This window comes from Halopenitus sp. POP-27 (genome assembly GCF_029889855.1).
In the GTDB taxonomy this organism is placed as follows: Archaea; Halobacteriota; Halobacteria; order Halobacteriales; family Haloferacaceae; genus Halopenitus; species Halopenitus malekzadehii.
The window spans coordinates 166,715-279,491 of sequence record NZ_JARANU010000001.1; the positions used below are offsets into that span (position 1 = coordinate 166,715).

Annotated in this window: 106 protein-coding genes, 4 tRNA genes and 2 pseudogenes (2 of these 112 cut by a window edge); 62 read left to right on the plus strand and 50 right to left on the minus strand. The window is 66.3% G+C overall.

Going from position 1 to position 112,777, the window contains the following annotated elements:
• On the plus strand, positions 1-42 hold the 3' end of the coding sequence (locus tag OQF70_RS00895) for an adenosylhomocysteinase (RefSeq protein WP_280535345.1). 1,278 nt of this gene lie to the left of the window's left edge; only the last 42 of its 1,320 coding nucleotides appear in the window; its start codon lies beyond the left edge, outside the window; it ends in the stop codon at positions 40-42.
• A gap of 59 nt (positions 43-101) precedes the next feature.
• Here the strand turns inward: OQF70_RS00895 and OQF70_RS00900 are convergent, their stop codons facing one another.
• Complete coding sequence (locus OQF70_RS00900) at positions 102-2,441, minus strand: twin-arginine translocase subunit TatC (protein WP_280535346.1); 2,340 nt, start codon at positions 2,439-2,441, stop codon at positions 102-104.
• Between the two features lie 110 nt (positions 2,442-2,551).
• On the opposite strand from OQF70_RS00900, the gene OQF70_RS00905 reads away from it, so the two are divergent.
• From OQF70_RS00905 to OQF70_RS00945, 9 genes and pseudogenes are all read left to right on the plus strand, one after another.
• Positions 2,552-3,652: a twin-arginine translocase subunit TatC gene (locus OQF70_RS00905; RefSeq protein WP_280535347.1), complete on the plus strand. Its 1,101-nt coding sequence runs from the start codon at positions 2,552-2,554 to the stop codon at positions 3,650-3,652.
• A 114-nt stretch (positions 3,653-3,766) separates the two neighbouring features.
• A complete protein-coding gene (locus OQF70_RS00910; protein ID WP_280535348.1) occupies positions 3,767-7,969 on the plus strand; it encodes an LAGLIDADG family homing endonuclease in 4,203 nt (1,400 codons plus the stop codon).
• Positions 7,970-8,194: pseudogene (locus OQF70_RS00915) on the plus strand (hypothetical protein); the annotation flags it as partial.
• A 314-nt stretch (positions 8,195-8,508) separates the two neighbouring features.
• Complete coding sequence (locus OQF70_RS00920) at positions 8,509-8,847, plus strand: hypothetical protein (RefSeq protein ID WP_280535349.1); 339 nt, start codon at positions 8,509-8,511, stop codon at positions 8,845-8,847.
• Between the two features lie 457 nt (positions 8,848-9,304).
• Positions 9,305-9,964 carry a hypothetical protein gene (locus tag OQF70_RS00925; protein ID WP_280535350.1) on the plus strand — a complete coding sequence of 220 codons (660 nt, stop codon included), beginning with the start codon at positions 9,305-9,307 and terminating at the stop codon, positions 9,962-9,964.
• Between the two features lie 269 nt (positions 9,965-10,233).
• On the plus strand, positions 10,234-11,133 hold the full coding sequence (locus OQF70_RS00930; protein WP_280535351.1) for a hypothetical protein: 900 nt from the start codon (positions 10,234-10,236) through the stop codon (positions 11,131-11,133).
• Complete coding sequence (locus OQF70_RS00935) at positions 11,130-11,861, plus strand: chromosome partitioning protein ParA (protein WP_280535352.1); 732 nt, start codon at positions 11,130-11,132, stop codon at positions 11,859-11,861. Before OQF70_RS00930 ends, OQF70_RS00935 begins: the two co-directional genes overlap by 4 nt.
• A 28-nt stretch (positions 11,862-11,889) precedes the next feature.
• Entirely contained in the window at positions 11,890-12,615 is a 726-nt protein-coding gene (locus OQF70_RS00940; protein ID WP_280535353.1) for an ABC transporter ATP-binding protein, read from the plus strand.
• Between the two features lies 1 nt (position 12,616).
• Positions 12,617-13,309, plus strand: a complete 693-nt coding sequence (locus tag OQF70_RS00945) for an ABC transporter ATP-binding protein (protein WP_280535354.1) — start codon at positions 12,617-12,619, stop codon at positions 13,307-13,309.
• A 195-nt stretch (positions 13,310-13,504) separates the two neighbouring features.
• On the opposite strand, the gene OQF70_RS00950 is transcribed toward OQF70_RS00945, so the two are convergent.
• The 3 genes from OQF70_RS00950 to OQF70_RS00960 all read right to left on the minus strand — a co-directional run bounded on the left by OQF70_RS00950 (position 13,505) and on the right by OQF70_RS00960 (position 16,906).
• Positions 13,505-14,524: a branched-chain amino acid ABC transporter permease gene (locus tag OQF70_RS00950; RefSeq protein ID WP_280535355.1), complete on the minus strand. Its 1,020-nt coding sequence runs from the start codon at positions 14,522-14,524 to the stop codon at positions 13,505-13,507.
• Positions 14,521-15,384 (minus strand): branched-chain amino acid ABC transporter permease, encoded by an 864-nt coding sequence (locus tag OQF70_RS00955; RefSeq protein WP_280535356.1) that lies wholly within the window; start codon positions 15,382-15,384, stop codon positions 14,521-14,523. Before OQF70_RS00955 ends, OQF70_RS00950 begins: the two co-directional genes overlap by 4 nt.
• Positions 15,385-15,637: 253 nt before the next feature.
• Positions 15,638-16,906 carry an ABC transporter substrate-binding protein gene (locus OQF70_RS00960; protein ID WP_280535357.1) on the minus strand — a complete coding sequence of 423 codons (1,269 nt, stop codon included), beginning with the start codon at positions 16,904-16,906 and terminating at the stop codon, positions 15,638-15,640.
• A gap of 278 nt (positions 16,907-17,184) precedes the next feature.
• On the opposite strand from OQF70_RS00960, the gene OQF70_RS00965 reads away from it, so the two are divergent.
• The gene (locus OQF70_RS00965; RefSeq protein ID WP_280535358.1) at positions 17,185-18,033 is read left to right on the plus strand and encodes a hypothetical protein; all 849 of its coding nucleotides are present in this window, start codon (positions 17,185-17,187) and stop codon (positions 18,031-18,033) included.
• A 165-nt stretch (positions 18,034-18,198) separates the two neighbouring features.
• Here the strand turns inward: OQF70_RS00965 and OQF70_RS00970 are convergent, their stop codons facing one another.
• Genes OQF70_RS00970 through OQF70_RS00980 form a run of 3 tightly spaced genes read right to left on the minus strand, consistent with a single transcriptional unit; the run spans position 18,199 to position 19,780 of the window.
• A complete protein-coding gene (locus tag OQF70_RS00970) occupies positions 18,199-18,378 on the minus strand; it encodes a hypothetical protein (RefSeq protein WP_280535359.1) in 180 nt (59 codons plus the stop codon).
• Between the two features lie 14 nt (positions 18,379-18,392).
• Positions 18,393-18,551: a hypothetical protein gene (locus OQF70_RS00975; RefSeq protein WP_280535360.1), complete on the minus strand. Its 159-nt coding sequence runs from the start codon at positions 18,549-18,551 to the stop codon at positions 18,393-18,395.
• A 47-nt stretch (positions 18,552-18,598) separates the two neighbouring features.
• Positions 18,599-19,780 (minus strand): DUF87 domain-containing protein, encoded by a 1,182-nt coding sequence (locus tag OQF70_RS00980; protein WP_280535361.1) that lies wholly within the window; start codon positions 19,778-19,780, stop codon positions 18,599-18,601.
• A 74-nt stretch (positions 19,781-19,854) separates the two neighbouring features.
• On the opposite strand from OQF70_RS00980, the gene OQF70_RS00985 reads away from it, so the two are divergent.
• Positions 19,855-20,331 (plus strand): Ig-like domain-containing protein, encoded by a 477-nt coding sequence (locus tag OQF70_RS00985; protein ID WP_280535362.1) that lies wholly within the window; start codon positions 19,855-19,857, stop codon positions 20,329-20,331.
• Positions 20,332-20,412: 81 nt separating this feature from the next.
• Here the strand turns inward: OQF70_RS00985 and OQF70_RS00990 are convergent, their stop codons facing one another.
• From OQF70_RS00990 to OQF70_RS01005, 4 genes are all read right to left on the minus strand, one after another.
• Positions 20,413-21,282: a protein-L-isoaspartate O-methyltransferase gene (locus OQF70_RS00990; protein ID WP_280535363.1), complete on the minus strand. Its 870-nt coding sequence runs from the start codon at positions 21,280-21,282 to the stop codon at positions 20,413-20,415.
• 85 nt (positions 21,283-21,367) lie between these two features.
• Positions 21,368-22,000: a protein-L-isoaspartate(D-aspartate) O-methyltransferase gene (locus OQF70_RS00995; protein WP_280535364.1), complete on the minus strand. Its 633-nt coding sequence runs from the start codon at positions 21,998-22,000 to the stop codon at positions 21,368-21,370.
• Between the two features lie 133 nt (positions 22,001-22,133).
• Positions 22,134-22,784 carry an HVO_0476 family zinc finger protein gene (locus OQF70_RS01000; protein WP_280535365.1) on the minus strand — a complete coding sequence of 217 codons (651 nt, stop codon included), beginning with the start codon at positions 22,782-22,784 and terminating at the stop codon, positions 22,134-22,136.
• A gap of 188 nt (positions 22,785-22,972) precedes the next feature.
• Positions 22,973-23,938: an aminopeptidase gene (locus OQF70_RS01005; RefSeq protein WP_280535366.1), complete on the minus strand. Its 966-nt coding sequence runs from the start codon at positions 23,936-23,938 to the stop codon at positions 22,973-22,975.
• A gap of 154 nt (positions 23,939-24,092) precedes the next feature.
• Between OQF70_RS01005 and OQF70_RS01010 the strand changes: the two genes are divergently transcribed.
• On the plus strand, positions 24,093-25,157 hold the full coding sequence (locus OQF70_RS01010) for a type II glyceraldehyde-3-phosphate dehydrogenase (protein WP_280535367.1): 1,065 nt from the start codon (positions 24,093-24,095) through the stop codon (positions 25,155-25,157).
• Positions 25,158-25,337: 180 nt separating this feature from the next.
• Positions 25,338-25,988, plus strand: a complete 651-nt coding sequence (locus tag OQF70_RS01015; RefSeq protein WP_280535368.1) for a GNAT family N-acetyltransferase — start codon at positions 25,338-25,340, stop codon at positions 25,986-25,988.
• Between the two features lie 5 nt (positions 25,989-25,993).
• Here the strand turns inward: OQF70_RS01015 and OQF70_RS01020 are convergent, their stop codons facing one another.
• A complete protein-coding gene (locus OQF70_RS01020) occupies positions 25,994-27,208 on the minus strand; it encodes a phosphoglycerate kinase (protein ID WP_280535369.1) in 1,215 nt (404 codons plus the stop codon).
• Positions 27,209-27,412: 204 nt separating this feature from the next.
• On the opposite strand from OQF70_RS01020, the gene OQF70_RS01025 reads away from it, so the two are divergent.
• Positions 27,413-27,793, plus strand: a complete 381-nt coding sequence (locus tag OQF70_RS01025; RefSeq protein WP_092812690.1) for an Hsp20/alpha crystallin family protein — start codon at positions 27,413-27,415, stop codon at positions 27,791-27,793.
• A gap of 57 nt (positions 27,794-27,850) precedes the next feature.
• Here the strand turns inward: OQF70_RS01025 and OQF70_RS01030 are convergent, their stop codons facing one another.
• From OQF70_RS01030 to OQF70_RS01055, 6 genes are all read right to left on the minus strand, one after another.
• Positions 27,851-28,831 (minus strand): ATP-grasp domain-containing protein, encoded by a 981-nt coding sequence (locus OQF70_RS01030; RefSeq protein WP_280535370.1) that lies wholly within the window; start codon positions 28,829-28,831, stop codon positions 27,851-27,853.
• A 109-nt stretch (positions 28,832-28,940) separates the two neighbouring features.
• Complete coding sequence (locus OQF70_RS01035; protein ID WP_092812684.1) at positions 28,941-29,471, minus strand: 50S ribosomal protein L16; 531 nt, start codon at positions 29,469-29,471, stop codon at positions 28,941-28,943.
• Positions 29,472-29,587: 116 nt separating this feature from the next.
• Positions 29,588-30,457 carry an endonuclease NucS gene (gene nucS, locus OQF70_RS01040; RefSeq protein ID WP_280535371.1) on the minus strand — a complete coding sequence of 290 codons (870 nt, stop codon included), beginning with the start codon at positions 30,455-30,457 and terminating at the stop codon, positions 29,588-29,590.
• 188 nt (positions 30,458-30,645) lie between these two features.
• A complete protein-coding gene (locus OQF70_RS01045) occupies positions 30,646-30,840 on the minus strand; it encodes a cold-shock protein (RefSeq protein ID WP_021075115.1) in 195 nt (64 codons plus the stop codon).
• 118 nt (positions 30,841-30,958) lie between these two features.
• Positions 30,959-31,579 carry a TM2 domain-containing protein gene (locus OQF70_RS01050; RefSeq protein ID WP_280535372.1) on the minus strand — a complete coding sequence of 207 codons (621 nt, stop codon included), beginning with the start codon at positions 31,577-31,579 and terminating at the stop codon, positions 30,959-30,961.
• Between the two features lie 154 nt (positions 31,580-31,733).
• The gene (locus OQF70_RS01055) at positions 31,734-32,201 is read right to left on the minus strand and encodes a DUF2085 domain-containing protein (RefSeq protein ID WP_280535373.1); all 468 of its coding nucleotides are present in this window, start codon (positions 32,199-32,201) and stop codon (positions 31,734-31,736) included.
• A gap of 149 nt (positions 32,202-32,350) precedes the next feature.
• On the opposite strand from OQF70_RS01055, the gene leuS reads away from it, so the two are divergent.
• The 3 genes from leuS (at position 32,351) to OQF70_RS01070 (ending at position 36,609) form a co-directional block, all read left to right on the plus strand.
• Positions 32,351-35,107 (plus strand): leucine--tRNA ligase, encoded by a 2,757-nt coding sequence (gene leuS / locus OQF70_RS01060; protein WP_280535374.1) that lies wholly within the window; start codon positions 32,351-32,353, stop codon positions 35,105-35,107.
• 85 nt (positions 35,108-35,192) lie between these two features.
• Positions 35,193-36,014, plus strand: coding sequence for a prephenate dehydratase (gene pheA / locus OQF70_RS01065; RefSeq protein WP_280535375.1), 822 nt, complete (start codon positions 35,193-35,195; stop codon positions 36,012-36,014).
• 136 nt (positions 36,015-36,150) lie between these two features.
• Positions 36,151-36,609: an Hsp20/alpha crystallin family protein gene (locus tag OQF70_RS01070; protein ID WP_280535376.1), complete on the plus strand. Its 459-nt coding sequence runs from the start codon at positions 36,151-36,153 to the stop codon at positions 36,607-36,609.
• A 98-nt stretch (positions 36,610-36,707) separates the two neighbouring features.
• Here the strand turns inward: OQF70_RS01070 and OQF70_RS01075 are convergent, their stop codons facing one another.
• From OQF70_RS01075 to OQF70_RS01095, 5 genes are all read right to left on the minus strand, one after another.
• Entirely contained in the window at positions 36,708-38,207 is a 1,500-nt protein-coding gene (locus tag OQF70_RS01075) for an aldehyde dehydrogenase family protein (protein ID WP_280535377.1), read from the minus strand.
• A 168-nt stretch (positions 38,208-38,375) separates the two neighbouring features.
• A complete protein-coding gene (locus OQF70_RS01080) occupies positions 38,376-39,509 on the minus strand; it encodes an ABC transporter ATP-binding protein (RefSeq protein WP_280535378.1) in 1,134 nt (377 codons plus the stop codon).
• Positions 39,510-39,512: 3 nt separating this feature from the next.
• Positions 39,513-40,697, minus strand: a complete 1,185-nt coding sequence (locus OQF70_RS01085; RefSeq protein ID WP_280535379.1) for an extracellular solute-binding protein — start codon at positions 40,695-40,697, stop codon at positions 39,513-39,515.
• A gap of 108 nt (positions 40,698-40,805) precedes the next feature.
• Positions 40,806-41,636, minus strand: coding sequence for an ABC transporter permease (locus OQF70_RS01090; protein WP_280535380.1), 831 nt, complete (start codon positions 41,634-41,636; stop codon positions 40,806-40,808).
• Positions 41,633-42,643 (minus strand): ABC transporter permease, encoded by a 1,011-nt coding sequence (locus OQF70_RS01095; protein ID WP_280535381.1) that lies wholly within the window; start codon positions 42,641-42,643, stop codon positions 41,633-41,635. Before OQF70_RS01095 ends, OQF70_RS01090 begins: the two co-directional genes overlap by 4 nt.
• Positions 42,644-42,822: 179 nt before the next feature.
• Between OQF70_RS01095 and OQF70_RS01100 the strand changes: the two genes are divergently transcribed.
• The 12 genes from OQF70_RS01100 to OQF70_RS01155 all read left to right on the plus strand — a co-directional run bounded on the left by OQF70_RS01100 (position 42,823) and on the right by OQF70_RS01155 (position 53,245).
• Positions 42,823-43,278 carry an Lrp/AsnC family transcriptional regulator gene (locus OQF70_RS01100; RefSeq protein ID WP_280535382.1) on the plus strand — a complete coding sequence of 152 codons (456 nt, stop codon included), beginning with the start codon at positions 42,823-42,825 and terminating at the stop codon, positions 43,276-43,278.
• The gene (locus OQF70_RS01105) at positions 43,275-44,165 is read left to right on the plus strand and encodes an arginine deiminase family protein (RefSeq protein ID WP_280535383.1); all 891 of its coding nucleotides are present in this window, start codon (positions 43,275-43,277) and stop codon (positions 44,163-44,165) included. Before OQF70_RS01100 ends, OQF70_RS01105 begins: the two co-directional genes overlap by 4 nt.
• A gap of 130 nt (positions 44,166-44,295) precedes the next feature.
• Positions 44,296-45,678, plus strand: a complete 1,383-nt coding sequence (locus OQF70_RS01110) for an aspartate aminotransferase family protein (RefSeq protein ID WP_280535384.1) — start codon at positions 44,296-44,298, stop codon at positions 45,676-45,678.
• A 60-nt stretch (positions 45,679-45,738) separates the two neighbouring features.
• Complete coding sequence (locus OQF70_RS01115) at positions 45,739-46,971, plus strand: FAD-dependent oxidoreductase (protein ID WP_280535385.1); 1,233 nt, start codon at positions 45,739-45,741, stop codon at positions 46,969-46,971.
• Positions 46,972-47,057: 86 nt separating this feature from the next.
• Positions 47,058-47,237 (plus strand): DUF5786 family protein, encoded by a 180-nt coding sequence (locus OQF70_RS01120; protein ID WP_280535386.1) that lies wholly within the window; start codon positions 47,058-47,060, stop codon positions 47,235-47,237.
• A 9-nt stretch (positions 47,238-47,246) separates the two neighbouring features.
• Positions 47,247-47,798 carry a DUF99 family protein gene (locus OQF70_RS01125; RefSeq protein WP_280535387.1) on the plus strand — a complete coding sequence of 184 codons (552 nt, stop codon included), beginning with the start codon at positions 47,247-47,249 and terminating at the stop codon, positions 47,796-47,798.
• A gap of 57 nt (positions 47,799-47,855) precedes the next feature.
• Positions 47,856-48,545, plus strand: coding sequence for a uracil-DNA glycosylase (locus tag OQF70_RS01130; protein WP_280535388.1), 690 nt, complete (start codon positions 47,856-47,858; stop codon positions 48,543-48,545).
• Positions 48,546-48,612: 67 nt separating this feature from the next.
• On the plus strand, positions 48,613-49,272 hold the full coding sequence (gene hisH, locus OQF70_RS01135; protein ID WP_280535389.1) for an imidazole glycerol phosphate synthase subunit HisH: 660 nt from the start codon (positions 48,613-48,615) through the stop codon (positions 49,270-49,272).
• 60 nt (positions 49,273-49,332) lie between these two features.
• The gene (locus OQF70_RS01140; RefSeq protein ID WP_280535390.1) at positions 49,333-50,634 is read left to right on the plus strand and encodes an amidohydrolase; all 1,302 of its coding nucleotides are present in this window, start codon (positions 49,333-49,335) and stop codon (positions 50,632-50,634) included.
• A 432-nt stretch (positions 50,635-51,066) separates the two neighbouring features.
• The gene (locus OQF70_RS01145; RefSeq protein ID WP_280535391.1) at positions 51,067-52,353 is read left to right on the plus strand and encodes an adenosylhomocysteinase; all 1,287 of its coding nucleotides are present in this window, start codon (positions 51,067-51,069) and stop codon (positions 52,351-52,353) included.
• A gap of 152 nt (positions 52,354-52,505) precedes the next feature.
• Positions 52,506-52,928: a Holliday junction resolvase Hjc gene (hjc, locus tag OQF70_RS01150; RefSeq protein WP_280535392.1), complete on the plus strand. Its 423-nt coding sequence runs from the start codon at positions 52,506-52,508 to the stop codon at positions 52,926-52,928.
• Between the two features lie 74 nt (positions 52,929-53,002).
• Positions 53,003-53,245, plus strand: coding sequence for a hypothetical protein (locus OQF70_RS01155; RefSeq protein ID WP_280535393.1), 243 nt, complete (start codon positions 53,003-53,005; stop codon positions 53,243-53,245).
• Positions 53,246-53,257: 12 nt separating this feature from the next.
• Here OQF70_RS01155 and OQF70_RS01160 read toward each other — a convergent pair whose 3' ends face one another.
• Positions 53,258-54,427, minus strand: a complete 1,170-nt coding sequence (locus tag OQF70_RS01160) for a DNA primase (protein ID WP_280535394.1) — start codon at positions 54,425-54,427, stop codon at positions 53,258-53,260.
• Between the two features lie 111 nt (positions 54,428-54,538).
• Positions 54,539-55,267: a fumarylacetoacetate hydrolase family protein gene (locus OQF70_RS01165; protein WP_280535395.1), complete on the minus strand. Its 729-nt coding sequence runs from the start codon at positions 55,265-55,267 to the stop codon at positions 54,539-54,541.
• Positions 55,268-55,373: 106 nt separating this feature from the next.
• On the opposite strand from OQF70_RS01165, the gene OQF70_RS01170 reads away from it, so the two are divergent.
• A complete protein-coding gene (locus tag OQF70_RS01170) occupies positions 55,374-55,637 on the plus strand; it encodes a hypothetical protein (RefSeq protein ID WP_280535396.1) in 264 nt (87 codons plus the stop codon).
• A gap of 148 nt (positions 55,638-55,785) precedes the next feature.
• Here OQF70_RS01170 and OQF70_RS01175 read toward each other — a convergent pair.
• Together OQF70_RS01175 and OQF70_RS01180 are read right to left on the minus strand one after the other, a co-directional pair.
• Positions 55,786-55,858: transfer RNA gene (locus OQF70_RS01175), tRNA-Asp, on the minus strand.
• 32 nt (positions 55,859-55,890) lie between these two features.
• Positions 55,891-55,963, minus strand: a tRNA-Asp gene (locus OQF70_RS01180).
• A gap of 321 nt (positions 55,964-56,284) precedes the next feature.
• On the opposite strand from OQF70_RS01180, the gene OQF70_RS01185 reads away from it, so the two are divergent.
• From OQF70_RS01185 to OQF70_RS01215, 7 genes are all read left to right on the plus strand, one after another.
• Positions 56,285-56,515 (plus strand): DNA-directed RNA polymerase subunit H, encoded by a 231-nt coding sequence (locus OQF70_RS01185; protein ID WP_092812618.1) that lies wholly within the window; start codon positions 56,285-56,287, stop codon positions 56,513-56,515.
• Positions 56,512-58,077 (plus strand): DNA-directed RNA polymerase subunit B'', encoded by a 1,566-nt coding sequence (locus OQF70_RS01190; protein WP_092812615.1) that lies wholly within the window; start codon positions 56,512-56,514, stop codon positions 58,075-58,077. The genes OQF70_RS01185 and OQF70_RS01190 overlap by 4 nt, the downstream gene beginning before the upstream one ends.
• A 1-nt stretch (position 58,078) precedes the next feature.
• Positions 58,079-59,908: a DNA-directed RNA polymerase subunit B gene (gene rpoB, locus OQF70_RS01195; protein ID WP_280535397.1), complete on the plus strand. Its 1,830-nt coding sequence runs from the start codon at positions 58,079-58,081 to the stop codon at positions 59,906-59,908.
• 14 nt (positions 59,909-59,922) lie between these two features.
• Positions 59,923-62,853, plus strand: a complete 2,931-nt coding sequence (locus OQF70_RS01200) for a DNA-directed RNA polymerase subunit A' (RefSeq protein ID WP_280535496.1) — start codon at positions 59,923-59,925, stop codon at positions 62,851-62,853.
• On the plus strand, positions 62,846-65,554 hold the full coding sequence (locus OQF70_RS01205) for a DNA-directed RNA polymerase subunit A'' (RefSeq protein ID WP_280535398.1): 2,709 nt from the start codon (positions 62,846-62,848) through the stop codon (positions 65,552-65,554). The genes OQF70_RS01200 and OQF70_RS01205 overlap by 8 nt, the downstream gene beginning before the upstream one ends.
• Entirely contained in the window at positions 65,554-65,973 is a 420-nt protein-coding gene (locus OQF70_RS01210; protein ID WP_280535399.1) for a NusA-like transcription termination signal-binding factor, read from the plus strand. Before OQF70_RS01205 ends, OQF70_RS01210 begins: the two co-directional genes overlap by 1 nt.
• Before the next feature lie 87 nt (positions 65,974-66,060).
• The gene (locus tag OQF70_RS01215; protein WP_280535400.1) at positions 66,061-66,564 is read left to right on the plus strand and encodes a dihydrofolate reductase; all 504 of its coding nucleotides are present in this window, start codon (positions 66,061-66,063) and stop codon (positions 66,562-66,564) included.
• A 96-nt stretch (positions 66,565-66,660) separates the two neighbouring features.
• On the opposite strand, the gene OQF70_RS01220 is transcribed toward OQF70_RS01215, so the two are convergent.
• Positions 66,661-67,284 (minus strand): histidine phosphatase family protein, encoded by a 624-nt coding sequence (locus OQF70_RS01220; RefSeq protein WP_280535401.1) that lies wholly within the window; start codon positions 67,282-67,284, stop codon positions 66,661-66,663.
• A 110-nt stretch (positions 67,285-67,394) separates the two neighbouring features.
• On the opposite strand from OQF70_RS01220, the gene OQF70_RS01225 reads away from it, so the two are divergent.
• From OQF70_RS01225 to OQF70_RS01240, 4 genes are all read left to right on the plus strand, one after another.
• The gene (locus OQF70_RS01225; RefSeq protein ID WP_280535402.1) at positions 67,395-68,120 is read left to right on the plus strand and encodes a hypothetical protein; all 726 of its coding nucleotides are present in this window, start codon (positions 67,395-67,397) and stop codon (positions 68,118-68,120) included.
• 24 nt (positions 68,121-68,144) lie between these two features.
• Positions 68,145-68,603 carry a universal stress protein gene (locus OQF70_RS01230; protein ID WP_092812589.1) on the plus strand — a complete coding sequence of 153 codons (459 nt, stop codon included), beginning with the start codon at positions 68,145-68,147 and terminating at the stop codon, positions 68,601-68,603.
• Between the two features lie 85 nt (positions 68,604-68,688).
• A complete protein-coding gene (locus tag OQF70_RS01235) occupies positions 68,689-69,012 on the plus strand; it encodes a NifU family protein (protein WP_092815360.1) in 324 nt (107 codons plus the stop codon).
• 100 nt (positions 69,013-69,112) lie between these two features.
• Positions 69,113-69,655: a zinc ribbon domain-containing protein gene (locus tag OQF70_RS01240; protein ID WP_280535403.1), complete on the plus strand. Its 543-nt coding sequence runs from the start codon at positions 69,113-69,115 to the stop codon at positions 69,653-69,655.
• Between the two features lie 17 nt (positions 69,656-69,672).
• Here OQF70_RS01240 and OQF70_RS01245 read toward each other — a convergent pair whose 3' ends face one another.
• Complete coding sequence (locus OQF70_RS01245; protein WP_280535404.1) at positions 69,673-70,635, minus strand: cation transporter; 963 nt, start codon at positions 70,633-70,635, stop codon at positions 69,673-69,675.
• Between the two features lie 135 nt (positions 70,636-70,770).
• Between OQF70_RS01245 and OQF70_RS01250 the strand changes: the two genes are divergently transcribed.
• Both OQF70_RS01250 and OQF70_RS01255 read left to right on the plus strand, forming a co-directional pair.
• Complete coding sequence (locus tag OQF70_RS01250) at positions 70,771-71,226, plus strand: MaoC/PaaZ C-terminal domain-containing protein (RefSeq protein ID WP_280535405.1); 456 nt, start codon at positions 70,771-70,773, stop codon at positions 71,224-71,226.
• 107 nt (positions 71,227-71,333) lie between these two features.
• A pseudogene (locus OQF70_RS01255) lies at positions 71,334-72,782 on the plus strand (FAD-dependent oxidoreductase).
• 111 nt (positions 72,783-72,893) lie between these two features.
• Here OQF70_RS01255 and OQF70_RS01260 read toward each other — a convergent pair.
• Positions 72,894-73,241 carry a hypothetical protein gene (locus OQF70_RS01260; protein ID WP_280535406.1) on the minus strand — a complete coding sequence of 116 codons (348 nt, stop codon included), beginning with the start codon at positions 73,239-73,241 and terminating at the stop codon, positions 72,894-72,896.
• 212 nt (positions 73,242-73,453) lie between these two features.
• On the opposite strand from OQF70_RS01260, the gene OQF70_RS01265 reads away from it, so the two are divergent.
• From OQF70_RS01265 to OQF70_RS01280, 4 genes are all read left to right on the plus strand, one after another.
• Positions 73,454-74,140, plus strand: a complete 687-nt coding sequence (locus tag OQF70_RS01265) for a haloacid dehalogenase type II (protein ID WP_280535407.1) — start codon at positions 73,454-73,456, stop codon at positions 74,138-74,140.
• A 66-nt stretch (positions 74,141-74,206) separates the two neighbouring features.
• A complete protein-coding gene (locus OQF70_RS01270) occupies positions 74,207-74,962 on the plus strand; it encodes a hypothetical protein (RefSeq protein WP_280535408.1) in 756 nt (251 codons plus the stop codon).
• A 335-nt stretch (positions 74,963-75,297) separates the two neighbouring features.
• Positions 75,298-77,040: a formate/nitrite transporter family protein gene (locus OQF70_RS01275; protein ID WP_280535497.1), complete on the plus strand. Its 1,743-nt coding sequence runs from the start codon at positions 75,298-75,300 to the stop codon at positions 77,038-77,040.
• Positions 77,041-77,150: 110 nt separating this feature from the next.
• Positions 77,151-78,716 carry a HAMP domain-containing sensor histidine kinase gene (locus OQF70_RS01280; protein ID WP_280535409.1) on the plus strand — a complete coding sequence of 522 codons (1,566 nt, stop codon included), beginning with the start codon at positions 77,151-77,153 and terminating at the stop codon, positions 78,714-78,716.
• A 573-nt stretch (positions 78,717-79,289) separates the two neighbouring features.
• Here OQF70_RS01280 and OQF70_RS01285 read toward each other — a convergent pair.
• Complete coding sequence (locus OQF70_RS01285; protein ID WP_280535410.1) at positions 79,290-79,415, minus strand: hypothetical protein; 126 nt, start codon at positions 79,413-79,415, stop codon at positions 79,290-79,292.
• A gap of 71 nt (positions 79,416-79,486) precedes the next feature.
• Between OQF70_RS01285 and OQF70_RS01290 the strand changes: the two genes are divergently transcribed.
• On the plus strand, positions 79,487-80,017 hold the full coding sequence (locus OQF70_RS01290; protein WP_280535411.1) for a hypothetical protein: 531 nt from the start codon (positions 79,487-79,489) through the stop codon (positions 80,015-80,017).
• 223 nt (positions 80,018-80,240) lie between these two features.
• Here the strand turns inward: OQF70_RS01290 and OQF70_RS01295 are convergent, their stop codons facing one another.
• The 5 genes from OQF70_RS01295 to OQF70_RS01315 form a co-directional block, all read right to left on the minus strand.
• Entirely contained in the window at positions 80,241-81,191 is a 951-nt protein-coding gene (locus OQF70_RS01295; protein ID WP_280535412.1) for a restriction endonuclease, read from the minus strand.
• Positions 81,192-81,286: 95 nt separating this feature from the next.
• Positions 81,287-81,685: a ribonuclease HI family protein gene (locus OQF70_RS01300; RefSeq protein WP_280535413.1), complete on the minus strand. Its 399-nt coding sequence runs from the start codon at positions 81,683-81,685 to the stop codon at positions 81,287-81,289.
• Positions 81,686-82,268: 583 nt separating this feature from the next.
• Positions 82,269-82,342 (minus strand) — tRNA-Phe (locus OQF70_RS01305).
• A 299-nt stretch (positions 82,343-82,641) separates the two neighbouring features.
• Positions 82,642-82,712 (minus strand) — tRNA-Pro (locus OQF70_RS01310).
• Between the two features lie 61 nt (positions 82,713-82,773).
• A complete protein-coding gene (locus tag OQF70_RS01315; protein WP_280535414.1) occupies positions 82,774-84,852 on the minus strand; it encodes a DEAD/DEAH box helicase in 2,079 nt (692 codons plus the stop codon).
• 154 nt (positions 84,853-85,006) lie between these two features.
• Between OQF70_RS01315 and OQF70_RS01320 the strand changes: the two genes are divergently transcribed.
• Positions 85,007-86,092, plus strand: coding sequence for a geranylgeranyl reductase family protein (locus OQF70_RS01320; RefSeq protein ID WP_280535415.1), 1,086 nt, complete (start codon positions 85,007-85,009; stop codon positions 86,090-86,092).
• Between the two features lie 60 nt (positions 86,093-86,152).
• On the opposite strand, the gene OQF70_RS01325 is transcribed toward OQF70_RS01320, so the two are convergent.
• From OQF70_RS01325 to OQF70_RS01345, 5 genes are all read right to left on the minus strand, one after another.
• Positions 86,153-88,114, minus strand: coding sequence for a PAS domain S-box protein (locus OQF70_RS01325; protein ID WP_280535416.1), 1,962 nt, complete (start codon positions 88,112-88,114; stop codon positions 86,153-86,155).
• Positions 88,115-88,124: 10 nt separating this feature from the next.
• Positions 88,125-89,573: an ATPase domain-containing protein gene (locus tag OQF70_RS01330; RefSeq protein WP_280535417.1), complete on the minus strand. Its 1,449-nt coding sequence runs from the start codon at positions 89,571-89,573 to the stop codon at positions 88,125-88,127.
• Positions 89,574-89,715: 142 nt separating this feature from the next.
• Entirely contained in the window at positions 89,716-90,846 is a 1,131-nt protein-coding gene (locus tag OQF70_RS01335) for an aminomethyltransferase family protein (RefSeq protein ID WP_280535418.1), read from the minus strand.
• A gap of 23 nt (positions 90,847-90,869) precedes the next feature.
• Positions 90,870-91,013, minus strand: coding sequence for a hypothetical protein (locus tag OQF70_RS01340; protein ID WP_280535419.1), 144 nt, complete (start codon positions 91,011-91,013; stop codon positions 90,870-90,872).
• Positions 91,010-91,306, minus strand: coding sequence for a DUF6432 family protein (locus tag OQF70_RS01345; protein WP_280535420.1), 297 nt, complete (start codon positions 91,304-91,306; stop codon positions 91,010-91,012). The genes OQF70_RS01340 and OQF70_RS01345 overlap by 4 nt, the downstream gene beginning before the upstream one ends.
• Before the next feature lie 152 nt (positions 91,307-91,458).
• Between OQF70_RS01345 and OQF70_RS01350 the strand changes: the two genes are divergently transcribed.
• The gene (locus OQF70_RS01350) at positions 91,459-91,800 is read left to right on the plus strand and encodes a dihydroneopterin aldolase family protein (RefSeq protein ID WP_092817511.1); all 342 of its coding nucleotides are present in this window, start codon (positions 91,459-91,461) and stop codon (positions 91,798-91,800) included.
• Positions 91,801-91,911: 111 nt separating this feature from the next.
• Here the strand turns inward: OQF70_RS01350 and OQF70_RS01355 are convergent, their stop codons facing one another.
• The 3 genes from OQF70_RS01355 to OQF70_RS01365 all read right to left on the minus strand — a co-directional run bounded on the left by OQF70_RS01355 (position 91,912) and on the right by OQF70_RS01365 (position 94,559).
• Positions 91,912-92,982, minus strand: a complete 1,071-nt coding sequence (locus OQF70_RS01355) for a lamin tail domain-containing protein (RefSeq protein ID WP_280535421.1) — start codon at positions 92,980-92,982, stop codon at positions 91,912-91,914.
• 216 nt (positions 92,983-93,198) lie between these two features.
• Entirely contained in the window at positions 93,199-93,486 is a 288-nt protein-coding gene (gene eif1A, locus OQF70_RS01360; RefSeq protein WP_092817510.1) for a translation initiation factor eIF-1A, read from the minus strand.
• A gap of 83 nt (positions 93,487-93,569) precedes the next feature.
• Positions 93,570-94,559 (minus strand): tyrosine--tRNA ligase, encoded by a 990-nt coding sequence (locus tag OQF70_RS01365; protein WP_280535422.1) that lies wholly within the window; start codon positions 94,557-94,559, stop codon positions 93,570-93,572.
• A gap of 162 nt (positions 94,560-94,721) precedes the next feature.
• Here OQF70_RS01365 and OQF70_RS01370 point away from each other — a divergent pair, with 162 nt between their 5' ends.
• Positions 94,722-95,561 carry a YqcI/YcgG family protein gene (locus tag OQF70_RS01370; RefSeq protein ID WP_280535423.1) on the plus strand — a complete coding sequence of 280 codons (840 nt, stop codon included), beginning with the start codon at positions 94,722-94,724 and terminating at the stop codon, positions 95,559-95,561.
• Positions 95,558-96,238 (plus strand): cysteine hydrolase family protein, encoded by a 681-nt coding sequence (locus OQF70_RS01375; protein WP_280535424.1) that lies wholly within the window; start codon positions 95,558-95,560, stop codon positions 96,236-96,238. The genes OQF70_RS01370 and OQF70_RS01375 overlap by 4 nt, the downstream gene beginning before the upstream one ends.
• 623 nt (positions 96,239-96,861) lie before the next feature.
• Here OQF70_RS01375 and OQF70_RS01380 read toward each other — a convergent pair.
• Together OQF70_RS01380 and rnz are read right to left on the minus strand one after the other, a co-directional pair.
• Positions 96,862-98,925: a DUF460 domain-containing protein gene (locus tag OQF70_RS01380; protein WP_280535425.1), complete on the minus strand. Its 2,064-nt coding sequence runs from the start codon at positions 98,923-98,925 to the stop codon at positions 96,862-96,864.
• A 267-nt stretch (positions 98,926-99,192) separates the two neighbouring features.
• A complete protein-coding gene (gene rnz, locus OQF70_RS01385) occupies positions 99,193-100,128 on the minus strand; it encodes a ribonuclease Z (RefSeq protein ID WP_280535426.1) in 936 nt (311 codons plus the stop codon).
• A gap of 167 nt (positions 100,129-100,295) precedes the next feature.
• Between rnz and OQF70_RS01390 the strand changes: the two genes are divergently transcribed.
• Positions 100,296-101,357, plus strand: coding sequence for an AAA family ATPase (locus OQF70_RS01390; RefSeq protein WP_280535427.1), 1,062 nt, complete (start codon positions 100,296-100,298; stop codon positions 101,355-101,357).
• Between the two features lie 127 nt (positions 101,358-101,484).
• Here the strand turns inward: OQF70_RS01390 and OQF70_RS01395 are convergent, their stop codons facing one another.
• Together OQF70_RS01395 and OQF70_RS01400 are read right to left on the minus strand one after the other, a co-directional pair.
• Positions 101,485-101,913 carry a PIN domain-containing protein gene (locus OQF70_RS01395; protein ID WP_280535428.1) on the minus strand — a complete coding sequence of 143 codons (429 nt, stop codon included), beginning with the start codon at positions 101,911-101,913 and terminating at the stop codon, positions 101,485-101,487.
• The gene (locus OQF70_RS01400; RefSeq protein ID WP_280535429.1) at positions 101,913-102,161 is read right to left on the minus strand and encodes an AbrB/MazE/SpoVT family DNA-binding domain-containing protein; all 249 of its coding nucleotides are present in this window, start codon (positions 102,159-102,161) and stop codon (positions 101,913-101,915) included. The genes OQF70_RS01395 and OQF70_RS01400 overlap by 1 nt, the downstream gene beginning before the upstream one ends.
• Before the next feature lie 1,054 nt (positions 102,162-103,215).
• Between OQF70_RS01400 and OQF70_RS01405 the strand changes: the two genes are divergently transcribed.
• Positions 103,216-104,445: an orc1/cdc6 family replication initiation protein gene (locus tag OQF70_RS01405; RefSeq protein WP_280535430.1), complete on the plus strand. Its 1,230-nt coding sequence runs from the start codon at positions 103,216-103,218 to the stop codon at positions 104,443-104,445.
• 367 nt (positions 104,446-104,812) lie between these two features.
• Positions 104,813-105,586: a phosphatidylserine decarboxylase gene (locus tag OQF70_RS01410; protein ID WP_280535431.1), complete on the plus strand. Its 774-nt coding sequence runs from the start codon at positions 104,813-104,815 to the stop codon at positions 105,584-105,586.
• Positions 105,587-105,605: 19 nt separating this feature from the next.
• Here OQF70_RS01410 and OQF70_RS01415 read toward each other — a convergent pair whose 3' ends face one another.
• Positions 105,606-106,271 (minus strand): riboflavin synthase, encoded by a 666-nt coding sequence (locus tag OQF70_RS01415; RefSeq protein WP_280535432.1) that lies wholly within the window; start codon positions 106,269-106,271, stop codon positions 105,606-105,608.
• Between the two features lie 77 nt (positions 106,272-106,348).
• On the opposite strand from OQF70_RS01415, the gene OQF70_RS01420 reads away from it, so the two are divergent.
• Positions 106,349-106,651: a hypothetical protein gene (locus tag OQF70_RS01420; RefSeq protein ID WP_280535433.1), complete on the plus strand. Its 303-nt coding sequence runs from the start codon at positions 106,349-106,351 to the stop codon at positions 106,649-106,651.
• Positions 106,652-106,688: 37 nt separating this feature from the next.
• Here the strand turns inward: OQF70_RS01420 and OQF70_RS01425 are convergent, their stop codons facing one another.
• Positions 106,689-107,486, minus strand: a complete 798-nt coding sequence (locus OQF70_RS01425; RefSeq protein WP_280535434.1) for a hypothetical protein — start codon at positions 107,484-107,486, stop codon at positions 106,689-106,691.
• 226 nt (positions 107,487-107,712) lie between these two features.
• On the opposite strand from OQF70_RS01425, the gene OQF70_RS01430 reads away from it, so the two are divergent.
• The 5 genes in view from OQF70_RS01430 to phoU are tightly spaced (at most 47 nt apart) and all read left to right on the plus strand, a layout consistent with a single transcriptional unit that may run on beyond the window.
• The gene (locus OQF70_RS01430; RefSeq protein WP_280535435.1) at positions 107,713-108,813 is read left to right on the plus strand and encodes a PstS family phosphate ABC transporter substrate-binding protein; all 1,101 of its coding nucleotides are present in this window, start codon (positions 107,713-107,715) and stop codon (positions 108,811-108,813) included.
• Positions 108,814-108,860: 47 nt separating this feature from the next.
• Positions 108,861-109,799: a phosphate ABC transporter permease subunit PstC gene (pstC, locus tag OQF70_RS01435; protein ID WP_280535436.1), complete on the plus strand. Its 939-nt coding sequence runs from the start codon at positions 108,861-108,863 to the stop codon at positions 109,797-109,799.
• Between the two features lies 1 nt (position 109,800).
• Positions 109,801-111,423 carry a phosphate ABC transporter permease PstA gene (gene pstA, locus OQF70_RS01440; RefSeq protein WP_280535437.1) on the plus strand — a complete coding sequence of 541 codons (1,623 nt, stop codon included), beginning with the start codon at positions 109,801-109,803 and terminating at the stop codon, positions 111,421-111,423.
• Positions 111,424-111,426: 3 nt separating this feature from the next.
• On the plus strand, positions 111,427-112,263 hold the full coding sequence (pstB, locus tag OQF70_RS01445) for a phosphate ABC transporter ATP-binding protein PstB (RefSeq protein WP_280535438.1): 837 nt from the start codon (positions 111,427-111,429) through the stop codon (positions 112,261-112,263).
• A gap of 4 nt (positions 112,264-112,267) precedes the next feature.
• Positions 112,268-112,777, plus strand: the 5' portion of a protein-coding gene (phoU, locus tag OQF70_RS01450) for a phosphate signaling complex protein PhoU (RefSeq protein ID WP_280535439.1). It continues 165 nt past the right edge of the window; 510 of the gene's 675 nt are visible here — the first part of the coding sequence; it begins with the start codon at positions 112,268-112,270; its stop codon lies off the right edge, out of view.

Consider the following 112,777-nt stretch of genomic DNA (forward strand, 5'->3'; position numbering starts at 1 on the left):
GCGGCGATGAACGTGACCATCGACGACGGGAGGAACGACTGACACGGACCCCGACCGGAGAGCACGGGAGACGGTGACGGTCGGTCGTGAAACGCACCGCGTCACTCGGAGGTGTCGAGGTCGAACCGGTCTGCCGCCTCGAGGAATCGTGCCGGCGGCGCAAGGTTCCGTCGGCCGCCGAGGGTGATCACGAACAGGACCCCCACACCGACCCAGTAGGCCGCAAGGAGCGGAACGGTCACGAGGATCATCGTCACGATGTCCGCGGGCGTGAGCACGGCCGCGAACGTCATCGCGGCGATCGTCGCCTCGCGCCAACGGTTCCGGAAGGCGTCGTATGGAACGCCGACGGAGTTCAAAAGCACCAGCAGAACCGGGACGTCCGCGAGCACGCCGATCCCGAGGGTGGTGAAGATGATGAGCCAGAAGAAGTTGTTGATCCGGTAGGTGATTACCATCTGCGCGCCGAGCGCGTCGGCGACGAGATACGAAATGAGCCCGGGCGCGATGAGGAAATATCCGAGCGCGAAGCCGCCGACGATCCCGCCGCCCAGCGCGCCCGTCCAGACGAAGACCTGACGCTCGTGGCCGCGGACGAACCCGCGATCCCGTAGCGCCGGCCACGCGTAGTAAGCCACGAGCGGGATCACGGCGAGGAGGCCGATGAGTACCGAGAACTTCACCATAAAGACGAGCGCCTCGACGGGATGGAGCGTGATCACCGAGAACTCGCCGGCGTCGAACCGCTCGGGGAGCCGGTCGAGGAAGTCGGCGCGCACGCCGCCGAGCCCACCGAGGTAGAGCCAGGTGAAGACGGCGCCCATCACGGCGACGAACCAGCCGACGATGCGGAACGATCGCGACCGGAGCGAGCCGACGATGAACTTCAGGTCGGTGTAGTAGCCGCCGATGTCCTCCTCGTCGGCGTCGTCGGCGAAGTCGTCGAGGAAGGTCGTGCTGGCGCGCGAGGCGCGGTCGGTGAGGCCGCCGAGCATTCCGTCGTCGTCCTCCTCGGGCGCCTCGGCTGCCTCGACGGATCCATCGGCGTCCGTCCCGGCGCTCCCGTCGTCGGACGTGGACGCGGCAGCGTTCTCGCCCGCGGACGCGTCGACTGCGTTTTCGTCGTCCTCCGTCTCCTCGTCGGCGGTCGCTTCGTCGAACCGGTCGAGGATCGCCTGGGCCGTTTCGGGCTCGTCGTCCTCCATCGCCTCGCCCGCGAGCGCGAGCGCCTCATCCTCCGAGAGGGCGGCGAAGGCCGCTTCAGGGGCCGCACGGATCCCACCGGCGTCGAGCTCGCCGAGATCGATCGCGGTCGGATCGCCGTGGGCAGCGGCGCCTGCGGCCGGCGATCCCGGCGTCCCGGTCGCGTCGGCATCGAGGTCGCGGTAGACGGCCGCGAGGACCGCGAGGACGACGAACGCGATCCCGACACCCGTCGCGTAGACGGCGATCGCGGTGGTGGCATCGATTCCGAGCCCCGCTCCCGGCGGGACGATCCGGCGGGTGCTGCCGGCCCGGGCCAACAGCGCGTTGGTCGCCTCGCGGCCGCCGTAGGTGTAGTAGGCGTAAACGAGCCCGCCGCCGAGGACGCCAACACCGCCGACGAGGTTCCAGTGGCGGCGCATCGAAGCGAACGGGTCGATCCGGTCGGAGGAGCGCTTGGCCGTGACGACGACCTTGGCGAGATAGAGGCTGAAGCCGTACAGCGTCGTGAGCGGGATCGCCCACATGATCTGGGTGAACGGGTCCGGTGGCGAGAACATCGCGCCGAAGAAGAATATCCCGACGACGGCGTGGCGCCACTTGTCACGGAACGTCTCGTAGGGAACGATCCCCGAATAGGAGAGCCCGGTGATCACGAGCGGCATCTGCCCCGCGAGCCCGAAGGAGATCGTGAGGAAAACGATGAACTCCGTCCACATCACGATCGAGTAGCTCGGGTTGAATCCCGCCTCGAGTCCGAACGCGGCGAGGAACGAGAACATCACGGGGAAGAAGACGAAGACGCCGTAGGAGACGCCGGCGAGGAACAGCACGGCCGCGAGCAGCGCGATCGAGGCAATCTTCCACCGCGGGATCGGGGCCTGGGGCCACATCCCGCGACGGCGGAGCCCGTCACGGGCGTAGTAGATGAGCACCGGGAGCGCGAACACCGCGCCGACGACGAGCCCGATCTTCGCCTGCAACAGGATGACCTCGAAGGGGGTCTGGGCGATGATCTCGAGTTCCGCCTCGACGTCGACGGACATGTTCGCGGCCGTGATGCCCTTGAGCCAGTCCCAGACGTAGATCCGAAGCGCGTAGAACGTCGCGAGGAACCCGATGAGGTAGACGATGAACACCTTTTGGAGGTCCTTCTGGATCGATCGAAGGACCACCTTCGTGGACTCCCACCCGTCGGTGAGCGTCTCCTGGGTGTCGTCATCGAGGGCACTCGCCATTACGGTGGCGAACGCGCGTCCCGGTTATCAACCTTTTCGAAGCGACCCGACGACCGAGCACACGGCTATCCAAAAAGGCCTATAATAGCCCGGGGGCGAACAACCAACGAATGGGTGAGGATCCGCCCCGCGAGGAGTCGTCGAACGACGACCGGTCGTCGAACGGGGACGGCCCGCAGCCGGATGGGGACGACCCGTCCGGAACCGAGGCTGTCCCTACCACGGATAGCGACGGATCCGAACCGACGACCGACGCCGCTGGGGACGAGGATTCCGACGGTGAGGGCTCCGAGGACGACGGAACCGCTGCCACCGACACGAAGAGCGGTGGCGTTGCTGACGACGACGTGTCCGATCGGGACGACGGCGATTCGGGCGACAACGGTCCAGGCGACGGCGAGACGGCGTCGGACGACGAGGGTGGCGAGAGCACAGACGACGACGCGGACACAGACGACGCAACAGACGACGACGACGCGGCCGGCGTCGAGGGGCCGGAGACGGACCAGGAGATGCCGCTTGCCGACCACATCGAGGAGATGATGCGTCGGCTGGGGATCGTCTTCCTCGTCGGCGGCATCGCGCTCGTGATCGCGTTTCCGTCGGCCAGCGAGCTGATAAACTACTTCTGGTCGTACCACATCCCGGAGCCGAACGTGAATCGACCGCGACTCTACGGACCGCTCGAGCTCGTCCTGACGCGGATCAAGGTTTCGGGACTCGCGGGCGTGGTCCTCGGATTGCCGGTGTTCGTCTACCAGACGTATCGGTTCATGCGTCCCGGACTCTACCGCAGGGAGCGTCGGTACTACCTGGCGGCCGTGCCGACGAGCCTGATCCTCGGCGGGATCGGCATTCTCTTCGCTCACTTCCTCGTGCTGCCGGCGATCTTCAGCTACTTCACGACCTACACCTCCGACGCCGCGACGATCGCCTTCGGGCTCAAGGAGACGTTCAACCTCATCGTGGTGATGATGTCGTTCATGGCGATCGTCTTCCAGATCCCGCTGTTCATCATGCTCGCGATCATGATGAACCTCGTCACCCGGCAGTGGCTCGAGGACAAGCGGCTGATCTTCTGGGGCACCTTCCTCGGGATCGCCTTCCTGTTCAGCCCCGATCCGACTGGGATGGCGCCGATCATCGTCACGCTCACGATGATCGCCCTCTACGAGGGGACCCTCGCACTCCTGCGGTGGACCGGGAACTGATTCGTGCGGACGCGATCCCGCCATCGCTTCACATCACCGATCGACGCCATCGATCACCACGGCGACCGACCGGAGGGGAGGGTTCTTCAGTGATGACGACCAAGGCGCGTCGTAATGGCTCAGGCCGGCAACCAGGATCTCACCGAGCGGTTCATCCAGTTCTACCGGAACTACTACCGCGAGGCCGTCGGCGAGTTGGCACAGCGGTACCCCAACGAGCAACGGTCCCTCTACATCGACTACGACGATCTCTACCAGTTCGATCGCGACCTCGCGGAGGACTTCCGCAGCCAGCCCGAACAGCTCCGCGAGTACGCCGAGGAGGCGCTGCGGCTCTACGACCTCCCCGCCGACGTCAGCCTCGGTCGCGCACACGTTCGGATCCAGAACCTCCCCGACAGCACCGACATCCGGGGCATCCGCGTCCACGACGACCACATCGGCACGCTCGTCTCCGTACAGGGGATCGTCCGCAAGGCGACCGACGTCCGCCCCAAGATCACCGATGCCGCCTTCGAGTGTCAACGCTGCGGGACGATGACCTACATCCCCCAAAGCGACGGCGGTTTCCAGGAACCCCACGAGTGTCAGGGTTGTGAGCGGCAGGGCCCATTCCGGGTCAACTTCGACCAGTCGGAGTTCGTCGACTCCCAGAAGCTCCGGATCCAGGAGTCGCCCGAGGGGCTCCGCGGCGGCGAGACCCCACAGGCGATCGACGTCAACGTCGTCGACGACATCACCGGCAAGGTTACCCCCGGCGACCACGTCACCGCCGTCGGGGTCCTCCACATCGAGCAGGTCGAGCAGGGCAACGAGAAGTCCGCGATCTTCGATCTGTATATGGACGGCGTCTCCATCACGGTGGAAGACGAGCAGTTCGAGGACATGGACATCACGACCGACGACGTCGAGGAGATCATCGAGCTCTCGAACGACCCCGACGTCTACGGCCGGATGACCGACTCCATCGCCCCCGCGATCTACGGCTACGAGGAGGAGAAGCTCGCGATGATCCTCCAGCTGTTCTCCGGCGTCACCAAACATCTCCCCGATGGGTCACGGATCCGCGGGGACCTGCATATGCTGTTGATCGGGGATCCGGGTACGGGGAAGTGTCTCGACGGAGATACTTGCGTGACGCTTGGAGACGGGCGGGAGCGACCGATACGTGAGGTCGTCGAGGACAACCTTCAGGATCCGAAACCGATCGATGACGGCGTCTTCGATACGGTTGATTTCGAGGTCCCCTCCCTCGGATCGGACGGGACGATCGGATCCGCGAGCGCGACGAAAGTCTGGAAACGCGAGGCGCCCGAGACGATGTATCGCATCGAGACCGCGTCCGGACACGAACTCGACGTGACGCCGTCGCATCCGCTGTTCGTTCAGCCCGACGTCGGAACGCACGACCCCCGGCGTGCCGAGGAACTCGACGTCGGGGACCACGTCGCGGTCGCCCCGCGGACGGTCACCGACGGAGGGACGAAGGCGACCGACACCTCGAAGGCGGGCGGATTCACCCACGCAGTTCGCTGGGACCGTATCGAGTCGATCGGTACGGTCGAACCCGAGGACGACTGGGTATACGACCTCGAGATCGCGGGAACCCACAACTACGTCTCGAACGGGGTCATTTCGCACAACTCCCAGATGATCTCCTACGTCGAGAACATCGCCCCCAGATCCGTCTATACCTCCGGGAAGGGCTCCAGCGCGGCCGGGCTGTGCGTCACCGGCGACACGACGATCCACACGGCGGAGGGCTTCGTCCCGATCCGGGATCTGGCGAGCGAGTACCACCCGAACCCGGTGGACACGGAGACGTCCCGTGAGGCGGACTACGACCTCTACACGTTCGATCGGGAGAGCGGAGCGGTGGAACTCGCCGAGAGTTCCCACGTCTGGCGGATGCCCGAGAAACCGTGCCGTCGGATCGAAACCGCACACGGGAAGGACCTGGAAGCGTCGGTGAACACCCCGGTCCTCGTCTGTGATGCGGACGGCATCGGCTGGCGTGATATCTCGGACGTCGATCCCGGCGACCACGTGGCCGTCCCGAAGTACACGGACGTCAAGCGGTCGACGCCGCCGGTCCGCGAGTACGTGGAGTTCACCGAGGAGAAGCTCAAGCCGACCACGGCGGCGATCGAGTTCCTTCGGACGCGACTCCGCGAGGAGTTCGGGACGCTGCGAGCGGCCGCCGCGGAACTCGGCCTCACCGAGGACGTCATCTACGACACCCTCTCGAACCGCCACCTCTCGCTCGAAACGCTCGAGACCATCGTGAACGCGATCGGTGCCGACATCGACGACGTCGACGTCGACCGTGCGATGCTTCGCCACGGTGACGGCGTCGCGATCCCCGAGGAGTTCGACGCCGATCTGCTGTACCTGATCGGGCTCGTCTTCGGGGATGGCGACGTGATGGTCTCCCGCCGGGACGAGAATCGTGGCCACGTCCGTCTCTCGAACTCCGACGAGGAACTGCTGGAGCACGCCGCGGAGATCATCGAGGCGAAGTTCGACAAGTCGGTCGACATCGAACGTCAGGACGACCGCGTTCCCTGTATTCGACTCCACAGCGCGACCGTCGCCCGATTCTTCAGCAACGTGGGCGTCGAATCGCCGAAAGACGACGTGTCACTCGATCCCGGACTCACGACGGCCGAACACGCCGACGCGTTCCTGCAGGGGCTGTTCGACGCCGACGGGTCCGTGTGTGGCCGCGATGATGGCGGGTCCAGCGTGCAGTTCTCGACCGTCTGTCGGGACCTTGCCGAACAGGTCCAGCTGATGCTGGAGACGTACGGCGTTCGAGCCCGAACGCGCGACCGCGACCGACGCGGGACCTACGAGCGTGCCGATGGCCACGAGATCGAGTCGACGTCGATCCAGACACACCTCGCCATTTACGGCAAGGAACTCGATGCCTTCGCGGACCGGATCGGGTTCCGCTCGACCGCGAAGTCGACCGCGCTGGACGGGATCGTTCGTGACGCTCCTCGACGCGGTGAACGCCTGCCGATCGGCGACGCACTCACCCGAGCCGACGGCGGAACGAGTGCGTATTGGCAGAACCTGAATCGAGGGAACGACCCGAGTCGGGACCGTGCGCTGTCGATCGTCGACGCCCTCGATCTCGGGGACGTCGGTCCCGTGGTGGCGGAAGTTGCCGAGGCGGACCTCGTCTGGGACGAGGTCGTCGCCGCCGAGAACACGGGCGAGAAGGAGGTGTTCGACCTCACGGTTCCGGACACGCACAACTTCCTCGCCAACGGTCTCGTGACCCACAACACGGCCGCTGCGGTGAGAGATGACTTCGGCGACGGCCAGCAGTGGTCGCTCGAAGCCGGCGCGCTCGTGTTGGCCGACAAGGGAATCGCCGCAGTCGACGAGTTAGATAAGATGGAGTCGTCGGACCGCTCCGCGATGCACGAGGGGCTCGAACAGCAGAAGATCTCCGTCTCGAAGGCCGGGATCAACGCGACGCTCAAGGCCCGGTGTTCGCTGCTCGGCGCAGCGAACCCGAAGTACGGCCGCTTCGACCAGTACGAGCCGATCGGCGAGCAGATCGACTTAGAGCCCGCGCTCATCTCTCGGTTCGACCTCATCTTCACGGTCACCGACCAGCCGGATCCCGAACACGATAGCCGGCTGGCCAAACACATCCTGAAGACGAACTACGCCGGCGAGTTGAACACCCAACGCGAGGAGCTGACGACCTCGGAGTTCACGCAGGCGGAGGTGGATGCAGTCACCGAGGAGGTGGCGCCGGCGATCGACGCCGACCTGCTCCGGAAGTACATCGCCTACGCCAAACGGAACTGCTACCCGACGATGACCGACGAGGCCAAGGCGGTGATCGAGGAGTTCTACGTCGACCTCCGATCGAAGGGGGCCGACGAGGACGCGCCGGTCCCCGTTACGGCGCGGAAGCTGGAGGCGCTCGTCCGGCTCGCGGAGGCGAGCGCGCGCGTCCGACTCTCGGACACGGTCGACCGGGAGGACGCCGACCGCGCGACCGACATCGTCGAGTCGTGTCTGAAGGACATCGGCGTCGATCCCGAAACCGGCCAGTTCGACGCCGACGTCGTGGAGACGGGGACCTCAAAGAGCCAGCGCGACCGGATCAAGAACCTGAAGGCGCTGATCGCGGACATCGAGCAGGACTACGAGGAGGGGGCACCCGTCGAGGAGGTGATCGACCGCGCCGACGAGGTCGGGATGGATCCCTCGAAGGCGGAGGACGAGATCGAGAAGCTGCGCCGGAAGGGGGAGGTCTACGAACCGACACAGAACCACCTCCGAACGACGTAGATGGACCGAATATCCGCCATCCGAAACGTCGAGGATGCCCTCCGGCGGTTCGAGGACGGCGAGGCGAGCCTCGCCGAGACGGAACGACGAACGGTCGCCGTCCTTCGCACGTACGCGACGGAGTTCGAGGGACCCGAGGCGGTGTATCGGGCGCACGGATCCGACGCGATCGACGGAACCGTCGTCGTGGCAACCTCGGAAGCGGCGGCGCGTGAGCGGATCCTGGAACTCGTTCGATCCGACCCGAACGAAAACGGGGACGTCCCGGGCAGGAACGCGGAGCCGGGGGATGGAACCACGGAGCACACTGAGGGTGGTGACGGCACCGAAGACGGCGATCGGATCCGGTTCGACGTCGAAAAACTGTGACGCCCGTGGCAACGGCCCTCGGTGAGATCACCCTCCCCGAAGCCGATATGCCCAAACGTGGCTGAGGGGGCCGTCTCGACCGTTGGGAACGGCACGACGTGTTGACCGTGGGTTCGGATCTTTATATCTGCTACCAATAGATTTAATTTAAGACTATATAATTAGGATATATGTTGTTGGTGATGGTGTATTCGCGGGCGGCACGGACGGCGCTGCGGAACGCGTGTCGATCCCACGAGGACGTGGTGGTACGCCGGTTTGGGCGAGCAGCGGTGCTCGAGGGGACCGCATACGGCGCGTTTCTGGCGCTGCGGTTACGGGCCGCACACGGGGGTGACGTGCAGATCGAACGGACGTCGCCGTTCAACGAGTTCGAGGCGGTGGACGCCGCGGTCCGCGAGGCAGCGACTGCATACGCGGCACGGGACTCGCCCGCGACGCCGTACGCGAAGTTCGCGGCCGGTACTCGACATCCGGATCCGGAGACGCTGCGTGAGCGACCGCTGTGAGTCCCGGATCGCGACGGGGACGGAGCGAACGCGAGCCACGCCGGCGATACGCGTCAGGATCGGCCCGGTCGAGCGGTCGGGCACGGTGGTGGACCTCCGCGACGTGTCGTGGGACCCGATCGACGGAACTGGGCCGGCGATCGTCGCGGATGACTCGTCGATCGCTTCGGCAGACCCGGCGAGCAGCGCGGCTACCCCGGCGAGCAACTCGAATGATCCGCGAGTTGAACGGGTATTGGACCGGATCCGACCCGCAGCGACGGCGGGACGACCCAGGAGGCGGTCCAGAGCGCAGACCGGGGAACCGACCGTGGGATCGGTCAGCCGAGACTCCGGGACCGTCCCGAAAGCGGAGGACGAGACGACCTGTGTCACGATCGCGTGTGTACGGCCGTCGACGTCAACCGCGTTCGATCGAGTCCCGGCGAGACGATCGCTGCGCGGGCTCCTCGCGATCGTGGCACGCGAACGCGGCCACGTCGCCTCGGTCGGGGCGACGATCGCCGCTCGTCGGCGCCGACTGGAGGAGATCGATCTCCCAGCAGTCGATCTCGCGGATGCGCGACGAAAGGTCGCATCAGTCGGCGCGGATATTCACGACCTCCGCGAGCGGGCAGCGACGATACGCGGGGAGTTGACCGCCCGTCGGGAGCTCGAAGAGGACCGGGAAGCGGTCCGTGCGGATCTCGAGGCGACGCTGACGGAACTCTCGGAAGCGGAGACGGCCCGCATTGCGGCGAAACAGGACCTCGATCGGGCCCGGCGGGCCGCCAGACACGATCGGGACCGGCGAGAGCGCCGTCTCCGGCTTGAGGACGAAATCGCGAATCTGGAACGGGAGGCCCGCCGTGAACTCGCCGCAGCGGTCCATCCGGCGTTTCGATCGACGCTCGAAGGGCTTCCGATCGCGGTGGAGGCCGGATCGCGGCCGGGAGAGTGGTGTGGGCCACGGACGATCGCCGAGATCGCCGCGATCTCGCTTGCGGGGCGGCGGGCACCGATCGTCGTGGTCGGCAACCCGGCCGTAGGCACGGAGTCCGACGGAGCGGGGGGAGATGAAGGGGACGACATCGCGACGGCAGCCCTCGCGCTCGGCGTCCCGATCGTCCGCCTGTGAGGTGGTCCGATCGTTCGCCTGTGAGGTGGTCCGATCGTTCGCCTGTGAGGTGGTCCGATCGTTCGCCTGTGAGGTGGTCCGATCGTTCGCCTGTGAGGTGGTCCGATCAGCCATCGATACGACGGAGCAAGCGCCGCGCACCATCGCCCACCCGTGAAACACCGATCGATCGCGGCACGGCACCAAAGGGGTGGATGGCGTCGACTCGAACTGGGCGGAGCCGGTCGAGTCGTGCTGACCTTTAGATACGAACGGGCGCCAGACCGGCCATGGACCTCAGGTGGAACGTCGAACGGCGTGGCGGGCTGGCGATCGTGACGTGTCTGTTGTGTAACGACGGCCCGGAGGCGAAGCTGGTTCGGCTCCGAAACGACCTGGACGGCCCGGTGGTGCCACCACGACGTCACGGCGTTCCCGAACCCGGCTGGGACCGTTCGGGGTACACCTGCCATATCGAGGGATCCTCGCGAGTCGGGTTCGGGTACGTCTGTGCGACGGGGATGGATTCGGAACGTCGACCGATGACGATCGAGTCGGTCGAACCCATCGAGGACGAGGTTGGTCGACGAGACGCAGACGGAACGGGGGCGAACGCCGCCGCCGAGCGTGCGATCCGGACCCTCGGGGACCATCGGCCGCCGCGGGACTGTGTACCTGGAATCGACGGCCCCACGGACCGAGCGAGGGCGACCGGGACACGGAGGCCACCCGCAGACACGAACGGCGAAACGGTGTCTACCGGCGAAGGCGAAACGACGGCCGAAGGCGGGACGGCGGCCCGGGCGGATGGCTCCGCAAGCACCGACGGCGGAACGACGACGAACGAACCGGTCGACGATCCGAACGTGGATGACCCGGACCTCGGCCCGAATACGGACGGTGTCGGTTTCGACCGGGCTCCGGACGAGACGGCCATCGGGACGGTCGAACGGCGGATCGAGACCGTGAGCGCGGAGCTCGACCGATTCACGGTCGTATCGGATACCGACCTCGAGACGGCCACCTCCGCCGTGGCCGAGACGGGCGGCCTGGACGCTCTCGAATCCGACGTGGACCGGATCGCGGCCGAGGTCGAGGCGCTCGAGACGCTTCGCGACCGGCTGGATGCGGTGATCGACCGCCACGACCGTCTCGACGTCCCGATCACGGCCCTTCGGAGGCTCGCGTGATCGTCGCGGTCGTCGGAGGGAAAGGGGGCGTCGGAAAGACGACGATCGCGTACAACCTCGCTGCGGCTTGCGACGGCGTCGTTGTGGATGCGGATCTCGGGATGGCCGACCTGCCGGCACCAACGGGCACGGACCTCCACGACGTGCTTGCCGGACGTGCCGATCCGCGTGACTGCCTCCGGCAGGGACCGGTCACCGTCCTTCCGTGTGGTCGATCGCTTGCGGGGGCGCGAGCGAGCGACCTCACCCGTCTTGGTGACGCGCTGCGGACGATCGAGCGGGAGTGTGGAATCGTCGTGGTCGATTGTCCCGCAGGACGCCGCGCGGACGCCGGCGTTCCACTCGCCGTCGCGGATCGGTGTCTACTCGTCGCCTCACCGCGATCGTTTGCACTTCCGGACGCGATACGGACGCGGGAGCTCGCTCGGGAACTCGGGACCGGACTGGCGGCGGTCGCGCTCAACCGGCCGGAGGACGTAACGCCGGTTGATCGGATCGCGGATGTGCTCGGGGCACCCGTGGAGCAGCTTCCCGAGGACGTCGCATTGAGTCGATCAGTGATCGAGGAGCGCCCGATCGTCGCCTCACAACCCAGAAGCGAAACTGCACGGGCAATACTGGCGATCGCGAACCGAGTGACGGCGGGATCGAACGTCCGTATGGGTGCCGGATCGATCGGTGAGGGGGACGTCATCCCACAAGAAATGGCAGTCCTTCACAAGGGTTAAGACAGCCTCGACCCGTCTATGCACAACGATGCTAGAGGTTTCCGACGTCCGCAAGGAGTTCGGCGGACTCGTCGCCGTCGACGACGTTTCGTTCGAGATCGGCGACGGGGAGATCGTTGGCCTGATCGGGCCGAACGGGGCCGGAAAGACGACCCTGTTCAACACGATAACCCGCGTGTTGACGCCCGAGGAGGGCAGTTCGATCCGGTTTAACGGACAGGACCTCCTCGCAGTCAAGACTCACGAGGTCGCCCAACTGGGACTGGTCCGGACCTTCCAGATCGTCCGCGTGTTCAACGAGATGACCGTCCTCGAGAACGCCATCGCCGGCGCGACGTTCGGAACGACCGAATCGATCGACCGGGAGACGGCCCGGGATCGGGCGATGGAGTCGCTCGAGTTCCTCGGCCTCGCCGAACACGCGGAGATGGAAGCCGGCGCGCTCCCGCTGGCACAGAAGAAACAGCTCGAGATGGCACGCGTGCTCGCTGCGGATCCGAACCTGATTATGCTCGACGAGATCGCCAGCGGGCTCACGCCCAGCGAGGTGGCCGAACTCTCCGAGAGCATCGAACGGATCCGGGATGAACGGGGAATCTCGGTGTTCTGGATCGAACACATTATGGACGCCATCATGGGTACCGTGGACCGACTGCTCGTCCTGCAGAGCGGCGAGCTGATCGCCGACGGAACCCCAGAGGAGATCCGCAACGACGACGCGGTCGTCGAGGCATACCTCGGGAGCGCTGTCTGAGATGATCGAACTCTCCAACATCGACGTCTCCTACGACCGAATGCAGGTCATCTGGGACGTTTCCCTGGAGCTGTCCGAGGAGGACACGGTCGTCTCGCTCGTGGGTCCAAACGGCGCCGGTAAATCGACGCTGATGAAGACGATGAGCGGCCTCCACCCCGTCGATTCCGGATCGGTCACGCTGTGGGGCGACGACGTCGACGACCTCGACCCCGGGGAGATCATCCAACACGGGTTCGTGCTCGTCTCCGAGGAGCGAAACCTGTTTGGGGAAATGTCGGTCCGCGAGAACCTCGAGATGGGTGCCTACAGACGCCGGCAGGACATCGACGCCCGGATCGAAGAGATGTACGACCGATTCCCGATCCTCGAGGAACGGTCCGAACAGCGTGCCGGGTCGCTGAGCGGGGGCGAACAGCAGATGCTGGCGATCGCCCGCGGACTGATGTCGGAGCCGAAGATCCTCGCGCTCGACGAGCCGAGCGAAGGGCTGGCCCCCCAGATCACCGAGCGCGTCTTCGAGATCATCGACGAGATCAGCGGCGAGACGACGATCCTCCTCGTCGAACAACACGTCGACAAGGCACTCGATCTCGCCGACCGCGCATACCTTCTCGAGAACGGACAGATCGTTCACGAGGACACCGGACAGGGGATGCTCGAGAGCGAACACGTCAAGGACGCCTACCTCTAGCGCCGTCTCGACGGTCGGATCGGATTCCCGGACCGGGGACGCGAACGTATCTTCTCGGTGGTCGATCGATTGGAAGCGCTGTGACCGTCACGTCGATCGGGATCACGTCATCGAGTTCAGCAATGGCGGAGGGTTCAGCCGAGACGAACGAGCGACGCCGGTTGGGTGTTCGACGGACGATTGTGACGGTGACGGTCAGGAATGACCGTCAGTTGTACCGGCGGACGGCGGTTCGTCCCCATCACGGAGCCGGTCGACGGCATCGGAGACGACGGGCATCATTCCCTCCCGGAAGTAGAGGAACAAAACGATCAGGAGGGCGCCGAAGATCGCCGTCTCCCACTGGCCGACCGGCGAGAGCAGCTCCTCGATGGCGAACACGACGGCGGCACCGACGACCGGGCCGAACGTAGTACGGATGCCGCCCACGATGAGCATGATCAGCACCATTACGTCGATCGCCGCGAATCCGTAGTCGCCCGGAAGGACGGTCCCCTGGAACTCCGCCATCATGATCCCGCCGAGTCCGATGAGCGCGGCCGCGAGGAACCCCGCGACCGTCTTGTACCGAACCACGTCGATGCCGATGGAGGCGGCGGCGAGGTCGTCCTCGCGGATCGCCTCGAAGGCGAGGCCGTACTTGCCCGCGATCAGGCGGACGTAGACCAACTGTGCGAGAACGACGAACAGGATGAGAAGGTACGAGAGAACCGCGAACCGGTTTACGCCGAGCATCGAGCCGATCGAATCGAGTCCGAGCCCACCGAACGAGTAGCCGGTGCTCCCGCCGGTGATGCTGCGAAGCCCGACGTACGCCTCGGTCAGGGCCAACTGCAGGTTCAACGTGAGGATCGAGATGAGGATCACGCCCAGATTTCGTTTCGCGGAGACCCAGCTGACGAGAGCACCGAGAACGCCGGAGGCGGCCATCCCGACGGGGATCAGAAGCCACGGGGAGATCCCGAGGACGTCCTGTGAGAGAACAGCCATCACGTAGGCCGCGCCGCCGGCGAGCGCACCCATAAACAGGAACAGCTGGTCGGTGTGGCCGAAGGCGATGTTCAAGCCGATCGCCAACAGCGCAAAGATGAGGAACTGGTTGTACAGCCGGAGATACGTGGTGCTCTCGAGGACGAAAAGCGGGGCAAGGGCCAACACGACGGCCATCACGCCCGTCCACGTGCGTTCCGTCCGCGGAAGCGGTAGCGACGTCATTCTCCCACCACCGGTCGAACCAGAAGGATGATCACTGCGGTCATAAACAGGATGATGCTCGCGAGATACGCGCCGATGAAGAAGTTCGCGTACGTCGCGACGATCCCGAGCAGAATCCCCGCGACGGCGGTTCCCTCAATGCTTCGGATGCCGCCGACGATCGAGACGATCAGCGCGAAGATCGTGAACTGAAAGCCGCTCGTGACTCCGAGGGTCGCGCTCGTGCCGTACACGACGCCGGCGATGCCGGCAACGATAGTCGCAAGAACGAACACGATCGCCCGGATGCGTCGTGGATCGACCCCGATCAGCAACGCGCCGACCTCGTCCTGGAAGACCGTTCGAGCGGCCTTCCCGAGGAACGTCCCGCGCAGGAACGCGAATAGGGCGACGAGCACCACCGCTGAGACGGTGATGACGAGGATCGAGGACCCGGGTATCGTGATACCGATGACGTCGATGCGGGGCAACCCGAGCGAGAGCGAATATCGCGAGGGGAAGAAGTTGGTCAACGTTCCCTCAAGCAGTATCGAGAGGCCGAGGGTAACGAAGATCCCCAATAGGATCCGTTCCTCTCCGTCCGAGCGGTACACGAGCGACAGCAGCGTTCGGTCGACGGCGACGCCGAGGATCCCGACCAGGCCGACGCCGAGGATGAACGCCGGCACCGATCCGAGACCGACCGTCGTCGACAGGTAGTGAGCCATCAGCGTGCCGAGGATCGCGAACATTCCGATCGCGAGGTTGAGCACCTCACCCAACCCGAACACGAGCGTGATCCCGACGCCCAAAAGCGCCAGGAACATCCCGTATGCGATCCCGTCGATCCCGACAGCGATCAAAGTGTTAGTTGCTACCATATACTTCTACGCCTATTGCGATGTGGTGTCATCGTATACCTTACGGATTAGTTGTTCGCTCGTGAGTGTTCGATAGTCGGCAGACCGCGGCGTGAGGCATCCGACCGTCGGGACCCGGGCCGATCCGGGGATCGTCGCAGCCGCGTCCAACGGGGCTCGATGGTCTCCAACCCGAATACGGACGTCGCCGAACGCGGAGCCAGGCGTCGCCGAACGCGGGTCGAGAGTCAAGACCCGAGGTTCGTCTCCTGGATCAGTACTCGCGGGCCGGAAGCGGATCCGAACGGAACACTTCCGAGAGTCCCCAGTCACGGTCGGGCGCGTAGTCGGGCGCCTCCGTGGTGAACTCGCTGTAGATCTGGACCTGCCCGTCCGGTTCGCCGCCGTTCGTGTACTGGAGCGGTTCGGGGTAGAGCGTCTCGAACTCGATCTCGCGAACCGTCTCGGTGATCGCGGCCGAGGTCGCCTCGCCGGCCTCCTCGATCGCCGCCGCGAGCAGATGTGCGGTGACGTACCCGTAGCTGTGGTGCGTGTCGAAGTCCTGGTCCGGGAACTCCTCCGAGAACCCCTCGGCGACGCCGACGTACTCGTCGGTCGTGTAGTCGGACATGTGGTAGTGAAGGTACGCCTCCTGTGCGAGGTCGCCGAGCGCGCCCTGGATCACGCCCGGCGGGAAGCCGGACCCGGAGATGGCGTCCGGATCGAGACCGATGTCGAACGCCTGTTGGGTGATCGTGAAGTTACCCGGCGGGTGGCCGGTCGCGTTCAGGAACTCGATGTCCTCGTCGAAGCTCCGCAGATAGGGCCGGAAGTCGGACGTGCCGACCGGCGCGACCTCGATCTGGACGTCGTCACCGAACTGTTCCTCCATCGCGGCCTGGATCGATCGCCCCCACGCGTAGTCACCAACGATCGCGCCGATGTTCTCGTAGCCGCGTTCCTCGATGAGCTGCGACTGCGCGATCATCGTGTTCGATGCGGGCAGGAGACCGACGCGGAACGAGTGTTGACGCTGGTCGTTGATCGCCGCGTCAGCGCCCGCCATATGGAGGAAGTTCGGGACTTCGAGTTCCTGAGCGGTGTCCGACGTCCGGATCCCGACGTCGCTCGAAACGGCGCCGGTGATCGCCACCGCGTCGTCCTGCTCGACGAACTCCCGGAAGTAGCTGTCCGCCTGTGAGGGATCGCTTGCCGTGTCGTTTGAGACGACCTCCAGATCGCGGTCGAGAACCCCGCCGTCGGCGTTGATCTCCTGTATCCCGTACTCAAGACCGGCCTGGTGGGCCTGTCCCCAGGGACCGAAGTTCCCCGACAGCGGCTGAATGGCGCCGATCACGATCGGGTCATCGGAACCGCCACCGTTGCCACCGCCGTTTCCGTTGCCGTTGCCACCGCCGTTTCCGTTGCCGTTGCCACCGCCGTTTCCGTTGCCGTTGCCGCCACCGTTTCCGCCGATACAGCCTGCGAGGACGGTAACGCTCGTTGCACTGCCGCTTGCCTTCAGGAAGGTTCGTCTGTCCATAGATACCTACTGCCAGTAGGCGTCTATGACGGTTTTAAACTATCGGTATATATGTTGCTTAACATATTACACCGGAGCCGTCAGGCGGTAGTCATACGGTAGGGGCGTCAGCGTGGACGAGTCGAACAACCTGGGCCCGAACGCCGATCGAGAACTCTCGGAAAAACGTGAATTCCGCTCGCCGCGATGGAGGCGATCCGGGAAGAAGGCGCTACCGGCGTTCCCGATCCGCGAGAGGGAAAGTAACCGTTATACGCCGGGTGGCCTATGCTGGAACTATGCAACGACGCGCTGTAGCCGTGTACGCCGTGCTCTTCCTGTTGGTGGGCGCGGCAGCGGGCACACTTACGGCGACTGCGGACGCTCCGGAGGTCTCGTTCGATAACCCGGCGTTCGAGGGCGGTGCGGGTGACTCCTTCGAGTACAACGGGACGACGTACACCGTCACCGAGGTAACCGAGGAAACGTCGGAGAGCCACGGAGCAACGACCACGACACTGGTTGGAACGATCGAGTGGAACCGAACAGTCGAGGAGTCGGCGACGTGGGCGAACGACTCGACCGTGGCCTACGACGGAAACGACTGGCGCGTCGTGATCGACGGCGAGGACCCCGACACAGTCACGCTACAGGACCAACTCGACCGGACGGCGATCCTCGAGAACGATTCGTCCGCCGACAACGAGACCGTCCAAAGCGACGGCGAGGAATACGTCGTGGTTCGCGACGAAACCGGGTCCGCGACGCTCGTCCCGGCAGAGGAGTACTTCCCGGAGCCCGAGGAACGGCGGATCGCAGAGGGTGAAACGATAACGTACGACGAGCACGACGCAACCGTCGAAAACGTTACCGCGAGCGAGGCGACGCTTCGGTGGGAGACCGTCGAGACGTCCTCGGCGGAACTGAGCCAACAGGGAACGGTGACGCTCGGCGGAACGGACTTCGTCGTGATCTTCCAGGACAGTTCGACCGTGTCGCTGTCAAGCGATATGGAGTCCTACGAGGCACAGCAAGCCCAGATCGACCAGTTCGAACAGCGAATGTCCGGCTTGACCCGGGTTCAGTGGGTCTCGATCGGCCTCATGATGTTCCTGATCGCGTTCGCGTTCATGCCGTCGCGGTACTGAAAACGCGTTCGGAGGAACGGTCCAGTCCGCCGACCGCCCCGGACCACGACCCGTATTCGGATCGGATCGGTTCCAAGCAGTGCTCATCCGTTGCCTCAACGGTGGTTGTTTTCGATCGCGTTCCCCGATCGTGGTGTCTCGAAGCCCCGGCCTCCCGGCTCCCGCTTATCGCAACAGCGAAACCACGCCGACGATCACAGCAACGATGACGAGCGTGGCAAGGGAGAATCCGGCCGCGAGCCGCGGAAACGCGAGCCACAGCGCGATGAAAAACGAGAACGCAAAGCCGAACAGCAGCGCAATGAGAACGCCGCGAAACGGGTTCTGTACCGCTGCGACGAACACTCGCTGTGGGAGCGTCAATTCGTCGAGTCGAAGCTCCGACGTATCGACAGCCTCGGATCGACGATCGGTCTCACGACGATCCTGGGAACGGCGATCCTGGGCACGAGGATCATCCTGATCGCGGTCACCGTCCGTGCCGTCGGGCCGGTCATCCGCATCCGGATCGGCACCATCTGTCTCGGCGGTCACGATCGCCCCTACGTGGGTGAGACGCCTGTACCTACCGATCGCTGACGGATGGGCTCGTGCCGCCGTGATCGGTTCGGCGTTTACGGATCCGGACCGTCTGTGCGTCCTCGGTGGCGTCGTCCACGACCAGTGCACGACCGACGCCGGTGGGAAGGGTGCTGGCGAGATCGGTCGCGAGGTAGGTCGGCTGGGCGGTCGAGAGCGCCTCAACGTCCCGGTCATCGGTCAACCGGTGGGCGATAACGAGATCCGACTGGGAGACCGTGACGGGCGGAAGCGCGCTCGGACGCTGTGTCGCACAGACGACGCTCACGCCGGGCGCCCGACCACGGGTATACAGCGTCCGAAAGGCGTCGGCGGCGATCCCGTCGAGGAACGCGTGTGCCTCATCAACGAGCAACCACGGCAAGACGTCGGGATCGGTGTCGACGCAGTGATCGTAGATCCCGCGCGCGATCGCGTAGCCGATGGCGTCCAGCGCGGCCGGCGGCAGCGACCGACAATCGATCACGGTCGGACCGCCGCCGACGATCGCGCCGACCGACGGCGCATCGACGTCGAAGACGTCCCACGCCGCGAGCAGGTCGAGATGGTTTCGGACGGTTCGGATCGTCTCCACGGGTACGTCGGCGTCGGTTACGGCCTGCCGGATCGCGGAGATCGACACTGGCCCCGGCTCGTCCGCGATCGTTTCAACGATCCGCCAGAGAAGGCTCCCGGCCGGCTGCGCGGGATCGAGACGCGCGATCTCGGGCCACCGATCGGGCGGCAGCGATCCCGGGTGGATCGACGCCGTAAGCACCCGGCCACCCGGGAGCGCAGCGAGGCCGTCGAAGGCACCCATCGGATCGAGAACGACCGGCGACACGCCGGCGGTCGTCGCGATCTCCTCGGCGAGGACGCCGAGCGTGTAGGACTTGCCGGTGCCGCGTTTCCCGACCAGCACTCCGGCGTGTGGCCCATCGAGGTCGATCCCGACCGGAGCACCCGCGCTCCCGTCACGGGCGAGGAACGCACCGAGATGAGCGCGTGGCCCGCCCGTTCCCGGTTCCCGACCGAGTACGTACGGTGCCGCGTCCGCCGGTGTCGCAGTCGAGCGTGTGTCCTCCGACGATGCCGTATCCAGCCGTGGAGCCTGTGACGAGGAGTGCGTGTGCGTCCCGGAGACACCAGTACGGCCGCACACGCCGGTCGATTCACCGTGATCGAACATTACGGTCGGTGTGTCGCCATCAGATAAAAACCGGAGGGCGAGTGTTTATATACGAATCCGGGACCAGACGGCCTATGATCGAAACCGCCGGGTCAGCGATCCGAAAAGGGCTCGATGATCTCCGACGTGACGAACGAGCGATCGAGGGGTTACCGATCCGCCTCGTCATCGCGCTCGTCGTCGGCGTCGCGAGCTTGAGCGTGATGATGAGTATGGTGAGTGGGATCGAGGGCCTGGCGGTGATCGAACTGGACGTCCAGCCGGAACCCGAGGTGACGACGCCGGGTGAACAGGAGATCGCGTTCACCGTCGTCGATCCCGACGGGCAACCGGTCGCCGATGCAACCGTCGTGGTTCGTGGAGAGACCGCTCGGATCGATTCGGTGGCGACCGCACGAACCGACGCGTCCGGCACCGCGACCGTAACCGTCGATCCGAGGCTCGGCCCCAACCAGGCCGATGGAACCCTCGTCGTCGACGTCAAGCCGCCAGCCGGCAGCGAATACACCGACGATCGCGAGAACACGAACGTGCTGGTGGTGCGGGAATGACCGGTCCAAGCAGCCGGCGGATGGGAACGATGACGGATGTCAGTGAACGGAACGGTGACGGAGCAGTGACGGGAGAGACGGTCACCGGTGATCGTCCCAATCGACCCAGTTCTGTTCCCACCCCTGCCGAGAGGCGGCGCTGGTGACGGCGCGTTCGGCGTCCTCACGGCGGGTACGGTTGCGCTCGATCGGGCCGCGTTCGCCGTCGGCAAGCATCGGTTGTAGCCGAACGGGACCCGCCCGTTCACGGACGCGGTAGCCGCCACGGCGGCCGGCGGACGGGGACGTCGGCGAAGCGGGCCGGTCCGATCTGTCGACGCCACCGGCACCATCGGTGGCGTCGGCGCCATCGAGACCGTCGGAGCCATCGCCGCCGGCGTCACCGGCACCCCCTGCCTCGGGTTCGACGGCAAGCAGCGTCTGCTCACCGGTCCCGTTGGGGAAGACCAACCGGCCATCGGGATCGAGCTGTTCGATCAGGGCGCGTGGCGGGTCGGCGACGGCGGCCTCGAGGAGGATCCGGTCGAACGGCGCGTACTCGGGGAGACCGGTCGACCCGTTCCGCCGATCGACCAGCACGGCGTCGTAGCCGGCCGCCGAGAGGTTCGACCGCGCCACGTGAACGATCTCCCGGTCGATGTCGATCGCGTGGACGTGGCGCGCGCCGACGATCTCCGCAAGCACCGCCGCCGTGTAGCCGACGCCGGCGCCGACGACGAGGGTTTCCTCGCCGGGTGAGGGATCGAGGGCGGCGATCATCCGAACAACCGTGGAGGGCGCAAGCGTTCGCGTGCCGTGTTCGCGACCGGCCCGATCGTCGTACGGGGACTCCGAGACGAACGTTTCGCGGGGCACACGCTGCAGCGCGGTGAGTACCCGCTCATCAAGCGGCCGATCGAGGCGGTGTTCGAGGCGCTCGATCATGTCCGCCCGCAACGTCGTCTCGTCCATACTCGACGGTCGGGCGTGGGTCGTAATGAACCGCACGCTCGACGGCGGGGCATACGGACGTCGAACCGGCAGCGATCCGGGTCCGTCAGCCGACCATCGGGACGAACCGAACCCCGCCGTGTCGCTCACGGTCGAGGCCGTCCGACTGAACGGTGACCCGGATCAACTCCTGATCGCCTCGTCGACCGACCGGACCGACGATCCGCCCGCCGAGACGTGTCTGCTCGATGATCGCGTTCGGGATTCCCTCGGCGGCGGCACAGGTGAGGGAGGCGGCGTCGTACGGTGCGTACTCCGGCCACCCGTCCCGACCGTCGCCGACGCGAACGTCGACGGCGGCGTACCCAAGCCGATCGAGTCGCTCGCGGGCCGCGGCGGCGAGCGCATCGACGTACTCGACGCTGTAGACGTGTCCGGATTCGCCGACGAGTTCCGCGATGACGGCGGCGTGGTACCCACAACCGGTCCCGATTTCGAGCACGCGATCGCCCGTCGAAACGTCGAGGAGGTCCGCCATCAGCGCGACCATATGCGGCGCGCTTATCGTCTGGTTCGACCCGATCGGCAAGGGACGGTCGGCATAGGCGCGTTCGACGGTGGCGTCGGGGACGAACTCGTGGCGGGGGACGGACCCGATCGCGGCGAGAACGGCCTCGTCGACGTCCAGCCGCTCCCGGAGTCGCTCGACCAAGCGATCGCGAGCGTCGCTGAGTGACATATGGTACCATAGAACGGAGAGAATCCTGAAAGCTGTGGTCCCACAAGACTCCCGTCTATCGAGGAGAACATCAGTCGATCAGCCGGCTGGATCTACCTGGTCGGCGGATCACGGAGATCAAAGCCGAGGCAGCTCACCAGGCCGACCAGGCCGTCGAGGTCTCATCGCGCGCGTACAGGCGCTTGACGTCCTTCGCGAAGGCGATGTCGCCTTTGTGATCGAGTTTGTCGAACCGATAGTCGGGAGCGTTCTCACGGATCTGGACGCCCTCGACGGTGAACTCCTCATCGCCGAACGTCTCGGTCTCGCCGATCTCGAACTCGTAATCGCCCGGAACGGCGACCGAGAGGGGGCGCGTTCGGTCGCGGTTGCCGTCCGACGGATGGAGCGTCACCTTTACCGAGACGTTGTCGACCGCGCGAGTCCACAGCGTCTCGATGTCCTCGGCATCGGCCTCCTCGACGCGTTCCTCGGGGCCGACCTCGATGTCGGTCACCCGGGCCTGCAACAGCGCCTCCGGGGAGTCGACGACGAACTCGCCGCCGACCTCGGCGTACGTGTCGGCAGGAACCTCCATCGTCGTTGTGAACGACTGGTCGTCCTGTGAGACGACGATGTCGATGGATTCCGTCTCCGGCTCCGAGATCTCGGTTTTGTGCGTGTGACCGCAGTCGGTGCACCTGACGGTCGCCTGTCCGCCGGGACTGAGCACCTCGTGGACCGTCGGCTCGCCCGACGAACAGGACGGGCAGACGAGACCGACGCGTTCGCGTGTATCGCTCATTGGTGGCGTTATCCCGTCGACGCGTAAAAACCCGCGTGTGTCGGGCGGCGCGTGTGGGTGACTCGCGCGTGCGTCGGGAAGGAATGCCGACCGGACGAACACCGACTGGACGATCGACGCCGACGGAGGCGTATCAGGTGGAGCGCCGACGGACGGTCGAGGGGCGGACGCCCGTTCATTGCTCGTGCTCAGGCGGACGGGAGGTCGATCGCTTCGCCGTCGACGTACACTGTGGGGTCCCGCAGGATCCCGTCGAGATGCAGCGGGGCCTCGGTGTCGCCGCCGATGCTGGCGTCGTCGCCGAGCGCGATGTGGACGGTTCCGGCGGCCTTCTCGTCGAGAAGGACCGATCCAACGAGGTCGGTCACGCCGACGTTGGTGCCGATCCCGAGCTCGGCGAGGTTGTACGCGTCCCGGCCGACCGACTCGGCCCCCGCCTCGACCTGCTCACGGATGGCGGGGTCGGAGATGTCGGTGACGAAGCCGTCCTCGACCTCGAAGGTGAGCCGTTCGTCGTCCGCGAGCAGCCCGTGCGGACGCATCGTTCCATCGACGACGTAGGTACCGTCGGCCGTCTCCGGCGAGACGAACACCTCGCCGGCGGGAAGGTTCGAGAAATCGCCCGGCTGGTGAACCATTCCGGTGTCGGTATTCCACTCGCGGTCGCCCGGCTCGAACGTGATGTCGGTTCCGGCGGGTGTGGTAACGCGGATCGTGTCGGCGCCGGCGACCCGGTCGTGGACTGCGGCGCAGTGATCCGCAATGGCGGCGTAATCGGCGTCGAGCCCGGTCACGAACACCGATTCGGTGATCCCCGGCAGGGTTGCGCCGCGCGCGCCGGCCTCGCACGCGTCGCCGCGTGCACGCGTGTGACTGATGCTTTTCGTCGTCGGTGCGAGGAACGCGTCGGTCGACGCCATCGCCTCGGCGACGGCCGCGGGGGGCTCGCCGCCGTGTTGCTCGCCCGGCGGATACTGCAGGATCGTCGCGTCGTCGGTCACGTCGCAGGCAGCCGCGTACAGAGCCTCGCCGATCGAGCGGCGTTCGTCGTCGGTGACGATCACGATCGATTCGTCGGCGGCGAGGTTCAGACACTGCCCGACGGCGGTGTCGGCGGCGGTCGCGAGGTCGGCGTCGGTGACGTCGCTCGACATACTCCACGGTGGAACGTCCATCCCGTTAGCGTTTGCCTCTCGCGGTGCCGATATCGATCGGTCGTCGATGACGGCCGATCGGTGGGAACGGCTCCCAACGACCGTCACTGACGGTCTCGTAACGATTATACGGGCCGCGGGCCGACTTCCGGGTATGATCCACGTGGGCGTCAACGGATACGGAACGATCGGAAAACGTGTCGCGGACGCGGTCGCGGCCCAGCCGGACATGACCGTCAGCGGCGTCGCGAAGACCCGCCCGAACTACGAGGCCGAAACCGCGGTTCGACGTGGCTACGACCTCTATGCCGCGATCGATGACCGCGCTGACGCCTTCGCGGATGCCGGCCTCGACGTCGCCGGCGGCTTGGAGGAGCTGATCGAGGCGAGCGACATCGTCGTCGACTGTTGTCCCAGCGACATCGGCGCGAAGAACCGACCCGTTTACGAGGACCACGGCACACCCGCGATCTTCCAGGGCGGCGAGGGCGCCGACATCGCCGACGTCTCGTTCAACGCCCGGTCGAACTTCGAGGACGCCCGCGACGCCGACTACGTCCGCGTGGTCTCGTGTAACACGACCGCTCTCTCGCGGGTCATCGCCCCGCTCGAGGAGGAGTACGGCATCGAGAAGGTGCGGGTCACCCTCGTCCGCCGCAGCGGCGATCCCTCCGAGACGGGTCGCGGACCGGTCAACGACGTGCTTCCGGATCCGGTCTCGATCCCCTCCCACCACGGCCCGGACGTCAACACGATCTTCCCCGACGTCGACATCGACACGCTCGCGCTGAAGGCCCCGACGACGCTGATGCACACCCACAGCCTCAACGTCACCCTCGAGGCGGAGCCCGACGAGGCAGCGATCCTGGATCTCCTCGCGGACGAATCACGGATCTTCACGATCCCCGAGACCGCCGACATCGACGGCGCGGGCAAGCTGAAGGACTACGCCCTCGATTCGGGGCGCCCCCGTGGCGACCTCTGGGAGAACTGCGTCTGGGCGGAGTCGGTCGGGATGGAGGGACCGGACCTGTACCTGTTCCAAAACGTCCACCAGGAGTCGGACGTCATCCCGGAGAACATCGACGCGATCCGCGCGATGGTGACCGACGTCGACGCCGCGGCGTCGATCGAGCGAACCAACGAGGCGCTGGGCGTCGGGCTCGAGAGCCTGTTCGACGCCCGTGGCGACCGTGAAGCGGTTCCGATCGACGACTGAGGCGGACCGACGCCCGAAACGGATCCCGTCGATTGGTGGTGATCGGTCGACTCGTTGCCGTCCCGTTTTGCCGAAGTGACCGAAGATGTTCGCGGTCGCATTGAAGTACGTCGGACCCATAGGTATGGCCGTACGACGAGAACAGCTCGCACACCGCATACGGCCACACCACCCAACCCTATGACCGATCCCGACGAGACCGCCGGCCACACCACCGAGACCGCAAACGTCCCCGACGACTCCGGAGCCACCGCCTGCTCGTACTGGGCCCCCGACGACTGTGAGGGGACGCCACACTGTCCGCCGCGCTGTCCGCGATTCGTGGACAAACACGGCACGCCCTGGACGATCCGGGAGGCAACCGAGTCGGACCGGAACGGGCTCCGTGAGATGTACGGGACGTTCACCTCGGCCGAGCGGGCCCAGGGGCTCCCGCCGGTCAACGATCGGCAGATCGAGACGTGGCTCGACCGGCTGTTCGACCGAGGACTCAACGTCGTCGCCGTCGGACCGGACGGGATCGCGGGCCACGCGGTGTACACGCCGACGTACGTTGCCGACCCCGAACTCGCGGTCTTCGTCGGGCCGGCCTACCACGGTCGGGGGCTCGGAACCGAGCTGTGCAAGCAGATCATCGCCCTCGGTGCGGCGAACGGACGGGAGGCGATCGAGTTGACCGTCGAGCCGTCGAACTCGGTGGCCTGCGGCATCTACCGGCGGCTCGGGTTCGAGGTGGTCGAGCGCAAGGCACGGGAGATCGAGATGCGACTGCCGCTGTCGACGGCGACGGCGATCGAGGTCCAGCATCCGCCGGCGCTGCGGGCCAAGTGACCGCCTCAGGCAGTTCGTTGCAGCTCCTCGACGGCCGGCAGCGGTTCGCCGGTGAGTGCCCGGATGTAGGCGCCGCCGGCGATCGAGACGTGTGAGAAGTCGTCCTCGTCGAGCCCGTAGAGTTCGATCGCCCGGGAAGTGTCGCCGCCGCCGATCACCGAGAAGCAGTCGGTATCGGCGATCGTCTCGAGGACGCCGACGGTGCCGTCGGCGAACTGTTCGTCCTCGAAGACGCCGAGTGCCCCCTTCATAAAGACGGCCGCCGAGCCCCGGATCACGGGGTCGTAGGCGTCGACCGTCGCCGAGCCGATGTCCAGGTACGCGTCGGTTTTCTCCTCGACGTCATCGACATCGATCTCGGTTCGGTTGCCGTTCTCGTCCTCGTAGGCGAGATCGACCGCCAGCTCGATCTCGTCGCCGCGCTCCGCGAGCAGCGTCTCGACGGTCTCGTGGGTTCGGTCCCACTGCTCGTCGAAGAGATCCATCCACTTCAGGTCGTGACCGATCGGATGGCCGGCGGCGCGCAAGAAGAGCTCGCCGGCGACGCCGCCGAGCAGGAACCGGTCGACCTTCCCCTCGAGGGCGTCCATCACGTCGATGACGTCGATCGCCTTCGTCCCGCCGATGATCATCGTCACCTGACCGTCGAACTCGCGGGTCGCGATCGCCGTGTTGGCCTCGTACTCGGCCTCCATCACTCGCCCGGCGTAGGCGGGGAGGACGCGCGGAAAGCCGACGAGGGACGCGTGTGCACGATGGGCCGCCGAGTAGGCATCGTTGACGTAGGCGTCGAAGTACGGTGCGAGCGAGCGGACGAATTCGGTCTCGGCCTTGGTCTCGGGGTCCGCCTCGGGAAGCTCGTCATCGGCCATTCGAACGTTCTCGAGCAGGAGGATCTCACCCGGATCGGTCGCCTCGATCGCCTCGTGGGCGGCCGCCCCGTGGGTGTCCGCGACGAAGGCGACCTCGCGGCCGACGTGTGATTCGAGCAGATCGGCGTGTCGCTCCAGGGACACGAAGTCGTCGTTGCCGGGCCGTCCCTGGTGGGCCAGACAGACGACCGGATGCCCCCGCTCGGCGAGCTCCCGGACGGTGGCGGCGTGGCGTTTGAACCGCCGGTTGTCCCGCGGTCGTCCGTCCTCGATCGGCGAGTTGAGGTCCAGACGCACCAGCACGCGGGCGTCGCCCGGCAGGTCGTCGAGCGTCTTGAACGGTGCCATACGTGCCCGAACGAAGAGGGCTCACTTAGCCGTGGGGAAACGCACTCGGGATGACGTGTGTTCACACGGTGGCGGTGCGTGGCAGTCACGGAACGATCGATTCGCCCGATTCGTCGCCCCGTCGGTGACGATATGCGGCGCAGGGAAACGGCGGAAACCGCGGCTGACAGAAGGCTTATCCGACTCACAGCCCTGCCTTCGCGTATGGACAGAGACGACCGCGACGATCCGTTCGGCGATTTCTTCGAGGAGATCGAACGGATGATGAACCAGATGGCCAACGCGGACGGCGAGCACGCCGACGACGCGGGCTTCGGCACGGAGACGCACGTGGACACGTACGTCGAGGACGACACCGTGCGCCTGGTCGCGGACCTGCCCGGCGTCTCCAAGGAGGACCTCTCGTTGCAGTGTGACGGCGAGACGCTGACGGTGTCGGCCGCCTCGGACCGCCGGGAGTACGACGAGCGCGTCTCGCTTCCGGTCCGCGTCGACGAGCGGTCGGCGTCCGCGACGTTCAACAACGGGATCCTCGAAGTGACGTTCGACCGTGCGGACGACTCGGCGTCGATCGACGTTGCGTGAGGTGAGGCGGGAAGCCAGTGCCGGCCGTTCCCGAAGTCCGAACAGCTCGGCCTCCGATCAGCCACCGCCGGCCGCGGTTCGCCGGATGAGCGCCGCCAGCCGGTCGTAAAACTCCTCCGCGTACTTCTCGGCGGCGTCCACCGTCGGCCGGGCGTTGGTCTCGGTCACCACGAGCCGGTCATCCGTTTCGAGGAGGTCGACGCCGAGATAGTCGATCCCGAGCGTGGCCGCGGTTCGTTCCGCGATCGCCCGGTGGCGCTCGGGCGGATCGATCGCGGTCGCGGTCGCCCCGCGGTGGACGTTGTGTTTCCACCGGCTTGCGCCGTCGGCGTCGATCGCGGCGGCGGCATCGTCGTCGGCTGTATCAACCGTGACGGCGTCATCATCACCGCGGGACGCCGTCCCGGAGGCCGGATGGCGGCGCTCGACCGCGCCGAGACACTCGCCGTTGACCACCATCAGCCGGTAGTCGCGCGCGTTCGGGAGGAACTCCTGGATCAGGTAGGACTTATCCCCGGTCGCGGGATTGTCGTGGATCAGATCGAGGTAGTCGATCGTCCCCGAAAGGTCGTCCCGGTCGGCCGCCTTCGCGACGCCGACGCCGCGGGTCGCGGAGTTCGGCTTGACGACGAGGGGATACGACAGCCCCGCGGCGTCGACCGCATCGAGTACCGCGGCCTCATCGACCGGGTTCGAGACCATCACGGTCCGAGGAACCGGGACGCCGGCCGCATCGAGCGCGCTCGTGACGCCGCCCTTGTTCCGCGAGGTGAGGACGACGTCGCGGTCGTTGACCCACGGGATCTCGAGGCGCGCGTCGAGCGCCGCCCCCTCCATCAGTCGCGTCGGATAGACGAAGCCGACGTCGACCGCGTCGGGGGTCGGCTCGACGGGATCGGCGGGGGCATCCGGGGCGTCGGTGACCCGGATCGGCCGCTGTTTCGCGCGGAGGTGAACCACCTCGATCCCGCGGTCCGCGAGGGGGTCACGAACGCGCTCGAAGGTTTCCGAACGGGTACTCATCGCGAGCCGAAGCATCGATCCACACGAACGGGGCAACGGGGATAAGCCTCGCGACGATGGTCGAAACTGGGACACGGGCGACGATCCGAAGAAGACGCCGGAGGCCGTCGATCGACGATCGATCCTACGAGACGAGCAGCTTCTCGCCGCGGTCGACGGTGATCCGACAGGACGGGGACATCTTGTTGTACGCGCGTCGGAACGCCTCCTTGACGGCCGAGGCGTCCTCGGGGTCACAGTACGCCGTGAAGACGGCTTCGTCGACCATAACCCGTGCCGCGGTGCCGACCGGCTTGCCGAACGCCTGCCGCATCCCGTCGGAGACACGGTCGGCGCCGGCGCCGGTCGCCTGCTTGTTCTCCCGGATGACCTGGTGGGGGAACTTCCGGAGGACCATCTTGTACTCGCCCTCGCCGATCTCGGTGAGAAGGTGGCGGTTGGCGGACAGGCGGGCGCTCTCGAGGGACCCGTGGCGGATCTGGAGCGTCTCCTCGACGCGGAGGCTGATCTCGACCTCGTAGTCGTCGGGGTCGGCCTGAAGGTCCCCCATGTTGTGCTGTGCGATCTTCGAACCCGGAATGCCCGTGATGTACTCGCGTCGCGTGTACGAGGGCTTGCTGATCGTCCGGTACATAGAGGCCGGCTTTTCTGACATGGTTACTTGTCGAGTATACCCGCCGCTGCGCGAATAAACCCTTCGAAAGGCGGCCGTTCACCCCCTGAGAGGCGTCCCCGCGCCGTCGGATCCCCCGATGAACCGTGTCCCCGACGTCACGAGGACGGCGCGTCGGTGGCGTCCGCGTCGTCGGCGTCCGCGTCGTCAACGCCGACGTCGTCAGCGCCTCCGTCGTCGCCGGCCGGGGCCGGAGGGTCGAGCGCGACGTGCTCGAACCCGCGATCGGCAAGCAGTTCCGCCGCCCGGTCGGTGATCGAGGGTGCGACGAGGATCCCGCGAACCCGGTCCGTGTCGGATGCGTCGGCGGCGGTCCCGGAGTCGGCCGCGTCCGGGTCGTCGTCCTCGGAGTCGGCCGCGGACCGTTCCTCGGCGACGGCGTCGACGTACCTGCCGAGTTGGCTGACGGCGCTCGGCCCGACACGCCGGCGTTTCAACTCGAGAACGACCGGCGTCCCGGCGGCGTCGACGCCGAAGACGTCCATCGGGCCGGCGGCGCTGTCGCGTTCGATCGCGGTCGGCTCGAAGCCCGGCTCGATCAGGGTGGGATCCTCGAGGATCCGCCGCCGGAGGTCCGCCTCGCTGCCGGTGACCGCCAGGTCACGGCCGCCGGTCACCGCCATCGCTGAGAGCTGGTGGACCGTCGAGAACCGCACGATGAGCGTCTCGTCGGGCGAGGACCGTTCCGACCGGACCCGAAGCCGCCCGTCACGGACGGCGGCGTGGTGGGTCGATCCGGGCGGCTGCCAGTTGACCGGGGTTCGCTGCTCGTCGGTGTGGACGAGCGCCGCGCCGTCCGGCTTGAGGATGAGGAGCCGGTCACCCGGGCCGAGCGAGGATGCGGCACGACCGCGATACTCGACGCTGCAGGTGCCGAAGACGGTGATCAGCGCGCCGCGGTCGAAGGCGGACTCGAGTTCCCACAGCGCCTCCCGATGGCTCGGGTCGTGGCGGGTCGTGACGGACACGGCCGACGGCTAGGCGGCGCGCAGTCAAAAGGGCGCCGCCCGGTCGGGCGTCGATCGGGAACCCGTCGCATCGGGCGCCGATCGGGATGACGCCGTCGGGTCACGACGCGACGGCGGCGCCGCTGTCCGGGTGAGAAAACGGAAAACGCAGCCGTGTGCCGATGCGTCGGTGAGATCGCCGATCGACCTTACAGTCGGGTAAGGTTCGTCGCGCGCGGGCCCTTGGGGGCGTCCTCGATCTCGAACTCGACTTCCTGTCCCTCTTCGAGATCGGGGCCGCCGATGTCCTCCATGTGGAAGAAGACGTCGTCGTCCGCGTCCTCAGTCGAGATGAAGCCGTAGCCGCCAGTGTCGTTGAAGAAGTCAACCGTTCCGGTAGACATTGCACCCGCACAAACGCCAGTATCGGACATAAGGGTTGTGTATTCGGCGACGCCGACGGAACCGGGCGTGATGGGGCGTCTCGTCGGCTAGCGGTGCCTGGATTCGCCGTTCCGTTCCCTACACGTACTGCCGCTGGAACTCCTCGTCGGTCTTGGTGAGATAGAGGATCCCCTCGATGAACCCGATGATGGCCGGGATGAACGTCCAGGAGAAACAGAGGTACAGCAGTCCCATCCCGTTCTCGCCGAGATAGAACTTGTGTGCCCCGATCCCGCCGAGGAGGAGGGCAAGGATCCCCGCAGTCGTGCGGTCCTTGGAACTCCTGGCCGCGCCGGCACCGCCCGCCGGGGCGCCCCCGGCTGCACCGCCGGCGCCGCCAGCGGCCGCACCGCCCTGCCGGACGCCACATTCCGGACAGATCTCGGCCTGCTTCTTGATGATGGTCCCGCAGCTCGAACAGAACTGTTCGTTGGGACCGGGCTGTCCGTTGGGGTCAGCCTGTCCGTTGGGGCCAGCCTGTGCGTTCGGCTCCGGGCTTCGACCGCCGTTCCGGCCGGCGGCACCACCGTCATCCGCGTCGCGGCGACCGGTCCGATCCGCACCGCGATCGTCTGAGTCCTCCCATCCCGCGTCGTCGGGGCCATCGCCGGCAGGGGCAACTCGATCGTCGTCGTCGTCCGACTCGTCGGATCGCGATCGTCGGTCACGGTTCGAATCGTCGTCAGTGGGACCTGGCATAGTTTCGAGGTGTTTCCGGGGATATTTATAACTATGTGACGGCCGATGGCGGTTTCGACCGCCGAGCTGGTCGGACGGACATCGAAGTGGTCGAACGGATGTCGAAGCAGTCGAACGGACGTCGAACCGGACGGACCGACGGAACTGAATCCCCTCAGGACGTCCCGACGGGGGATCCACGATGGAGCCAGAGCACTGCCAAGACGGCGACGGCGTATCCGGTCCCGATCGCCAGGATCCGACGATCGCCGCCGAGGAGAAGCCGGTGTAGTCCGAATCCATACGCGATCCCCAGCAGGAGCCCCGTCGTGGTGCGGACCCAGTTGGATCCCGCATCGGACCGACCCGCGGTGAGCGTCCAATCGACGAGGGCGGCGATCGGGAGAACCGCGATCACGAGGAGACCGATCGGTCCCTGAAGCCACCCGCCGATTCCCAGGCCGACACCAGCCGCGATCCCGGGATAGATCCCGGAACAGCGCGCGCACAGCCGTATCGTCCGCGAACCGATCGAGACCCGGTGACAGCGGTCGTACTCCGCCGGTTCGTGGTGGGACAGGAGATAGCGACGCGTCTCGGCGATCCCGGCGCGCAGTTCACGTCCGAGGACGTCACGATCCACGTCGGGGTCGACGGCAGCGACCGGCAAAAGGCTACGGACCGGTCGGGAACGGCCGCGAAAGCTACGGACGGATCGGGCGCGTTGGCGGACCGTCCTCCCCGCGGATGGAAAGGTATACGACGGAGACGCCACCACGCGTCTATAAACAGATGACCGACGAGGGATACGACCACACGGTGATCGAGCGCCGGTGGCAGGACGCGTGGGAGGCGGCGAACGCGTATCGGACACCCGACGACGTCGCGGACCCGACGTACGTGCTCGGGATGTACCCGTACCCCTCGGGGAAGCTGCACATGGGGCACGTCCGGAACTACACGATCACGGACGCGTACGCGCGCTACCGCCGGCTGCGCGGCGACGACGTCCTCCACCCGATGGGATGGGACGCCTTCGGGCTGCCCGCCGAGAACGCCGCCAAGGAGCGCGACACGAACCCGCGCGACTGGACGCTCGACTGCATCGAGACGATGAAGGGCCAGATGCAGTCGATGGGGTTCGGCTACGACTGGGACCGGGAGATCACCACCTGCACGCCCGACTACTACCGGTGGAACCAGTGGCTGTTCACCCGATTCCACGAGGAGGGGCTGGTCGAGCGCCGGGACGCCGAGGTGAACTGGTGTCCCTCCTGTGAGACCGTCCTCGCCGACGAGCAGGTCGAGGGCGAGGCGGAGCTGTGCTGGCGGTGTGACACGCCGGTCGAAACCCGGGAGCTCGATCAGTGGTTCCTGCGGATCACCGAGTACGCCGACGAGCTCCTCGAGGCGATCGACGACCTCGAGGGGTGGCCCAACTCGGTCCGGCAGATGCAGCGCAACTGGATCGGCCGCCAACACGGGACGGAGCTGTCCTTCGAGATCGAGGGACACGGCGACGTCGAGGCGTTCACCACCCGGGTCGACACGATCCACGGCGCGACCTTCTTCGCGCTCGCGCCCGACCACCCGATCAGCGAGGACCTCGCCGAGACGGACGCCGACGTCCGCCGGTTCATCGAGGAGGAAGCCGACCCCGAGGGCGACGAGCCGAACGGCGTCGCGACGGGGCTGACCGCCACGAACCCCGTGACGGGCGAGTCGATCCCGGTCTACGTCGCCGACTTCGTCCTCTCGGACGTCGGCACCGGCGCGCTGATGGCGGTCCCCGCCCACGACGAGCGCGACCACGCCTTCGCCGAGAAGAAGGACATCGAGATCCGGCCGGTGATCGCGCCCGAACCCGACTCCGGGGGTGCGGAGGGGACGGACCCGACCGTTCCCGACGTCGAGGAGGCGGCGTTCACCGAGGACGGCGTCCTCATCAACTCCGGCGAGTACGACGGCCTCGACAGCGAGACGGCCCGCGACCGGCTGACCGAGGACATCGGGAGCGCCAGCGAGGCGACCCAGTACCAGCTGCGCGACTGGGGCATCTCCCGGCAGCGCTACTGGGGCACCCCGATCCCGGTCGTCCACTGTGAGGACTGCGGCCCGGTGATGGTCCCCGAGGAGGACCTCCCCGTCGAGCTCCCCGAGTTCATCAACACCACCGGCAACCCCCTCGACGCCGCCGAGGAGTGGACGGAAACGACCTGTCCGGAGTGTGGCGCCCCGGCCGAGCGGGAGACCGACACGATGGACACCTTCGTCGACTCCTCGTGGTACCCGCTGCGGTACGTCTCGCCCGACCTCGAGGAGGCGCCGTTCGACCTCGAGCGCGCGAACGACTGGATGCCCGTCGACCAGTACGTCGGCGGGATCGAGCACGCGGTGATGCACCTGCTGTACTCCCGGTTCTTCACGAAGGTGCTCGCCGACCACGAGGGACTGGACCACCGCGAACCGTTCGAGAACCTGCTCGCACAGGGGATGGTCCAGCTCGACGGCGAGAAGATGTCGAAGTCGAAGGGGAACGTCGTCTCCCCCCAGCGGATCGTCGAGGAGTACGGCGCCGACACGGCCCGGCTGTTCATGATGCAGGCGGCCCAGCCCGAACGCGACTTCGACTGGTCGGAGGAGGGCGTTCGTTCGACGAACCGCTTTTTGGCCCGGCTCAAGGCGCTCGTCGAGGACCACGCCGACGCGATCGTGGCGGCGGACGCGACGGCGGCGGGAGCGGACGCTGGCACCGATGGCGACATCGACGCCGACGACGATCCGATCGCCGCGTACGTGACCGATGAGGTCGACGCCGCGATCGCCATCGCCACGGCGGAGTACGAGGATCTCACCTTTAACGTCGCGCTGCGGGAGGCCCAGGAGCTCGTCCGCACGCTCCGCAGCTACGCCGACGCCGTCGACGATCCGGATCCGGCGGTCCTCGGCCGCGGCCTCTCGGCGGCGGTCCGGCTGCTTGCGCCCGTGACGCCGCACCTCGCCGAGGAGCTGTACGCGCAGTTACAGGGCGCGGATCCGAGCGACGACGCCGACGCCGAGGCGGCCGTCGAGGAGGGCGTCGTGCTCGCCGCCGAGTGGCCCGAGGCGTCGGTCGACCGCGAGACGGTTCGAAAACGGCGGCGACTCGTCGAGAACACCCGCGAGGACGTCCGACAGATCATCGACGTCGCCGGCATCGAGGATCCCGAGTCGATCGACGTCGTGGTCGCCCCCGACTGGAAGTACGACGCCCTCGAGATCGCGATCGACAGCGACGCCGACAACCTGATCGGCGAACTGATGGCCGAGGACCACATCCGCGACCAGGGCGACGCCGCGGCCGCGTACGGCCAGGACCTCCAGGCCGAGCGCGAGGCGCTCTCGATGACCCTGCGCGGGGACGCCGAATACGACGCCCTCCGGGCGGCCGCCTGGCTGATCGAGCGGGAGTTCGACGCGCCGGTGCGGGTCGTCCGCGCCGAGGACGCGGCCGCCGACGTCGCGCGCAACGCGGAGCCCGGGCGACCGGCGATCGACATCACGGAGTAGCGATCGAGGGGGAAGCGGGGTCGATCCACGTCTCGGACACCGCCGCTCCGGCACGCTTTTCAGCGGCGCCGGGCTATCCCGGACGATGAACGTTGTCACGCTGGGTCCCGCCGGCACCTACTCCCACCGGGCCGCGCGGGCCGTCGCAGACGACGTGGCGTTCCGCGAATCGGTCACGGCGATCGTCGAGTCGGTCTCGGCGGGCTCCTTCGACCGCGGCGTCGTCCCGATCGAGAACAGCATCGAGGGGTCCGTCACCGAGAGCCTCGACGCGCTGGCCGACGAGGAGGTCGCGGTCGTGCAGGAGATCGTGACGCCGATCCGGCACGCCCTGTTGGCGCAGGCGGAGGACTTCGACGTGGTCGCGAGCCACTCGCAGGCGCTCGCGCAGTGTCGCTCGTTCCTCGAGCGGGAGTATCCCGAGGTCGACCGGGAGGCGGTCGCCTCCACGGCCCGCGGGGTCGAGCGCGCCCGCGAGGACGCCCGCGTCGCCGGGATCGGCCACCCGGATAACGCCGAGCCGCTCGACGGCGACGGGACGAGCCTCCGGATCCTCGCCGAGGACATCCAGGACCGCTCCTCGAACGCGACCCGCTTCCTCGTCATCGCCCCCGAGTCCGCACGCAGCGAGGCCGGCGGCAAGACGACCCTCATCGTCTATCCGGACGCGAACTACCCCGGGCTCCTCCTCGAGATGCTCGAGGCGTTCGCCGACCGGGACGTGAACCTCTCGCGGGTGGAGTCGCGCCCGAGCGGCAATCGCCTCGGCGACTACCTGTTCCACTTCGACGTCGAGGCCGGCCTCTATGAACCGCGCACGAAGGACGCCCTCGAGACGCTCGAGGCGATCGCCGAGAACGGCTGGGTACGCGTGCTGGGGTCCTACGACACGACGCACGTGGTGTGACCGGATCCGTCTCCCGTCCCCGGCTCCCATCTCGCGAACTCCCGTCTCCCGTTTCTCCGACTCCCCGACAGATCCCACACCCCTTGGCGAGGACGCCGGCAACGTTCAAGTCGATCGACGACCTACGATCGACCGTATGACGCGCCGAGACCCCTTCGAGGAGATGGAACGGCTGTTCGAGCGGATGAACCGCGAGTTCGAACGGATCGGTGGCGACCTCGAGGCCGGCTTCGGCGACCTGGAGTCGGGCCTCGGACGGGAGATCTCCGTCGACGTCGCCGAGGACGAATCGGCGGTCACCGTCACCGCGGACCTGCCAGGGTACGACCGCGACGACATCGACGTCACGGCGTCCGGCCGAACGCTCACGATCGCGGCCGAGCACGACGAGTCGGTCGAACGCAACGTCGACGATGAGGACGCGCTCGAGTATCACCGGCGCGAGCGACGTCGCCGGTCAGTCTCCCGCCGGGTCCGGCTCCCGAGCGACGTCGACGAGACGGCGGCGGAGGCGACGTACACCAACGGGGTGCTGACGGTCGAGCTTCCGAAGACCGACGTCGACGCTGGCGGTCATCGGATCGACGTCGAATAGCGGTCGGGTCGTCGGGCGTCGGACGCTCGTCGAATCGTCCCGCACCGACGGTGGTCGAATATGTTTCGGTTTTTGATCCAGTTAGCGAAGAATATTCGCTAGTACGGCGGCTCGTCGATCGCCATATTGACCGACTTCGCGCGCTGGTGTTCCTCGATCGCCTGGGCGGCACACTCACGGCCGAAGCCGGACTGTTTGAACCCGCCGAAGGGCGTCCCGGGAACGGTGCCGAAGTAGCGGTTCACCCAGACGCTGCCGGCCTCGACGTCGGCGGCCGCGCGGTGGGCAACCGAGGGATTTCCGGTCGCGATGCCGGCAGTGAGCCCGTAATCGACGTCGTTGGCGATCTCGATCGCCTCCTCGTAGTCGCTGAACTCGAAGACGAACTGGACCGGCCCGAACACCTCCTCCTGGGCGATCCGCATCTCGGGATCGACGTCGTCGAAGACCGTGGGTCGGTAGAAGGCGCCACCGGCGTGGTCATCGTCCTCGAGGGGACCGCCGCGGAGCAGCGTCGCACCCTCCTCGCGGCCGAGGTCGACGTAGTCGTCGACGTCATCGAAGTGGCCGTCGTAGGCGAGCGGTCCCATCGTGGTTCCCTCGGTGAGCGGATCGCCGGGTTCCCACCCGTCGAGCTCGTCGAGGTAGGCCTCGAGGAACTCCTCCTTGAGGTCCTCGTGAACCAGGATTCTGGTCGCCGAGTCACACGATTGGCCGGCGTTGTACATCCCACCCGTCGCCACGGTGGCGGCCGCCTCCTCGACGTCGGCGTCCGGGAAGACGATGAAGGGATTTTTCCCCCCGAGCTCGAGCGTGACCGGCGTGACCGTGTCCGCGGCAGTGCGCATAATCGCCTGACCGACCGGCACGGAGCCGGTGAAGGAGATCTTCCCGACGCGGGGATGATCGATGAGCGGGTCGCCGACCGCGGATCCCGAGCCGGGGACGACGTTCACCACGCCGTCCGGCAGCGTCTCGGCGGCGAGCTGGCCGGCCAGAATGACCGACAGCGGCGCCGGACTCGGCGGCTTCACGACCGCCGTGTTGCCGGCCGCGAGAGCGGCGCCGACCTTCCAGCCCATCAGGAGGATCGGGTAGTTCCACGGCAGGATCTGGCCGGTGACGCCGTAGGGCTCCCGGCGGACGTACGTGTGGGAGTCGTCGCCGGTCGGGACGTACTCGCCCGTCTCGGCGACTGCGACGCTCGCGTAGTACTCGAAGAAGTCGAGCCCGTTCTCGACGTCCGCGCGGGCGAACTCGAGCGGTTTTCCCACCTCGAGGGCCCCGAGCAGCGCGAACTCGTCGAGGTTGTCGCGCATCGCGGCGACCCACTCGCGGATCAGGTCGCCCCGGTCGCTCGCGTCCATTCCGCCCCACTCGTCGGCGGCCGCGTCGGCCGCCTCGACGGCGGCCTCGACGTCGGTCGCGTCGCAGCTGGGGACCGTGGCGATCGGCTCGTTCACGGCGGGATCGGTCGGCTCGAACGTCTCACCGGAGGCCGCCGACCGCGTCTCGCCGTCGATGACGGCGCCGAACTCGCGGTCGATGTCCTCGCGTGCCTGTGCGTGCGTCTCCTGTAGCGTGCCTGTGTAGTGCATCCGTATCGTGTCGTGTGTCGTCGCGGTCTCGCAGTTGAATCGGTTCCGTAGCGGTTCGTCTCGTCGAGGGTGTCGGTCCCGGTCGTCCGGGTCCCGTCTCGATCGGCGGGGGCGTTCGCCTCGATCGTCGGGAGCGGTTCGTCCCCGTCGAGTCGTGGGCGATTCGCTCTATTCGGTGAGGACGACGCAGTTGTCGGCGGCCCAGCCGAGACGGACGGTCTCGCCGCGTCGCAGCGATCCACCCTGGTCGCGGATCTGCATATCGACGGTCAGCCGGTCGCCGGTGTCGAGCTCGACGACGTACTTGCCGAGGTTCCCCTTGTAGATCTCATCGACGATCTCCCCCTCGAAGGCGTTCTCGAGGCCGTCGGCGTCGGCGCCGACGCGGATCTTCTCGGGGCGGATCGCGAAGGCGGCGCTCGTGCCCGCCCCGGGATCGCGCGAGACGTGGAAGCGCGTGCCGTCGCGTTCGATCACGGCGCCGTCGTCGGTCTCGCCGTACGTGCCGCGGATCAGGTTCGTCTCGCCGATGAAGTCGGCGACGAACTCCGTCGCGGGCTCCTCGTAGATCTCCGTCGCCGTGCCGAGCTGCTCGATCTGCCCGTCGTTCATCACCGCGATCCGGTCGGACATCGTGAGCGCCTCCTCCTGGTCGTGGGTCACGTAGACGAAGGTCGTCTCGAGCTCCTCCTGGAGGTTCTTCAACTCGACCTGCATGTTCTTCCGGAGCTTCAGATCGAGCGCACCGAGCGGTTCATCCAGCAGCAGGACGGTCGGCTCGGTGATGAGCGCCCGGGCCAACGCGATCCGCTGCTGTTGTCCACCCGAGAGCTCGCTGACCGCCCGGTCCTCGGTCCCAGGGAGCTCGACGAGCTCGAGCATCCGCGAGACGCGGGCGTCGATCTCCTCGTTAGATTCCCGGGTGAAGAGCCGTTTCAGCGAGTTCCCGACCCCGCCGCGGTCGGCACCGCCGTCAGCGTTGACACCCTGCATCTGGAGGCCGAAGGCGACGTTCTCGCCGACGGTCATGTGCGGGAACAGGGCGTACGACTGAAAGACCATGCTCGTGTCCCGTTCGAACGGCGGAACGTACGTCACGTCCTCGTCCTGGATGTACACCGTCCCCTCCGTCGGCGTCTCGAACCCGTCGATACACCGAAGCAGGGTCGTCTTGCCGCAGCCACTCGGACCGAGGAGGGTCAGGAATTGCCCGGATTCCACGGACAGGTCGACGTCGTCGACCGCGACCACGTCGTCGAACCGCTTCGTCACCCCCTCCATCCGGACGTCGTACATCGTCATCGATTACGCCGTCTTGATCTCCTGCCAGGCCTCGTCGTAGAGCGTGGTGGCCTGTCCGATGTTCTGGATGTACTCGAGGTTCTCCATGATCTCCTCGGGCGGGTAGATCGATTCGTTGTTCAGGACGTCCTCGGAGATGTACTCCTCGGCCGCCTCGTTCGGGCTGCCGTAGTAGGTGTAGTTCGTGATCTCCGCACCGACCTGCGCGTCGAGGAAGTAGTCGATGAACGCGTGTGCCGCGTTGACGTTCTCGGCCTCCGCCGTGATCGCCGCGGTGTCGACCCAGACGACGCTTCCCTCCTCGGGAATGACGTAGTTGATCGGCGAACTCCCGTCCTCGAAGGTCTCCCAGTAGGCCTGGAAGGCGCCGCCGGACCAGGCGTGGACCGGGCTCATCTGCTCGTTGATGAGGTTCGTCGGGAAGTTCGTGGAGTCGTAGGTCGACAGAAGATCCTTCTGCTGTATCAACAGCTCCTTGGCCTCCTCGATCTCGCTTTCGTCGGTCGTGTTGAGTGAGTAGCCGAGGTGTTTCAGGGCCGCGCCCATCGTCTCGCGGACGTCGTCGAGCATCGACATCTGGCCGGCGAACTCCTCGTTCCACATCGTCTCCCAGGAGGAGACGTCGACGTCTCCGACCATGTTCTCGTTGTAGGCGATCCCGGAGGTTCCCCACTGGTAGGGTGCGGAGAACCGCTGCTCGCCGGGGTCATACGGTGCGTTCCGGAACTGATCGGAGAGGTTCTCGAAGTTGGAGAGGGCATCCAGATCGAGTGGCTGGATCATCTCCTGATCGTGGAGGACGTTGACCATGTAGTCGCTCGGGAAGATGACGTCGTACTGGCCGGTCCCGCCGGCCTGGAGGGCGTTGAACATCTCCTCGTTGGAGCCGTAGTTCGAGACCGAGACCGAGACGTCGTACTCCTCCTCGAAACCGCTTATGAACCCGTCGTGCCAGTAGTCGGTCCACTGGAAGACGGCGAGTTCGTCCTCGATCTCGCCACCGCCGTTTCCATTGCCGCCACCGTTCCCGCTCCCGTTACCGTTCCCGCCGTCGTTACCGTTCCCGCTCCCGTTGCCGTTCCCGCCGCCGTTGCCGGAACAACCCGCAAGCCCGGCGAGCGCGCCGGCCGAAAGGGCGCCGGTCGTTCGGAGGAACGTCCGTCGATCGCTTTGTTGGTGTCGTGTCATCAGTTATCACCGTCTCTTTTTTCTAAATTGCCGCCGAGAGTCATAAATATTTCGTCAGAGAGGCCATATGATCGACTAAGTTTTGTCGAATGTGGAACGGCAGCCGTCTCACCACGTCGGGCCCTGGAACCACTGGGCGATCCCGACGAGAACCATCGTCGTGACCACGATCAGCGCGGCGATGACGTTGACGCCGGGGGAGATCCCCTGTCGCACCATCCCGAAGAAGTAGATCGGGAGCGTGTTCTCCTGGCCGATGATGAAGAACGTCACGACGTAGTCGTCGAAGCTCATCGCGAACGCCAACAGCGCGCCCGCGAGGACGCCCGGTTTGATCACCGGCAGCGTGACGTAGCGGAACGTCTCGAGCTCGTTGGCCCCGAGGTCCATCGCCGCCTCCTCGAGGGTTCGATCGAAGTTCTGGAGCCGCGCCGCGACGACGACGGCGACGAAGCTGATGCCGAAGGCCACGTGGCCGATGACCGCGGTCCGGATTCCGAGTTGCATCCCGACGATGTTGAAGAACAACAGCAGCGAGATCCCCATCACGATGCTCGGGATGATGATCGGCATGAACACCACGCCGGTGAACAGCCGCTTGCCGGGGAACTCATAGCGGTCGAGCGCGAACGCGAGCATCGTCCCGAAGACCGTACTGATGATCACGCTCGCCGCGGCGATCTCGACGGAGTTGCTGAGCGCGGCCCAGGCGGCGTCCGGATCCACCCGGGCGACCGTCTCACCGCTCAACAGCGCCGCGTACCACTCGGTCGTGAACCCCTGCCAGACGATCGCGTATCGCGAGTCGTTGAACGAGAGCGTGACGAGGACGACGATGGGGATGTATAAGAACAGGTAGACGAGCGCCGTCTGTCCGAGCAGGATCCCGGTCCCCCGTTTGAAGAGGCCGGACCGGACCCGACCGAAGAGACCGCTCACGCGAGCTCACCCCCGCCGCGCTGGTAGGCGGCGATGCTCAGCAGCATCACGCCCATCAACACGAACGACGCCGCCGCCCCGAGCGGCCAGTTGCCGGCCGATCCGAACTGGTCGGCGATCAGGTTACCGATCATCTGACTGTCGGTCCCGCCGAGCAGCTCCGGGATCACGTACGCGCCGGCGCTCGGGATGAACACGAGCACGCTGCCGGCCATCACGCCAGGTTTTGAGAGGGGGAAGACGACGTGGACGAACGCCTCAAGCCGGTCGGCACCGAGATCCATTGCCGCCTCACGGTAGGTGAAGTCGATCTCCTCGATGCTCGCGTACACCGGCAGGATCATGAAGGGGATCCAGATGTAGACCAGCCCGAGCAGGACGGCGAACCGGGAGTTCATCAACGAGAGGTCGGCCCCGATCCCCGGCAGGACCGCGAGCGCGTTCATCAGAACGCTGTTCGCCGACAACAGCAGCTGGATCGCGTAGATCCGAACCAAAAAGGACGCCCAGAACGGGAGGATGACGAGGACGACGAGCAGGTTCTGGTAGCGTTCGGGCGCGAGATGACCGAGGTAGTACGCCATCGGGTAGCCCACGACGAGCGAGACGACCGTGGCCACGACGCCGTAGCCGATGCTCTTGAACAGCAACCTGACGTACGGCGTCGCCTGGCCGCTCGTCAGCGACAGTTCGAACGGCACGATCGCCTCGATCGCCCAGGCGATCGTGACCCAGAGCCCGCCGAGCAGCGACCGATCGTCGGGGATGAAGAACTCCCGATACTGTTGGAGCCCGAGGTTCTCGGGCGCGAGCAACACCTCACCGAACGCGCCACGCTGGCCGAAGCTGAAGAGGAACATCACCGCCAGCGGGGCGAGAAAGAACACGCCGAGCCAGAAGGCGCTCGGCGCCAGGTTGACGACCGCGCCAGTGTACTGGTTCCGGCGAAGCCGCCGGACGAGTGCGGCGTCGATCCCCGACGCCGACCGCTTGGTATCACGTCCCATTATCCCGTGGGTGTATAGCGCAGAGGGTGAAATATGTTTTGTATAGTGGCCAAATAGCAGACGATTCTATGAGAACATAGGCGTTTGAGGAAATATTATGTTCTTACACCTCGTCGATCGGCGTGAACACCGTGTCGCCAAACAAAACACCTAGGGGGGACGCGACTGCACCGGTCCATATGGACCTCGACGAGGTCGACCGAAAGATCCTCGCCATCCTGCAGGCGGACGGGCGCGCCGCGCTCTCGGAGATCGCCCGACGGCTGGACATGGGGACGGCGACGATCCACGAACGGACGAACGCGCTGGAGGAGGAGGGCTACATCCGCGAGTACCGCGCGGTGCTCGATCCCGATCTGCTGGGCCGCAACGAGGTCGGGTTCGTGCGGGTGAACACGACCGCCGGCCGCTCTTCGGAGGTCGCCGAACGTCTGGTCGAGGTCACCGCTATCCAGGAGATCCACGAACTCACCGGCGACGCCGACCTCCTGTTGAAGGTTCGCGTGGCCGATCGCCGGGAACTCACCGAGTTGCTGCGGGAGGTCGGCCAGTACGACGGCGTCGAGGACACCGCGACCGACGTCGCGTTGCGCAGCGTGAAGGAAGAACACACGCTGCGGATCGATCACGAATGAGCGACGTCTGGGACCTCGAACCGTCCGTTCGATCGGAGTACGGCCGGCTCGAACGTGTGCTGGTTCACGAGCCGGGCGCGGAGTTCAACACGGTCGTCGATCCGGACGCGTGGAACTGGGACGGGCTACCCCGACAGGAGCGGGCGGCCAAGGAACACCGGGGACTCGTGGAGGCGCTCGAGTCCCGGGACGTCATCGTTCACCAGCTGACCGACGCCGCAGACACCCTGGCGGAGTCGCTGTTCGTCCGGGACGTCGGCTTCGCCATCGAGGGCGGGATCGTCGTCGGAAACATGGTCGAGGAGACGCGTCACGGCGAGGAGCGGCGCCTCTCCGAGCGCGTGATCGAGTTGGGGGCGCCGATCTACCACAGCGTCCACGGCGACGGCGGGTTCGAGGCCGGCAACATGGTGTGGATCGACGAGGGGACGGTCGCGATCGGGCGGTCGCAGACGACGAACGCGGCCGGGATTCGACAGGTGCGGACGGTGCTCGAGACCTACGGGGTCGACATCATCGAGGTGCCGATCTTCGGCAGCACCGAAAGCACCGGCCAGACGCACCTCGCGCTGGTGTTCAGTATGGTCGCGCCGGATCTGGCGCTGGTCTACTCGGAGGCGGTGCCGCCGGAGTTCCTCGACACGCTCCACGACCGCGGGATCGAGACGATCCCGGTCCCGATGCGCGAACAACGAAACCGCGCGACGAGCACGATCGTCGTCGAGCCGGGGACGATCCTGCTCCCCTCCGGGAACCACGAGGTGCGTGCGGCCCTGGAAGGACGCGGGTTCGAGGTCGTCGAACTGACGGCACAGGAGATCCGGAAGGCCGGGGGCGGCCCGAAGGGGCTGGTCCTCCCCCTGGAGCGGGCGTCCGTCGAGGAGTGAGTCGGCGTCCGGACCGTGGCTCGACCACCGTCGAACTGTTGACGATCTCCGAAGCATATTGTCGTACGAATTTCGGTAGAACACACGTTTTGGCAAAGATTTATTTCCTCTCCTGCCATCGATGGTGACAATGAGTCTCGGAGACAACGAGCATGATCACGCAAAGCGATTGCAGGAACGGACGTCGAACAGCCGGTCGTTTCACGAACGCGCGTCGTCGGTGACGCCGCTCGGCGTCGAGTCGAACGTCCGATCGTTCGACCCGTATCCGTTCTACATCGAGGAGACGGACGGCTCCTACGTCACCGATATGGACGAGAACGAATACCTCGACTTCCTGCTCGCGCTCGGCCCGATCATTCTCGGTCACGGCCACCCCGAGGTCCGGGAAGCGGTCAAAGCGCAGGTCGACACGAGCGACCTGACGGCGACGCCACAGCCCATCGCGATCGAGTTCATGGAGAAGGTGGTGGAGATGACCCCGTCGATCGAGCGCGTCCGGATGGCCAACAGCGGCACCGAGGCCACGATGCACGCGATGCGCGTCGCGCGTTCGTACACCGGGAAGGAGAAGATCGCGAAACCAGAGGGTGGCTACGCGGGTGCCCACGACTACGCGCTCCAGAGCGTCTACGCGAGCGAGGAGGCGCTCGGGCCGGCCGAGGAGCCGAACACCGTCTCCTACGGGACCGGGATCCCGGACGCAGTCAGCGAGACGATGGTCGCCATTCCGTTCAACGACAAGGAGGCGACCGAGCGGATCCTCCGGAAACACGCCGACGACATGGCGGCCGTGATCATCGAGCCGGTGATGTTCTCGTGTGGCTGTCTGAAACCCCGTGACGGCTACCACGAGTTCCTCCGGGATCTCACCGAGGAGCTCGGGATCGTCCTGATTTGGGACGAGGTGATGACCGGATTCCGCCTCGGGCCGGGATCGGCACAGGGTCGATTCGGGATCACCCCCGACATGACGACGTTCGCGAAGGCCGCCGGCGCGGGCTACCAGGTCGCCGGGTTCGGCGGGCGGGCCGACATCATGGAGGAGATCGTCCCGCCGCGCAAGGAGGAGGCCTCGAAGTGGAACAGCTCGGCGTTCCACGGCGGCACGTACAACGGGCACCCGGTCGCGGCCGCGGCGGGCCTCAAGACGCTCGAGATCCTGGACGACCGGGACGTCTACGAGCACATCGACCGGCTCGGCGACCGGTTGTTCACCGGGCTCCAGGAGGTGGCCGACGACGTCGGTCTGCCCGTAAACGTCCAGCACATCGGATCGATGGGGCAGGTGTACATGACCGACCACGAGATCGCGTCCTACCGCGACACCTGGCACGCGAACGAGGACCGGTTCGCCGACTGGTGGCTCGAGGCGGCCGCCGACGGCGTCCTCTTCGGCAACCCGATGCAGGGCGAGCGGTTCTTCACCACCTACAGTCACACCGACGAGCAGGTCGACGACGCGCTCGAGGTCGCCGAGGACGCCTTCCGCGCGGTCGATCACGAGTACTAACGATGACACGAACGATGGGAGCCAACTAAGAATGGCACGAGCGAAGGGGGCGTCCTAACGATGGGAGCCGGACACGACGGGACGACCGCGTCGATCGGGTTCGGCGGCGACGGAGCGGAAAGCGAGGACCACACGGGGAGCGGTGAGCCCCGCGTGGTCGTCATCGGCGGCGGCATCATCGGCTGTATGGTCGCCCGGGAGCTCGCGGACACGCATCGCGTGCTCGTCCTCGAACGGGACGGGATCGCACAGGGCGCGACCGCCCGGGCGGCCGGCGAGATCACGATGATCCCCTCCTACCCCGATTACCCGTCGATCGCGACCCACGGGCTCGACTTTTTCCGGTCCTACGACGGGACCGGCGCCTTCGAGTTCGCGGAGATCCCGAGCGTGGAGCTCGTGACGCCCGAACGCGAGGAGACCGTGCGTGCCCGTGTCGAGCGACAGCGGGGGAACGGCGCCGACGTCGCGTTCATCGAGGCCGACGACGCCCGGGAGCAGTGGCCGGGGATCGATATGGACGAGTTCGTCGGCGTCGCGCGATATCACGGGACCGGGCACGTCGACCCGTACACGCTGGCGACGACCGTCCAGTCGGAGGCGGCCGAGGCGGGCGCGCGCTTCGAAACGGACGTGTCCGTCACCAAGGTGGCGGTCGCGGCGGACGGTGACGAGGTGACCGGCGTCGAAACCGACCAGGGGTTCATCGCGTGCGACCACGTCGTCGCCGCGGCGGGGTGGCGGACCCGGGACCTGCTTGCTCCCCACCTGCAGCTGCCGGTGCGGCCCTACCGGACGCAGTGTATCGTCCTGCGGCCGCCCGAGGACCTGCCGGCATCGTTCCCGATGGGATGGATCCCCGGCGAACACGTCTACTTCCGGCCGGAGGCGAACGGCGACCTGCTCGTCGGCGGCTGGTCGTTCGCCGAGAACGACCCCGACGGCGCGAGCCGGTCGGCCGACGAGGCGTTCCGCGACCACGTCGCCGACCTCGTTCCGCGGTTCGTCGACTCTCCGGGGGCGATGCGGCTCGTCGACGGCTGGGCGGGCGTCGACGGCGCGACACCCGACACGCGACCGATCATCGATGCGCCGGCGGACGCCCCCGACGGGCTGATCGTCGCGACCGGCTTCCACGGCCGCGGGATCATGACCTCGCCGATCGCCGCGACGCTCGTTCGGTGTCTCCTCGAGGGATCGGACCCGCCGTTTCCACGGGATCCCTTCGAACTCGACCGCTTCGAGGACCGATCGCCCGATTTCGAGTTCGTCTCGATCAGCGCTGGGAACTGACGCGTCGTCGGGTCAGGTCCGGTCGGAACGGACGGGATTCACGGCGGCAGTGGTTTTTTGCCGGTTGATCACCAACATCCACGTGTATGGGTTTCGGAAGCTACGACGAGTCCGAACAGGAGAATCAGGATCTGGACGCCGACTTCGAGGAGGACGGGGTCCGCACCGCCGAGAACGACCACCAGGGACGGGTGGAATACGAGATCGGCGCCTCCAGCGACGAGCTGTTGGACCGGCTCCAGGACATCAAAACACAGGGCGAGTAACGACCACGCGTGAAATCCGGGAGCCGCTCGCTCGGGATCGCCTTCTCCGACGGGGACGATCGGAGCTGGATCGCGGGCGCGCTCGTCCGGACGAACGGACGCGTTGACGACCTGATCGGCGGCACGTGCACGGTTGGCGGCACCGACGCGACCGCATCGGTCATCGACCTCGTCGAGCGACTCGACCGCGAGGACGCACGCCGGCTCGTGATCGCCGGGGTCGCGCCCGCCTGGTTCAATCTGGTCGACATCGAGGCGATCCATCGGGCGGTCGACCGGCCGGTGATTTCGGTTTCCTTCGAGGCGAGCCCGGGTCTGGAGCCGGCTCTCCGGGAGCAGTTCGATGGCGACGCGCTCGCGGCCCGGCTTGCGACGTATCGGTCGCTGCCGGATCGACGGGGCACGACGGCGCCGTTCGTGCGCGCGGTCGGCCTCGATCCCGACCGGGCGGCCGACGTCGTCCGCGAGGTAACGGTGGACGACGACGATCGTCCGGAGCCGGTCCGCGTCGCCAAACGGGCCGCGCGGGCGTTCCGGCGGTTCGCGGCCGAGCAGCAGTAGGGCGGGACGCGGTCGAACCCGATCGGGTTTTTGGCCCCTCCCGGACACCCGATCGGTATGCACGGCGACGACGGATCGGGAGAGACGACCGCGACGCTCGATGACGACCTCCGGGTGACCGGCTGTGAGCGCTGTCCGGCGCTGGTCGAGTCCCGGTCCCGGATCGTGAACGGGGTCGGACCGACGGACGCCGGTCTGGTGTTTCTGGGTGAGGCACCGGGACAGAACGAGGACGAGCAGGGGGAGCCGTTCGTCGGTCGGTCGGGTGACGTGCTCGACGAGGCGCTTCAAGCGGCCGGACTGGTCCGGTCGGACGTCCGGATCACGAACTGCGTCCGGTGTCGGCCGCCGGACAACCGCGATCCGACCACGGCGGAGCTGTCGAACTGTCGCGGCTATCTGGCGGCGGAGCTGGACCGAGTCGACCCGGAGCTGCTCGTGACCCTCGGGAAGGTCCCGAGCCAACACGTTCTCGATCGGGACGTCGCGATCACCGCGGAGGCCGGATCGGTCGTCGACGCGCGTATCGGCGAGTCGTCCCGGCGCGTGCTCCTGTCGGTGCATCCGGCCGCGACGCTGTACGACCGGAGCCAGCGCGAGGGGTTCTTCGAGTCGATCGCCGAAGCCGCCCGGATCGCGGGGATCGGGATCGCGGACGATACGGAAGCGGACGCCGACGGCGGGAGCAACGGCGGTCCGAGCGGTGGCGGGAACGGCGGCGGCCAGTCCCGGCTCGGCGAGTTCTGAGCGGTCGGGTTCCGAGACTTCCGGCCCCGAGGGAAACCGACTTGACGACGGCCCGCCGAGGGTACGTATGAGCATACCGGAGCCCCCGGACGAGGCGCTGGCCGAGGTCGCGATCGTCGATTACGGCCTCGGAAACCTGCGGTCGGCCACGCGCGGGCTCGAGCGCGCCGGCGCGTCCGTGACGATCACCGACGACCCCGAGACGTTCGCCGCCGCCGACGGCGTCGTCCTCCCGGGCGTGGGCGCGTTCCGCGAGGGGATGGAGAACGCGGGCCCGTACCGCGACGCGCTCGTCGAGCACGCCGAGGCGGGCCGCCCGCTGTTCGGCATCTGTCTCGGGATGCAGATGCTGCTCACCTCGAGTGAGGAGGCCGACCACGCCGGCCAGGGAGAGGTTCGCGGGCTGGACCTGATCCCGGGGACGAACGTCCGGTTCGACGTCGACGAGAAGGTGCCGCACATGGGCTGGAACGACCTGTCCGTCGATCGCGATCATCCCGTCGCCGCGGGCGTCGACGGGGAGTACGCCTACTTCGTCCACTCCTACTACGCGGAGCCCGAGGATCCGGACGCGGTGGTCGCCACGAGCCGGCACGGCGTCGAGTTCCCGGCGATCGTCGCCAACGAGACCGGCAACGTGTTCGGCACGCAGTTCCACCCCGAAAAGAGCGGGGAGACCGGCCTGCGGATCCTGCGGAACTTCGTGGAGTACTGCGCGGAGCGGTAGGACCGGTCACAGCCCGACCGCTTCCGGTGGAGTTACGCCGCCGCGAGCGAACGGTCGCGTATGAACGCGCTTGCCGTGACCGGCGGTCGGGTCCTCCATCCCGACGGCCGGGTGAGCGAGGCGGACGTACTGATCGACGCGGACGCGGGCCGGATCGAGGCGGTCGGCGAGGACGTCACCGCAGGCTGGGAGATCGCCCGGACGCTCGACGCCGAGGGTGGACTCGTGATGCCGGGACTCGTCAACGGCCACACCCACGTCTCGATGACGCTGTTGCGCGGCCACGCCGACGACAAGCCGCTGGAGTCGTGGCTGCGGGAGGACATCTGGCCCGTCGAGGCCGAGCTCACCGACGACGACATCGAGGTCGGCGCGGAGTTGGGCGTCCTTGAGCTGATCCGATCGGGGACGACCGCGTTCGCGGACATGTACTTCTCGATGGACCGCGTCGCGGACGTGGTCGACCGGGCCGGGGTCCGCGCGCGGCTCGGCCGGGGGGTCGTCGCCGTCGGCAAGGACGAGGCCGATGCACGCGCGGACCTCGAGGGGAGCCTCGAGTTCGCGCGAACCTACGGCGGCGCCGCCGACGGCCGGATCCGGACCGCGTTTATGCCTCACTCGCTGACGACGGTGCCGGAGGACCTGCTCGCGGAGGGGATCGAGTCGGCGGACGAGGACGACCTGTGGGTCCATCTCCACGCCAACGAGACGACGGACGAGGTGGAGCCGATCGTCGAGGACCACGGCGTTCGCCCACTGGAGTACGCGGCCGACCGGGGCGCGCTCGGCCCGGACCGGTTCCTCGCTCACGGCGTACACGTCGACGACACCGAGATCGAACTGCTCGCGGAGACGGACACCGCGGTGGTCCACTGTCCGGCCTCGAACATGAAGCTCGCCTCCGGAATCGCCCCGGTCCAGCGGCTGCGGGAGGCCGGCGTGACCGTCGGGATCGGCACCGACGGCGCGGCCTCGAACAACGACCTCGACCTCTTCGACGAGATGCGCGACGCGGCGATGGTGGGTAAGATCGGTGCCGACGACGCGTCGGCGGTGCCGGCCCCGGCGGTCGTGGAGATGGCGACGAGCGAGGGGGCGGACGCGATCGGCCTCCCCGGCGGCCGGATCGAGACGGGCGCCGCCGCCGACCTGATCGTCGTCGACCTCGAGGCGCCGCATTTGACGCCGGCTCACGACGTCGTGTCACACCTCGCGTACGCGGTCCGCGGCTCCGACGTCCGCCACACCGTCTGTGACGGGACGGTTCTGATGCGCGATCGGGAGGTCACCACCCTCGACGCGGCGGCCGTGATGGACCGGGCGGCAGAACACGCGGCCGACCTCGTGGCACGCGCCGAGTGATCGCGGAGCACGCCGCGGCATCAGCCCCAGTCACCCCGCGATCGAATCGACCGAACCGAACGGTCCCACCGTGCGGTCGATCCGGATAGTTTCGACCGTTTACGGGAAAATCGGCGGTATAAACGGTTCTAAACGGTTTCCACGGTTCGAACGGCGAGGGGGATTTATTGATACCACCACCGTGTCTTCGAGTGCGGGCGACGCGGGGAGAGGCACACGATGGGGGGTTTCCCACGACCCATCCGTCCGGATGGGCACCCACACCACTCACCACACACACTCACCACTTCACCGTGGGACCCCCACACCATCACCCACCACCACTCACCACCGCCTCACCCACACCACCAACCGTCGTCGTCCGCGTCGATCCACCACCCGATAGCGAGGCGTGTCGGTAGGGTTTTCTAGCGGGCTCGACCAGTATCGGCTATGAGCGACCACTACTCACCGGTCGTCGAGCATCTCGCGGAGCCGGAGACGGCCCGCGAGGAGGGACGCCGGAAGATGGATTGGGCCCTCCAGCATATGCCGATCCTCACGGAGCTGCGCGAGTCGTTCGTCGCGGACCAGCCGCTTGCGGGCGAGGTCATCGCGATGGCGATGCACGTGGAGGCAAAGACGGCGAACCTCGTCGAGCTGCTGGCCGACGGCGGCGCCGAGGTCGCGATCACCGGGTGTAACCCACTGTCGACCCACGACGACGTCTCCGCCGCGCTGGACGCACACGAGAACATCACCTCCTACGCCGTCCGCGGCGTCGACGACGAGGACTACTACGACGCGATGCACGCGGTCGTCGCCCACGACCCGACGATCACCGTCGACGACGGGATGGATATGGTGAAGCTCGTCCACGATGAGTATCCCGAGCTGATCGACTCGATCGTCGGCGGGGCCGAGGAGACGACGACGGGAGTCCACCGCCTGCGGGCGATGGACGCCGACGGAGAGCTTCGGTACCCGGTCTTCGCAGTCAACGACACGCCGATGAAGCGCCTGTTCGACAACGTTCACGGCACGGGCGAGTCCTCGCTGGCGACCATCGCGATGACGACGAACCTCTCGTTCGCGGGCAAGAACGTCGTCGTCGGCGGCTACGGCTACTGCGGGAAGGGCGTCGCGAAGAAGGCGGCCGGCCAGAACGCGAACGTCATCGTGACCGAGGTCGAGCCCCGGCGCGCTCTGGAGGCGCACATGGAGGGCTACGACGTGTTGCCGATGGAGGAAGCCGCCGCGACGGGCGACGTCTTCATCACGACCACCGGCAACCGCGACGTGATCACGAAGGAACACTTCGAGGTTATGCAGGACGGCGTCCTGCTGGCGAACGCCGGCCACTTCGACGTCGAGGTGAACCTCGCGGACCTCGACGAGCTCGCGGTGGACCGGTTCGAGGCCCGCGACGGCGTCGAGGCCTACGAAATGCCCGACGGCCGCGAGCTGAACGTGATCGCCGAGGGGCGGCTCGTCAACCTCGCCGCGCCCATCGCGCTCGGCCATCCGGTCGAGGTGATGGACCAGAGCTTCGGGATCCAGGCGGTCTGCGTGCGCGAGCTCGTTGAGAACGGCGACGACTACGCGGCGGGCGTCCACGACGTCCCCGACGAGCTCGACCGTGAGGTCGCCGAGATCAAGCTCGCCGCCGAGGGCGTCGAGTACGACTCGCTGTCGGAGACACAGCGTGAGTATATGGACAGCTGGGAACACGGAACATAGAGCCGAACCGGGCGGCGTCGCCTGGAGACGACGCGAAACGCCGCAGCGAGACCGAACCGACGTCGGGCGTCGCGTTTTTACCCGGGTGCACGAAACGACCGATATGACCGACGCACGCGACTGCGACCGACCCGCCGTCCGGAGGCCGATCGATGTCCGCTAACCGGAAGGGTGACCGCCGCGAGCGCGAGCTCGTCAACGCCCTCGACGAGGCCGGGTTCGCGGTGATGCGCGCACCCGCGAGCGGGAGCGCGACCGAACGCGAACTCCCGGACGTGCTCGCGGGCAACGGGGAGCGGTTCTACGCGATCGAGGCCAAATCCAGCGCCGGCGACCCGATCTACCTCGACGGCGAGGAGGTCGAGGCGCTGTTGTTCTTCTCGCAAAACTTCGGCGCGAAGGCCCGCATCGCCGTCCGGTTCGACCGCGAGGACTGGTACTTCTTCCACCCGGGCGACCTCTACACGACCGACGGCGGCAACTACCGGGTGAAAAAGGAGACCGCGCTCGCCGACGGAACCGACTTCGCGGAGTTCGTCGGCGACTCCGAACGGATGACCCTCGACGACATCTGAGGCGGCGGCCGCCGACCGCGACTGCTGCTCGCCGGTTCGATATGCTTTTGGCCCGGCCGGCCGGAGCCGAACGTATGGAAATCGACGCGGAGCTTCGTCGCCAGATCGTCGTCTCCCTCGCCGCGGTCCTCGTCTTCGTGGTCGGCCTCATTGGGGTCGGAAGTCTGTACGGAACCGGAAGCGGTTCCACGGACGGGATCTCGCTGGCGCCGACGGGCGGGCTCGCGCTCGTGGGTCTGCTCGGGGGATTCGTCCTGCTGATGGCGCTCGTGGGCGTCTACCTGATGCGGGCGAACGGGACCGACGGAGCGGTCTGAGACGCCGACGACTCACGCCGGCTCGGCGACGTCGTTCCGGTCCCGCCAGTCGACGACGTCCTCGGCCGCCTCCAACCGCGCCTCGTAGTAGGCCAGCGGATCGCCGGCGACCTGCCAGTGATCGTCCTCGTTGTGACAGATCCCGTACGCCGAGAGCGTCTCACAGGTCGGCGGCGGGTACTGGGCCCCGGCCTCGTCGCGGAGGTATTCGGTCTGGTAGCGAATGCCCTCGGCGTCGAGGCTGGTGTCGGCACAGAAGGCGACGATCTCGTCGGGCGACATCCCGATGGCCGTCAGAAACGCCATCAACGCGAGGCTCTCGGGGGGCGACAGCGCCGCCTCCCGCTCAGCCTTGTCGATCAGGTTGTGCATACACGGCGGGAACAGCTCGGGGACGACGACGTCGAAGCTGCCGACGGTCGCCCGCTCGTCGAGCAGCCGGCGAAGGTCCGCGACGTGTGTCTCGAGGTCGCTGCTGATCCCGTCGTCGTCCGCGAACTCGAAGGGAAGCCCCTCGAGCACCCGTGAGCGGATCGCCCGCTCGAGACATCGGTCGAGGTCGGCCCGGTCGATCCAAACCGCGCCGTCCCGGAGCTCGCGGTTGACGAGACGCCACCGATCGCCCCACTCCGGGTCGAACAACTGGAGATACGGCCCCACGTCGATCCGAAACCACTCCGGATCGCGTGTGGACGGGCGTCCCGACGAGCCGCCACGCACGCGGGACTCAACGGCCTGACCCGCCGATCCGGCCCCACCGTTCGTCCCACGGACCGCGGGTTGGACCGCGTCATCGAGGTCGAACTCCCGGAGGACCTCGGACAGGTCGAGCGAGACGGCGTCGGTCGAGCGGAGGGCGTCCTCGCGCTCGAGGTCCTCGCGGATCCGGTCGGCGGCGGTGGCGGCTTCCGCGCTCGCGTACTTCTCAACGGCGGCGGTCGACTCCAGTAGGGAGACGAGGATCCGGGCGATCGGATACGAGAGCAGTTCCGCCGTCACGTCGTAGGCATCCGGCGTCTCGCTCGCGGTCGTTCCCGAACGGAGCGCGCGCTCGACGCGTTCGCGACCGCGCTCGACCGCCGGCGCGTCAGACGCGACGAGCGCGGGCAGCGAGACGTCGGCGCCGGCGACCGCCTCGCGGGCCGCCTCGAAGAACGGATACCGCGCGTACAGCGGGTCCATCGTGACCGGGGTTGGACGGGGCGGCGAATAAGCGGTGTGGTTGCTCGAGCAGGGACGACCGGCGTCAGGCGTCAGCGATCCGACGAGGGATCCGTCCTCGGAGATCCGGCTTCACCGCCGAACGGTCGTCTCGAGCGCGCCGATACCCTCGACCTCGACGACGACCTCGTCGCCGTCGGCAAGCGGACTGACACCGGCCGGCGTCCCGGTCGCGATGACGTCGCCGGGTTCGAGGGTGATGAAGTCGGTGATCTCGGCGATCAGATCCGCGGGCGAGAAGCTGAGGGCGTCGATGCTGGATGACTGCCGTGTCTCGCCGTTCACGCGGCACTCGATGGCGGCGTCGTCGGGGACGTCCGCGGGGTCGGCCACGACCGGGCCGATCGGGGCGGCGTTATCGAACGCCTTCCCGCGGACCCAGTTCTGCTCCTGGCGCTGGTCGTCGCGGTTCGAGAGGTCGTTCACGCAGGTGTAGCCCGCGATCACGTCCTCGGCGTCGGCCGCGTCGACGTTGCGGCACTGCTGACCGATCACGACGCCCAGTTCGGCCTCGTGGTCGATCCGGTCCGGTCCCGCCGGGAGCGTGACCGTGTCGCCGTGGCCGGACAGCGTGTTCGGCGGCTTCAGGAACAACAGCGGCCGATCGGGGACGTCCTTCCCGGACTCGGCGGCGTGGTCGACGTAGTTCAACCCGACGCAGACGATCTTGCTCGGGGAGACGGGCGGAAGGACGTCGACCGCGTCGACGTCGTAGACCTCGCCCGCGGCGTGAAGGCCGTCGTCGGTCAACTCGCCGGTTCGAACGGTACCAGCCGGATCGCGAAAGCGTGCCGTATGCATCGTGCAACGATATCGTGGATCGGAGCGATAAGGATTCCCATTCATCGCCGCCCAGGGGCGTCCGGTTCAACGTGTTTATGTCGGCCGCGGAACCACCTCATCGTCAATGAGCGACACCAGCGAGACGGACGACGCCGCCGACGGCACCGAACCGGTGACGGCCACGGACGAGGACGAGCCGACCGTCCCGATCCGGTGTTCGGCCTGTGAGACGACGACGCGCGTCCCGCTGTCGTCGCTGGCGGACGCGATCGACCGCCACAACCGAACCCGTCACGACGGCGAGGAGATCGCCGAGGTCGCGCCGGGAATCGCCGACCGGCTTGCGGACCTGGTCGCGCGCGACCTGGGCCTCCTCGAGGAGGAGTGAATCCCCTCGAGGGAAAAATGCACCTCGCTCACGGTTGAGTCGCGATCGACTCGCGTGGCTCCTCACTCGTTGTTGCGACGGCAGAAATTCCCGTCGTATGCGGTTTCGACGAACGGCTCGCTCCGCTCGCCGTGTTGTTCCTCAAAAACGCCCGGAGCGGGATTTGAACCCGCGTCACGACCGTGACAGGGTCGTATGATGGGCCACTACACCATCCGGGCAGCCGGTGGATCGCGGTCGGTCGCAGCAAGAGCGCCCGGAGCGGGATTTGAACCCGCGTCACGACCGTGACAGGGTCGTATGATGGGCCACTACACCATCCGGGCCTGCTGCACTCTCGGATAGCCGAGTAGTATAAATAAGGCTTGTCATCCGGGGCAGGCGTGTCGATCGGTCACATCCGATCGGCTGGCCCCATTCGATCGGTTTGGGACCACGGAGAGGAGCTGGCCGACTCCACCGATCCGCCACAGCGCGGCGAGCGGCCCCGGCGGCGGCGTCACCCTTTTATATTGACCGACCGTGTGTTCGGATATCACTCGCCCGCCAGCCGGCAGCCGCGCTTCGCGCCTCGGTTGGCAACTCTTATGAGCGTGGGGCCAATAGCGACCTGTAGTATCTCGTGATAGCTTCTTTCCCCATCACCCATGGTAAACGTAACTGACCACGAACTCGTTCCCGACCACGAGCTCCTCGACGACCCGGAGCGGGTCGAGGAGGTGCTCACGGAGTACAACATATCGAAAACAGACCTGCCGCGTATCAAACGCACTGACCCGGCGCTACCCGACGACGCCGAACCCGGAGACGTCGTCAAGATCACCCGGGAGTCCCGAACGACCGACCAGGCGATCGTCTATCGACTCGTGATCTCATGAATAGGGAAGACCGACGCGTCGTTTCACGCGAATACTTCTCGGATGAACGGCTCGCAGAACACCACTTCCGCTCGTTCAACAACTTCCTGAACCGCGGGATGCAGGACGTCGTCGACGAGAAGGAGACGATCGAAACCGACATCGGCGACAAGGAGGGCCAGGAGCCCGTCTACGTCGAACTCGGCGACGTTCGAATGGTCACCCCGCGGGTCCGCGAGGCCGACGGGTCAGAGGAACTGCTGTATCCCCAGGAGGCCCGTCTGCGGAACATCACCTACTCCGCGCCGGTCTTCATGGAGATGTCCATCGTCCGTGGCGGCGAGGATGAGCCGGAAACGGTCGTCGACACCACGGAGACGAAGGTCGGTCGGATGCCGATCATGGTCGGCTCCGAGAAGTGCAACATGGCCGGCTTCTCCGACGAGGAACTGATCGACATCGGCGAGGACCCCGTCGATCCCGGCGGCTACTTCATCGTCAACGGCTCCGAGCGCGTCCTGATGACCTCCGAGGACCTCGCGCCGAACAAGATCCTCGCGGAGTACGACTCGAAGTACGGCGACGAGATCCAGGTCGCCAAGACGTTCTCTCAGCGACGTGGCTACCGCGCGCTGGTGCTGTGTGAGCGCAACCGCGAGGGACTGCTCGAGGTCTCGTTCCCGTCCGTCTCGGGATCGATCGACTTCGTCACGCTCGTGCGCGCGCTCGGTCTCGAGTCGGACGAGGAGATCGTCCACCGCGTCTCCGACGACCCGGAGATCGTGAAGTACATGCTCGAGAACCTCGAGGAGGCGTCCGTTCAGACCGAAGAGGAGGCCATCGAGGAGCTGGGCAAGCGCGTCGCCAGCGGACAGGGCAAGAACTACCAGCTGAAGCGGGCGAACTACGTGATCGACCGCTACCTCCTGCCGCACCTCCACGAGGAGGGTGTCGAGGAGGAGGACGTGCGGATCAACAAGGCCTACTACCTCTGCCGGATGGCGGAGGCGTGTTTCGAGCTGGCGCTGGGACGCCGGGAGTCCGACGACAAGGACCACTACGCGAACAAGCGGCTCAAGGTCTCCGGCGACCTGATGAAGGACCTGTTCCGGACGGCGCTCAACAAGCTGGCGCGGGACGTGAAGTACCAGCTCGAGCGCGCCAACATGCGGAACCGCGATCTCACCGTCAACACGGTCGTCCGCTCGGACGTGTTGACCGAGCGACTCGAACACCCGATCGCGACGGGCAACTGGGTCGGCGGCCGGTCGGGCGTCTCCCAGCTCGTCGATCGGACGGACTACATGGGCGTGCTCTCACACCTGCGTCGGCTCCGATCGCCGCTGTCGCGCTCGCAGCCGCACTTCGAGGCGCGGGACCTGCACGCGACCCAGTGGGGTCGCATCTGTCCCTCCGAGACGCCGGAGGGCCCGAACTGTGGGCTCGTGAAGAACTTCGCGCAGGCGATGGAGCTGTCACAGGACATCGAGGACGAACAGGGACTCAAACGCGAACTGGCGTCGATGGGTGTCGAGGGGATCCCCGGCATCGAGGGCGTCGACCGAACCACGGCGGACGATTGATATGGCATCATCAGAACGCGAAGCGAAAGTCTACGTCAACGGGAGCCTCGTCGGGACGCATCCGGACCCGAACGAGCTCGCCGAGCAGATTCGAGAGGCACGGCGACGCGGCGACGTCTCCGAGATGGTCAACGTCTCGGTGAAGGACCGCACCAAGGAAGTGATCGTGAACGCGGACGCGGGCCGGGCCCGCCGACCGTTGATCGTCGTCGAGGACGGCGAACCCCTGCTGTCGGACGAGGACATCGATGCGCTCGAGGATGAGGACCTCGAGTTCGAGGACCTCGTCGACCGCGGCTACGTCGAGTTCATCGACGCCGAGGAGGAGGAGGACGTCTACGTCGCCGTCGACGAGGACGAAGTCTCGGCGGAACACACCCACCTCGAGATCGATCCGCAGCTCATCTTCGGGATCGGTGCGGGGATGATCCCGTACCCGGAACACAACGCCAGCCCCCGGATCACGATGGGCGCAGGGATGATGAAGCAGTCGCTCGGGCTGCCCTCTGCGAACTACCGGATCCGTCCGGACACCCGACAGCACCTGATGCATTACCCGCAGCTGTCGATGGTGAAAACGCAGACCACCGAGCAGATCAACTTCGACGACCGGCCGGCCGCACAGAACTTCGTCGTGGCCGTGATGTCCTATGAGGGGTTCAACATCGAGGACGCGCTCGTGATGAACCAGGGCTCGGTCGATCGTGCGCTCGCACGATCGCACTTCTTCCGAACCTACGAGGGCGAGGAGCGCCGCTACCCCGGCGGCCAGGAGGACCGCTTCGAGATCCCGAGCCAGGACGTTCGCGGCGCGCGCGGCGAGGACGCCTACACCCACCTCGACGAGGACGGCCTCGTCAACCCCGAGACCAAGGTCGATGAGTCCTCGGTCCTGCTCGGCAAGACGAGCCCGCCCCGGTTCCTCGAGGAGCCGGACGACATGGGCGGCCTCTCCCCGCAAAAGCGGCGTGAGACGTCGGTCACGATGCGCTCGGGCGAGGACGGCGTCGTCGACACGGTCACGCTGATGGAGGGCGAGGACGGCTCCAAGCTCTCGAAGGTAAAGGTCCGCGACCAGCGGATCCCGGAACTGGGCGACAAGTTCGCGTCCCGACACGGTCAGAAGGGCGTCGTGGGACACCTGGCGCCCCAGGAGGACATGCCCTTCACCGAGGAGGGACTCGTTCCGGACCTCGTGTTGAACCCGCACGCGCTCCCCTCGCGGATGACCGTCGGCCACGTGCTGGAGATGCTCGGCGGCAAGGTCGGATCGCTACGCGGCGAGCGCGTCGACGGGACGCCGTTCCAGGGGGAGGACGAGGACGAGCTCCGCGGATCGCTGGAGGAGAACGGATTCAAGTCCTCGGGCAAGGAGGTCATGTACTCGGGCGTCACCGGCGAGAAGATCGAGGCGGAGATCTTCGTCGGCACCATCTTCTACCACAAGCTCTACCACATGGTGTCGAACAAGCTGCACGCCCGCTCCCGCGGGCCGGTGCAGGTGCTCACCCGCCAGCCGACCGAGGGGCGTGCCCGCGAGGGCGGCCTCCGTGTCGGCGAGATGGAGCGTGACACCGTCATCGGTCACGGCGCCGCGATGGTGCTCAACGAGCGGCTGCTGGAGTCCTCGGACGCCGAGCAGGTGTACATCTCCGCGGAGACGGGACTGGTCGCGGTCGAGGACCGCGAACAGCGTCGGGTGTACGACCCGGTCACCGGCGATGAGGACGACATCCACGAGCTGGAGGTCAGCTACGCGTTCAAGCTCCTGCTCGATGAGATGATCGCGCTGGGCATTCGCCCGAAGCTCGAACTGGAGGACGCGGTCTAACCCACACAATGTCAATGCAAACACCGAAACAACTCGGCGGTATCTCCTTCGGGCTGATGGACCCGGAGACGTATCGGGACATGTCCGCCACGAAGGTCATCACGGCGGACACCTACGACGACGACGGCTATCCGATCGATATGGGGCTGATGGATCCCCGGCTCGGCGTCATCGATCCGGGGCTTGAGTGTCGGACCTGCGGCTCCCACTCGGGGTCGTGTAACGGCCACTTCGGCCACATCGAGCTGGCGGCGCCGGTCATCCACGTCGGCTTCACGAAGCTCATCCGGCGGCTGCTCCGATCGACGTGTCGTGAGTGCGGTCGGCTCGCGCTCGAGGAACACGAACGCGAGGAGTTCAGCGACCGCTACGAGCGGGCGCGGGAGCTCGGCGACGACCAAACGGACGTGCTGAAGGCGGCCGTTCGACAGGCTCGGAAGGCCTCGACGTGTCCGTTCTGTGGGGAGCCGCAGGCGGACATCAAACACGAGAAGCCGACGACCTACTACGAGGTTCAGGACGTCCTCTCGGGGGAATACTCCGAACGCATCGCCGAGGCGATGCAGCCCGACCCCGACGAGGAGGACGACACGGGAACCGCGCCCTCCGAACTCGCGGACGAGACCGGGATCGCGCTCGACCGAGTCAACGACATCCTCGCGGGCGAGTTCCGGCCTCGTGACGAGGACCGGCGGGCGATCGAGCGCGCGCTCGACGTCGATCTGACCGAGGAGGACATGAACAAGCTCATGCCCTCGGACGTGCGCGACTGGTTCGAGGACATCCCGGACGGGGACCTGGAGGTGCTCGGCATCGACGCCGAGAACTCCCGACCCGAGTGGATGATCCTGACGGTGTTGCCGGTTCCGCCGGTGACCACCCGTCCGTCGATCACCCTCGACAACGGCCAGCGGTCGGAGGACGACCTCACGCACAAGCTGGTCGACATCATCCGGATCAACCAGCGGTTCATGGAGAACCGCGAGGCGGGCGCGCCACAGCTCATCATCGAGGACCTCTGGGAGCTGTTGCAGTACCACGTCACGACGTTCGTGGACAACGAGATCTCCGGGACGCCGCCGGCGCGGCACCGCTCCGGCCGCCCGCTGAAGACGCTCTCACAGCGGCTGAAGGGTAAGGAGGGGCGCTTCCGCGGGTCGCTGTCCGGCAAGCGCGTGAACTTCTCGGCCCGGACCGTCATCTCGCCGGACCCGACCCTCTCGCTCAACGAGGTCGGCGTCCCCGATCGGGTTGCCACCGAGATGACCCAGACGCTGAACGTGACCGAGCGAAACGTCGAGGAGGCGCGTCAGTACGTCCACAACGGACCGGAAGCCCATCCGGGCGCGAACTACGTGCGCCGTCCGGACGGCCGCCGGCTCAAGGTGACCGAGAAGAACTGCGAGGAGCTCGCCGAGAAGGTCGAGGAGGGCTGGGAGGTCAACCGCCACCTGATCGACGGCGACATCGTGATCTTCAACCGGCAGCCGTCGCTGCACCGGATGTCGATCATGGCCCACGAGGTCGTGGTGATGCCGTACAAGACGTTCCGGCTGAACACGACGGTCTGTCCGCCCTACAACGCCGACTTCGACGGCGACGAGATGAACATGCACGCCCTCCAGAACGAGGAGGCGCGGGCGGAGGCGCGCGTGCTGATGCGCGTCCAGGAGCAGATCCTCTCGCCGCGGTTCGGGGAGAACATCATCGGCGCCATTCAGGATCACATCTCGGGGACCTACCTGCTCACCCACACCAACCCCGAGTTCACCGAGACGCAGGCGCTCGACCTGCTGCGCGCGACGCGGGTGGACGAGCTGCCCGAGGCCGACGGCGTCAACGATGACGGCGAGGAGTACTGGACCGGCCGCTCGCTGTTCTCGGAGCTGCTGCCCGACGACCTCGAGCTCGAGTTCACGTCCTCGACGGGCGACGACGTCGTCATCGAGAACGGCCAGCTCGTGGAGGGGACGATCGACGAGGACGCGGTCGGAGCCTTCGGCGGCGACGTCGTCGACACGATCACCAAGGTCTACAGTGAGACGCGCGCCCGCGTGTTCATCAACGAGGTCGCGGCACTGGCGATGCGGGCGATCATGCACTTCGGCTTCTCGATCGGGATCGACGACGAGTCCATCCCGCCCGAGGCCGAAGATCAGGTCGACGAGGCGATCGACAACGCCTACGACCGCATCGAGGAGCTGATCGAGACCTACGAGGCGGGCGAGCTCGAGAGCCTGCCCGGCCGGACGGTCGACGAGACCCTCGAGATGAAGATCATGCAGACGCTCGGGAAGGCCCGGGACTCGGCCGGCGAGATCGCCGACCAGCACTTCGGCGACGACAACCCGGCGGTCGTGATGGCCCGCTCGGGCGCGCGTGGGTCGATGCTGAACCTCACGCAGATGGCCGGGTGTGTCGGCCAGCAGGCGGTTCGTGGCGAGCGGATCAACCGCGGCTACGAGGACCGAACGCTGTCACACTACCAGCCGAACGACCTCTCGGCGGAGGCCCACGGCTTCGTGGAGAACTCCTACCGCGCCGGCTTGACGCCGCGTGAGTTCTTCTTCCACGCGATGGGCGGCCGCGAGGGGCTCGTCGACACGGCGGTCCGGACCTCCAAGTCCGGCTACCTCCAGCGCCGGCTGATCAACGCGCTCTCCGAGCTCGAGGCGCAGTACGACGGCTCGGTCCGGGACACCTCCGGGACGGTCGTTCAGTTCGAGTTCGGCGAGGACGGTACCTCGCCGATCAAGGTCTCCTCCTCGGAGGACAACGACATCGAGGTCGACCGGATCGCCGACCGCGTCCTCTCGTCGGAGTTCGAGGACGAGGCCGAGAAGAAGGAGTTCCTCGGCCGCAAGCAGCGCCCGACGAACATCTCCGAACACGCCGGTCCCGGCCTGAACAAGGCACAGGGACTGGAGGTGGAATCCGATGACTGAGACAGACGACTACGACCACGTCACCGACGACATCGCGGCGCTGATCGAGGACACCGATCTCTCGCGGCGGCTCAAGGAGGACGTCTACGAGACGATCGACGAGAAGGCCGCCGAATACGGCGGGATCACGACCGAGCAGGCCGCCGACATCATCACCGGCGTCGAGAGCCGGTATCTCGACACCCGGATCGAGCCGCTCGACCCCGTCGGGACCGTCTCGGCGCAGTCGATCGGTGAGCCCGGTACCCAGATGAGCGTTCCCTACGACGAGCGCGTCATCGTTCGTCGAAACGGACGGACGGACGTCGTCGAGATCGGATCGCTCGTCGACGACCTCATCGACACACACGAGACACGCGAGGTCGACGGGCATGAGGTCGCGCTCGCACCGGAGGGTCTCGAAACGTTGAGCCTGGAGACCGACGAGACGGTCTCCTGGAAGCCGGTTGAGGAGATCAGTCGACACGAGACGCCCGATGAACTCCTCCGCTTCGAGCTCGAATCCGGACGAACGATCCGAGCGACGAAGGCACACTCCTTCGTAACTCGACGCGATAACGATATTGTCCCGATCGCCGGTGACGATCTGTCGGAAGGTGACTGGCTCCCGACAGTGAGCCGATTCGGTTCGGGCGAGGTCGACTCGATCGATCTCCGAAAGATACTCCCGAATGACGAGTATTGGCACACCTCCGCAGTGACTGACGGCGGTGTTGAATCAGTACCTGGCGGAGCCGATCAACTTCGAAATAAACGGACTGCCCTGGAAGAAGGAACGATCGATGACGAATCGATCTACCCGGTTGGTGGGACGGTTTCACTACCGGAACGCTTCCCACTCGACGAGGAAACCGGATTCTTCGTTGGTGCGTGGCTCGCGGAGGGATCCCTGACGGATCACTACGTTTCGGTTTCAAACGTCGATCCGGAGTTCCAAGACCGAATACGAGCGTTCGCGAACCGGTTCGATCTGACGACGAACGAATACGAGAACACGAGCGGGTTCGCAAAGAGCTACGACATTCGCGTGAGCGGAACGATCCTTGCTGATTTCCTTCGTGAGGCCTGTACGGAGGACGAAGAGAAGGTCGTTCCCGGATTTGCGTTCGGCGCGACGAGGACGTTCGTCGACGGACTGCTCCGTGGGTACTTCAGTGGCGATGGAAACGTCGGGCGGAACTCGATCCGGTCCAGCTCGGTAAGTCACCGTCTAACGGCAGGGATCGGACTCCTGCTCGCACGCGTGGGTATCAATACGACGTTCGGAGAACAGGACGAATCCAGAACGCTTCGTATTCCGAAGAAACACGTCGTTCGATTCACGGACGAGATCGGGATGGTCGGGGAACGAGGCGAAGAGCTTCGCTCACTCGCAGCGGATATCGATGTGGGTGGTCCCGACGCAACCGATCAGATACCGAACTTCGGGGATGCACTCCGGGAGATCGCCTCCGAAGCAGGAATTCCGAGTCGACAGATAAACGCCGCATCAAACCGACAGCGAATCGGTCGAACACGTCTCGAAGGACTCCTCGAGACAGCCGACGAGGAGGACGTCGATATCGAGGCGGTCGACGAGCTTCGGAATGCCGTCGACGGTGATGTGGTCTGGGACCGTATCGAATCCATCGAGACCGTGGAAAGCGACCACGAGTACGTCTACGACTTCTCGGTCGAAGGGCTCGAGACGTTCACCACCGCGGAAGGCGTCGTGACACACAACACGATGAACACCTTCCACTACGCGGGCGTCGCCGAGATCGATGTCACGCAGGGGCTCCCCCGGCTCATCGAGCTGGTGGACGCCCGGAAGACGCCGGACACGCCGATGATGACGGTCCACCTCGAGGGCGAGTACGCGACCGACCGCGAGAAGGCCCACGAGGTCGTCTGGTCGATCGAGTCGACGAAGATCCTCGCGCTCGGGGACGTCTCGACGAACGTGGCGGACATGCTCGTCCGGATCGACCTGAACGACGAGACGCTGTTGGAGCGGTGGCCGACCCACTCGGACGCGACCGAGGTCGCCGGGATCATCGCCGAGACGATCGAGGACGCGCTCGGCGTCGACACCCGACAGGCCGGCACCGTCATCGAGTTCGGCCCGAACCAGCCGAGCTACCGCGAGCTGCTCCAGCTCGTCGAGCAGCTCCGCGAGGTCGTTTTCAAGGGCATCGAGGAGGTCGAACGCGTCGTCATCCGGAAGGAGCAACTGGATGACGGCGAGGAGTTCGTCCTCTACACCGAGGGGTCCGCCTTCGGCGACGTGCTCCCGATCGAGGGCGTCGACGACACCCGAACGACGTGTAACAACATCCACGAGATCTATCGCAACCTCGGCGCCGAGGCGGCCCGCGAGGCGATCATCGACGAGACGATGAACACGCTCGAAGAGCAGGGACTCGACGACGTGAACATCCGGCACCTGATGCTGGTCGCCGACATCATGACGAACAACGGCGAGATCGAGTCGATCGGCCGCCACGGCATCTCCGGCTCGAAGGACTCGGTGCTCGCGCGGGCGGCCTTCGAGGTGACGGTCAACCACCTGCTGGACGCGGCAGTCCACGGCGAGTACGACGAGCTCGACGGCGTCATCGAGAACGTCATCGCCGGCAAGCCCGTCTCCATCGGTACCGGCGACGTCAACCTCCGGATGGGATCGGGAGCGAGCGGCAGCTCCGGGCCGGCCGACGACTGATGCGCGTCGAGCTCTCCGACGAGGCGCGCCGGTTCATCGCCCGGTTCGACGAGGTGACCGGCGTGACGCCGACGGACTGCCTCGTGGAGGGTGACCGGCTGGTGTTCGTGATCCCTGCGGGGGAGATGGCGGCGGCGATCGGACAGGGCGGCGAGACCGTCCGGCGTGCTGAAGAGCGGCTCGACCGGTCGATCGAGCTCGTCGAGGACGCCGATACCCCGGAGGCGTTCGTCGCGAGTGCGCTCGCGCCGGCGGCGGTCCGAGCGGTGACCATCTCCGAGCAGAACGACCGCGTCGCCTACGTCGAGGTCGCCGAGGCCGACCGCGGAGTGGCCATCGGCGAGGAGGGGGAGACGATCGAGACCGCGCGGCGGCTCGCGAAGCGGCACGTCGACGTCGACGACATCCAGTTGACGTGAGACTGAGACGGATGGCGGGGCCACGCCGCCACGCGTGACCGTGCCATCGGCGACGACTATTCCACGCTCGAACGGCTAGCCGTAGGTATGGAGATCGACCTCATGGCGGCGGTCGACCGCGACGGCGCGATCGGGACCGGCGAGGACGTTCCCTGGGAGTACCCCGAGGACATCACACAGTACCGCGACCGGCTCGGCGACGCCCCGACGATCATGGGGAGACGGACGTTCGATCAGATGAGCGACCCGCCGGGCGATCCGGTGATCGTGTTGACGCGGGACCCCTCGCGCGAGTCGACGGATCCCGGCGTCCGCTTCGTCACCGACCCGGCCGCGGCGATCGACGATGCCGCCGCGACGGGGGCGGACCGCGTCTTCGTCAACGGCGGCGAGGCCATCTACCGGATCTACGTCCCGTATGCGACCGGCGCGTACGTCTCGGAGATCCCCGAGCGAAGCGGCGGCAACGTGTCCTTCCCGTACCTCGGAGCAGGATGGGATGTGACGGAGACGATCGAGTACGACCGGTTCGATCTCGTTCGGTATCGCAATCGCGATCCGGTTCCGGTGTCGTCGCTTGCGGACGACTGAGTGTGGGTCCGGGACGGTGTGTGAGTTCGGGATCGACTATCGATCTGGGGCCGAGTGTGGACCCGAGATCGAGTGTGGACCCGGGGAACGGACGGATCAGCCGGAGTCGGACGGGGACGGCACGTGCCCGGCGAGATCGATCCGGCCGTCTCGGATCCGGGTTATCGATCCGTTCTCGAACGAGTGACGGGTGAGCGCGGTCGTGAGGTCCAGATCCCGAAGTCGACCGAAGGCGAGCCGGATCGGGTTGTGATGCGTCACGGCGATGACGGTGCAGTCGTCAGACCGCGCACGCTCCCTGAGGTCGGCGACGGCGGCGAGAACCCGGTCACGGACGCTGATCCAGCTCTCGCCGCTATCCGGGGTATAGGTGGCGGCATCGGATCCCTCGGCGAGGAGGTCGAGCTCCGGAAACCGATCGAAGAGATCCGTGGAATCGAGCCCCTGATAGCGGCCGAAGTCCCGCTCACGGAGGCGCGAGTCGGTCGTCGGCTCGACGTCGAACGCCGCGGCGATCGGGGCGGCCGTCTCGCGAGCCCGGGCGAGGTCGGAGGTGACGAGCGTGACGTTGCCGTCCTCGTGCTCGGCCGTGAGATGACGGGCGAGGCGGCGAGCCTGGCGGCGGCCGGCGGCGTTCAGTCCCACCGGCGCCCAACCCTGCACGCGACCCGCGGCGTTCCAGGAGGTTTCACCGTGGCGGACCAACAGGATCTCGGACACGGACGACCTTGATGAACGGTGGCTAAAGGGGTTTCCCGTCCTGTACGGTTCGGCTACCGCACGCGAACCACGACGTGTATTGCCGCGGGCGACGTATCCCGCGTCGAACGATGGCGCTCGAGGACGTGACGTCGGCGGCGCTGCAGGAGGCGATCACCGACGCCGTCACGGAGATGCGCGCGGAGAGACGCGAGGCGCTCGAAACGCATCCGTCCGACCGGAAACGGTGGAAGTACGACGGCCGGACGTGGTACTGGCCGGGTGGGGAGGAGCTGCCGTATTTCTTCGAGCTGTGTGACGGCGAGGACGAGGTACTCTCGGCGTTGGAGGCCCGGTTCGGTCTCACCCGGGTCGGGGTGGGGACGGGGCGCGTCGCCCTCGCCGTTCCCGTCGGGAACGAGTCGATCGATGCCGCCGCGACGAGCGGATCGATCACCACCCCCGACGGAGGCGAATCGACCCCGGCGGAGGCCGACCGGGTGATCAAGCTGGCGCGATACGGCCCGAGCGCGGAGATGGGCGACGGACGCCGACAGAACCGACGGGAGCAAGCGCTGTGGGAAACGATCGCCGCGCACCCGTTCCTGCCGGTCATCGATGCGGACCCCGACGGCGACTGGATACTGATGCCCCGCGTGCGCGTTCGAACGGCCGACGATCCGGAAACCGAGCCGGCGCTACGGGCGGTTCGTGAGGCGCTGAACCCGTACGCCGATCGGGTGCATTTCGACGAGTTGAAGCCCGAAAACGTCGGTCGATGGCGGGGCCGTGACTGGCTCGTCGATTACGGTCGACCGCCCACGGACGGCCCGGAACGGGGAGTCGATCGATTTTAGGAGGGTTAGGGGATAATAGGTCCTATGAGCATCGAGACGATCCTGCTGGGCGTGGGAACGGACGGCGACGAACAGGTCCGACGGCTTGCCGAGGAGACCGTCGACGTCGCCGGCCCGTGTGAGGCCGAGGTCGTGTTGGCACACGTCTTCACCGAGGAGGCGCTGGAGGAGAGCCGGGAGCGGTTGAACATCGATCCGGGCAGCGAGGCGGCGACGCCCGACGGCGTCGCGAAGCGACACGCCACGATCCGCGATCTGGCCGACGCGATGGAGGAGTCCGACGTCGAGTACCGCGTGCGCGGCGCGGTCGGCGACCACGGTCAGGCGATCGCGGACCTGGCCGAGGAGGAAACGGCCGACCGCGTGGTCGTCGGCGGGCGAAAGCGGTCGCCGACCGGGAAGGCCGTCTTCGGGAGCACCGCCCAAACGGTGATGCTCTCCTCGCCGTGCCCCGTGACGTTCGTGCGCGAGGACACGCGGTAACGATCGACGCCGCACCCGGGAGGCCGATCGAGACGCGACCGGATCGACCGCAAGGTTCCCAAGGCTTGGGCCCGAAGGGCGGGTGATGAGCGAGTCCCTGGCGGACCGGATCGAGACGTGGATGGTCGGACAGATGCCGATCATCCAGATGCACGGCGGCACGAGCGTCGTCCGTGAGGCGGACCCCGAGACCGGCGAGGTCGTCGTCGAGCTCGGCGGCACCTGTTCGGGCTGTGGGATCTCGAACGTGACGGCGACGAACATCAAACGTGACCTGCTCGCGGACTTCGAGGCGGTCACCGACGTGACGGTTCGCGTGCCCTCCTCGGGGGACCAGGGCGCCTCGACCGTCGAGGGCGGCCGAGGCGGGGAGCTGCAACACGAGACCGACGCCGCCGACCACTTCTAACGGATCGACGACGTCCGGCTACGTCCAGCGATTCCACAGCCCCCGACGCGGGCGACATCCGGCGGTCACGTTTATGTCGCGAGACTCGCAAGGATCGAGTATGTCGAAACGTTCGGATCGGGGATCACCCGATCGGTCGGTACGAGCTGACGAGGTGTACTGTACGAGCTGTGGTGAACCGATCAAACGGGAGGCCGAGCTGTGCCCCAACTGCGGCGTCCGCAACGACGCGGCGGGGGGCGGCCGACGAGGGTCGGGGGGTGCAGCCGGCGGTCGTCCCGCCGGCGGCGCCACGGCCTCGGCCGGGACGGCGGCGTCAGGGACCGGACCGGCCACCACGGACGGGACCACCGTGTCCGACACGTGGTGGTACGGCGTCGCGGGGGCGACCGCGCTGTGGGTGCTGCTGCTGATCGCGTCCGGTGCCGGCGGCAACCTCGGTGCGATCGGCGGCCTGTTGCTGCTTGTTGCGTGGATCGGACTGCCGGTCTCGGCGTACTTCGACATCCAGTACGTGAGCGCCAACAGCGACTGGGACCCGAACGCGGTGCTGTGGGTCATCGGACTCGCGATCTGGTTCGTGGGGATCGTCGCGGGAGTGGTCTACCTCTACCGGCGACACGAGACCCTGGGTACGCCGTGAGGGCGTCGCGCGCTGTGCTACTCGTCGGTCGACGTGGCGACGGTGGACGTTGCAGTCGACGTGCGGGCTGACGTGGCGGTCGGCGTGGACGTATCGTCGACGCCCGCATCGGAAACGCGTCCCGCGGTCGACGACGACGGCGTCGAATCGGGGCTGGCGGTGGACGCCTCCAGACCGAGCCCGTGTTGGACCGTAAGCCAGCCGAGGACGGTCAGAACGACGACGTCGAAGTGGACCTGCGTCGTGGAGAGATCGACGGCGGCGGTGATCCCGACGAGGACGACGGCGACGCTATAGAGATAGGTCGGCACCGCGACCGCGGCGGCGACGAGCGACGGGGTGACGTCGCCGGCGGACAGTGCCGCCCGAGCCCGGTCGAGCATCGGCTTGCCGGCGAACCGGAGCACGATCCCCGAGAGGACGGCGACGTTCAGGTAGAAGTTGAAGCCACCGGTCGTCGCCAGTCCCGACCGCAGGAGCGCGGCGATCTCGGGCCCGAGCAGCCACTCGAACCGCATCGGGTAGACCACGCTCGCGTACGGAACGAGCGCCATCAATCCCGCCAACACGCCGGCGGCGAACCGTGCGTCGGCCCACTGTTGCGCCCGGCGGTTCCGGAAGGCGTCGTCGCGGCTCTCGACCGTCCGGCCGATATCGGTCAGTCGATCGACGAGATCCGCGGGCGTTCGAACGTCCGGATCGTAGTACACGCCCACCGTCTCCGTGCCGTAGCTCGCGGTCGCGCCGTGGACGCCCGCGAGTCGTTCAAGCGCCGCCTCGATCCGGTCGGGACAGTCGAGACAGTCGAACCCGTCGACCTCGAAGACGACGTGGGACGCGTCGTCGGGTGCGTAGGTTCTCGAGGGTGCTGACGGACCGGCGGTGCCGTCGGCGCTCTCCGGTTCCGTCCCGTCCCTACAGCGTTGACAGCGGTGCTCGGCGTGTCCGGTCGTCGAGGAGTCCTGCGTCGTGGTCGACATCGTGATCCCAGCCTCTCTCGGAAGTCGACCGCCAGCGATCATCAATCCACCGATAGAATACACCAAAATTCGAACGTAATAAAACCGGCGGCGGAACACGTATGGGGTGGGCACGCGGATCGATCGCCATCGTCGATGCGCCACTTCGAGGACTTCACCGTCGGGGAAACCGACCGCTTCGGATCGGTCACGATGACCCGCGCCGAGATCGTTGCGTTCGCCGAGGAGTACGACCCACAGCCGTTCCACACCGACGCGGAGCGGGCGCGTGAGTCACGTTACGGCGGACTCATCGCGAGCGGCCTGCACACCTTCGCGGTGACGACCCGACTGATGACCGAACACCTCACAGCCGACGCCGCGTTCGTCGGCGCGATGGGGATCGACGAGCTCCGGTGGCCCGCACCGGTGCGGCCCGGCGAGACGGTGTCGGTCGAAACGCGGGTCTCCCGGACCGAGGAGCGCTCCCCGCAAACCGGACTGGTCGAGGTCGACACGACGGTCCACGGCGACGATGACCCCGTGTTGGGAATGCGGCCGTTGTTGCTGTTCGACCGGCGTGAAACCGGATCGGGGACGGACCGAGACTGAGCCCGAGTTCGAAGCATCGACTCGGCTTGAGCGGCGCGTCCCGGGCGCGGCCGGGCTACCCCGAGCTCACTCGGTCACTTATATCGTTCCGTGCAGAGGGATCGAGTATGACCGACCCATTCGTCGTCATCGGCGGCGACGCCGCGGGGCTAAGCGCCGCGAGCAAGCTGAAGCGGGAACGGCCGGACCGAGACGTGATCGTCTTCGAGAAGGGGTCGTGGGTGTCCTACGCACAGTGCGGAATGCCCTACTACGTGAAAGGCGAGGTCGAGTCCCTGTGTGATCTCCTCTCATTGACTCCCGAGGCGGTCGCCGACCGGGGGATCGACCTCCGGCGGCACCACGAGGTCGTGGCGGTGAACACGACGGATCGAACCGTGACGGTCGCGACGGACTCCGGGCGGATCGAACGGTCGTACGGCGACCTCCTGGTGGCGTCGGGCGCACGCGCGGTCGCGGACCCCATCGCGGGATCCGGACTGACGGGCGCGTTCACGATGCACAGTATGGACGCAGCCGCGGCGCTGCGAGCGTTTGTGACGCCGCCGAATGACGTCGGCACCGATGGCGAAAAGGGTGGTGTGGCCCCGGACCTCGAATACGTCGACGCCGAACGCGTCGAGCGGTACGCCGCGATGGAGCCGCCCACGAGCGCCGCGATCGTCGGCGGCGGGTACGTCGGCGTCGAGATGGCCGAGGCGTTCAGCGCACACGACCTCGACGTCCATCTCTTCCAGCGGCCCGATCGGCTGCTGCCGGAGTTCGGCGAAGCGGTCGGCGAGACGGTCGAGGCGTCGCTCGTCGATCACGGGGTCGACGTCCGGACCGGGACCGAAGTCGAGCGGCTGGCCGGAACCGGTCGGGTCGACGCCGTCGTGACTGCCGAGGATCGAATCCCGGTCGATCTCGCGCTGATCGGGATCGGCGTGCGACCGAACGCGGAGTTCGTCGCGGACACGCCGATCGACCGCGGCGCCTCGGGGGCGATCGCGACCGACGAGTACGGCCGAACGACGGTGGACCGGGTGTTCGCCGCGGGCGACTGCGCCGAGATGCGACACACAGTGACGGGCGAGCCCGCCTAGGTGCCGCTCGGACTGACCGCCAACCGCGCCGGGCGGGCGATCGGGAGCACGGTCGCCGGGGATCCCACGCCGGTCGGGGAGATCGCGGGCACCGCGGCCGTGAAGGCGTTCGACCAGGAGTGCGGACGAACGGGAATCCTCGATCACGACCGGGCCCGCGAGGCCGGGTTCGATCCAGTTTCCGAGACCGTCACGGCCGGATCGCGATCAGGGTACTACCCCGGTGCCGCCGAGACGACGGTGACGCTCACCGCCGACCGAGAAACCGGGCGGCTGCTGGGCGGCAGCATCGTGGGCACCGACCGCGCCGCGATCCGGATCGACACGCTCGCGACGGCGCTCGAGTCCGACCTGACCGTGCCGGAACTCGAACGGCTGGATCTCGCGTACGCGCCGCCGTTCAGCCCCGTGTGGGACCCGGTTCTGGTCGCGGCAAAGGTGCTGAACGGCAGGCTCCCCGACGTCGAGTAGCTCGGTTGGGATACCGGGCCGGTTTGGCAGCAGGCCGACCGGGGTGAGCGGTTCAACCGAGGCGGGCAAGACGAGTGCTGCTGATCGTGTCCGCCGCCGCCCGTGTTGTGTTCACATCTTCCGTCCCGGTTCCGTCGGCTGATCCCGAATCATAACGAGCCCGCTGACAAGCATCAACAGGGCCAGGGCGACCATCCCCGCATTCCACCCCATACCGGCGGTCACACTCATCCCGGTCCCGTCGACCATTTCGCCACCGGCCATACCCCCGGTCATCCCGCCGGACAGTCCGCTTCCGCCCCCGCCGACCAGCAAGCCGGCCCCGTACAGCACTTGGAGGAGGAGCATCACGACCGCATAGCCGATCATCAACGGTCCGCCGACGTCGTCGAGGCGGTCGGCAACGTCGGTGAGCAACGCGACGCCGTGGACGATCACGACGACGCCGAGGAGAAGCATCATCCAGCCACCGACACCCATTCTCGACCCCGTCGTGGCGCTACCCACAGAGTACAGACCGGACGTAACGGCGATCGCGGCGCCGTACAGGCGCGTATTCGAGACCATGGTCGCGATACGAGTGCAAGCCGTATAGAGACACAAGGTGAGTGAGAGGAAATCGGGGAAGGGAAAGCCCGAGGGTTATGGCTGCGGGGCTCGTGGGAACAGTGATGAGCTTCGATCCCGACCGCGTTCGAACGGTAACCTTCGATTCGTACAGCACGCTCGTCGACGTGGACGCGGCCGAGTCCGCGCTTGCCGACCGCGTGTCCAACCCGGAGCCGGTCTCGAAGCTCTGGCGCGCGCGGTCTATCGAGTACACCTTCGTCGCGAACCACCTCGACGCCTACCAGCCCTTCTACGAGATGAACCGGGACGCACTCCAGTACGCCCTCGACGCCCACGGCGTCGACCTCTCGCGGGAGGAGCGCGACGAGATCCTCGCGGTCTACCACGAGCTCGACGTCTTCGCGGACGTGCGGTCGGGGATCGAGCGACTGCGCGAGGCCGGGTACGACTGCTACGTCGTCTCTAACGGGAACCCCGAGATGCTCGCGTCGATGATCGACCACGCCGACATCGGGGACCTCGTGGCCGACACGATCAGCGCCGACGAGGTCCGGACGTTCAAACCCGCCGCCGAGATCTACCGTCACGCGGCGGCACGAACGGGGACGCCGATCGACGCGATCGCCCACGTGACCGCCGGCTGGTTCGACGTCCAGGGAGCCAAACACGCCGGGATGCAGGGCGTCTGGGTCGACCGGAAGGGATCGCCGTGGGAGCCGTTCGGAAGCGATCCGGACCTGATCGTGGAGTCGCTGCACGAGCTGGCCGACACGTTGGATGAGGCGTAGCTCGGGATCGGCATCAGGTTCCTCGTCTTCGCCACGACGGCGCTCGGCGGGACGACCACCCTGCTCGTGGCGGTCGCCTGGTTCGGGCTCGCCTGGTACGGCGTTCGGACCTATGCGGCCACCGAGGCGTGGCTTGCGGGGATCGTCGGCTGGGCCCTGCTCACCCTCAGCGGGCTCTCGCTGCTGACGACCAGCCTCGGCGCGATCGCGATCCTCGCGACCGCCGCCGGCGTCTACCTCGGCTGGACCGCCACCGCCGGGGTTCCGCAACCGGAAGCGGTCAGTGCTGCAGCCCAGGGGACGACGGCCGACGCCGACCGATCCGACGCGGGGGCCGTTGACACGCGGGCTGCCGAGACGTCGATCGAGGAGATCGTCGGCGGCGGGCTCCTCGCCGGCATCGGTCTGGGGGCGGTCCTCGGCGTTCTGGGCGCCGTCGTCTTCGCGTGGGTGTCGGTGCAGACGCAGACCGTCTACGGGCTCCTCGTGATTCTTCCCGCCCTCGCGGCCGGGGCCGGGGTCGCAGTCGGCGTCGGCGACCGGGCCGGTCGTCCGAGCGGCCTCGTCGCTGCCGCCCTGGCGGTGGCCTCGATCGTCGTCGGATTCCAGCTTCTCGACTGGTGGATGCCGCCCTTCTACGAGCTGCAGCCCTCGCCACTGCTGGCGATCGGTCCGCTCGTCGGGATCTACCTCGCCTACCGGATCGGTTCGAGTGCGGCCGTCGACGCCGACGCCGGGGCCGGGACGACCGCGACCGACGACGCCGACCGCGACCGTCCGACCGATCGGTCCACGGCCGACCGTGACCGGGACGTCCGGTGAACCGCCTCGGGGTCAAGCCCCGAGGCACTCGCCTTGTTCCCCCTGTAGATGGGATCGCCACCAGGGCACCGTCGACGTCACGTTCGTCACGCTCGAAGCGATCTGGGGGGCAAGTCTTCCCATCCCGTGACCACGATCCGGATGCGGCGCCGAGACGGTGACCTTCAAGTCCGCGGGCCTTGAGGGATCGAGTAATGGCCGACCCGGAGCACACGGATCTCGCGGATCATCCCGACGACGACCCGCCCGATCGGGACGAGGAGAACGGGGCCGAGGACACGCCGACACCGAGCGACCTCGACGAGTCGGTCCGCCAGGCCGTCGAACGATCCCGGATGGGCGCGCCCGCGGTCGGCGAGGCGGTTCGTGACCGGTTTTCGGCCGACGAGGTCTTCCAGCGCATCGTCGCCGCCGCCGACGAGGAGGTGACCTCATCGGGCCGGGAGCTGTTCTTCAGCGGGATCGCGGCCGGGTTCGCGATCAGCATCACCTTCCTGTTGTACGCGTCCCTTTCGGCATCGACGGACAATCCCGTCCTCGGCGTTCTGCTGTACCCGCTCGGGTTCATCTACATCATCATCGGCGGCTACCAGCTCTACACCGAGAACACCCTGCCGCCGGTGGCGTTGACCCTCGAGCGGATCGCCAGCCTCCCCGCCCTGCTTCGCCACTGGAGCATCGTCCTGCTCGGGAACTTCACCGGCGGCGCGATCGGAACGCTGGTGCTCGTTTACGGCGACGTCTTCGATCCCGCGGCCGCCGAGAAGGCGATGGAGCTCGGTCGGCACGGGGTCGAAACGTCGGCGTGGGCGCTGTTCTCGAAAGCCGTCTTCGCCGGGCTCATCGTCGCCGGCGTCGTCTGGGTCGGATTCAGCTCGCGTGACACGATCTCCCGGATCGTCGTGACCTACCTGGCCTTCCTCGCGGTCCCGCTCGGGGGACTCTTCCACGTCGTCGTCTCCTTTGCGGAGGCGTTCTACCTCATTATCCACGGCGAGCTCGGGATCCTCGTCGGCCTCACCGGATTCATCCTGCCGGTCCTGATCGGCAACACCGTGGGCGGCGTCGCGCTCGTCACCCTCGTGAACTACTTCCAGACCAGCGAGGACCGGCTCGAGTCGGCCCGCTTCGAGGGGATCGAACGCCGCCTTACGCCGCGTGAATGGTTCCTCGGCCGCCTCGCCGGCCGCTCGTACGTCCCGATGCTCGATCCCTCCGAGCAGGGGCTCTCGGGCGAGGGGGCCTACCGGATTATGGTGCCGATCGCGAACCCACGAACCGAGTCGCGGCTGATCGAGCTGGCCTGCACCATCGCGAGCGCCCGGGAGGGGGCGATCGTTCACGCGGTCCACGTGATCCAGACGCCGGGCCGCCGCGCCGCCGACCCGAGCTACGGCCAGCGTCAACGCGTGATGGAGGAGTCGGACCGACTGATGGAACCCCTCCGCGACGTCGCCGACGACTACGACGCGGGCCTGAAGACGTCGATGGTCATCACCAACCGATCGTTCGAGGAAGTGTTCAACGCCGCTCGCCGGACCGATCCCGACCTCGTGTTGATGGGATGGGGCGAGGACCGGCTCTGGACGGACGCGCGCGCCGAGCGCCCGCTCACCGAGTTGACCAACCGACTGCCGAGCGACTTCCTGATCGTGAAGGACCGCGGGCTCGACGTCTCGCGGATCCTCGTCCCGACCGCGGGCGGTCCGAACTCGGCGTTGAGCGCGGAGGTCGCGGAGATGATCGCCGCGGTCGCCGACGCCGAGGTCTCGCTGTTACACGTCGTTGACGGCCCCGGCGAGCGTGAGACCGGCCAGGAGTTCCTCTCCCAGTGGGCTCTCGATCACGGCCTGACCGATGCCGAGACGATCGTCGACGACTCCGGCGACGTCGAGGCCGCCATCGAACGCGAGGCGAACGATAGCACGCTCCTGCTCATCGGGGCGACCGAGAAGGGGCTGCTCTCGCGGCTGTTGACCGACTCGCTGCATATGGACGTGGTCCACCGCGTCGACTGCTCCGTGCTGTTGACCGAACGCCCCGGGGATCGAACGATCCTCCAGCGGCTGTTCGGCTGAGCACGGACGACCGTTCGGCTGACCGCGACGGCCCGTGAACGCATCCCCACACGCTCCGCGCATTCAAGTGTTCGGGGCGTCTGCGTACACCATCGGCGGACAGTGACCATATGGTTATCCCAACCTGGATCCGGTATCGAGGCTTCGTCGTCGCGCTGATCGGGTTCGCGATCACCCGGTTCTTCGTCGCCGAGGCGCTCGTCGTCGACCGCTCCGTCCCCTTTCTCGCCGTCGGGTTGCTGCCGCTCGTCGCGGGGCTCTCGTTGACCGTCTACGGCGTGGCACTCGCCGTCGGCGTGTTCTCCCGTGACTACGTCGCAGCCGTCACCCGGTGGTGTCTGCTCGGAACCGGCGGTATGGCTCTCGTCGTTGCGATCACCCTCGTCGGATCCGGCGGTGCGGAAGCGATCTCCCCGTCGGCCGAACCCGCCCTCGTGGCGAACGTCCTCATCAGCGGCGCGGTCGCCGGAGTCGTCGTCGGGGACCGGTCGGCGAAACACCGACGCGAACGGGAGCGAAATCGACGACAGGCCAACCGGGCGCTGTTCGTCATCCGGCTCCTCCGCCACGAAGTCATAAACGCCGCGACGATCGTCGACGGGCACGCCGATCTCCTGCGTGAGACGGCCGATCCGCGACCGCGGTCGCTACAGGCGATCGCCGCCGCAGCCGCCCGAATCCGCTCGACGGTCGAGGAGGTCGCGTCGGTCGCACAGCCGTTCGAGACGACTCGGCGGATGGACCTCGAGGCGATCGTCACGGACACTCTCGCGGCGTTCGAACGCGACCATCCGGACGTGACCGTGCAGGCGGACCTGGAGACGGCCGGGGCGGACACCGAGGTCGTGGGCGATGATCGGATCCGCCTCGCCATCGATGAACTGCTCGAGAACGCCCTCGAACACGGGGCGACGGAGCGCGTCGCAGTCGGGATCCACGATGCACCCGGCACCGTGGCGGTGTCGGTCAGCGACGACGGACCGGGACTGTCCACCGACCAGCGTGACCTGCTGACTGCCGGAAAGTTTCCGGAGTACGACGACCCCTCGGCGGGATTCGGCCTCCAGGTCGTTCACCTGATCGTCGCCCGGTACGGCGGCGAGATCCGTGTCAGTGCGGACGGGATCGACGGGGACGGAACGACCATCACGCTCGTGTTCCCCCGACACTCCCTCCCGAATCCCCTCGTAGAATCCGTTTCCGTGACGTTCCCGAACCTCCGCCGAGCCGTCGTGGCGAGTCTCGTCGCCGGGCTGGCGATGGGGCTGTTCTTTCAGGCTACAAGCGGGTTGCTCCCCGTGATCGGTGCGCTCTACGGCGTCGAACGTCCGGTGGTGGGATGGATCACCCATCTGTTCCACAGCGTCGTCTTCGGACTCCTCTTCGCTGCGGGATGCTCATGGTCGCGGCTCCGGCGGCACGCCCGGAACCCGGTCTCGGTCGGGATGGTCGGCCTGCTCTGGGGACTCGTCCTCTGGCTGGTCGCCGCCGGACTGATCATGCCCGTCTGGCTCTCGCTGGTCGGGCTGCCGAGCGCGCTCCCGAACCTATCAACGCTCGGGCTCGTCGGGCACGTCCTCTGGGGAGCCGTTCTTGGAACGACCTTCTGGTGGCTCGGGACCCGATCGATCGGTGAGTTCGATCGTGGGGATCTGCCGGTTGAGCGCCTCCGATGACCCGTCTCCGGCCACGATAACGCCGTTCTCCACCCACCGTCGGTTCGTCACGTTCACCGATAGAGCGACCTGCGCCGCTATCTTGCGTTATTCCCCGTAGTTGGGAGCATCCTGCACCGCCGACGAATATGCCAGTCCCGAGAGTTGTGAGAACCCGACGGCGAGATATGTGACCGCTCATAATCAGTTCCTTTGTGCTGGAGAGTTAATATTGGGGACACAGGGTGTCAAATACGGCCAGATCTGCTTAGTTCTCTACCGGCCCCCAACCATCATAGAGGATTCCGAGATCAAGCCGAAACCCCCGGTCGGAGAATATGACAAGTACGGCTCACCGGCTCTACCGATATCTCTTCTAACCCGTGCTACTACGACGGCAACTGTGCTACTACAGTCAGAACCGTGTCTGAAACCAGCCACCCTTATAAGACCTTTATATGGGTCAGTTGTGGCCGACAACTTGGGAGAGGACACGGATCTGCTTGGGTCATCGACCCGGTCGAGGATGAGGGGTTCGAGCCGGGAAGACCGGGATTCAGACCGCCCCATACAGTCCGTCACCTAAGAACCAGCTTACTCGTCGCTATCGTCGTCCTCGACGGCTTGCTCCATACCTTCAGCGACGGCTTCCCCGAAGTCTTCTTCCATCCACCGCGCTATCTCAGCGGGACTTGCGTCCTCGTCGGGACGGTCGGCCATACGAGCGAATTGGGGACGTGACGGTAAGGCTGTGTCGGGAGACCTATACTGCCGCTGGGGGACTGTGGTGTATGGACGCCGACGAGATCCGATACTGGAGTGACTGCTACGACGAGGTCTACGACGGCGACCTTCGGGAGATCGAAGACCGCCTCAACGACGCCCTCCCGGAACGGGGCTATATCACCCGTGACCAACTCGAAGACGTAGTTCGGTGGAAACTGAACGGTCAGAAGGGCCGGCGGGATCTGAATATCGAGAAGGTGAACGCCGTTCCCGACGAGTTCGTCCGACGGGTCAGCGAAGCCGCGTTTCTGGTTGACGACCCCACACTCCGGTTGAAGACGCTACAGTCGATTCCGGGAATCGGTGGGGCGACGGCGACGGTCATCCTCCGGTTCTACGACCCGGAAAACTACGCTATCGGTGACCGGTATATCGTTCACGAGCTCTTCGGTGAAGATCGAGGTATGCGTGTTACCGACTACCCAAAGATACTGAAAGAACTCCGCGACCGGAACCCTGGCGGGTTCGACCTTCGAACCGTTGAGAAAGCCTACTATCAGCGGTATCGGGACGAACACGGGGTAGGTGACTGGTGAAACCAGCAGATGGCGTAGGAACCGACTGATTACTGTTTCGATGGTTCTACAGTATATTTCTCACCGGCACAACGTCGTTGACTCTCGGTTTGAACGCGAACAGAAAATCGAAAAGCAACTCTACCGCTGGACAGAGGCAACCAACACTTGGTGGACAAGTGTTTTCGAGTATGTTGCCCGAGTTCGTTTGAGGCGAGATAATCACTCTATGGCCAACATCTATTCAATTCTCAACGATTGTAAAATCCACATCGTCTAAGCTGATATCGTATACTCCTAACAATACTTTCTCAGTAAGTTTGACTATTCCTGAAATATCAGGTATTCTTTCTGCTGGCTCTCCGATAACAAGCATATCTGCTCGGTCTTCCAGAACTACGAAATCACACACGTCCGCTGCAGAATGTAATTTTGCTCTTTCGTCGAGATCATCGGTGTGGTTACCGCCTCCGAAAATGTGTATATTCTTCACAGGTTTTGGCCTGTCAGAAGAACCAAAACGGTCGCGGAGGCCCAATCCTTCTAAAGATTCAAATAAATTTGTATACGTAATTATATAAGTTTCAAATGTAGAATTAGTTTTTTCTGGAAGTCTGAGACCGATACCGGCGACATCAGAATTATATGACTCATATTCGAGAGTATTATACTGCTTGTCGGATTCATTTTTTAATTTTTTTAATTTATGTGCGAGTGTATCAGAACCACTTCTTTTACTTTGTCTTTGTGTCAAGTCTTTGTAAGAGGATTCCGTATATTTATTTAGCAAATCAGATGAATTCGTTTCAGATATGATATTTACAAGTTCCTCACCCGAAACTAATTTTACGTTTAGATTCTCTGCTGCTGCTTTTGCGTCAGAAGTAAAACTACTCGCTGTAATTATAATCACCACATCAGGCTCTGGTTCCTGATTTTTGAGGCTATTGTACTGCTGTATCTGTGGGCGAGTTATTTTATTGTCTTTAGCATTTAATTTTGCTTGTATTGCTTGCCTTCTAAACACGGGGGACTCTTTTTCGGCGATAACGTCAAGCCCACGGTCTTTTGATTTTTTCGTAACTTGTGTTTCCCATCCCTGCCGACTCCACAAATCAGCAATAAAATACTCAAAATCATCTGGGTCAATCTGCCGCAACTCAGATAAGATATTATCCGTCAGATAGTTGTTCATATGATTGATTGCCCTTAGTCGGATATAATTATGCCGGAGGTGATTAATTCCCTCCATCGGGTGTTTCCCATATAGCGTCTATGGCCAAGTCAGCCTCACTCAGAGAAGGCCTGGTCCACCAACTCATCTGCCTCCCAGTTTTCCTCTCGCGGAATATATTGTATCTCGAATTTCTCGAACTCGTCAGCCAACTCCTGCACGCGGTTACGCAGTGGACGGAGTTCTGGCTGATTCACTCCATACACACCACGAACTTGCTTCACTATTACTTCGGGATCCCCTCTTGCCTCGACCTTGGTGCATCCCTGTCTGGAGGCGAGTTCCAACCCTTGGATGAGGGCGCGATACTCGGTTCGGTTGTTGGTTGATTCCCCGATGTGTTTGCTCCCCTCCTCGGTCCAGTCGTCAGTCTCTACGATGTCTCCGATTGCCGAGGGACCGGGATCATCTGGTCGAGTTTCTCCGTCAAACATCACGACAGCGGTTGTGGTCATCTACAACCCACCACCTGTGTTATCTCGTCTGTTGTTCGCTCGATACGTGACTCTCCGCGTTTCTGATTGCATCATCATCTCCTCTCATATAGTACTATGACAATCGGGCGGTCGAATTGAGACGAGAGTATTAAGAACCATTAAAGACCAGTGGCGTGGGTAATATCTGGACCAATCTCCTGAGTTGGGGTGGCCTACCTCTGTGGAGCGACTTTGACGCGCTCCAAAAAATAAAACACGCCTCTCAAGGCATTTGAACCCGACTAACAGCATTTTAGGATTTCGGGCCGAAAGACTCTATTTTCCCCGATACGTTTCGGTTATTGCAGAACGCCGGACGTGATGGGGTACGTCCAGTGACCGGTTGTCTTCGCACAAGGAAAGTTCGAATCGCAGGACGGCGTCACCGCTCGCGGTCATCGTTCAACCGATAGCAGGATGCCGCCTCCCGGATTTGAACTTCCGAGAGACTCGCTGGCGCTCGTCTCTCGACTTCCCGCTCGCTTCGCTCGCGGGAACGGGGACAGCTCGACCCTCGATCGAGTGCGTACCGCTCTTGAATCTAAGTCGCGTAGAAACCGGATGCCGCCTCCCGGATTTGAACCAGGGACAGCTCGATCTTCAGTCGAGTGCTCTCCCAGTCTGAGCTAAGGCGGCTTACATCCAACCCAAAGCTGATTCGAGACAAAAGGATTTCGAAACCCGGCGCAAGGGTCGGTTCGGGAGGGACCCCGATCCTCGATCGCGATCGAGGTCAAAGCGGTGAGTCGGCGATCGTCGTCGCCGAGCAAGGGTTCACGGACGCCGTCCACACCACACAGACGCCGCTCGCGGCATTGATCGCGGCGCAGAAGTGGGACCGCCCGGATTCGAACCTCAGTCGCTCCACTTCGTTCCGCTCCCTGCTTCGAATCCGCTCCACTGCTGCTGCTCGCGGTGTTGCTCGCAGCAGAAAGTGGGACCGCCCGGATTCGAACCGGGGTCACGGGCACCCAAGGCCCGGAGTATACCACTAACCCACGGTCCCGTAACCTCATCTATAGCGATTACGCGCTAAAGGGTTTCGTTCGTGGGGCCGTGTCGACCGCCTACCGGTCGTCCTCACGCAGCTGGAGCTCGGCGACGAGGTCGTAGGGATCGGTGCCCTTGCGAACCCCGTCGAGGATGCGGAACGCCTCGTCCGGCGAGAGAAAGTGGCGGGTGACCGCCCTGCCAAGCGGCGTCGGATCGAGGCCGTCGATGAATCCCCACTCCAACAGCTTGCCGACGGCGTGTTTCGTGGGAACGTCGCCGATCATCCGGTCGTTGAGCCGCTTGGCCCGATCGCCGGCGACGGTGATGTTCGCGAGTGTCTCCTCGACGGCGGCGGTCTGGTCGTACACCGTGTTCACGTTCTCCATTTCGCCTTTCAGCAGGGTGAACGCCACCTCGTCCTCGGTGCGCTCCATCGAGTTGTGGTAGGTGCAGTCGGGTTCCACGAGCAGGTAGACGGTGCCCTGATCGTGGTAATCGGGCCGGCCCGCCCGTCCGAGCATCTGGGAGAACTCCTGGACCGAGAGCCACTCGATGCCCATCGCCAGCGAGTCGAAGACGACCTGGGAGGCCGGGAAGTCGACGCCGGCCGCGAGCGCCGCGGTCGTCACGACCGCAGCCAGATCCTGGTCGAGGAACTGGCGTTCGACCTGCTTGCGCCGGCCGTGGTCGAGGCCGGCGTGATACGGGGCCGAATCGTACTCGAGCTTCCGGCTGATCTCGTGGCAGCGACGCCGGGAGTTGGTGAAGACGATCGTCTGGCCGCGATAGCCCTTCGAGGATTTCGTGTCGAACGCCCGCTTGACGAGGGTGTCCGCGATCCGCGTCTTCTGTTGGCCGTCAGCAAACGTGACGTGGCGCTCGATCGGGATCGGGCGCTCCTCGAACTCGATGAGGGTCGCCCCGAGCTGGCCGGCCAGCCACTCGGGGTTCCCGACGGTCGCCGACAGGTAGATCCACTGGGCGCCGTCGTACGACTCACGGGCGGCAACGCGCCGCTCGCTGTAGTGTTTCAGCCGCGAGATGAGCCCGTCGAGGCGGTGGCCACGCTCGCCCTCCTTGAGCGTGTGGACCTCGTCGATCACGACCGTTCCGACGTCGCCGAGGTCCTTGCCGGTCCGCAGCGCGTGGTCGATCCCCTCGTAGGTCCCGACGATCACGTCCGCGTTCGGATCGAACCGATTGCCGTCGTCGTCGATCCGCGAGGATCCGACCCGGATCGAGACGTCGAGGACGTCGCCGTACCGATCCTGGAAATCCTCGTGTTTCTGGTTGGCCAGCGCGACGAGCGGGACGAGAAACAGCAGCGTCCCGTCGCCCTTCAGGGCGCGGTCGATCCCCGCCAGCTCGCCGACGAGCGTCTTGCCGGTCGCGGTGGCGCTCACGACGAGCTGGTCGTTGCCCTCGAGCAGGCCGTTGCGCACGGAGAGGCTCTGGACCGGCAGCAGTTCCTCGAAGCGTGACTGCACCCGATCGGCCAGTGTCGGGTGGAGGTCGAGGTCGGCGGTCCGGACCGGGCTCACGTCGTCGACGGTCGCGGAGACCTCGTCGTACTTGGTGAGGTCGGGATCGAGTCCGCCAGACAGCAGGTTCGCGATCCGGTCGAGGTCCTGAACCTCAAGCAGCAGCTCCTCGAGGCGGTCCTCGGCGGCGCCGGTGAACCCGCCGCCGTTGGTCCCCCCGACGCCGCTGGCGAAGGAGAGCTCGCGGTCGAGCTCCCGCCTGGCGCAGTCCGGACAGATGTGCTCGTCGTTGTGGACGATCGCCGTGTCCGCGGTGATCGGTGAGTAGCGACCGTCGCTTGCACACCGGCGGCAAGTGCGGACGACCGCCGCCTCGAGCTGGTAGCCGTCGAGTGCCGCCTGGAGACGTTCGCGTCCCTCCGGAGAGGTCTGCTGGGAGATCCGGATCCGGGAGGCGGCCCGCGCCAGGTCGACGAACTCCTCGGGCCGTCGCGGCTCGGCGTCGTCGCCCCGAATCGCGTGGAACTTCCCGGGTCGAGGGCCCGCGTCGGTGTCCTTGAGCTCCAGTCGCCCGTGGAGGACGCGCGACCCGTCACGGATCGCGGCCACGACGTAGTGACTCCGCGCCTCGTGGAGGAACAGCGTGTCGACGTCGGCCAGCTGCTGTGACACTACCGGCCGATAGGCGATCGGGGTACTTCAGCGGTTCGTCTCGGGGGGGTCGTCTCGGGGGGTCGGCCACGAGCGCGGGCCGTGAGTGTACCGGCGACACGAACGCGTCCGCCGACGAGAAAGCCCTTTGGGCGCCGCCGCCCTCCCTCGGCGTATGTACGACTTCGCCGTGGTCGGCGTCGGCCCTGCCGGTGCGCGGTTCGCCCGTCGGGCCGCCGCGGCCGGCCACGACGTCATCGCCCTGGAGAAGGGCGAGATCGGCACCCCGTTGGCCTGCTCGGGCCACGTCTCCACGGATATCTGGGAGTACCTTCCCGACGGCGCCGCGGACGACCTCCGCCAGAACCGGGTCCGCGGCGCGCGGTTTCACGTCGGCGGCCCGGGCTCGCGTTCCTATCCGTTCTACAAGCGCGAGGCGGTCTCGAACGTGATCGACCGGGTCGAGCTCGACCGGACGCTGGCCGAGTGCGCCCGCGAAGCCGGCGCCGACGTCCGCGAGGGACACACGGTGACGGGGATCGAGGAGCGCGACGATCGAGTCGTCCTCGAGGTCGCCGCGGACGATGGGGCAACCACGGAGACGATCGCGGCGCGGATGGTGGCCGGCTGTGACGGGCCCGTCTCACGCGTTCGGCGGTCGCTGGATCTGCCGGAGCCGGCGGAAACGCTCCATGGCGTGCTCGCGTTCGACGACGAGGCCGACGACGGCGACTTCGTCGACGTCCACCTCACCGCGCCGAGCTTCTTCGCCTGGCGGATCCCCCGCGGAGAGGCGGGCGTGGAATACGGCCTCGCGGCCCCGCCGGGCAAGGACGTCACCGAGCTGTTCGACGCGCTCACTGACGCTTACGGCGTCGAGACCGACCGCTTCTGTTCGGGCGCGATCCCGATCGGGCCGCCCGAGACGGTCACGACCGACCGGGCGTTCCTGATCGGTGACGCGGCCGCACAGACGAAGCCGTTCACCGGCGGCGGGATCCTCTACGGGATGACCGCCGCCGACGTCGCGGCCGACCGGATCGACCCCGCGGACCCGGCAACCCTGGCCGACTACGAGGCCGGCTGGCGTGCCGAACTGTCGACGGAGATCCGGCTGGGGAAGCTGATCCGAGCGTGTTACTCGCTCCCGGAGCCGGTTCAGCGCGTCGGGCTCCGCGCGCTCTCGGGCGAGATCGGCGTCCATATGGACCGCCCGTCGTCGTTCTTCTCGCGCGAGCAGCTCCGACGGCTGCTCCCGTGAGACAGTCGGGAACGGCCAGCGGCGATCCACGACCGCCCCGTCGGTGAAGACGGGAGGGTCTCAGGAACCGCCGGTTTCGGAGTCCGGATCCGGCTCCCGCTCCTCGACGATCGGCAGCCGAAGCGTGATGACCGCACCGCGAGGGTCGTTCGCGGCGTAGGAGACCTCGCCGTCGACATCGGTGACCGCCCAGCGAACGAGCCACAGGCCGAGCCCCGAGCCGTGGTCGGTCGGCGTCTCCGCGGTTCCCTCGAGCGCGTTCCGTTCGGTTGCGGGGATCCCGGGCCCGTTGTCCGCAATGCGGAGGACGGCCTCGTCCCCCTCAGTACGGATCGTGATCGCGATCTCGGGGTCGCGGTCGGCGTGGGTGATCGCATTCGTCAGGATCTCCTCGATCGCGAGCTGCAACCCGCCGTTGGACCGAACCGTCACGCAGGAGAGCTCGCGGTGGATCGTCACCACCGGATCGGTCTCTGCCACCGTTTCGAGCAGATCTACGAGGAGACGGTCGAGCCGGACGCGTTCGAGGGGGGCGTCCTCACGCATTGCCGACCGGAACCGGCGGGCGGCATCCGAGAGCCCGAGCAGGCTCTCCGCAGCGTTCCGGATCGCCTCGGCGTGCTCGGCGGCGTCGCCGTTCCCCGCCTCGATCTCGGCGGCGTGGCCGGCCACGACGTTCAATCGGTTGCGGAGGTCGTGGCGCAGGACGCGGTCGAGCACCGCGAGCCGCTGTTCGCGCTCGTGCCGATCGGTCACGTCCCGCTGGAACCCGAGGAAGTACTCGACCTCGCCGTCGGGGCCCTCGATGGGGGTGATGTCGAGCTGGTTGTACCACTCGGTCCCGTCCGGGCGGCCGTTCCGGATCTCCACGGAGACCGGTTCGCCGGCGTCGATGGCCGCCCGAATTCGGGCGACCGTGTCGGGATCGGTGTGCTCCGTCTGGAGAAACCGCGGGTTCCGGCCGAGCACGTCATCCCGGGAGCGACCGGTGATCCGCTCGAACTCGTCGTTGACGTAGATGAGCGGGTTGTCGGGCAACGATGGATTGGTGATGGAGATGCCGACGGTGGCGGCATCCATCGCCCGGCGGTAGAGCTTGAGTTGGTCCTCGCGGGCCTGCCGCCTGGAGACGTCGTGGGCGACGATCTGGACGGTGTGGCCCGAGAATTGGCCGATCCCCGCCGGCCAGGTCGCGTCCTCGTCGTCGACGCGCGCCACCGCAAGCTCGGTCGGAATCGCGTAGTCGTTTCGTCGGAAGTCGACGTCGACGAACTCGATCGATCCCCCCGGCGACATCGCACCGATGAGGTCGAGGACGCGATCCCGGTCGGCAGACGCGACGAATCGCGCGAACGGCTCGCCGCGAAGGCCGCCGTCCGCGCCGAGAAGCCGCTCGGCGGCGGCGTTGGCGTAGGTGATCCGCCCGTCGTGAACGAGAAAGACCGCCGCGGGCGTGTGTTCGACGAGCTGTCGGTATCGTTCCCGGCTCCCGGCGAGATCACGCGAGAGCCGGCGCGTGCGGAGCGCGCTTTCGAGCCGGCGTTTGAGGATCGGCGTCCGAAGAGGGATCGAGACCACGTCCGTGACGACGGCGGCAAGCGGTGCCGGCAGCGCGGCAAGCGTCTCGCCGGTGTCGCCAGGCGTGAGCAGCAACACGGGAAGCAGCGACTGCGACCGGCTGTGCCGTTCGAGTATCGGGCCCCGAACGTCCCCAAGCGTCCGGCGATCCACGATACAGAGGTCGAACCGGACGGCGTCGATCGTCTCCGGGTCGACCCGAACCGGATCGTAGCCGTGCTCCTCGAGCCACTCGGCAAGCAGTTGCTCGTGGCCGTCTCGGCTGAGACAACACCCGATCCGGGGACGACGGTCACCGTCGGTCGGATCGAGGCCGGACCGCTCGGCCGCGAGCCCGAACAACGGCGGCGGATCGGCGCTCATCCCGGCGTCGCCCGACCGTCGTGGCGGTCGATCGGGGGACCCGTCGAGCGCGGAGCCGTTCCTCGGGTCATCGTCGGTCATCGGTTGCGGATCAATCGTCCTCGGCGAACTCGGGCGTTCCGGTCAGGATCCCACGGAGTCCGGTCAGCGGATCCCCGAGAACGATCCCGTCACTCGTGATCTCGAACTCCCGAAGCGTCCGCTCGAAGTCGCTGGCGCGTTTCTTCAACACGCCGGCCGCCTTCCGGAGCTCGCCGGCGACCTCGATGTAGCGCAGAAAGAGGATGTTGTCCGCGAGATAGCTGATCCGGGAGCTCGTTGGGGTGAACTCCCCGGTGACGGTGCCGACGTCATCGACGAGGATCACGGTGACGCCCATGTTCCGGAGGTACCGACACAGCGCGTGCAGCTCCCGGACGAGGTCGTCATCCTCGCCCCGCAGCGAGAGCCGGTATCCGGATATTCCGTCGAGCATCACGATGCGGGCGTCCCGCTCCTCGACCTCCTCGCGGACCTGCGCGGCGAACTCGTCAGGCGAGACCGACAGCGGCTCGATCTCCTCGACGGCAAGCGAACCCGCCTCGACCATCTCCTCGACCGGCACGCCGATCGACGTCGATCGGTGGAGGAAGGTCGCGCGCGATTCCTCGAACATATAGATCGCCGACCGCTCGCCGCGGGCGGCGGCCTCCTTCATAAAGTGGGACCCGGTCGTCGTCTTCCCGACGCCGCTTGGCCCGGAGATGACCGAGACGGTGCCGCGTTCGATCCCGCCCGACAGCAGGGAATCGAGCGAATCGATTCCGGAGGAGACCGTCTCCGCGGTGAACGGTCGCGAGTGGATCTCGGGGGTGAGCCGTGGGAACACGCGCAGGCCGTCCCCATCGATCCGAACCGTGTGGGCACCCGACTCGAAGTCGGAGCCACGGAACTTCGTCACCTCGAGCGTCCGCCCGGTCTCGCCGTGACCGAGCCGAATGCTGCCGTCACAGAGGTACTCGAGGTCGTCGACCGACCGGTCGGGCGTCGACTGGGTGGTAAAGAGAACGGTCGCGCCGGAATCGGTGAGGTAGCGCATGAAGCCGGTCGCCTCGCGCCGGAAGGCGGTGTCGTCGGAGACCAGCTGGCGAAACTGCGTGAGCGGGTCGACGAAGACCCGGTCCGGCTCGACGCGGTCGACCGCGTCGACGATCCGGTCGGCGACCCGGCCAGCCTCCGTCTCCTCGGGACCGAACAGGCCGTAGGTCCGGTCCTCGGTGAAGGAGGCGGCGTCCGCGGTGAGATCGAGAAAGGAGACGTCGGAGAGGTCGAATCCGAGGGAGTCGAGGTTCTCGCGGACGTGTTCGGTCGACTCTTCGAAGTTCACGAACAGCGTCGACTCGCCCGCCGCGACGCCGGTCGCCAGGAAGTGCGCACCCAGTATCGTCTTCCCGGTTCCGGGATCGCCACGGAGCATATATGACCGACCAGGGCGCAGACCGCCGGCGAGCACTCGATCGAGCTCGTCGATCCCCGTGCCGACCCGATCGAAAGTAACCATTCGATCGGAACACGAGGGGAAGGATATTGAATGTACCTCCCTTCGGATCGAGCACGACCCGGTCAGGGAAACCGAAATGGGCCCCAGTTCGGCGTTGAATGGCCAAATTTCCCAGTTCGGCCTCGGGGCGACGTGGGAACTCTCAGTCCGAATACCTCGGTAATCGCGCCGATCCCGCGCTTCCCTCGTGGACCGGGATCTCGACGCGACGCGCCGGAACGTCCGCCTCGTGGACGCGGACCGCGACCGTATCGCCCGGCTCCGTGGCGCCGTACTCGACGTATCCGAACGCGATCGGCACGTCCAGCGTCGGGCTCTCGACGGCGCGCGTTACCTCGCCGATCGCGGCGTCGCCGTCGACGATCGCGGCGCCGGCTTCCGGAAGAGATGCGGGATCGTCCTCCTCATCGAGAGCGCTCTCCGACTCGAGAGCGAGCCCGACCAGTCGGCGGCTCGGCCGCCCCTGGTTCTCCACGCGTGAGACGACCTCCTGGCCGACGTAACACCCCTTCTCGAAGTCGAGCGCGTTGCGGATCCCCGCGACGTTGGGGATCCGTCCGTCGAGCTCGTACTCGAACAGCGGCGTTCCGGCTTCGAGGCTCAACGCGTCCCACGTCCGGTAGCCGAACGGCGCCGAGTTGAGCCCACGGACGAGCAGCGTGTCGAAGACCTCGGGGGCGTCGGCGGCCGCACAGACGACCTCGTAGCCCTCCTCGCCGAGCGGGGCGTCGGTCGCGATCACGGTGACGCCGGCGTCGACCATCGTCCCTCTGACGAACGAGAGCGCGGGCTCCGGCGATCCGGCGCCGTTGAGCACGGAGGCGATCTTCTCGGTCGCGGTCGGTCCGTGGACGCCGAAGACGCCGAACTCGGCGGACGCATCCCGGATCTCGACGTCCTGGATGAAGACGTTCTCCCGCCACTGCTCGACCAGCGGTTCGGCTCGGTTCGGCGGGGTAAACACGAGCAGGCGCTCGCCGGCGTTGTAGACGTACATGTCCGTCTCGATCCCGCCCTGGGGGTCGAGCAGGAGCGCGTAGACGCCCTCGCCGTTGGCCCGGGGAACCGTGTTCGAGACGGCGTCGTCGACGAACTCGACCCGGTCCTCGCCGGTCACGACGACGATCCCGTAGCCCATCTCGATCGTTCCGACCCCGTTCCGGACCGCCCGCCCGACGCTGTCCGGGCGGCCGTAGTGATCGACGACCTCCCGACCGCCGCGGTCGACGAAGGCGGCACCGTGGTCCGTGTGGGCGTCACTGACGAGCGTCATACCGATCCGAAGTTGGCGCGGGGTCAAAAGCCCCGTGACCCGAAGCGACGCGAGACGTCGTGGCCGGGGACGTCGTGGCCGGGGACGTCGTGGCCGGGGACGTCGTGGCCAGGGACGTCGTGGCCAGGGACGTCGTCGTCCGCGGCCACGGGCGGGGGGACGGTCACAGGCCGAGCTTCGACCGGATCCGCTGGAGCACGCCGGGGTCGTCCGGTTCCGGCGTCGCGTCGGGGACGACGCGGTCGTGGGGATACACGCGCAGGCGCGTCTCGGCCTGCTCGACGGTGATCAGGTCGTCGTCCTTCAGCTCGCCGAGCGCCGCCTCGATCCGGTCGATGTCGGCGTCGACGGCGGTCCGAAGCTCGAACACCGTCATTCCCTCCTCTCGGCGGTCGACGAGGGCGTCGAGGATCGCGACCTCGACCTCGGGTCGGTCGCGATACGCCGGCTTCGCTGCCATATCGGGGGCAACGGTCGGATCGGGTTTACGTCTACCGGCGTCGATGATCTCCCGGGTCGACGTCGGCGACCGTGCGGAACCGACGTCGGCGATCAGCCACGCTCGCCCGTGGATCAGGGTTTATAACCGCGGGGCGGACGAGGGACGGGGTAATGCCCACCGACGCCCAGCAGGCCTGCTTCGAGGCCGGGATCAAGTTCGGGTCGCTGTACCACCAGTTCGCGGGCACGCCCGTGAGTCCGGCGAGCACGCGCAGCCTCGAGCGCGCGATGGCCGAGGCAATCGAGAACCAGCCGTTCTGCGAGGCGGTGACCGTCACGATCCACGACGACCGCGTCCGGGAGGCGATCGACCACGAGAACGGCTACACCGAACTGACGGGATCGCTGATGGACGTCACGATGCGGATCGACTACGAGGGCGTGACCGTCCGAACGCGCATGGAGATGGCGGACGGCTACCCGCTGATGACGCTCGTCGCCGTTGAGGAGTGATGCTTGTCGCCGCCGAGGAGTGACGCCCGTCGCCATTGAGGAGTGGCGACCGTCGACGCCAGCGTGGTGATGCCCGTCGTCGAGGGATACTGCTCGGTCCGGAACGCGATCTCAATACGCGTACTCGATCCGAACCGTCCCCGACGGATCCCGGAGGATCACGGTGTCGCCGTCGTTGTTCCAGACGGCCGAGTCGGCGTCCCAGTACAGTTCGGTCCCGGAGTCCGTGCCTGCGCCGGAGTAAACGGTCACCCGGTCCCCCGGTTCGAGGACGACACCCTCGGGAACCGTGTACGTGTTCCCGGCCGCGTCGGCGAGGGTCCACCCGTCGAGTGCTACCGGCTCATCGCCGCGGTTCTCGAGAACGATGAACTCTCCGTTGCGGTTCTCGTGGTCGTTGCCGGGCGCGTCCGCGGTGACCGACGCGACCGCGATCCCATCGTCCGTCGTGGTGGTTCCGCCACCGGTCTCGTATCCCCAGACGCCGAGGCCGTCATCACGGGCAGCCGCCTCCGCGGATCGGTAGGCGGACCGCTCCGTGAACGGCGTGTCGTACAGTCGGGCGTATCCGCGGTCGATCAGTCGGCGGTTGAACGAGACCTCCGTCGTGTCGTTCTGCGAGACGTACACCAGCAGCCGGCCGTAGCTCCCGCGAGCGTCCGCGTTCGGGTCGGTCTCGATGTACACCTCCTCGCCGTCGAGGCGGTCCTTCGCGTACGCGCTCGCCCGATCGGCCCAGCCGGACAGCCACGCCCGGCCGTCGGCGTCGTCGGGGATCGACTCCCACTCGTCGGGTGAGACCGACCCGGTTCCCGTCTCCGGCGTGTCGACACCGAGCAGTCGGATCGTATCGCGTGTCCCGTCCGGGAGCCGAACGTGCATCGTGTCGCCGTCGACCACCTCGGTGACCGTCACGGTCGTGCCGGCGGCGGCGTCGAACTCGGCGGTCGCGGTCGAGGCCGGTCGGTCGGCGCCACCGCCGTCACCGCCCGGCAGCGACGGAACAGCGGCGATCGCCGGACCCCCGACGATCGCGGCGACCGCGATCAGGCCGACGAGGAGGACGACGCCGACGCCAGCCGCGACCTCAAGCTCCCCACGATCACGGTCTGGCGTCGCTCCCGGATCGGGATCGGAACCGGAGTCGGGGGTGGAAGCGACGCCGGACCGATTCGTGTGCATCACGAGTGATGACTCGGCGACGCGCCCTAATCGTTTCCCATCCGAGCGTGAGTGAGTGGGTGTCTAGCTGAAGAGCGCGGATAGGTGGCTGAAGAGCGCGGACGCGTTGCCGAGGAAGATGCGTTGTCGAGGAGGATGCTGACCGGCACGGACGCATCGCTGGGGACGCGATCGTCGAAAAACCGCGATCGAGCCGTCGCCGTCAGCGCGGCGACGCTATTGGATGTGGCCTTCCTCGCGCAGCTGGTCCGCCTCGCTCTTCTCGTAGCGCCAGGCGATGTCGGCCTTCTCGTCCTGCCAGTCCCACGGTTCCACGAGGACGATGTCCCCCTCGCGGATCCAGATGCGCTTTTGCATCCGGCCGGGGATACGGGCGGTTCGCTCCGTGCCGTCTGCACAGCGAACGGTGACGCGATTCGCTCCGAGCATGTTCGTGACCTCGGCGAACACCTCGTCCTCGTCGGGCATTCTGAGGTCACGTCGGCCCTCGCCGTCGTCGCTCATGGACCCCGGTTCGATCCGTCGCGGTTTAAACCCGCCGGACGCCGGCTGGCCCGGAGGCTGACGTGGAGGGCTGTGGAGACGGCCTACTGGTCCTGCAACTGCTCGCGGCCGGGCGCGATGAGCCGATCGAGGGCGTCCGCGAGGGCGGATTTCGCGTCGGCCGGGTGGAGCTCACCGGACTCGAGGTCGGCCTCGAGGGCGTCGTAGGCCCCGTACTCGAGGTCGCCGCCGTACTCGTCGGGGCGCTCGACGACGACGCTGTCGAAGCGGGGGAAGACGTGGTACTCGAAGATCTGGAGGACGGGATTCTCCCGCTCGCGGCCCTCGTCGTCGGGGTCGGGATCGGCTGTGGGCGGACAGTACGCCTTGTTCACCTTCTCCTCGATCTCCGCCGTGGTGTCCTCCATCGAGATGGTGACGCCGGTGCTCGAGGACATCTTCCCGATCCCGGAGGCGAGATCGGCGATGAGCGGCGTGTGCAGGCTCGTCGGCGGCGTGCGGTCGATGCTCGGCAGGACGTCCCGCGCGAGCATATGGACCTTCCGCTGTTCCATCCCGCCGACCGCCAGATCGACGCCGAGGTACGGAATGTCGAGCGCCTGCATCAAGGGATAGACGGCCTGGGAGACCTTCACGGAGTCGCCGGACTTGATCTCGGCCATCGCCCGCTCGGCGCGCGCGAGCGTAGTCTCGAGCTCCAGGGCGTGCAGGTCCAGGGTGTAGTCGTCCTCGAGCTGGAAGTCCGACCCGAGCACGAACTGCGTCTTGTCGGCGTCGAGGCCGTAGGCGATGAACTGGTCGCGCATCCGCTCGGCGGTCCGGCGGATCGCCTCGAAGGACCCCTTGTCGTTGAGGTAGGCGTGAACGTCCGCCAGGAGGACGGTGACCTCGAAGCCGGCCTCCTGAAGGTCGATCAGCTTGTTCGCGGTCAGCATATGCCCGATGTGGAGGACGCCCGAGGGCTCGTAGCCGACGTATGCCCGCTTCCCGTCGGGGTCGTCGGCCAGCGCCTCGATCTCCTCCTCCGTGACCACCTCGGCGGCGTTCCGGGTGATCAGCTCGTAGGCGTCCATACACGCTCGGTCGGGAACCGTTCGGATATGCCTTCTGAAAGCGCGTTCGAGCCCGGGCAGGATCGAGGTCGGACGAACCGCAGTCCGGCAAACCGTGATCGGGTGTCCACCGATCCGGGACTCGCCGATGAACGGAAATACGTCCGTCCCGGATCGGGATGTATGACCGACCCGATCGTTGGCGGACTACACACCCAGGAGACGATCGCGGCGCGCGTCGACGACGGAACCGCGCCCGACTGGGTGGCCGACCACTGGCGGACGTTCCGTGAGGGACTGCTCGGCGAGCGGAACGGGTCCCCGTTCCCGTGCTACTTCGGCGCGCGCTCGGTGGAGGCGGGTGCACCCCTCTACACCGCCGTCGACTCGATGACCGATCCGGCGGCGCTGGTGGATCTGGGCCGAACGCTGCAGGCGTATCTCGACGTCTATCCGGAGTACGACGACCACGCCTCGCTGGTGACGTTCTTCAAACCGCCGGACCGACCGCTGTCGGAGGCCGCCTATCACGAGCACCTCTGGAACGTCCTCCAGTTCCTCCACGTCCACGACCCCGACCCGTGGCCAGACGGGATCCCGACCGATCCCGACGACCCCTACTGGGAGTTCTGTTTCGCCGGCGAGCCGATCTTTCCGACGTGTCGGGCACCGTTTTATGCGGACCGCAAGAGCCGGTACTGCCCGATCGGCCTCGAGATCACCTTCCAGCCACGAGCCCTCTTCGAGGAGCTGGACGTCACTGCCGACACCGAGAAGGGCGACCGTGCCCGCGAGATCATCCAGGACCGGCTCGCCGACTACGACGGCGTCTGTCCGCACGCCGATCTGGGCGACTGGGGCCACGAGGGCGACCGCGAGTGGCCCCAGTATATGCTCTCGTCCGACGAGGACCAGGCTCCATCGGAGCCGCCGATCGCGATCAGCCGCGAGCATCCCAAGTCGACGCGACTGCTCGAGGCGGATCCGGTGACCCCGTCGATTCCGTTGGAGGCGCAGCGATGACCGACGATCGGGGATCGACGGGAGCGGCGAACGGAGATCGCGGAACCGGGCCACGGGACCACGGAGCCGGGGCACGGAACCACGAAACCGGGCCACGGAACGGCGACGCCCCCGTCCTCGTGCTCGTCGACTTCCAGCGCGGGTTCGACGAACCCGGCTGGGGCGCCCGCAACAACCCCGACGCCGAGGCGAACGCGCGGACGCTGCTTGCGGCCTGGCGCGAGGCCGATCTGCCGGTCGTACACGTGCGCCACGACTCGACTGAACCGGACTCGCCGCTCCGTGGGGATCGTCCCGGGTTCGCGTTCAAGGAGGGCTTCGAGCCCGCCGACGACGAACGCGAACACCTCGTCACGAAGCGGGTCAACGGCGCGTTCGTCGGGACCGACCTCGAGGAGTGGCTCCGCGAGCACGGCCACGAACGGCTCGTGGTCTGCGGGCTCACCACCGACCACTGCGTCTCGACGACGACGCGGATGGCCGAGAACCGCGGCTTCACGGTGACCGTCGTTCGGGACGCGACCGCGAGCTTCGACCGCGACCTCGACGGCGAGTCGTTCGACGCCGACCTCGTCCACCGGACCGCGTTGGCACACCTCAAGGGCGAGTTCGCCCGGATCGAGACGGCGGCGTCGGTTCGAGAACGGGCGATCGACCACGGCTCGGGGTCGGCCTGATCCCGGACCGGACCGTTCCCGGATCGGACTGCTCCCGGAGGGACTGCTTGATCCCGGGGGACTGCTCCCGAATCGGCATCGATCGGGTTTTACTATTAAGGGTGTTTAAGGAATACGCTTATATACTATCCGAGTGTCGTTTTCTCACGTGAGAAAGGAGACAAAAGGACTCCTACGAGTCATAAATGACTGAATCGTTTGATTGGTGAGTGGCGAAGGGAACCGATGGAGGAGAGGTGATCGACCACGGGACGAACGAAAGAGACGGAAGACCGACGACCGCCCGAGACGTACCGGCCGCCGACCCACGACGCCTGATGGCCAGACACACAGCGAGGTCCCGAGACACGTCCGCACTGCCAGTCTGCACCGGGATCGCCCGCCGACCGGCCCCGCTCCAACCGATCCGCCGTCTCAGCCGACGGTGGTGCCACGCGCAAAATCGCCGCTGGCTCCACGACGACACGGGGGCTCGGCGGGGCGACCCCGCTCAGACACGTTTCTGCTCGTTCATATCGCCCGTTCGGCCTGACGACCCGACAACCCGACGACCGACGTCGCCGCTGACCTGACGACCCGACGTCGCCGCTGACCTGACGACCCGACGACCGGCGCCGCCGCCCTCACGACCGCTCGGCCCGGTGCTCGGAGATGATCTGATCGACGAGTTCGCTCTGTTGCTGGCGTTCCCGCTCGCGTGCCCGTCGTTCCCAGTCGTCGATGGCGGCCTCGACGTCGCTCTCACGGGCGACCGCGAGGTCGTCGATCTCCTGTAGGGCGACGTCGTCGGCCGGCGCGACCGGGACCGACTCCTCGAAGAGGACGGCGTCGGCCGCCTCCGAGAGCGTCCCCTTCTTCAGGACGATCCGGGGCTCCGTCTCCGCCAGCAGCGCGGCAGTCTGTCGGCCCGCACCGGAGGCATCCCGGAGGTAGACCACGTCGCCGGCGGCGAGGCCGTATTCGCGGTCGGCGGTCTCGATCGCGTCGCGGGTGAACTGCTCGACCGCCTTGACGGCCACGAGGTCGCGCCCCGCCGCGACGTCGGCGAAGTCGGAGTGGTCGAGCTTCCAGAGCGCCTTGAGCCGCTCGAGCTTCTCGGCGAGGCGGTCGGCGCGCTCGCGAGCCTCGTCGCGCTCGCGCTCGAGCCGGGAGACCGCGCGCTCGAGCCGGGAGACCGCGCGCCGCTCGCGGGCCTCGATCCGCTCCTGGCGTTTGGCCTCGGAGAGCTCGGTCTCGAGGTCCTCGATCCGGTCGTCGCGGTCGTCGAGTTTGTCGGTCAGGTCGTCGACGTGCCCCTCGAGTCGCTCGACGCGGTCGCGGAGCCGGCGTATCTCGCGTTCCTCCTCGGTGCGTTCGGGTTCGGCGTCGGCGTCGCCGCCACCTCCGTCCCCCTCGTCTGCAGACCCCTCACCGCCCCCGCTACCCGCATCGTCGCGGAGATCGTCGATGACCGTCTCGACCGACTCCTCGCCCGACACGACGCGGGCGATCACGGCCTCCCGGTCGAGCCGTGGCGGGGTCTTCTCGGCGATCCGGTCGAACTGGTCGGCGTGGTCGTCGAGCGCGTACAGGGCCGCCGCCAGCGCGTCCCGCTCGTGGTCGTTGTCGGTCTCGAACTCCCGGGTTCGGTGGAGCTTCTCGTCGACCGGGAGGTCGCTGTCGGGGATCCACCCGGCCGCGTCGAACGAGCGCCGGATCGACTCGACGGTGTCGGGCATCGGCTCGACGTCGGCCGCGACGATGGCCGGGCGGCCGCGCTCGATCACCCACTCGATGACTTCGGCGGTGTCGGCGGTTCTGGTGGAGTAGACGTCGTGGACCGTCCCGTCGAGGCCGACCACGGCCGCCGCGGTCGTCGTGCCGGGATCGATCCCGACGATCACGTGGTCGCGCCGCTGCACGAGCGGTTCGTAGGCGATCCCGTCACGGCGCTCGCGTTCGACCTCGACGCGGACGTCGCCCGCCCGGGAGTTCGAGACGGGGATGTCCTCGGGGCGGGCGTCGACCGTGAAGACGGCGTTGGCGTAGCCGCCGTACTTCTCGGTCACCTCGCGGTCGTACTCAAGGTTCGCCGACCGGAGCTCCGACTCGACCTGCCGGCTCCGCTTTTTCACGTTGCCGTGGATCCGGCGGGTGTACCGGTCCTGGCTCCACCCGCCCTTGCCGGTCGATCGACCGCGAGCGACCTTCACGGTGGTCTCGTCCGTGAACGCCGTCACCTCGTGGCCGACGTTGGCCGCCGCGAGCCGGGCGGCCGCCTCCGCCTCCGCCATCGGGTCGGAGTCGTAGGGGATGCCGTGGCGAGAGGCCACCCGCGAGAGGGGTTCGGGCCGCTCGGCGCCAGTTACCTGCACGAGCCGGGTCCCGTCCGGTAACGACCGGAGGAGCTGGACGAGCTCGCCCGTGTCGGCCGCCAGCTCGTAGGCGTTGTCGGTGGCGATCCGGGCCGGCTCGCGGTCGTCGATCAGCCGGAGGAGCTTGCGAAGGGAGACGACGTCGCGGTCGACCCGAGCGATCGGTCCATCGACGTCGGGACGCTCCGCCTCCGGCACCGCGTCCTCCTCGGCTGCGGACAGCGGGGTGAGGGTGACGAGCGCGTACGCGGGAGCGTCCCCGCGGACGTCGCCGCTTTGGACGTCGACTCCGAACACCGGACGGTCGAGGGCGCGAACGGTCCGGGCAGTCACGCCCGGCGGTAGGCGATCGACGGATAAATACTCCACGGCGAGGGGGATCGACGCTGACCGGGAGTCGGCGGACCGGTTCCAGTACGCCGTGTTCGATGAGTGATGGATCGGCGACGAATGGCTGTTTGCTGGATCGGCGACGAATGGCTGTTTGCTGGATCGGCGACGAATGGCTGTTTGCCGGATCGGCGACGAATGGCTGTTTGCCGGATCGGCGACGAATGGCTGTTTGCTGGGTCGTGATCGACGATCTCGACGATCGGTGGCTCAGTCGTCCGCGGCGTCCGGATACGGAACGTCGATCGTCCGGCCATCACCTGGAACGAAACACTCGCCGGCAAAGGCCTCGCGGGCCTCCCGTTCGATCGCCGAGGCGTCGCCGGCGTACCGCGAGGAGACGTGTATCAGCGCGAGCCGCGCCACGCCGGCGCGGTCGGCGATCTCGGCGGCTTCACGGCCGGTCGAGTGGGCAGTTTTGCGCGCGCGATCCGCCATATCGTCGGCAAAGGTGGCGTCGTGGACCAGCAGGTCCGCGTCCGCGGCGACCTCGACGGTGCGCTCCTGTGGACGGGTGTCGGCGGTGTAGACGATGCGACGGCCGGGACGAGGCGGACCGACGACCTGCTTGGGACGGACCACGGTGCCGTCCTCGAGTTCGATGGGCTCGCCCTCGTGGAGCCGGCCGAACTTCGGCCCAACGGGAACACCCAGCTCCTCGGCCTTCGGTCGATCGAACCGCCCCGGCCGGTCGTCCTCCTCGAGGACGTACCCCTGTGAGCGCGTGCCGTGTGACGTCTCGAAGGCGCGGACTGCATACTCGTCGGCGTCGAGCGCGACGGTTCCGGGTGCGACCTCGGAGAACCGCACCTGAAAGGCGGGGTCGTGACCCGCGGCGTGAACGAGGTCGTGGAGGTGTCGGGTCGTGTTCGGCGGGCAGTGGATCGTCAGGGGCTCGGTGCGATCGTTGAAGTCCATCGTCTGGATCAGGCCGGGAAGTCCGAGGACGTGGTCACCGTGGAGGTGTGAGATGAAGATATGGTCGACGGTGAACCCGGTGCCGAACCGCATCATCTGGCGTTGGGTCCCCTCGCCGCAGTCGAAGAGCAACCGATCGCCATCGCGGTTGCAGAACACGGCGCTTGGGGCTCGTTCGGTGGTCGGGACGGCGCCGCCGGTCCCGAGGAAGGTCACGCGCAAGGACATACCGTCAGGTGCGGGCGGCGCTTATAAACCGGTGTCGAAAGGGGGGCTGGCGGACGCCGCCGACCGGTCGACTGGATCACTGCCACCGATCGGCCGACCGGGCCACTGCCACCGATCGACCCCACCGATCGACCGATTCTTGACCGCGGGTCCCCGAGGACCCGGTAATGGACGGACCGCTGTGGACGAGCCGGCACGCGCCCGACCTTGCGGAGATCCGGCAGGTCGAGGCCAGGGAGCGGTTCGATCGCGCGCTCAGCGAGCCGATGAACCTGGTGGTGCAGGGGCCGCCAGGGGTCGGCAAGACGGCCGCGACCCGAGCACTCGCCCGCGAGGCGCACGCCGATCCCGACAACGACCTGATCGAGATCAACGTCGCCGACTTCTTCGGGCGGACCAAAAAGGAGATTCGAACCGACCCGCGTTTCGAGTCGTTCCTGGCGGGGCGCAGCGGGATGGCGAAGCGCGACATGATAAACCGCGTGCTCACGGAGTCAGCCGCCTACGCGCCGATGAGTGGCGACTACAAGACGATCGTCCTCGACAACGCCGAGGCGATCCGCGAGGACTTCCAGCAGGCGCTGCGGCGCGTGATGGAACGGCACCACCGGACGACGCAGTTCGTGATCACGACCCGCCAGCCGACGAAGCTCATCCCGCCGATCCGATCGCGGTGTTTCCCGATCCGGCTGCGCGCGCCGACGATCGACGAGACGATCGACGTGCTCGCGACGATCTGCGACCGCGAGGACGTCGACTACGACGACGACGGCCTCGAGTTCGTCGCCAGCGCCGCGGGTGGTGACCTCCGGCGAGCGATCCTCTCCGCGCAGGCGACCACGGTCGAGGGTGGGGAGGTGACGATGTCGACCGCCTACGAGACGCTCGGGGAGATCGGCCACGACGAGGCGATCCGCGAGGCGCTCGCGGCCGCCGTGGACGGTGACCTCGCCGACGCCCGGAGCACGCTCGGCGACCTGCTTGACGACGAGGGGTACGACGGCCCGGGCCTCCTCCGCGAGATCCTCCGGGTGGCCCGCGCCGGATCGACGTACGGCGGGGCGGAGCTCGCACGCCTCCACACGCTTGCCGGCGACGTCGACCTGCAGCTCGCCGAGGGGCTCGACGACCAGCTCCACCTCACGCACCTGCTCGCCGCGTGGGCGGCCGGCCGGGAGACGATCGCGGTCGATCTCCGGGACCCGGAGGCGACGAGCACGGCGGCCTGAGAAGTCGGCGAGCACGGCGGCCTGAGGAGTTGGCCGTTCGGCGGCCTGAGCGTTCGGCGTTCGTGGCCCGACGGTTCGGGGCGGTGTAGCGGCCTGAAAGCGTATCAGAAGTGCTACAGAGGGAGCATCACTCGAACGGGTTATCCGAAGTGGTGAGACGAGTGAGTTCGGGAATCCCGTCAAATCCGTCGTCGAAGCTGTACAGATGGTCGATCCCCTCACGCTGCATCGTTGCGACGATGACGGCATCAGTCAACGAGAGCGATTCGTACCGTCGAAACACCGATCGACCGGCGTTAAAATCCGCTTTCGAGGTCTGCAGAAGTGAGAATCCGCTGCTCTCGATGAGCGCATCAAGAGTCTCGATAGCCACGTCGTGTCCCGCTCTCGCCTGAAGATAATTGATGACTTCCTCGAGAACGTCGCTCAGGACGTATGCCGTCGGGAGGGTCCCGTGATCTATCGCGCCCGCGATCGCGGTCCCCCGCTCGTGGTTCTGGTCGCGTAAGAGACGGGCAGCGATGAGGACGTTCGCATCAACGACGACCGTCGACATCACGAGTCTCCAGCGATGAGATCGTGGTCCTCCGCGGCGTCGGTTGGTTCACCGATGTCAACCGGGTCCAACCGCGAAAACGCGCCGTAGCGCTGTTTGACGAGTTCGACCGAGATCGTCCCGTCCTCGTCCACGTGCCAGCGGAGTTTGTCACCCGCTTCGACGCCGGCGGCTTGACGTACCGCCGCCGGAACCGTGATCGAGTAGCTCTCGTTGACCGTCGTTTCGTTCTCGATCTCGTGGGACATATCCGGGTGTACGCGGCACCTACGAAAGTAATTTGCCCCCAAATTATTCGAACCGTCGTCCGTTCATCCCACCGTGAGTCGCTCAAAAAGACCGGCACGGACTTCGTGCCGAGCACGGGGGCGATCTCGGAGGTATATCGATCGATGCGCTCAACGATCTCACCAGCCATTCGGGATCGTAACTGGCGCAGTCGGCTATCCGCGCTGGACTCCGCCGTCGACGCCGGTGCCGACGTTGATCGACGGGGAGACAGACACACACCGGGTGTCGAGTGTATATGGAGTATTTCAACCGTTTGAGGCCGAAACGACCGTTGTACGTACGCGCAGAATCGGTGTTTCCATTCCGAAGTAGGAGACACACACCGGGTGTCGAGTGTAAGTGGATACAGATAGCCACAGGTAGTGCGAAGATCGGATCACGAACTCTGAAACAGGGACATGGACCACCGATCTCCGTTGAGGCAGAGAACAGGATCTCAAGCGAAACCCTCGGGATCAAGCCTGAGGAGATCTAAAGAATTCGAGAACACTCACTAACTCAGTCGTGTGATATAACGGATATTACCTCTGGTATAGAAAGGTTCATACTATATTGGATAACGCGATCGTACCAGTCATCCTCCAAGACAGCCATACCGGCAGCGCCGGCGGCGAAATCAAATACGGCTTGGATGTGTATCAGCAGCCAGTACAAGTTTGGGAAGCCAATACAACGGTGTGAGATACTGGGGTGTATGCGGACTGTTTCGTGAGATCTTCGCTGCTGGCCACACCAGTGAGCAATGAACTCGAGTTCCAGAGATGCTTGCTTCGTTTCCAGAGTCACCACTCATCGACCCGTCGATCCAGAAATACACACGACGCACGGTGTGTCTATATCCAAGTCGACGGTTAATTCGATCCAATATCAATATCCTCTTTTTATAGCTTAAAGAGCGTAAATACGTGACTATACACTCGACAGTTGGTGTCTACAAAACACATATATTTATATACTACACCGACCGTCGTGTGTAACAAGAGACGACTCCTTTGGGAGTCGATCGCATCTATGACCAACGAGAATCACAGTTCACTCGACTCTATCTGGCAAAGCGAGGATCCGATCTTCGCCAACAAGGAACTCCTCGATATCGAACACATTCCCAACGAGGAACGGATCATCGGCCGGGAGGACGAAATATCCAGCCTCGCCAACAGCATTCATCCCGCGATACGCGGCGGAAAACCCCGAAACACACTCATCTACGGGAAGACGGGTACCGGAAAGAGTCTCGTCGCGAAGCACGTCACACATAGTGCTGAGGAGTTCGCTCGTGACCGTGACACGAAACTCGATCGTGCCTACATCGACTGTACGCAGGCGACGACGGAAACGCAAGTCGTCATCACGCTCGCACGATCGTTCAACCGACCGGAGACGACGGACATCACGATCCCCTTGTCCGGATTGTCGACCAACGCGTACTACGACCGACTGTGGAACATCCTCGAAACGCTCCACGATGTCGTCATCATCATTCTGGATGAGGTTGACAAATTGCAAGGGAACAACGTGTTGATGCAACTGTCTCGAGCAGGAGAAGCAGGCAAGCTCGAAACGTGTAAGGTCGGCATCCTCGCGATCAGCAACAAGATCTCATTTAAGGATTCGCTGGACGAACGCGTCTTGAGCAGCCTCCAGGAACGCGAGTTCATCTTCCCACCGTACGATGCGAATCAACTCCGCGAGATCATGCGACATCGGGAGGATGCCTTTCGCGAGGACACCCTCAACGATGACGTGATTCCGCTCGCGGCCGCCTTCGCCGCACAGGAACACGGTGACGCGCGGAAGGCGCTCGATATTCTCCGAAACGCCGGCGAACTCGCCAAGGAGGACGAGAGTGACGTCGTTCGGGAGAATCACGTCCGAAACGCCCGCCAAAAGGCGGATATCGACCGATTCTCCAAACTCCTACAGGACCAGCCAACCCAATCGAAAGCGGCAGTATACGCACTCTCACTGCTTGCGGACGCGAACAACGAGGAGGAGTTCCCAACACGCCAAATATACGAACAGTACGAACAGCTCACCGACTCCCTCGACATTGATTCACTCTCGCAGCGCCGAATGGTTGATCGGTTGAACGAACAGGCGTTCCTCGACATTCTCGGCGTCACCGATCGAGTCGGCCGGGGACGTGGCAAGGGGATCACGAACCGTTACTATCTCCTCGAGGACCCGACCGTGGTCCAGACGGCGATCGAATCCGATCCACGCTTTTCACCCGTCAACTAGTACCTACCGTTACACTCGACAGGTGGTGTGTGACTCATCAGGTCTTTGGTCTGACATGGTAGATCCGTAATCAGTATTTACACGGTAGAGGGATTAAAACGTCCGTTAAACCAGATATACACTCGACACGTGGTGTTCGAATATCGGCAGCAGCGACCAACGCAAGGGTAGCTCTAGCCGTCTACGTCAACCCGTATGTGTCCGCGTTACACTCGACAGGTGGTGTGTGTGTCTTCGATCGACAAGCTGTTGATCGACGCCCTATCGGCCTGGTTGTCGTAGGTTTCGTCGATACACTCGACAGTCGGTGTGGTATATCACGAATAAACCGACCCGTCACCCGCAGCGACCCCCGGTCTTTTGACCGATGCGGCGCGTAAGTCGATCCACCGTGACCTTCGACCGATCGACCACGCCACAAGCCGGTTCGGATGCCCCTCCGTCGGAACCTCGGTCGGACGCCCGGCCGCCGCTGGCCCGCCTTCTGCCGTTCCCGGTCGTCGACGACGCCTGGCGACTCGCCCGGCCGCCGGCGCTGCTCGGCGCGGCGTTGCTCGTCTTCGTCCCGCCCGCGGGGGCCATCCTCCTCGCGCTCGCGCTCGGGGTTCTGTGGTTCCATCGCGACCCTCCGCGATCGCCGCCGGATCCCGATGGGGTGACCGAGCCGAGTGAGGCGACGGACTCAAACGGGTCGAGGGACCCGGATGCGGTCACCGCCGTCTCACCTGCTGACGGGACGGTATCGGTGGTCCGTGAGGAGGGCGACCGCCTGCGCGTCGGGGTCTTCATGAACGTCACCGACGTCCACGTGAACCGCGCGCCCCTGTCGGGGACGGTGGAGGCGGTCCGCCACCGACCCGGCGCTTATAAACCCGCCTTCAGCAAGGACTCCGACCGGAACGAGCAGGTCGTGATCGACTGCGGCGACTACGAGCTGTTCTGCATCGCCGGCTGGTTCGCGCGCCGGATCCACCCCCACGTCTCCGTCGGCGACGAGATCGATCGGGGGCAACGCGTGGCCCACGTCTCCTTCGGCTCGCGCGCCGACGTGTTGTTTCCGCCGTCGGTGGACCGGTCGGACCTGTGCGTCCGGGAGGGCGAGACGGTTCGGGCCGGCGAGACCGTGCTGGCGCGGACGTGAACACGTCACGCGGGACGTCCTAGACGTACCCGTCGATCATCCCCTCGACGTACTTCGCGATCACGTCGACCTCCAGGTGGACCGGGTCGCCGGGGTCCTTCTCCGAGAGCGTCGTGAGCTCGTAGGTGGTCGGGATGATCGCCACGTCGAAGGCGTCCTCACGGCGGTCCGCGACCGTGAGTGAGATCCCGTCGAGGGCGACCGAGCCCTTTTGAACCACGTATCGTGCGTGGTCGTCGGGGAGCGCGAACGTGAACCGCCAGTCCTCGCCGACGGGCTCGATGGCCTCGACGGTCGCGACCGTGTCGACGTGGCCCTGGACGAGGTGGCCGTCGAAGCGCCCGTCGGCCGGCATCGCGCGCTCGACGTTGACGACGTCGCCGACGCCGAGGGCGCCGAGGTACGTCTTCGCGACCGTCTCGCTCGCGAGGAACACCTCGAAGACGCCGACGTCGTCGCCGGCGCCGGCGTCCGCGGAGCGATCGAGGTCCGTCGCCGTCTCGGGGTCCGCAACGCGCACGTCGTCCCCGTACGCCTCGACCGTCAGGCAGACACCGCTGACGCTTATCGACTGGCCGTGATACAGCTCCGAGAGGCCGGAAGCGGCGATCGCAAGCCGGCGCCCGTCCGCGGTCTCCTCGACGCCGACCACCTCGCCGGCGGTCTCGACGATCCCGGTGAACATAGCGTCGCTTCGGACGGGCGAGTCAAGTGGTTGTCGCGTCGCGTCCCTTTTAAGCCGTCGTGGGATACCGATCGACGATGCGACTCGGCCTCCTCGACACGATCGGCCTCGCGACCACGCTTATCTTCGCGATTCCGGTGGCCAACTACGGTGTGATGCGCGCCCTCGACGGCGAGATGGTCGTCGGCGTCGCGATGGTCGGGATCGCGGTCGCGATGGTCGTCCTCCCGCAGTACTTTCTGGATCCCGAGCGGATCCTCCGCGGGCTCCTGGCGGGGCTGCTCCCCAGCCGGCTCCGAGCGGCCGGGAGCGACGACCCCGAGGAGCCGGCCGCGGGAAGCGTCGATCGGGCCGACGTCGACGGGTCGTCCGAGGAGTGACGGGATCGATGGCCGACGTAACGGAGACTCGGTGCAGTCACCACTCCGCGATCGCCGTCTCGACCCGAGACTGGAACGACGCGGCACGGTCGGTCAGATCGGCGATCATCGCCAACACGGGGTAGGTCGCCTCGCAGTCGACGTAGAGGTATCGTGGAACGTCCCGGGTTTCGCCCGGAACGCGAAGATCGCGGCGCTGACGGCGGATGGCCGCCTGTCGTCCCTGTGCGACCGCCTCACACCGGTCGCGCAACGTCCCCGCCCGGGCGTGGTATGCCTCGAGCGCGCCGAAGCCGATGCCGTCGACGTCGACGTTCACCAGGTCATCGACGTCGCGGGCCAGCTCCGGGAGCCGGGTTCCGAGTTCGTCGAGAGAGGTCGCCTCCGCATCGAGCGTGTCGAGCAGATCCGCGCGGCGGTCGCGACGAACGCCGGCAATGCGCCCGAGCTCCCGCTTGATCGCGGGATCGAAGGCGGTCCCGGTGGTGAGCGTGACGGACAGTTCGCGCCCGAACTCCGCCGCGAGGCTTTCGGGATAGGTGTCGTCGTAGTCGGCGGCGTAGTGGGGGACGCTCATCACCGTCTCCTCGTAGGCGTCACGCACCGCGCACAGCCCGGGCGTGGCGGCCGACGTGCCGGCATCGCCGACGAGGTGCGTTGGCGCCGAGGTCCGAGTCGTCTCCCGCGGATCGATCTCGGCGAGCCGCTTTCGAAAGACATCGAAGGCCTGCCGTTCGTCGACGACGCGGCGGCGCTCGGCGCGCACCGTCCGTCGAAGGGTCGCGAGTCGTGTTTGAACGCCGTCGGCCGTCGATCCCGCCGCCTCGGATCCCATACGCGCTCCCGCGGTCGCCACCACTGTAATCGTTTATAAGAGATCGCTATACGACCCCGAAGGTGACGGGACCGATACGTATCTGTCCGGATCGCTATATAGGTCCCCGGAGATCGATGGACGGGTTGGGTCACCTCAACGCATCACGGGACCCGTCCGATCGGTTCCGATCCATATATATCAATCATATTATGATTAATATGCGGTCGACGGCTGTGTTCACTCGATGGCGCCCCAGTCAACGCGTCCGTCCGAGCACGTATCGCGGCGAAAGTTCCTTCTGGCCTCCGGATCGGCCGGCACGGTCGCGGTCGCCGGCTGCACGTCGGGCAGCGGAAGCGGGAACGGCAACGGCGGCGGCAACGGCGATGGAAACGGTGGAAGCGGCAACGGCGACGGAAACGGCGGCGGCAACGGGAACGGCAACGGCGGATCGGAAAGCCTGTCCGGTGACATCCGAATTTCGGGGAGCAGTACGGTGTACCCGGTCGCACAGGAGGTCACTCGCTCGTTCGCGGAACGGAGCCCGGACGTGAGCTTCAACCTCACTCGGGACGGCAGCGGCGGCGGGTTCGAGAACGTGTTCATCCCCGGCGACAGCGACATCAACAACGCGAGTCGACCGATCAAGGACGAGGAACTCCAGCGCTGCCGCGACAACGGCATCGAGCCGGTCGAGTTCTTCGTCGCGCAGGACGCGCTCACCGTGGTCGTCAACAACGACGCCGACTTCATCGACACGATCTCGCTCGAAGACCTCGGAACCATCTGGTCGCCGGACACCGCGCCCGACTTGTGGTCGGACGTCAATGACGACTGGCCCGACGAGCCGTTCGACCTCTACGGTCCGGCAAGCACGTCGGGCACCTACGACTACTTCACCGAGACAGTCATCGGAGAGACCGACGCGGACCAGCCGATCCGCGAGGACTTCGAGGGAACCGAGGAGGACGACCTGATCGCGCAGGGCGTCCAAGGCAACGAGTACGCCCTCGGGTATCTCCCCTTCGCGTACTACGTGAACAACCCGGACACGGTCAAGGCCCTCAGTCTCAGTGATGGGGATAGTGACCCGGTCGAGCCGAGTCTTGAAGGCGCACAGAGCGGGAACTATCCGCTCGCACGGCCGCTATTCTTCTACGGCAACATGAGCAAGATACAGGAGAAGAACCACCTCCAGGAGTTCCTCGAGTATTACATCAACGAGGCAGACGAGAACTACATCGCCGAGGACATCGGCTACGTCCCGAGCAGCCAGGACATGGTCGACGACAATCTCGCCGCCCTCGAGGAGGCGATCGCCGGCGAGTACGAGTACAGCGCCTAGCGCCCGAAGGGGAACGCCGTGTACACACCTCACGTTTTATTAACCACATGAGCAACGAACCGGAGAGCGGGGTCGGGTCGCTCCAACGGAGCGGGTTCGTCGTCCGCAAGGAGCGCTTTTATGGCCGTCTGATCGCGGCGTGTGCCGTCCTCACTATCGTCGTGACCGTCGGAATCATCCTGGCACTGTCGGGACGCGCCCTCTCGTTCTGGTCGCAGATATCGCCGATCACGTACTTCACCGGAACGAGCTGGAGCCCCGTCATCGCACAGAACTACGGCGTACTCCCGCTGATAAGCGGAACCCTCATCGTCACGATCGTTTCGGCGCTGATCGCGCTGCCGATCGGCTTGGCGGCGGCGATCTATCTCAGCGAGTACGCGAGCGACGAGGCTCGATCGATCCTGAAACCGTCCCTGGAAATCCTCGCCGGCGTTCCGACCGTCATCTACGGCTATATGGCGCTCGTGTACATCACGCCGTTGTTTAAGAGCGTGTTTCCGTCGCTCCGTACGTTCAACGCGCTGTCGGCGAGTATCGTCGTCGGGATCATGATCATCCCGATGGTGTCGTCGATCAGCGAGGACGCGCTGAGCGCGGTCCCGGACAGTCTCCGACAGGGCGGCTACGGACTCGGGTCGACGAAGTTCGACGTCTCGACGAAGATCGTCGTTCCGTCGGCGACCTCCGGCATCGTCGCGTCGTACGTGCTCGCGATCTCGCGAGCGATCGGCGAGACGATGGCGGTCACGATGGCGATGGGTATGAGTCCGCAGATGCCGTACGTCCCGAACGTCCTCCGCAACCTCGCGGAGTCGGGCCAGACCATCACGGCGGCGATGGTCCAGATCGCCAACGCGGACTCCCTCGGCAGCGGGCCCACCTACGAGGCGATGTTCGCGCTCGGCATCACGCTGTTCGCGATCACGCTGACGATGAACGTCCTCGCCGAACTGGTCAGACGGCGGTTCCGGGAGGAATACTGACATGGCAACCGAAGAGGCTCCAAGCGACCAACTCGGCGGAAGCACGGCACTCCGGCTCCAACAGCTGAAGGGACAACTCTTCGAGGTCGCGCTCGTCGCGGCCACGCTCGTCGGGATCGTCTCGTTGCTCGTGTTGTTCGCGCAGATCTCGAACGACGCGTTCCAGCCGAGGACCGCGTCGCCCGCGTGGTTCCTCGTCTACCTCGGAACCCTCGTGACGCCGACGGCCGCGTTCACACTGTATGCCCGGCGGCGGCCGGCTGTGCGGGAGACGAACGCCAAGGCGTTCGCGGCGGTGTTCGGCGGGCTCCTGCTCAGCGTCGTCATCTACGCCGTCGTCGATTCGCTCAGCCCGTACGACGTGTTTACCTACGTCTTCTTCGCGTCGCTTCCGCCGGCGCTCGTCCTGGCGTACGATCGAACGACGAACAACCGGACGTACACCGGGCCGGCGATTCCCGCGTCGATCATCGTCGGTATCGGCGTCGCGACAGTGCTGTACGACTCGGTCCGCGGACCGATCGGGATCGCCGCGGAGTGGATCATGTACTTCGGTCTCGTCACAGTCCCCGCGGCGCTCCTCGTCGCGAGACTGACGACTGCCCGCCGCGGTAACCGTGACGGCGCCGTCGCCGGGGGGATCGTCATCGGCGGCGGTCTCGCCGTCGCGGTGGCGTCGATCGTCACCGGGGCCAACGCGTCGCTTCTGGTCGTCCTCTTCTCGGCGTTCGTCGTTCCCACCGGCTACGTCCTCCGGCGGTCAACCCGGACGAATCCGGAGGGACGCGTCGGCATCGCAGGACCGTTCGTCCTCGTGGGAGGTGCACTGGTCGGCGCCGCGATCGTCGAACGGTTCGGGATCGAGAACCCGGACACGTACCTCACGTCAAACCTGCTTTTGAACTCGTGGGACGGGCTGACCGCGAGCAACGCGGGTGTGTATCCGCAGATCGTCGGATCGATCATCATCGTCGGCTTCATGGCGGTCCTCGCGTTTCCGGTTGGAATCGGCGCGGCGATCTACTTGGAGGAGTACGCGCCGGATACCGGGACCCGCGGTCGACTCGCGACGCTCCTGGAGATCAACATCTCGAACCTGGCCGGCGTTCCGTCGGTCGTGTACGGACTGCTCGGGCTCGCGCTGTTCCGGCGGACACTCGGGTTCGGGACCGGAGTCGTCGTCTCGGCGGCGGGAACCCTCGGACTGCTCATCCTCCCCATCGTCATCGTCTCGACGCAGGAGGCGTTGCGGGGGGTCCCCGATGACCTGCGACAGGGGTCATACGGTATGGGTGCGAGTCGATGGCAGACGCTCCGCGAGGTCGTCCTACCCGAGGCGATCCCCGGCACGCTCACCGGGACGATCCTTGCGCTCGCGCGAGCAATCGGTGAGACCGCACCGCTGGTCATCATTGCGGTCGCGACGACGACGTACAGTCCGCCGAGCGGACTGTTCTCCAGCGCGACGGCGCTCCCGCTACAGATCTTCGCCGCGTCGGCGAACGCGAAGCCGGAGTTCCGACACGGCGTCGTCCCGGCGGCGGCCGTGGTGTTGCTGATACTGATGCTGCTGATGAACGCGACGGCGATCGTTATCCGAAACAAGTACGGACGTGAGACCTAACGGATGAGCAAGTCAGAAACCTCTCCGAAGATACAGACGACGATCGAGACCGGCGACGAAGCGCCGCGAGACGCACCCCTCAGCCAGGAGGAGACGATCATCGAGACACGTGACGTAGACGTCCATTACGGCGACGACCAGGCGTTAAACGGCGTCTCGATGGATATAGCCGAGCACCACGTAACCGCACTCATCGGCCCATCGGGCTGCGGGAAGTCGACGTTCCTCCGGTGTCTCAATCGGATGAACGATATGATCGACGTCTGTCAGGTAGACGGCGACGTGGTGTTCAACGGAACGAACGTGTACGACGACGACGTCGACCCCGTCGCGTTACGCCGGAAGATCGGGATCGTGTTCCAGAAGCCGAATCCGTTCCCCAAATCGATCCGCGAGAACGTCGCCTACGGCCTGAAGATCCAGGGGTACGACGGCGACGTCGACGCCCGCGTCGAGGAGTCGCTCAAGCGTGCTGCGCTGTGGGACGAGGTGAACGACCAACTCGACACCTCGGGACTGGACCTGTCGGGAGGACAACAGCAGCGGCTCTGCATCGCCCGGGCGATCGCACCGGACCCCGAAGTGATCCTAATGGACGAGCCGACCTCGGCGTTGGACCCCATCGCGGCCTCGAAGATCGAGGACCTCATCGACGATCTCGCGACGGAGTACACCGTGGTCATCGTCACCCACAACATGCAGCAGGCGGCCCGGATTTCCGATCGGACCGCCGTCTTCCTCACCGGCGGTCGGCTCGTCGAGTATGACGACACCACCACGATCTTCGAGGACCCCGACGAGCAGCGCGTCGAGGACTACATCACCGGCAAGTTCGGGTGATCGTATGCCACGACGCGAGTACCAGGAGTCCCTCGATGAACTCCGGCTGGACGTGCAACAACTGGGCGAACTGGTGCTGGAGCGACTCGATCGGAGCCGTTCCGCGCTCGAACACACCGATACCGAGACCGCAAAGAGCGTCATCGAAGGGGACGAGGAGATCAATCAGCGCTATCTGGAACTGGAGTCGGCATGTATCGATCTCTTCGCCCTCCAGCAACCCGTGGCAAGTGACCTCAGATTCGTCGCCGCCTCGTTCAAGATCATCACCGACCTCGAGCGGATCGGCGACCTCGCGGTCAACCTGGCACGGTATGCACGCACGCGGGATCGTCCCCTCGATCCTGACGTCGCCATCGACACGATCGGCGAGGAAGCGCGGTCGCTTCTCGCCCGCAGCCTCACTGCCTACGGCGACGAGGACGCGGCGGCGTGTCGGCGTATCGCGGCGGACGACGACGGGATCGACGCGCTGTGTCAGCGAGCCAGCGAGAGCGTAACCCGGGACCTGATC

What these genes read in the sequence shown, in the direction of transcription:
- OQF70_RS01265 (WP_280535407.1), top strand. Translation starts at nt 73,454, where the DNA reads ATGAGCTTCGATCCCGACCGCGTTCGAACGGTAACCTTCGATTCGTAC.
- OQF70_RS01415 (WP_280535432.1), bottom strand. Translation starts at nt 106,271, where the DNA reads ATGTTCACCGGGATCGTCGAGACCGCCGGCGAGGTGGTCGGCGTCGAG.
- OQF70_RS00940 (WP_280535353.1), top strand. Translation starts at nt 11,890, where the DNA reads ATGCTAGAGGTTTCCGACGTCCGCAAGGAGTTCGGCGGACTCGTCGCC.
- OQF70_RS01350 (WP_092817511.1), top strand. Translation starts at nt 91,459, where the DNA reads ATGCCCACCGACGCCCAGCAGGCCTGCTTCGAGGCCGGGATCAAGTTC.
- OQF70_RS01045 (WP_021075115.1), bottom strand. Translation starts at nt 30,840, where the DNA reads ATGTCTACCGGAACGGTTGACTTCTTCAACGACACTGGCGGCTACGGC.
- OQF70_RS01115 (WP_280535385.1), top strand. Translation starts at nt 45,739, where the DNA reads ATGGGAGCCGGACACGACGGGACGACCGCGTCGATCGGGTTCGGCGGC.
- OQF70_RS01130 (WP_280535388.1), top strand. Translation starts at nt 47,856, where the DNA reads ATGCACGGCGACGACGGATCGGGAGAGACGACCGCGACGCTCGATGAC.
- OQF70_RS01000 (WP_280535365.1), bottom strand. Translation starts at nt 22,784, where the DNA reads ATGAGCGATACACGCGAACGCGTCGGTCTCGTCTGCCCGTCCTGTTCG.
- OQF70_RS01245 (WP_280535404.1), bottom strand. Translation starts at nt 70,635, where the DNA reads ATGTCGACCACGACGCAGGACTCCTCGACGACCGGACACGCCGAGCAC.
- OQF70_RS01010 (WP_280535367.1), top strand. Translation starts at nt 24,093, where the DNA reads ATGATCCACGTGGGCGTCAACGGATACGGAACGATCGGAAAACGTGTC.
- OQF70_RS01240 (WP_280535403.1), top strand. Translation starts at nt 69,113, where the DNA reads ATGTCGAAACGTTCGGATCGGGGATCACCCGATCGGTCGGTACGAGCT.
- OQF70_RS01395 (WP_280535428.1), bottom strand. Translation starts at nt 101,913, where the DNA reads ATGTCGACGGTCGTCGTTGATGCGAACGTCCTCATCGCTGCCCGTCTC.
- pstB (WP_280535438.1), top strand. Translation starts at nt 111,427, where the DNA reads ATGAGCAAGTCAGAAACCTCTCCGAAGATACAGACGACGATCGAGACC.
- OQF70_RS00900 (WP_280535346.1), bottom strand. Translation starts at nt 2,441, where the DNA reads ATGGCGAGTGCCCTCGATGACGACACCCAGGAGACGCTCACCGACGGG.
- OQF70_RS01015 (WP_280535368.1), top strand. Translation starts at nt 25,338, where the DNA reads ATGACCGATCCCGACGAGACCGCCGGCCACACCACCGAGACCGCAAAC.
- OQF70_RS01260 (WP_280535406.1), bottom strand. Translation starts at nt 73,241, where the DNA reads ATGCTTCTCCTCGGCGTCGTCGTGATCGTCCACGGCGTCGCGTTGCTC.
- OQF70_RS01215 (WP_280535400.1), top strand. Translation starts at nt 66,061, where the DNA reads ATGGAGATCGACCTCATGGCGGCGGTCGACCGCGACGGCGCGATCGGG.
- OQF70_RS01320 (WP_280535415.1), top strand. Translation starts at nt 85,007, where the DNA reads ATGTACGACTTCGCCGTGGTCGGCGTCGGCCCTGCCGGTGCGCGGTTC.
- OQF70_RS01430 (WP_280535435.1), top strand. Translation starts at nt 107,713, where the DNA reads ATGGCGCCCCAGTCAACGCGTCCGTCCGAGCACGTATCGCGGCGAAAG.
- OQF70_RS01345 (WP_280535420.1), bottom strand. Translation starts at nt 91,306, where the DNA reads ATGGCAGCGAAGCCGGCGTATCGCGACCGACCCGAGGTCGAGGTCGCG.
- OQF70_RS00965 (WP_280535358.1), top strand. Translation starts at nt 17,185, where the DNA reads ATGCAACGACGCGCTGTAGCCGTGTACGCCGTGCTCTTCCTGTTGGTG.
- eif1A (WP_092817510.1), bottom strand. Translation starts at nt 93,486, where the DNA reads ATGAGCGACGACGGCGAGGGCCGACGTGACCTCAGAATGCCCGACGAG.
- OQF70_RS01205 (WP_280535398.1), top strand. Translation starts at nt 62,846, where the DNA reads ATGACTGAGACAGACGACTACGACCACGTCACCGACGACATCGCGGCG.
- OQF70_RS00990 (WP_280535363.1), bottom strand. Translation starts at nt 21,282, where the DNA reads ATGGACGAGACGACGTTGCGGGCGGACATGATCGAGCGCCTCGAACAC.
- OQF70_RS01285 (WP_280535410.1), bottom strand. Translation starts at nt 79,415, where the DNA reads ATGGCCGACCGTCCCGACGAGGACGCAAGTCCCGCTGAGATAGCGCGG.
- OQF70_RS01370 (WP_280535423.1), top strand. Translation starts at nt 94,722, where the DNA reads ATGACCGACCCGATCGTTGGCGGACTACACACCCAGGAGACGATCGCG.
- OQF70_RS01035 (WP_092812684.1), bottom strand. Translation starts at nt 29,471, where the DNA reads ATGTCAGAAAAGCCGGCCTCTATGTACCGGACGATCAGCAAGCCCTCG.
- OQF70_RS01280 (WP_280535409.1), top strand. Translation starts at nt 77,151, where the DNA reads ATGGTTATCCCAACCTGGATCCGGTATCGAGGCTTCGTCGTCGCGCTG.
- OQF70_RS01230 (WP_092812589.1), top strand. Translation starts at nt 68,145, where the DNA reads ATGAGCATCGAGACGATCCTGCTGGGCGTGGGAACGGACGGCGACGAA.
- OQF70_RS01400 (WP_280535429.1), bottom strand. Translation starts at nt 102,161, where the DNA reads ATGTCCCACGAGATCGAGAACGAAACGACGGTCAACGAGAGCTACTCG.
- OQF70_RS01120 (WP_280535386.1), top strand. Translation starts at nt 47,058, where the DNA reads ATGGGTTTCGGAAGCTACGACGAGTCCGAACAGGAGAATCAGGATCTG.
- OQF70_RS00905 (WP_280535347.1), top strand. Translation starts at nt 2,552, where the DNA reads ATGGGTGAGGATCCGCCCCGCGAGGAGTCGTCGAACGACGACCGGTCG.
- OQF70_RS01295 (WP_280535412.1), bottom strand. Translation starts at nt 81,191, where the DNA reads ATGAACAACTATCTGACGGATAATATCTTATCTGAGTTGCGGCAGATT.
- OQF70_RS00930 (WP_280535351.1), top strand. Translation starts at nt 10,234, where the DNA reads ATGGACCTCAGGTGGAACGTCGAACGGCGTGGCGGGCTGGCGATCGTG.
- OQF70_RS00995 (WP_280535364.1), bottom strand. Translation starts at nt 22,000, where the DNA reads ATGTCACTCAGCGACGCTCGCGATCGCTTGGTCGAGCGACTCCGGGAG.
- OQF70_RS01095 (WP_280535381.1), bottom strand. Translation starts at nt 42,643, where the DNA reads ATGGGACGTGATACCAAGCGGTCGGCGTCGGGGATCGACGCCGCACTC.
- pstA (WP_280535437.1), top strand. Translation starts at nt 109,801, where the DNA reads ATGGCAACCGAAGAGGCTCCAAGCGACCAACTCGGCGGAAGCACGGCA.
- OQF70_RS00910 (WP_280535348.1), top strand. Translation starts at nt 3,767, where the DNA reads ATGGCTCAGGCCGGCAACCAGGATCTCACCGAGCGGTTCATCCAGTTC.
- OQF70_RS00950 (WP_280535355.1), bottom strand. Translation starts at nt 14,524, where the DNA reads ATGACGTCGCTACCGCTTCCGCGGACGGAACGCACGTGGACGGGCGTG.
- hjc (WP_280535392.1), top strand. Translation starts at nt 52,506, where the DNA reads ATGTCCGCTAACCGGAAGGGTGACCGCCGCGAGCGCGAGCTCGTCAAC.
- OQF70_RS00980 (WP_280535361.1), bottom strand. Translation starts at nt 19,780, where the DNA reads ATGTTCGATCACGGTGAATCGACCGGCGTGTGCGGCCGTACTGGTGTC.
- hisH (WP_280535389.1), top strand. Translation starts at nt 48,613, where the DNA reads ATGAGCATACCGGAGCCCCCGGACGAGGCGCTGGCCGAGGTCGCGATC.
- OQF70_RS01225 (WP_280535402.1), top strand. Translation starts at nt 67,395, where the DNA reads ATGGCGCTCGAGGACGTGACGTCGGCGGCGCTGCAGGAGGCGATCACC.
- OQF70_RS01005 (WP_280535366.1), bottom strand. Translation starts at nt 23,938, where the DNA reads ATGTCGAGCGACGTCACCGACGCCGACCTCGCGACCGCCGCCGACACC.
- OQF70_RS00945 (WP_280535354.1), top strand. Translation starts at nt 12,617, where the DNA reads ATGATCGAACTCTCCAACATCGACGTCTCCTACGACCGAATGCAGGTC.
- OQF70_RS01075 (WP_280535377.1), bottom strand. Translation starts at nt 38,207, where the DNA reads ATGCACTACACAGGCACGCTACAGGAGACGCACGCACAGGCACGCGAG.
- OQF70_RS01160 (WP_280535394.1), bottom strand. Translation starts at nt 54,427, where the DNA reads ATGGACCCGCTGTACGCGCGGTATCCGTTCTTCGAGGCGGCCCGCGAG.
- rnz (WP_280535426.1), bottom strand. Translation starts at nt 100,128, where the DNA reads ATGTCCTTGCGCGTGACCTTCCTCGGGACCGGCGGCGCCGTCCCGACC.
- OQF70_RS01105 (WP_280535383.1), top strand. Translation starts at nt 43,275, where the DNA reads ATGAGCGACGTCTGGGACCTCGAACCGTCCGTTCGATCGGAGTACGGC.
- OQF70_RS01140 (WP_280535390.1), top strand. Translation starts at nt 49,333, where the DNA reads ATGAACGCGCTTGCCGTGACCGGCGGTCGGGTCCTCCATCCCGACGGC.
- OQF70_RS00920 (WP_280535349.1), top strand. Translation starts at nt 8,509, where the DNA reads ATGTTGTTGGTGATGGTGTATTCGCGGGCGGCACGGACGGCGCTGCGG.
- OQF70_RS01390 (WP_280535427.1), top strand. Translation starts at nt 100,296, where the DNA reads ATGGACGGACCGCTGTGGACGAGCCGGCACGCGCCCGACCTTGCGGAG.
- OQF70_RS01330 (WP_280535417.1), bottom strand. Translation starts at nt 89,573, where the DNA reads ATGGTTACTTTCGATCGGGTCGGCACGGGGATCGACGAGCTCGATCGA.
- OQF70_RS01085 (WP_280535379.1), bottom strand. Translation starts at nt 40,697, where the DNA reads ATGACACGACACCAACAAAGCGATCGACGGACGTTCCTCCGAACGACC.
- OQF70_RS01185 (WP_092812618.1), top strand. Translation starts at nt 56,285, where the DNA reads ATGGTAAACGTAACTGACCACGAACTCGTTCCCGACCACGAGCTCCTC.
- OQF70_RS01235 (WP_092815360.1), top strand. Translation starts at nt 68,689, where the DNA reads ATGAGCGAGTCCCTGGCGGACCGGATCGAGACGTGGATGGTCGGACAG.
- pheA (WP_280535375.1), top strand. Translation starts at nt 35,193, where the DNA reads ATGAACGTTGTCACGCTGGGTCCCGCCGGCACCTACTCCCACCGGGCC.
- rpoB (WP_280535397.1), top strand. Translation starts at nt 58,079, where the DNA reads ATGGCATCATCAGAACGCGAAGCGAAAGTCTACGTCAACGGGAGCCTC.
- OQF70_RS01410 (WP_280535431.1), top strand. Translation starts at nt 104,813, where the DNA reads ATGCGGCGCGTAAGTCGATCCACCGTGACCTTCGACCGATCGACCACG.
- pstC (WP_280535436.1), top strand. Translation starts at nt 108,861, where the DNA reads ATGAGCAACGAACCGGAGAGCGGGGTCGGGTCGCTCCAACGGAGCGGG.
- OQF70_RS01030 (WP_280535370.1), bottom strand. Translation starts at nt 28,831, where the DNA reads ATGCTTCGGCTCGCGATGAGTACCCGTTCGGAAACCTTCGAGCGCGTT.
- OQF70_RS00975 (WP_280535360.1), bottom strand. Translation starts at nt 18,551, where the DNA reads ATGGTGCCGATCCGGATGCGGATGACCGGCCCGACGGCACGGACGGTG.
- OQF70_RS01275 (WP_280535497.1), top strand. Translation starts at nt 75,298, where the DNA reads ATGGGCGCGCCCGCGGTCGGCGAGGCGGTTCGTGACCGGTTTTCGGCC.
- OQF70_RS01325 (WP_280535416.1), bottom strand. Translation starts at nt 88,114, where the DNA reads ATGACCGACGATGACCCGAGGAACGGCTCCGCGCTCGACGGGTCCCCC.
- OQF70_RS01300 (WP_280535413.1), bottom strand. Translation starts at nt 81,685, where the DNA reads ATGACCACAACCGCTGTCGTGATGTTTGACGGAGAAACTCGACCAGAT.
- OQF70_RS00960 (WP_280535357.1), bottom strand. Translation starts at nt 16,906, where the DNA reads ATGGACAGACGAACCTTCCTGAAGGCAAGCGGCAGTGCAACGAGCGTT.
- OQF70_RS01405 (WP_280535430.1), top strand. Translation starts at nt 103,216, where the DNA reads ATGACCAACGAGAATCACAGTTCACTCGACTCTATCTGGCAAAGCGAG.
- OQF70_RS01110 (WP_280535384.1), top strand. Translation starts at nt 44,296, where the DNA reads ATGAGTCTCGGAGACAACGAGCATGATCACGCAAAGCGATTGCAGGAA.
- OQF70_RS01210 (WP_280535399.1), top strand. Translation starts at nt 65,554, where the DNA reads ATGCGCGTCGAGCTCTCCGACGAGGCGCGCCGGTTCATCGCCCGGTTC.
- OQF70_RS01425 (WP_280535434.1), bottom strand. Translation starts at nt 107,486, where the DNA reads ATGGGATCCGAGGCGGCGGGATCGACGGCCGACGGCGTTCAAACACGA.
- OQF70_RS01080 (WP_280535378.1), bottom strand. Translation starts at nt 39,509, where the DNA reads ATGACGATGTACGACGTCCGGATGGAGGGGGTGACGAAGCGGTTCGAC.
- OQF70_RS00955 (WP_280535356.1), bottom strand. Translation starts at nt 15,384, where the DNA reads ATGGTAGCAACTAACACTTTGATCGCTGTCGGGATCGACGGGATCGCA.
- OQF70_RS01335 (WP_280535418.1), bottom strand. Translation starts at nt 90,846, where the DNA reads ATGACGCTCGTCAGTGACGCCCACACGGACCACGGTGCCGCCTTCGTC.
- OQF70_RS00985 (WP_280535362.1), top strand. Translation starts at nt 19,855, where the DNA reads ATGATCGAAACCGCCGGGTCAGCGATCCGAAAAGGGCTCGATGATCTC.
- OQF70_RS01420 (WP_280535433.1), top strand. Translation starts at nt 106,349, where the DNA reads ATGCGACTCGGCCTCCTCGACACGATCGGCCTCGCGACCACGCTTATC.
- OQF70_RS01375 (WP_280535424.1), top strand. Translation starts at nt 95,558, where the DNA reads ATGACCGACGATCGGGGATCGACGGGAGCGGCGAACGGAGATCGCGGA.
- OQF70_RS01155 (WP_280535393.1), top strand. Translation starts at nt 53,003, where the DNA reads ATGGAAATCGACGCGGAGCTTCGTCGCCAGATCGTCGTCTCCCTCGCC.
- OQF70_RS01020 (WP_280535369.1), bottom strand. Translation starts at nt 27,208, where the DNA reads ATGGCACCGTTCAAGACGCTCGACGACCTGCCGGGCGACGCCCGCGTG.
- OQF70_RS01190 (WP_092812615.1), top strand. Translation starts at nt 56,512, where the DNA reads ATGAATAGGGAAGACCGACGCGTCGTTTCACGCGAATACTTCTCGGAT.
- OQF70_RS01170 (WP_280535396.1), top strand. Translation starts at nt 55,374, where the DNA reads ATGAGCGACACCAGCGAGACGGACGACGCCGCCGACGGCACCGAACCG.
- OQF70_RS01290 (WP_280535411.1), top strand. Translation starts at nt 79,487, where the DNA reads ATGGACGCCGACGAGATCCGATACTGGAGTGACTGCTACGACGAGGTC.
- OQF70_RS01365 (WP_280535422.1), bottom strand. Translation starts at nt 94,559, where the DNA reads ATGGACGCCTACGAGCTGATCACCCGGAACGCCGCCGAGGTGGTCACG.
- OQF70_RS01200 (WP_280535496.1), top strand. Translation starts at nt 59,923, where the DNA reads ATGCAAACACCGAAACAACTCGGCGGTATCTCCTTCGGGCTGATGGAC.
- OQF70_RS01070 (WP_280535376.1), top strand. Translation starts at nt 36,151, where the DNA reads ATGACGCGCCGAGACCCCTTCGAGGAGATGGAACGGCTGTTCGAGCGG.
- leuS (WP_280535374.1), top strand. Translation starts at nt 32,351, where the DNA reads ATGACCGACGAGGGATACGACCACACGGTGATCGAGCGCCGGTGGCAG.
- OQF70_RS01145 (WP_280535391.1), top strand. Translation starts at nt 51,067, where the DNA reads ATGAGCGACCACTACTCACCGGTCGTCGAGCATCTCGCGGAGCCGGAG.
- OQF70_RS01100 (WP_280535382.1), top strand. Translation starts at nt 42,823, where the DNA reads ATGGACCTCGACGAGGTCGACCGAAAGATCCTCGCCATCCTGCAGGCG.
- OQF70_RS01355 (WP_280535421.1), bottom strand. Translation starts at nt 92,982, where the DNA reads ATGCACACGAATCGGTCCGGCGTCGCTTCCACCCCCGACTCCGGTTCC.
- OQF70_RS01250 (WP_280535405.1), top strand. Translation starts at nt 70,771, where the DNA reads ATGCGCCACTTCGAGGACTTCACCGTCGGGGAAACCGACCGCTTCGGA.
- OQF70_RS01025 (WP_092812690.1), top strand. Translation starts at nt 27,413, where the DNA reads ATGGACAGAGACGACCGCGACGATCCGTTCGGCGATTTCTTCGAGGAG.
- OQF70_RS01050 (WP_280535372.1), bottom strand. Translation starts at nt 31,579, where the DNA reads ATGCCAGGTCCCACTGACGACGATTCGAACCGTGACCGACGATCGCGA.
- OQF70_RS01165 (WP_280535395.1), bottom strand. Translation starts at nt 55,267, where the DNA reads ATGCATACGGCACGCTTTCGCGATCCGGCTGGTACCGTTCGAACCGGC.